General features: G+C 71.8%; 114 protein-coding genes and 1 pseudogene (1 of these 115 cut by a window edge). 64 read left to right on the top strand and 51 right to left on the bottom strand.

Features of this window, described 5'->3' with window-relative positions; all coding sequences use genetic code 11:
- The 7 genes from cobN to ADK67_RS09235 form a co-directional block, all read left to right on the top strand.
- Nucleotides 1–517 carry the 3' portion of a cobaltochelatase subunit CobN gene (gene cobN, locus ADK67_RS09200; RefSeq protein WP_053715974.1) on the top strand. It extends 3,050 nt beyond the left edge of the window, so 517 of the gene's 3,567 nt are visible here — the last part of the coding sequence; its start codon lies off the left edge, out of view; its stop codon occupies nt 515–517.
- 554 nt (nt 518–1,071) lie between these two features.
- Nucleotides 1,072–2,358, top strand: coding sequence for an extracellular solute-binding protein (locus ADK67_RS09205; protein ID WP_053715975.1), 1,287 nt, complete (start codon nt 1,072–1,074; stop codon nt 2,356–2,358).
- Nucleotides 2,358–3,362: a carbohydrate ABC transporter permease gene (locus tag ADK67_RS09210; RefSeq protein ID WP_082403322.1), complete on the top strand. Its 1,005-nt coding sequence runs from the start codon at nt 2,358–2,360 to the stop codon at nt 3,360–3,362. The genes ADK67_RS09205 and ADK67_RS09210 overlap by 1 nt, the downstream gene beginning before the upstream one ends.
- The gene (locus ADK67_RS09215) at nt 3,362–4,261 is read left to right on the top strand and encodes a carbohydrate ABC transporter permease (RefSeq protein WP_082403323.1); all 900 of its coding nucleotides are present in this window, start codon (nt 3,362–3,364) and stop codon (nt 4,259–4,261) included. Before ADK67_RS09210 ends, ADK67_RS09215 begins: the two co-directional genes overlap by 1 nt.
- Nucleotides 4,262–4,272: 11 nt before the next feature.
- Nucleotides 4,273–5,673, top strand: coding sequence for a GH1 family beta-glucosidase (locus ADK67_RS09220; RefSeq protein ID WP_082403337.1), 1,401 nt, complete (start codon nt 4,273–4,275; stop codon nt 5,671–5,673).
- Nucleotides 5,670–6,701 carry a LacI family DNA-binding transcriptional regulator gene (locus ADK67_RS09225; RefSeq protein WP_053715977.1) on the top strand — a complete coding sequence of 344 codons (1,032 nt, stop codon included), beginning with the start codon at nt 5,670–5,672 and terminating at the stop codon, nt 6,699–6,701. Before ADK67_RS09220 ends, ADK67_RS09225 begins: the two co-directional genes overlap by 4 nt.
- Nucleotides 6,702–7,033: 332 nt before the next feature.
- The gene (locus ADK67_RS09235) at nt 7,034–9,841 is read left to right on the top strand and encodes a cellulose binding domain-containing protein (protein ID WP_082403324.1); all 2,808 of its coding nucleotides are present in this window, start codon (nt 7,034–7,036) and stop codon (nt 9,839–9,841) included.
- A gap of 7 nt (nt 9,842–9,848) precedes the next feature.
- Here ADK67_RS09235 and ADK67_RS50625 read toward each other — a convergent pair whose 3' ends face one another.
- Nucleotides 9,849–10,235 (bottom strand): LapA family protein, encoded by a 387-nt coding sequence (locus tag ADK67_RS50625; RefSeq protein WP_231648088.1) that lies wholly within the window; start codon nt 10,233–10,235, stop codon nt 9,849–9,851.
- Between the two features lie 36 nt (nt 10,236–10,271).
- Nucleotides 10,272–12,926, bottom strand: a complete 2,655-nt coding sequence (locus ADK67_RS09245) for an nSTAND1 domain-containing NTPase (protein ID WP_231648089.1) — start codon at nt 12,924–12,926, stop codon at nt 10,272–10,274.
- Between the two features lie 139 nt (nt 12,927–13,065).
- Here ADK67_RS09245 and ADK67_RS09250 point away from each other — a divergent pair, with 139 nt between their 5' ends.
- Nucleotides 13,066–13,641 (top strand): AAA family ATPase, encoded by a 576-nt coding sequence (locus ADK67_RS09250; RefSeq protein WP_231648090.1) that lies wholly within the window; start codon nt 13,066–13,068, stop codon nt 13,639–13,641.
- 184 nt (nt 13,642–13,825) lie between these two features.
- On the opposite strand, the gene ADK67_RS50630 is transcribed toward ADK67_RS09250, so the two are convergent.
- A complete protein-coding gene (locus ADK67_RS50630; protein ID WP_157620034.1) occupies nt 13,826–14,092 on the bottom strand; it encodes a hypothetical protein in 267 nt (88 codons plus the stop codon).
- Here ADK67_RS50630 and ADK67_RS09255 point away from each other — a divergent pair.
- A complete protein-coding gene (locus tag ADK67_RS09255) occupies nt 14,070–14,390 on the top strand; it encodes a hypothetical protein (protein ID WP_157620036.1) in 321 nt (106 codons plus the stop codon). The genes ADK67_RS50630 and ADK67_RS09255 overlap by 23 nt on opposite strands.
- Before the next feature lie 295 nt (nt 14,391–14,685).
- Here ADK67_RS09255 and ADK67_RS09260 read toward each other — a convergent pair whose 3' ends face one another.
- The gene (locus ADK67_RS09260; RefSeq protein WP_053716084.1) at nt 14,686–15,858 is read right to left on the bottom strand and encodes an ROK family transcriptional regulator; all 1,173 of its coding nucleotides are present in this window, start codon (nt 15,856–15,858) and stop codon (nt 14,686–14,688) included.
- Between the two features lie 61 nt (nt 15,859–15,919).
- On the opposite strand from ADK67_RS09260, the gene xylA reads away from it, so the two are divergent.
- Both xylA and ADK67_RS09270 read left to right on the top strand, forming a co-directional pair.
- Nucleotides 15,920–17,056, top strand: a complete 1,137-nt coding sequence (gene xylA / locus ADK67_RS09265) for a xylose isomerase (protein WP_197289349.1) — start codon at nt 15,920–15,922, stop codon at nt 17,054–17,056.
- Nucleotides 17,056–18,435, top strand: coding sequence for a xylulokinase (locus ADK67_RS09270; RefSeq protein WP_053715982.1), 1,380 nt, complete (start codon nt 17,056–17,058; stop codon nt 18,433–18,435). The genes xylA and ADK67_RS09270 overlap by 1 nt, the downstream gene beginning before the upstream one ends.
- Nucleotides 18,436–18,480: 45 nt before the next feature.
- On the opposite strand, the gene ADK67_RS09275 is transcribed toward ADK67_RS09270, so the two are convergent.
- Nucleotides 18,481–19,365, bottom strand: coding sequence for an aminoglycoside phosphotransferase family protein (locus ADK67_RS09275; protein ID WP_053715983.1), 885 nt, complete (start codon nt 19,363–19,365; stop codon nt 18,481–18,483).
- A gap of 99 nt (nt 19,366–19,464) precedes the next feature.
- Between ADK67_RS09275 and ADK67_RS09280 the strand changes: the two genes are divergently transcribed.
- Nucleotides 19,465–20,076, top strand: a complete 612-nt coding sequence (locus tag ADK67_RS09280; protein ID WP_053715984.1) for a flavodoxin family protein — start codon at nt 19,465–19,467, stop codon at nt 20,074–20,076.
- 3 nt (nt 20,077–20,079) lie between these two features.
- Here ADK67_RS09280 and ADK67_RS09285 read toward each other — a convergent pair whose 3' ends face one another.
- Nucleotides 20,080–20,823 (bottom strand): hypothetical protein, encoded by a 744-nt coding sequence (locus tag ADK67_RS09285; RefSeq protein WP_053715985.1) that lies wholly within the window; start codon nt 20,821–20,823, stop codon nt 20,080–20,082.
- Between the two features lie 93 nt (nt 20,824–20,916).
- Between ADK67_RS09285 and ADK67_RS50635 the strand changes: the two genes are divergently transcribed.
- A complete protein-coding gene (locus tag ADK67_RS50635; RefSeq protein WP_157620038.1) occupies nt 20,917–21,075 on the top strand; it encodes a hypothetical protein in 159 nt (52 codons plus the stop codon).
- Between the two features lie 23 nt (nt 21,076–21,098).
- On the opposite strand, the gene ADK67_RS09290 is transcribed toward ADK67_RS50635, so the two are convergent.
- Complete coding sequence (locus tag ADK67_RS09290) at nt 21,099–21,887, bottom strand: ZIP family metal transporter (RefSeq protein WP_053715986.1); 789 nt, start codon at nt 21,885–21,887, stop codon at nt 21,099–21,101.
- On the opposite strand from ADK67_RS09290, the gene ADK67_RS09295 reads away from it, so the two are divergent.
- The gene (locus tag ADK67_RS09295) at nt 21,886–22,905 is read left to right on the top strand and encodes an NAD-dependent epimerase/dehydratase family protein (protein WP_053715987.1); all 1,020 of its coding nucleotides are present in this window, start codon (nt 21,886–21,888) and stop codon (nt 22,903–22,905) included. The genes ADK67_RS09290 and ADK67_RS09295 overlap by 2 nt on opposite strands.
- Before the next feature lie 8 nt (nt 22,906–22,913).
- Here ADK67_RS09295 and ADK67_RS09300 read toward each other — a convergent pair whose 3' ends face one another.
- On the bottom strand, nt 22,914–23,159 hold the full coding sequence (locus ADK67_RS09300; protein ID WP_053715988.1) for a DUF6480 family protein: 246 nt from the start codon (nt 23,157–23,159) through the stop codon (nt 22,914–22,916).
- Between the two features lie 76 nt (nt 23,160–23,235).
- Here ADK67_RS09300 and ADK67_RS09305 point away from each other — a divergent pair, with 76 nt between their 5' ends.
- From ADK67_RS09305 to ADK67_RS09320, 4 genes are read left to right on the top strand one after another with little or no spacing between them, the layout of a single operon-like run.
- Nucleotides 23,236–23,805 carry a nucleotidyltransferase family protein gene (locus ADK67_RS09305; protein ID WP_053715989.1) on the top strand — a complete coding sequence of 190 codons (570 nt, stop codon included), beginning with the start codon at nt 23,236–23,238 and terminating at the stop codon, nt 23,803–23,805.
- A complete protein-coding gene (locus ADK67_RS09310) occupies nt 23,805–24,053 on the top strand; it encodes a BON domain-containing protein (protein WP_053715990.1) in 249 nt (82 codons plus the stop codon). The genes ADK67_RS09305 and ADK67_RS09310 overlap by 1 nt, the downstream gene beginning before the upstream one ends.
- A complete protein-coding gene (locus ADK67_RS09315) occupies nt 24,050–24,778 on the top strand; it encodes a metallophosphoesterase family protein (RefSeq protein WP_053715991.1) in 729 nt (242 codons plus the stop codon). The genes ADK67_RS09310 and ADK67_RS09315 overlap by 4 nt, the downstream gene beginning before the upstream one ends.
- Before the next feature lie 4 nt (nt 24,779–24,782).
- The gene (locus ADK67_RS09320) at nt 24,783–25,313 is read left to right on the top strand and encodes a hypothetical protein (RefSeq protein WP_053715992.1); all 531 of its coding nucleotides are present in this window, start codon (nt 24,783–24,785) and stop codon (nt 25,311–25,313) included.
- Between the two features lie 218 nt (nt 25,314–25,531).
- Here the strand turns inward: ADK67_RS09320 and ADK67_RS09325 are convergent, their stop codons facing one another.
- On the bottom strand, nt 25,532–26,050 hold the full coding sequence (locus ADK67_RS09325; RefSeq protein ID WP_053715993.1) for an SRPBCC family protein: 519 nt from the start codon (nt 26,048–26,050) through the stop codon (nt 25,532–25,534).
- Between the two features lie 147 nt (nt 26,051–26,197).
- Between ADK67_RS09325 and ADK67_RS09330 the strand changes: the two genes are divergently transcribed.
- From ADK67_RS09330 to ADK67_RS09370, 9 genes are read left to right on the top strand one after another with little or no spacing between them, the layout of a single operon-like run.
- Entirely contained in the window at nt 26,198–26,713 is a 516-nt protein-coding gene (locus tag ADK67_RS09330) for a D-glycero-alpha-D-manno-heptose-1,7-bisphosphate 7-phosphatase (protein ID WP_053715994.1), read from the top strand.
- Nucleotides 26,710–27,702 (top strand): glycosyltransferase family 9 protein, encoded by a 993-nt coding sequence (locus ADK67_RS09335; protein WP_053715995.1) that lies wholly within the window; start codon nt 26,710–26,712, stop codon nt 27,700–27,702. Before ADK67_RS09330 ends, ADK67_RS09335 begins: the two co-directional genes overlap by 4 nt.
- Nucleotides 27,699–28,592 (top strand): glycosyltransferase, encoded by an 894-nt coding sequence (locus ADK67_RS09340; protein WP_053715996.1) that lies wholly within the window; start codon nt 27,699–27,701, stop codon nt 28,590–28,592. The genes ADK67_RS09335 and ADK67_RS09340 overlap by 4 nt, the downstream gene beginning before the upstream one ends.
- Nucleotides 28,589–29,794: a glycosyltransferase gene (locus ADK67_RS09345; RefSeq protein WP_053715997.1), complete on the top strand. Its 1,206-nt coding sequence runs from the start codon at nt 28,589–28,591 to the stop codon at nt 29,792–29,794. Before ADK67_RS09340 ends, ADK67_RS09345 begins: the two co-directional genes overlap by 4 nt.
- Nucleotides 29,791–30,366: a D-sedoheptulose-7-phosphate isomerase gene (locus tag ADK67_RS09350; protein ID WP_053715998.1), complete on the top strand. Its 576-nt coding sequence runs from the start codon at nt 29,791–29,793 to the stop codon at nt 30,364–30,366. The genes ADK67_RS09345 and ADK67_RS09350 overlap by 4 nt, the downstream gene beginning before the upstream one ends.
- Entirely contained in the window at nt 30,363–31,649 is a 1,287-nt protein-coding gene (gene rfaE2, locus ADK67_RS09355) for a D-glycero-beta-D-manno-heptose 1-phosphate adenylyltransferase (protein WP_053715999.1), read from the top strand. The genes ADK67_RS09350 and rfaE2 overlap by 4 nt, the downstream gene beginning before the upstream one ends.
- Nucleotides 31,649–32,329, top strand: a complete 681-nt coding sequence (locus ADK67_RS09360) for an SDR family oxidoreductase (protein WP_053716000.1) — start codon at nt 31,649–31,651, stop codon at nt 32,327–32,329. Before rfaE2 ends, ADK67_RS09360 begins: the two co-directional genes overlap by 1 nt.
- Entirely contained in the window at nt 32,320–33,498 is a 1,179-nt protein-coding gene (locus ADK67_RS09365; RefSeq protein ID WP_053716001.1) for a cytochrome P450, read from the top strand. Before ADK67_RS09360 ends, ADK67_RS09365 begins: the two co-directional genes overlap by 10 nt.
- A gap of 29 nt (nt 33,499–33,527) precedes the next feature.
- Nucleotides 33,528–34,028, top strand: a complete 501-nt coding sequence (locus ADK67_RS09370) for a DUF6328 family protein (RefSeq protein WP_053716085.1) — start codon at nt 33,528–33,530, stop codon at nt 34,026–34,028.
- A gap of 8 nt (nt 34,029–34,036) precedes the next feature.
- Here ADK67_RS09370 and ADK67_RS09375 read toward each other — a convergent pair whose 3' ends face one another.
- The 3 genes from ADK67_RS09375 to ADK67_RS09385 form a co-directional block, all read right to left on the bottom strand.
- Nucleotides 34,037–34,711: a DUF6766 family protein gene (locus ADK67_RS09375; RefSeq protein WP_053716002.1), complete on the bottom strand. Its 675-nt coding sequence runs from the start codon at nt 34,709–34,711 to the stop codon at nt 34,037–34,039.
- Nucleotides 34,712–34,793: 82 nt separating this feature from the next.
- Complete coding sequence (locus tag ADK67_RS09380) at nt 34,794–35,162, bottom strand: hypothetical protein (RefSeq protein ID WP_053716003.1); 369 nt, start codon at nt 35,160–35,162, stop codon at nt 34,794–34,796.
- Between the two features lie 17 nt (nt 35,163–35,179).
- Nucleotides 35,180–36,352, bottom strand: coding sequence for a zinc-dependent alcohol dehydrogenase (locus ADK67_RS09385; RefSeq protein ID WP_053716004.1), 1,173 nt, complete (start codon nt 36,350–36,352; stop codon nt 35,180–35,182).
- An 86-nt stretch (nt 36,353–36,438) separates the two neighbouring features.
- Here ADK67_RS09385 and ADK67_RS09390 point away from each other — a divergent pair, with 86 nt between their 5' ends.
- Entirely contained in the window at nt 36,439–37,260 is an 822-nt protein-coding gene (locus ADK67_RS09390) for an SDR family oxidoreductase (RefSeq protein ID WP_053716005.1), read from the top strand.
- 12 nt (nt 37,261–37,272) lie between these two features.
- Here ADK67_RS09390 and ADK67_RS09395 read toward each other — a convergent pair whose 3' ends face one another.
- Entirely contained in the window at nt 37,273–37,728 is a 456-nt protein-coding gene (locus ADK67_RS09395; protein ID WP_053716006.1) for an anthrone oxygenase family protein, read from the bottom strand.
- Between the two features lie 128 nt (nt 37,729–37,856).
- Here ADK67_RS09395 and ADK67_RS09400 point away from each other — a divergent pair, with 128 nt between their 5' ends.
- From ADK67_RS09400 to ADK67_RS09410, 3 genes are all read left to right on the top strand, one after another.
- A complete protein-coding gene (locus ADK67_RS09400; RefSeq protein WP_157620040.1) occupies nt 37,857–38,336 on the top strand; it encodes a hypothetical protein in 480 nt (159 codons plus the stop codon).
- 89 nt (nt 38,337–38,425) lie between these two features.
- Nucleotides 38,426–39,097 carry a response regulator transcription factor gene (locus ADK67_RS09405; protein ID WP_053716008.1) on the top strand — a complete coding sequence of 224 codons (672 nt, stop codon included), beginning with the start codon at nt 38,426–38,428 and terminating at the stop codon, nt 39,095–39,097.
- Entirely contained in the window at nt 39,094–40,434 is a 1,341-nt protein-coding gene (locus ADK67_RS09410; RefSeq protein WP_053716009.1) for a sensor histidine kinase, read from the top strand. Before ADK67_RS09405 ends, ADK67_RS09410 begins: the two co-directional genes overlap by 4 nt.
- 31 nt (nt 40,435–40,465) lie before the next feature.
- On the opposite strand, the gene ADK67_RS09415 is transcribed toward ADK67_RS09410, so the two are convergent.
- Entirely contained in the window at nt 40,466–40,861 is a 396-nt protein-coding gene (locus ADK67_RS09415) for a ChaB family protein (RefSeq protein WP_053716010.1), read from the bottom strand.
- A gap of 70 nt (nt 40,862–40,931) precedes the next feature.
- Between ADK67_RS09415 and ADK67_RS09420 the strand changes: the two genes are divergently transcribed.
- The 4 genes and pseudogenes from ADK67_RS09420 (at nt 40,932) to ADK67_RS09430 (ending at nt 44,901) form a co-directional block, all read left to right on the top strand.
- Nucleotides 40,932–42,296 (top strand): aldehyde dehydrogenase family protein, encoded by a 1,365-nt coding sequence (locus ADK67_RS09420; protein WP_442974119.1) that lies wholly within the window; start codon nt 40,932–40,934, stop codon nt 42,294–42,296.
- A 34-nt stretch (nt 42,297–42,330) separates the two neighbouring features.
- A pseudogene (locus tag ADK67_RS55305) lies at nt 42,331–42,447 on the top strand (excisionase family DNA-binding protein); the annotation flags it as partial.
- Nucleotides 42,448–42,460: 13 nt separating this feature from the next.
- The gene (locus ADK67_RS53460) at nt 42,461–42,955 is read left to right on the top strand and encodes a recombinase family protein (RefSeq protein ID WP_082403327.1); all 495 of its coding nucleotides are present in this window, start codon (nt 42,461–42,463) and stop codon (nt 42,953–42,955) included.
- Nucleotides 42,952–44,901: a zinc ribbon domain-containing protein gene (locus ADK67_RS09430; RefSeq protein ID WP_053716013.1), complete on the top strand. Its 1,950-nt coding sequence runs from the start codon at nt 42,952–42,954 to the stop codon at nt 44,899–44,901. The genes ADK67_RS53460 and ADK67_RS09430 overlap by 4 nt, the downstream gene beginning before the upstream one ends.
- Before the next feature lie 10 nt (nt 44,902–44,911).
- Here ADK67_RS09430 and ADK67_RS09435 read toward each other — a convergent pair whose 3' ends face one another.
- Entirely contained in the window at nt 44,912–45,514 is a 603-nt protein-coding gene (locus ADK67_RS09435) for a response regulator transcription factor (protein WP_053716014.1), read from the bottom strand.
- Nucleotides 45,511–46,647, bottom strand: a complete 1,137-nt coding sequence (locus ADK67_RS09440) for a sensor histidine kinase (protein ID WP_053716015.1) — start codon at nt 46,645–46,647, stop codon at nt 45,511–45,513. The genes ADK67_RS09435 and ADK67_RS09440 overlap by 4 nt, the downstream gene beginning before the upstream one ends.
- A 107-nt stretch (nt 46,648–46,754) precedes the next feature.
- Between ADK67_RS09440 and ADK67_RS09445 the strand changes: the two genes are divergently transcribed.
- Nucleotides 46,755–47,669: an ABC transporter ATP-binding protein gene (locus tag ADK67_RS09445; protein WP_053716086.1), complete on the top strand. Its 915-nt coding sequence runs from the start codon at nt 46,755–46,757 to the stop codon at nt 47,667–47,669.
- A complete protein-coding gene (locus ADK67_RS09450; protein ID WP_053716016.1) occupies nt 47,666–48,370 on the top strand; it encodes a hypothetical protein in 705 nt (234 codons plus the stop codon). The genes ADK67_RS09445 and ADK67_RS09450 overlap by 4 nt, the downstream gene beginning before the upstream one ends.
- Nucleotides 48,371–48,377: 7 nt before the next feature.
- On the opposite strand, the gene ADK67_RS09455 is transcribed toward ADK67_RS09450, so the two are convergent.
- The 6 genes from ADK67_RS09455 to ADK67_RS09480 form a co-directional block, all read right to left on the bottom strand.
- The gene (locus ADK67_RS09455) at nt 48,378–48,851 is read right to left on the bottom strand and encodes a VOC family protein (protein ID WP_053716017.1); all 474 of its coding nucleotides are present in this window, start codon (nt 48,849–48,851) and stop codon (nt 48,378–48,380) included.
- Nucleotides 48,852–48,921: 70 nt separating this feature from the next.
- A complete protein-coding gene (locus ADK67_RS09460; RefSeq protein WP_053716018.1) occupies nt 48,922–50,199 on the bottom strand; it encodes a UDP-glucose dehydrogenase family protein in 1,278 nt (425 codons plus the stop codon).
- Nucleotides 50,157–51,053 (bottom strand): glycosyltransferase family 9 protein, encoded by an 897-nt coding sequence (locus ADK67_RS09465; RefSeq protein WP_053716019.1) that lies wholly within the window; start codon nt 51,051–51,053, stop codon nt 50,157–50,159. Before ADK67_RS09465 ends, ADK67_RS09460 begins: the two co-directional genes overlap by 43 nt.
- Entirely contained in the window at nt 51,044–52,135 is a 1,092-nt protein-coding gene (locus tag ADK67_RS09470) for a glycosyltransferase family 2 protein (RefSeq protein WP_082403328.1), read from the bottom strand. The genes ADK67_RS09465 and ADK67_RS09470 overlap by 10 nt, the downstream gene beginning before the upstream one ends.
- Entirely contained in the window at nt 52,132–53,748 is a 1,617-nt protein-coding gene (locus ADK67_RS09475) for a carbamoyltransferase family protein (RefSeq protein ID WP_053716020.1), read from the bottom strand. Before ADK67_RS09475 ends, ADK67_RS09470 begins: the two co-directional genes overlap by 4 nt.
- A 57-nt stretch (nt 53,749–53,805) precedes the next feature.
- On the bottom strand, nt 53,806–54,732 hold the full coding sequence (locus tag ADK67_RS09480) for an NAD-dependent epimerase/dehydratase family protein (RefSeq protein WP_053716021.1): 927 nt from the start codon (nt 54,730–54,732) through the stop codon (nt 53,806–53,808).
- A 57-nt stretch (nt 54,733–54,789) separates the two neighbouring features.
- Between ADK67_RS09480 and ADK67_RS09485 the strand changes: the two genes are divergently transcribed.
- Nucleotides 54,790–55,641, top strand: a complete 852-nt coding sequence (locus ADK67_RS09485) for a glycosyltransferase family 2 protein (protein WP_442974120.1) — start codon at nt 54,790–54,792, stop codon at nt 55,639–55,641.
- On the opposite strand, the gene ADK67_RS09490 is transcribed toward ADK67_RS09485, so the two are convergent.
- Nucleotides 55,631–56,119: a winged helix-turn-helix domain-containing protein gene (locus ADK67_RS09490; protein WP_231648091.1), complete on the bottom strand. Its 489-nt coding sequence runs from the start codon at nt 56,117–56,119 to the stop codon at nt 55,631–55,633. The genes ADK67_RS09485 and ADK67_RS09490 overlap by 11 nt on opposite strands.
- Before the next feature lie 75 nt (nt 56,120–56,194).
- Between ADK67_RS09490 and ADK67_RS09495 the strand changes: the two genes are divergently transcribed.
- Nucleotides 56,195–57,019: an aldo/keto reductase gene (locus ADK67_RS09495; RefSeq protein ID WP_053716087.1), complete on the top strand. Its 825-nt coding sequence runs from the start codon at nt 56,195–56,197 to the stop codon at nt 57,017–57,019.
- A gap of 81 nt (nt 57,020–57,100) precedes the next feature.
- Here ADK67_RS09495 and ADK67_RS09500 read toward each other — a convergent pair whose 3' ends face one another.
- The gene (locus tag ADK67_RS09500; RefSeq protein ID WP_063797542.1) at nt 57,101–57,610 is read right to left on the bottom strand and encodes a DUF2087 domain-containing protein; all 510 of its coding nucleotides are present in this window, start codon (nt 57,608–57,610) and stop codon (nt 57,101–57,103) included.
- A gap of 62 nt (nt 57,611–57,672) precedes the next feature.
- On the opposite strand from ADK67_RS09500, the gene ADK67_RS09505 reads away from it, so the two are divergent.
- Nucleotides 57,673–58,470, top strand: coding sequence for a hypothetical protein (locus tag ADK67_RS09505; protein WP_231648092.1), 798 nt, complete (start codon nt 57,673–57,675; stop codon nt 58,468–58,470).
- A gap of 462 nt (nt 58,471–58,932) precedes the next feature.
- Here the strand turns inward: ADK67_RS09505 and ADK67_RS09510 are convergent, their stop codons facing one another.
- The 4 genes from ADK67_RS09510 to ADK67_RS09520 form a co-directional block, all read right to left on the bottom strand.
- Nucleotides 58,933–60,153, bottom strand: a complete 1,221-nt coding sequence (locus tag ADK67_RS09510) for an ABC transporter substrate-binding protein (protein WP_053716026.1) — start codon at nt 60,151–60,153, stop codon at nt 58,933–58,935.
- 87 nt (nt 60,154–60,240) lie between these two features.
- The gene (locus tag ADK67_RS50640; RefSeq protein ID WP_157620044.1) at nt 60,241–60,399 is read right to left on the bottom strand and encodes a hypothetical protein; all 159 of its coding nucleotides are present in this window, start codon (nt 60,397–60,399) and stop codon (nt 60,241–60,243) included.
- 346 nt (nt 60,400–60,745) lie between these two features.
- Nucleotides 60,746–63,130: a glycoside hydrolase family 65 protein gene (locus tag ADK67_RS09515; protein ID WP_063797543.1), complete on the bottom strand. Its 2,385-nt coding sequence runs from the start codon at nt 63,128–63,130 to the stop codon at nt 60,746–60,748.
- Nucleotides 63,131–63,153: 23 nt separating this feature from the next.
- Nucleotides 63,154–63,870: an HAD family hydrolase gene (locus tag ADK67_RS09520; protein WP_053716027.1), complete on the bottom strand. Its 717-nt coding sequence runs from the start codon at nt 63,868–63,870 to the stop codon at nt 63,154–63,156.
- A gap of 73 nt (nt 63,871–63,943) precedes the next feature.
- On the opposite strand from ADK67_RS09520, the gene ADK67_RS09525 reads away from it, so the two are divergent.
- The gene (locus tag ADK67_RS09525) at nt 63,944–65,251 is read left to right on the top strand and encodes an NAD(P)/FAD-dependent oxidoreductase (RefSeq protein WP_053716028.1); all 1,308 of its coding nucleotides are present in this window, start codon (nt 63,944–63,946) and stop codon (nt 65,249–65,251) included.
- Between the two features lie 3 nt (nt 65,252–65,254).
- Here ADK67_RS09525 and ADK67_RS09530 read toward each other — a convergent pair whose 3' ends face one another.
- A complete protein-coding gene (locus ADK67_RS09530) occupies nt 65,255–65,575 on the bottom strand; it encodes a DUF3140 domain-containing protein (protein ID WP_053716029.1) in 321 nt (106 codons plus the stop codon).
- A gap of 117 nt (nt 65,576–65,692) precedes the next feature.
- Between ADK67_RS09530 and ADK67_RS09535 the strand changes: the two genes are divergently transcribed.
- Both ADK67_RS09535 and ADK67_RS54565 read left to right on the top strand, forming a co-directional pair.
- Nucleotides 65,693–66,073: a hypothetical protein gene (locus ADK67_RS09535; protein WP_053716030.1), complete on the top strand. Its 381-nt coding sequence runs from the start codon at nt 65,693–65,695 to the stop codon at nt 66,071–66,073.
- A 5-nt stretch (nt 66,074–66,078) separates the two neighbouring features.
- Nucleotides 66,079–66,210, top strand: a complete 132-nt coding sequence (locus tag ADK67_RS54565) for a hypothetical protein (RefSeq protein ID WP_269435987.1) — start codon at nt 66,079–66,081, stop codon at nt 66,208–66,210.
- Here the strand turns inward: ADK67_RS54565 and ADK67_RS09540 are convergent, their stop codons facing one another.
- On the bottom strand, nt 66,211–66,519 hold the full coding sequence (locus ADK67_RS09540) for a hypothetical protein (protein WP_053716031.1): 309 nt from the start codon (nt 66,517–66,519) through the stop codon (nt 66,211–66,213). It abuts the gene before it with no gap.
- Between the two features lie 55 nt (nt 66,520–66,574).
- Between ADK67_RS09540 and ADK67_RS09545 the strand changes: the two genes are divergently transcribed.
- Nucleotides 66,575–66,835: a hypothetical protein gene (locus tag ADK67_RS09545; RefSeq protein WP_157620046.1), complete on the top strand. Its 261-nt coding sequence runs from the start codon at nt 66,575–66,577 to the stop codon at nt 66,833–66,835.
- A gap of 56 nt (nt 66,836–66,891) precedes the next feature.
- Here the strand turns inward: ADK67_RS09545 and ADK67_RS09550 are convergent, their stop codons facing one another.
- Both ADK67_RS09550 and ADK67_RS09555 read right to left on the bottom strand, forming a co-directional pair.
- A complete protein-coding gene (locus ADK67_RS09550) occupies nt 66,892–67,521 on the bottom strand; it encodes an SRPBCC domain-containing protein (RefSeq protein WP_053716033.1) in 630 nt (209 codons plus the stop codon).
- The gene (locus tag ADK67_RS09555) at nt 67,518–67,862 is read right to left on the bottom strand and encodes an ArsR/SmtB family transcription factor (protein ID WP_053716034.1); all 345 of its coding nucleotides are present in this window, start codon (nt 67,860–67,862) and stop codon (nt 67,518–67,520) included. Before ADK67_RS09555 ends, ADK67_RS09550 begins: the two co-directional genes overlap by 4 nt.
- Nucleotides 67,863–67,978: 116 nt before the next feature.
- Here ADK67_RS09555 and ADK67_RS50645 point away from each other — a divergent pair, with 116 nt between their 5' ends.
- From ADK67_RS50645 to ADK67_RS09570, 3 genes are all read left to right on the top strand, one after another.
- Complete coding sequence (locus ADK67_RS50645; protein WP_053716035.1) at nt 67,979–68,626, top strand: hypothetical protein; 648 nt, start codon at nt 67,979–67,981, stop codon at nt 68,624–68,626.
- 202 nt (nt 68,627–68,828) lie between these two features.
- Nucleotides 68,829–69,617: a sunset domain-containing protein gene (locus ADK67_RS09565; RefSeq protein WP_053716036.1), complete on the top strand. Its 789-nt coding sequence runs from the start codon at nt 68,829–68,831 to the stop codon at nt 69,615–69,617.
- Nucleotides 69,618–69,737: 120 nt separating this feature from the next.
- Complete coding sequence (locus tag ADK67_RS09570; protein ID WP_053716037.1) at nt 69,738–70,469, top strand: ATP-binding protein; 732 nt, start codon at nt 69,738–69,740, stop codon at nt 70,467–70,469.
- 12 nt (nt 70,470–70,481) lie between these two features.
- Here the strand turns inward: ADK67_RS09570 and ADK67_RS09575 are convergent, their stop codons facing one another.
- From ADK67_RS09575 to ADK67_RS09590, 4 genes are all read right to left on the bottom strand, one after another.
- Nucleotides 70,482–70,829, bottom strand: coding sequence for an STAS domain-containing protein (locus tag ADK67_RS09575; protein ID WP_063797551.1), 348 nt, complete (start codon nt 70,827–70,829; stop codon nt 70,482–70,484).
- A 137-nt stretch (nt 70,830–70,966) separates the two neighbouring features.
- On the bottom strand, nt 70,967–71,971 hold the full coding sequence (locus ADK67_RS09580) for a C40 family peptidase (RefSeq protein ID WP_053716039.1): 1,005 nt from the start codon (nt 71,969–71,971) through the stop codon (nt 70,967–70,969).
- A gap of 366 nt (nt 71,972–72,337) precedes the next feature.
- Nucleotides 72,338–72,709 carry a DUF397 domain-containing protein gene (locus ADK67_RS09585; protein WP_053716040.1) on the bottom strand — a complete coding sequence of 124 codons (372 nt, stop codon included), beginning with the start codon at nt 72,707–72,709 and terminating at the stop codon, nt 72,338–72,340.
- Nucleotides 72,709–73,584 carry a helix-turn-helix domain-containing protein gene (locus tag ADK67_RS09590; RefSeq protein ID WP_053716041.1) on the bottom strand — a complete coding sequence of 292 codons (876 nt, stop codon included), beginning with the start codon at nt 73,582–73,584 and terminating at the stop codon, nt 72,709–72,711. The genes ADK67_RS09585 and ADK67_RS09590 overlap by 1 nt, the downstream gene beginning before the upstream one ends.
- Before the next feature lie 140 nt (nt 73,585–73,724).
- Here ADK67_RS09590 and ADK67_RS09595 point away from each other — a divergent pair, with 140 nt between their 5' ends.
- Complete coding sequence (locus ADK67_RS09595) at nt 73,725–74,264, top strand: Scr1 family TA system antitoxin-like transcriptional regulator (RefSeq protein ID WP_053716042.1); 540 nt, start codon at nt 73,725–73,727, stop codon at nt 74,262–74,264.
- On the opposite strand, the gene ADK67_RS09600 is transcribed toward ADK67_RS09595, so the two are convergent.
- Nucleotides 74,241–75,134, bottom strand: coding sequence for a PfkB family carbohydrate kinase (locus tag ADK67_RS09600; protein ID WP_053716088.1), 894 nt, complete (start codon nt 75,132–75,134; stop codon nt 74,241–74,243). The two genes, ADK67_RS09595 and ADK67_RS09600, sit on opposite strands and share 24 nt — an antisense overlap.
- A 236-nt stretch (nt 75,135–75,370) precedes the next feature.
- On the opposite strand from ADK67_RS09600, the gene ADK67_RS09605 reads away from it, so the two are divergent.
- Together ADK67_RS09605 and ADK67_RS09610 are read left to right on the top strand one after the other, a co-directional pair.
- Nucleotides 75,371–76,561 (top strand): lytic polysaccharide monooxygenase, encoded by a 1,191-nt coding sequence (locus tag ADK67_RS09605; protein WP_231648093.1) that lies wholly within the window; start codon nt 75,371–75,373, stop codon nt 76,559–76,561.
- Nucleotides 76,561–77,106: a hypothetical protein gene (locus ADK67_RS09610; protein ID WP_053716044.1), complete on the top strand. Its 546-nt coding sequence runs from the start codon at nt 76,561–76,563 to the stop codon at nt 77,104–77,106. The genes ADK67_RS09605 and ADK67_RS09610 overlap by 1 nt, the downstream gene beginning before the upstream one ends.
- Before the next feature lie 10 nt (nt 77,107–77,116).
- On the opposite strand, the gene ADK67_RS09615 is transcribed toward ADK67_RS09610, so the two are convergent.
- From ADK67_RS09615 to ADK67_RS09635, 5 genes are all read right to left on the bottom strand, one after another.
- Entirely contained in the window at nt 77,117–78,160 is a 1,044-nt protein-coding gene (locus tag ADK67_RS09615; RefSeq protein ID WP_053716045.1) for a LacI family DNA-binding transcriptional regulator, read from the bottom strand.
- A gap of 397 nt (nt 78,161–78,557) precedes the next feature.
- Nucleotides 78,558–79,583, bottom strand: coding sequence for an endo-1,4-beta-xylanase (locus ADK67_RS09620; protein WP_053716046.1), 1,026 nt, complete (start codon nt 79,581–79,583; stop codon nt 78,558–78,560).
- A gap of 24 nt (nt 79,584–79,607) precedes the next feature.
- A complete protein-coding gene (locus ADK67_RS09625) occupies nt 79,608–80,426 on the bottom strand; it encodes a carbohydrate ABC transporter permease (protein WP_053716047.1) in 819 nt (272 codons plus the stop codon).
- Entirely contained in the window at nt 80,423–81,244 is an 822-nt protein-coding gene (locus ADK67_RS09630; protein WP_231648094.1) for a carbohydrate ABC transporter permease, read from the bottom strand. Before ADK67_RS09630 ends, ADK67_RS09625 begins: the two co-directional genes overlap by 4 nt.
- 32 nt (nt 81,245–81,276) lie before the next feature.
- Nucleotides 81,277–82,572 carry an extracellular solute-binding protein gene (locus ADK67_RS09635; protein WP_063797545.1) on the bottom strand — a complete coding sequence of 432 codons (1,296 nt, stop codon included), beginning with the start codon at nt 82,570–82,572 and terminating at the stop codon, nt 81,277–81,279.
- A 195-nt stretch (nt 82,573–82,767) separates the two neighbouring features.
- Between ADK67_RS09635 and ADK67_RS09640 the strand changes: the two genes are divergently transcribed.
- Together ADK67_RS09640 and ADK67_RS09645 are read left to right on the top strand one after the other, a co-directional pair.
- Nucleotides 82,768–83,757: a LacI family DNA-binding transcriptional regulator gene (locus ADK67_RS09640; protein WP_053716050.1), complete on the top strand. Its 990-nt coding sequence runs from the start codon at nt 82,768–82,770 to the stop codon at nt 83,755–83,757.
- Nucleotides 83,751–86,057 carry a glycoside hydrolase family 3 N-terminal domain-containing protein gene (locus ADK67_RS09645; RefSeq protein ID WP_053716051.1) on the top strand — a complete coding sequence of 769 codons (2,307 nt, stop codon included), beginning with the start codon at nt 83,751–83,753 and terminating at the stop codon, nt 86,055–86,057. The genes ADK67_RS09640 and ADK67_RS09645 overlap by 7 nt, the downstream gene beginning before the upstream one ends.
- Nucleotides 86,058–86,251: 194 nt before the next feature.
- Here ADK67_RS09645 and ADK67_RS09650 read toward each other — a convergent pair whose 3' ends face one another.
- A complete protein-coding gene (locus ADK67_RS09650; RefSeq protein ID WP_053716052.1) occupies nt 86,252–87,220 on the bottom strand; it encodes an acetylxylan esterase in 969 nt (322 codons plus the stop codon).
- Nucleotides 87,221–87,323: 103 nt separating this feature from the next.
- Between ADK67_RS09650 and ADK67_RS09655 the strand changes: the two genes are divergently transcribed.
- From ADK67_RS09655 to ADK67_RS09670, 4 genes are all read left to right on the top strand, one after another.
- Nucleotides 87,324–88,349, top strand: a complete 1,026-nt coding sequence (locus ADK67_RS09655; protein WP_053716053.1) for a LacI family DNA-binding transcriptional regulator — start codon at nt 87,324–87,326, stop codon at nt 88,347–88,349.
- Between the two features lie 478 nt (nt 88,350–88,827).
- Nucleotides 88,828–90,447, top strand: coding sequence for a cellulase family glycosylhydrolase (locus ADK67_RS09660; RefSeq protein WP_053716054.1), 1,620 nt, complete (start codon nt 88,828–88,830; stop codon nt 90,445–90,447).
- Between the two features lie 11 nt (nt 90,448–90,458).
- On the top strand, nt 90,459–91,550 hold the full coding sequence (locus tag ADK67_RS09665) for a cellulose binding domain-containing protein (protein ID WP_053716055.1): 1,092 nt from the start codon (nt 90,459–90,461) through the stop codon (nt 91,548–91,550).
- A 92-nt stretch (nt 91,551–91,642) separates the two neighbouring features.
- On the top strand, nt 91,643–92,053 hold the full coding sequence (locus tag ADK67_RS09670) for a J-domain-containing protein (protein WP_053716056.1): 411 nt from the start codon (nt 91,643–91,645) through the stop codon (nt 92,051–92,053).
- On the opposite strand, the gene ADK67_RS09675 is transcribed toward ADK67_RS09670, so the two are convergent.
- Both ADK67_RS09675 and ADK67_RS09680 read right to left on the bottom strand, forming a co-directional pair.
- The gene (locus ADK67_RS09675) at nt 92,044–94,254 is read right to left on the bottom strand and encodes a hypothetical protein (protein WP_053716057.1); all 2,211 of its coding nucleotides are present in this window, start codon (nt 94,252–94,254) and stop codon (nt 92,044–92,046) included. The genes ADK67_RS09670 and ADK67_RS09675 overlap by 10 nt on opposite strands.
- A 34-nt stretch (nt 94,255–94,288) precedes the next feature.
- Nucleotides 94,289–94,840 (bottom strand): TetR/AcrR family transcriptional regulator, encoded by a 552-nt coding sequence (locus tag ADK67_RS09680; protein WP_053716058.1) that lies wholly within the window; start codon nt 94,838–94,840, stop codon nt 94,289–94,291.
- Between the two features lie 92 nt (nt 94,841–94,932).
- On the opposite strand from ADK67_RS09680, the gene ADK67_RS09685 reads away from it, so the two are divergent.
- Entirely contained in the window at nt 94,933–95,643 is a 711-nt protein-coding gene (locus ADK67_RS09685; RefSeq protein ID WP_053716059.1) for an SDR family oxidoreductase, read from the top strand.
- 4 nt (nt 95,644–95,647) lie between these two features.
- Here the strand turns inward: ADK67_RS09685 and ADK67_RS09690 are convergent, their stop codons facing one another.
- Nucleotides 95,648–95,932: a helix-turn-helix domain-containing protein gene (locus ADK67_RS09690; RefSeq protein WP_053716060.1), complete on the bottom strand. Its 285-nt coding sequence runs from the start codon at nt 95,930–95,932 to the stop codon at nt 95,648–95,650.
- Nucleotides 95,933–95,968: 36 nt separating this feature from the next.
- Complete coding sequence (locus ADK67_RS09695; protein WP_082403331.1) at nt 95,969–96,553, bottom strand: GNAT family N-acetyltransferase; 585 nt, start codon at nt 96,551–96,553, stop codon at nt 95,969–95,971.
- A gap of 338 nt (nt 96,554–96,891) precedes the next feature.
- On the opposite strand from ADK67_RS09695, the gene ADK67_RS09700 reads away from it, so the two are divergent.
- The 7 genes from ADK67_RS09700 (at nt 96,892) to ADK67_RS09730 (ending at nt 105,771) form a co-directional block, all read left to right on the top strand.
- A complete protein-coding gene (locus ADK67_RS09700) occupies nt 96,892–97,836 on the top strand; it encodes a hypothetical protein (RefSeq protein ID WP_053716061.1) in 945 nt (314 codons plus the stop codon).
- Between the two features lie 447 nt (nt 97,837–98,283).
- Entirely contained in the window at nt 98,284–100,275 is a 1,992-nt protein-coding gene (locus tag ADK67_RS52320; RefSeq protein ID WP_197289351.1) for a pectinesterase family protein, read from the top strand.
- Nucleotides 100,272–101,147 carry a carbohydrate ABC transporter permease gene (locus ADK67_RS09710; RefSeq protein WP_053716062.1) on the top strand — a complete coding sequence of 292 codons (876 nt, stop codon included), beginning with the start codon at nt 100,272–100,274 and terminating at the stop codon, nt 101,145–101,147. Before ADK67_RS52320 ends, ADK67_RS09710 begins: the two co-directional genes overlap by 4 nt.
- Nucleotides 101,144–102,037 carry a carbohydrate ABC transporter permease gene (locus ADK67_RS09715; protein WP_053716063.1) on the top strand — a complete coding sequence of 298 codons (894 nt, stop codon included), beginning with the start codon at nt 101,144–101,146 and terminating at the stop codon, nt 102,035–102,037. Before ADK67_RS09710 ends, ADK67_RS09715 begins: the two co-directional genes overlap by 4 nt.
- A gap of 8 nt (nt 102,038–102,045) precedes the next feature.
- Nucleotides 102,046–103,332: an ABC transporter substrate-binding protein gene (locus ADK67_RS09720; RefSeq protein ID WP_053716064.1), complete on the top strand. Its 1,287-nt coding sequence runs from the start codon at nt 102,046–102,048 to the stop codon at nt 103,330–103,332.
- A gap of 263 nt (nt 103,333–103,595) precedes the next feature.
- On the top strand, nt 103,596–104,747 hold the full coding sequence (locus tag ADK67_RS09725; protein WP_053716065.1) for an enolase C-terminal domain-like protein: 1,152 nt from the start codon (nt 103,596–103,598) through the stop codon (nt 104,745–104,747).
- A gap of 85 nt (nt 104,748–104,832) precedes the next feature.
- Nucleotides 104,833–105,771, top strand: a complete 939-nt coding sequence (locus ADK67_RS09730; protein WP_053716066.1) for a pectate lyase family protein — start codon at nt 104,833–104,835, stop codon at nt 105,769–105,771.
- An 81-nt stretch (nt 105,772–105,852) separates the two neighbouring features.
- Here ADK67_RS09730 and ADK67_RS09735 read toward each other — a convergent pair whose 3' ends face one another.
- From ADK67_RS09735 to ADK67_RS09750, 4 genes are all read right to left on the bottom strand, one after another.
- Nucleotides 105,853–106,596 (bottom strand): sulfite exporter TauE/SafE family protein, encoded by a 744-nt coding sequence (locus ADK67_RS09735; protein ID WP_053716067.1) that lies wholly within the window; start codon nt 106,594–106,596, stop codon nt 105,853–105,855.
- Nucleotides 106,593–107,936: an MBL fold metallo-hydrolase gene (locus tag ADK67_RS09740; protein ID WP_053716089.1), complete on the bottom strand. Its 1,344-nt coding sequence runs from the start codon at nt 107,934–107,936 to the stop codon at nt 106,593–106,595. Before ADK67_RS09740 ends, ADK67_RS09735 begins: the two co-directional genes overlap by 4 nt.
- Before the next feature lie 99 nt (nt 107,937–108,035).
- Nucleotides 108,036–108,776 carry a GntR family transcriptional regulator gene (locus ADK67_RS09745; RefSeq protein ID WP_053716068.1) on the bottom strand — a complete coding sequence of 247 codons (741 nt, stop codon included), beginning with the start codon at nt 108,774–108,776 and terminating at the stop codon, nt 108,036–108,038.
- A gap of 154 nt (nt 108,777–108,930) precedes the next feature.
- Nucleotides 108,931–112,761 (bottom strand): galactose-binding domain-containing protein, encoded by a 3,831-nt coding sequence (locus ADK67_RS09750; RefSeq protein WP_082403333.1) that lies wholly within the window; start codon nt 112,759–112,761, stop codon nt 108,931–108,933.
- Between the last annotated feature and the right edge of the window lie 15 nt (nt 112,762–112,776).

A 112,776-nucleotide genomic window follows, 5' to 3' on the forward strand; every position in this document is an offset into this window, starting at 1 on the left:
CGACACGCGTGAACACGACATCGCCGATTCCGACGACTACTTCCAATACCACGGCGGAATGATCGCGACCGTGCGCGCGCTCACCGGTAAAGCGCCCGCCGCTTATGTCGGCGACAGCACGCGGCCCGATGCCGTGCGCACGAGAACGCTGAACGAGGAGACGAACCGGATCTTCCGCGCCCGCGTGGTCAACCCGAGGTGGTTGGCCGCGATGCGCAAGCACGGGTACAAGGGCGCGTTCGAACTCGCGGCGACCGTCGACTACCTGTTCGGCTACGACGCCACCACCGGCGTGGTCGCCGACTGGATGTACGAGCAGCTCGCGGCGAGCTACGTGCTGGACCCGGTGAACCGGGAGTTCCTGGCCAAGTCCAACCCGTGGGCGCTGCACGGCATCTCCGAACGGCTCCTGGAAGCGGCCGAACGGGGTATGTGGGAGCACCCGGAGGCCGAGACTTTGGAAGCGCTGCGAATGGCCTACCTGGAAACCGAGGGTGATCTGGAGGACGGCCGCTGAGCCGCCACACCACCCGTGCGTGATCTATAACGTCGTGGCAACACGGCGATCATGAGGGGTACCCCTATATTCGGACGGCCCGCGCGCGTGACGAAACGGCCCCGTGAATCATTGGTTCCGAATGGACGCGGCGGCGCGCGGCGCGGGGTCGTCCGGAGGTGACTCGGCCGGCCGGTGATCACCACCCGGTCGGCCGACTCGCGACCCGTCCGGACGACTCGGCGCGCCACTGTCCGCGACTCGCGGTGTGGCGGTGCCGGACAGCCGCGCACTTCCGGTGCAGACTGGTGGCGGGAGAGTGGGTTCGCGACTCGTGAATCTTTTCCGGGCGGGGGCCGCGGAGATGAACCGAGCGTGTCCGACCGGTCTACGAACAGTGCCTGAACGGACCACCGGACACACCGCTAGCAGAATCGGTCCAGCAGGGCAAACGTCGCAACGTCGGTAACAGCGCGGACACGGGAGCTTGACACAACTCCGTGGCGCGAACCACACTCCCCCAAAACCTGGGAGCGCTCCCAGAACGTTCACCGCCGATCAACTGAGGAGTTCTCGTGCGCTACCGTCGAGCAGGCTTGGCCAAAGTCCTGGCCTGCACCGCAGTGCTTGCCGCAGTCGCCACGGCCTGTGGCTCGGGAGGGTCCGGCACATCGCCTGATGGCAAGGTCGAGCTGACCATCGCGACCTTCAACGAGTTCGGCTACGAAGAGCTCCTCAAGGAGTACGAGGCCGCGAACCCGAACGTCAAGGTCACGCAGCGCAAGACCGGCCAGGGCGCGCCGCACCACCAGAACCTGTTCACCAAGCTGGGCGCGGGCTCCGGCCTCGCCGACGTCGAAGCCGTCGAAGAGGGCTTCCTGAGCCAGGTCATGGCCAAGTCCGGCCAGTTCGAGGACCTGAAGGAGATCGGCCCGAAGGACGTCCGCGAGGACCGCTGGCTGCAGTGGAAGGTCGACGCGGTCACGACCAAGGACAACAAGCTCATCGGCTACGGCACGGACATCGGCCCGCTGGCCATGTGCTACCGCAAGGACCTGTTCGAGGCCGCGAAGCTGCCGTCCGACCCCGAGGGCGTGAAGGCCCTGTTCGCGACCTGGGACTCGTACTTCGCCGCCGGTGACGCCTACGTCAAGGCGACCGGCAAGCCGTGGTTCGACTCGGCCGCGCAGATCTTCAACCCGATGCACAACCAGGCCGAGACCGGCTACTTCGACCGCGACGACAAGCTCGTGATCGAGACCAACGACGACAAGAAGATCTGGGACCAGATCACCGCCGCGGTCGCGGGCGGCCAGTCGGCGAAGCTCGCCGCGTGGAGCCCGGAGTGGCAGACCGGCTTCAAGGAGTCGGCGTTCGCCACCAAGACCTGCCCGTCCTGGATGCTGGGTGTCATCGAGGGCAACGCCGGTCCCGACCACAAGGGCAAGTGGGCCGTCACCGCGGCGTTCCCCGGTGGCGGCGGCAACTGGGGCGGCTCGTACCTGACCGTCCCGAAGCAGGGCAAGAACAAGGCCGAGGCCGCCAAGCTGGCCGCGTGGCTGACCGCTCCGGAGCAGCAGATCAAGGCGTTCAAGGCCAAGGGCACCTTCCCGAGCCAGACCGAGGCCCTGATCTCCCCCGAGCTGCTGAACCAGACCAGCGAGTACTTCGGCGGCGAGAAGGTCGGCATGCTGTTCGCCGAGCAGGCCAACAAGGTCGCGGCGGCCCAGTACAAGGGCCCGCAGGACGGCGAGATCCAGGACAACGTGGTCTCCCCGGCGCTGGCCTCGGTCGAGCAGGGCACGTCGCCTGACGAGGCGTGGGCGAAGGTCATCGAGGGAGCCAAGAAGGCTGCCAAGTAATGACGACCGAGCTTTCGGTCGCGCGCGGGCGGGGCGCCGAGCCCCGCCCGCCGCGGCGCGACGACAACGATGACATCGGTCCGGCGAAGCTGAGCTGGCGTTACCGCCTGACGCGCCTGGACGTGAAGTTCTCGCCGTACGTGTACATCGCCCCGTTCTTCATCCTCTTCGCGGTGGTGGGCCTGTTCCCGCTGCTCTACACGGCCTACATCTCCCTGTTCGAGTGGGAGCTGGGAGCGGACGAGCAGCCGTTCATCGGCGTCGAGAACTACACCAACCTGTTGGCCGACTCGCAGTTCTGGAACGCGATGGTCAACACGTTCAGCATCTTCGCGATCTCGACGATCCCGCAGGTCATCATCGCGGTGCTGCTGGCCGTGCTGCTCAACACCGCCCTGCGCGGTCGCACCGGCTGGCGGATGGGCGTGCTGCTGCCCTACGTGGCCAGCCTCGTCGCGCTGACCATCATCTTCGGCGACCTGTTCGGCGTGCAGTACGGCAGCATCAACGACGTCATCGAGCTGTTCGGCTTCGAGCGGATCGACTGGCAGGCCGACCGCTGGTGGAGCCACGTGGCCATCGCCACCATGGTGAACTGGCGCTGGACGGGCTACAACGCCCTGATCGTGCTGGCCGCCATGCAGGCCATCCCGCGCGACGTCTACGAGGCGGCCTGGGTCGACGGCGCGAGCAAGGTGCGCCAGTTCCTCAGCATCACGCTGCCGATGCTGCGCCCGACCCTGATCTTCGTGATCGTCACGTCGACCATCGGCGGTCTGCAGATCTTCACCGAGCCGTTGCTGTTCTCGCCCTCGGCGGGCGCCAACGGCGGCGCGACCAACCAGTACCAGACGGTCGTGCTCTACATGTACCAAGCAGGCTTCCAAAGCCAGGACCTCGGCTACGCCTCGGCGATGGCCTGGGTCCTGTTCATCGTCATCATCGCGATCGCGGGGATCAACTTCCTGCTCACCCGCAGGCTCGCGTCCAGTGGGGAGGCGTGATGGCCACCATCACCGATCGCCCGGCGCCGAGCGCGACCGGGACCAAGCCCGCCAAGCGGAAGCGCTCGAAGGCCGTGTCGCTCGCCGACCGGCGCCCGAGCTTCGTCGTCTACGGGATCCTGATCGCCTTCATCCTGGGCTCGGCGTTCCCGTTCTACTGGTCGTTCCTGGTGGCCAGCCACGACGACGCGACGTTCACCAAGGACTCGCCGATGTTGCCGGGCGGGAACTTCTTCCAGAACGCGAGCCGCGTGCTGGACACGATCCCGTTCTGGAAGGCGCTGGGCAACAGCATCATCGTCTCCGGCACGGTCACCCTCTCCGTGGTGGTGCTCTCGACGCTGGCCGGCTTCGCGTTCGCCAAGCTGCGGTTCAAGGGCCGCGGTCCGCTGATGGTGTTCGTGGTCGCCACGCTCGCCGTGCCCACGCAGCTCGGCATCATCCCGCTGTACATGGTGATGGCGGAGTACGGCTGGTCCGGCACCCTCGGCGCGGTCATCGTCCCCAACCTGGTGACCGCGTTCGGCGTGTTCTGGATGCGCCAGTACATCGCCGACGCCGTGCCGGACGAGCTGATCGAGGCGGCCCGCATGGACGGGTGCAGCATGATCCGCACGTTCTGGCACGTGTGCCTGCCCGCGGTGCGCCCGGCCGCCGCCATGCTGGGCATCTTCACGTTCATGATGTCGTGGAACGACTTCCTCTGGCCGCTGATCGTGCTCAACGCGGACAACCCGACGATGCAGGTCGCCCTGGAGAAGTTGCAGAGCGGCTACTACGTCGACAAAACGCTCGTGCTCGCCGGGACCACGATGGCCACGGTCCCGATTCTAATCGTCTTCCTCGTACTCGGTCGGCAGATCGTCGCCGGGATCATGCAGGGTGCTGTGAAGGGGTAGCTGTGGAGTCGATTTCCTTTCCCGAGGGATTCGTGTGGGGCGCCGCGACAGCGGCGTTCCAGATCGAAGGCGCGACCACCGCGGACGGTCGCACCGCGTCCATCTGGGACACGTTCTGCCGGCTTCCGGGCGCGGTGGTGGGCGGTGACACGGGTGACCCCGCCGCCGACCACTACCACCGCGTGGACGAGGACGTCCAGCTGATGGTCGACCTCGGGCTGCACGCCTACCGGTTCTCCACCGCGTGGCCGCGCATCCGCCCGGACGCCGGTCCGGTCAACCAACCCGGCCTGGACTTCTACTCGCGGCTGGTCGACAAGCTGCTCGAGAACAACATCACCCCGTGGCTGACCCTCTACCACTGGGACCTCCCGCAGACGCTGGAGGACGAAGGCGGCTGGGCCAACCGGGACACCGCGTACCGCTTCGCGGAGTACGCCGAGTCCGTCGTCGGCGCGCTCGGCGACCGGGTGGACAACTGGACCACGCTCAACGAGCCGTGGTGCTCGTCGCTGCTCAGCTACGCCGCCGGCGTGCACGCGCCCGGCCGCCAGGAGCCGGAGGCCGCCGTCGCGGCCGTGCACCACCTGCTGCTGGCGCACGGCTTGGCCACCGCGGTGATCCGCGACCAGGCGCCGAACGCCAAGATCGGCATCACGCTCAACATGTACCCGATCATCCCGGCGGACCCGGAGGACCCGGCCGACCTCGACGCCGCGCGCCGGCTCGACGGCCTGCAGAACCGGATCTTCCTGGACCCGCTGTTCAAGGGCGAGTACCCGGCGGACATCGTGGAGGACCTGGAGCCGTACGGCTTCTCCAAGCACATCCGCGAGAACGACCTGGAGATCATCTCCGCGCCGCTCGACCAGCTGGGCGTCAACTACTACGCCGAGCACTTCGTCAGCAGCACGCCGGAGCCCGAGGCCCCGGTCCAGACCAACGGGCGTCGCCCGACCGGGTCACCGTGGGTGGGCGCGGAGCACGTGTCGTTCCCCAGCCGCGGCCTGCCGCGCACCGACATGGACTGGGAGGTGCAGCCGGACGGCCTGTTCAAGGTCCTCCTGCGGGTGCACCAGGACTACCCCAGCATCCCGCTGTACGTCACCGAGAACGGCGCGGCCTACGTCGACTCCGTCGGCGACGACGGCTCGGTGAACGACCCCGAGCGCCTCGGTTACATCGAGTCGCACCTCAGGGCGGCCCACGCGGCCATCGAGGCGGGTGTCGACCTGCGCGGTTACTTCGCGTGGTCGCTCATGGACAACTTCGAATGGGCCGAGGGCTACGCCAAGCGGTTCGGGATCGTGCATGTCGACTACGAGACCCAGGTGCGGACGCCTAAGATGAGTGCCATGTGGTACTCGCAGGTTGCCCGTGGCAACGTTCTCGCGGCGACGGTCGCTCCGTGACAGATGCCGTTGACCCGCCCAAGGCGCGACGACCCAACACCCGGCTCGAGGAGGTCGCTCGGGCAGCCGGGGTGTCGAAGTCGACCGTCTCCCGGGTGATCAACGGCGAGCCGTACGTCAGCTCCAGGGCGCGTGAAGCCGTCCACCAGGCCATCGGCAAGCTCGGGTACAGCCCGAACCAGGCGGCCCGAACGCTCGCGGGCAGCCGGGCCAACTGCATCGCCATGGTCGTGTCCGAGCAGGGCAGCCGGGTGCTGAACGACCCGTTCTTCGCCGGTGTGCTGCGCGGTGTGCACGCCGAGCTCGCGGGCAAGCGGGTCCAGCTCGTCCTCATGATGAGCAAGGAGGGCGACGAGCAGGACCTGGTGAACTACCTCTGCGGTGGCCACGTGGACGGCGTGCTGGTGATCAGCCTGCACGGCCAGGACCCGCTGCCCCGCACGCTCGCCGACGCGGGCCTGCCGACCGTGGTCTGCGGCAGGCCCCTCGGCGCCGGCGGAGTGCCCTATGTGGACTCGGACAACTTCAACGGCGCCATGGAAGCGGCTCGCTACCTGGTCGCACGGGGCCACAAGCGCATCGGCACCATCGCCGGCCCCAGGGACATGGCCGTCGGCATGGACCGCCTCTCCGGCTGGAAGCGCGGGCTCAGCCAGGCCAGGGTCGACACCGGCCTGGTCGCGTACGGCGACTTCACGCCGGAGAGCGGCGCCGCCGCCATGGCCGACCTGCTCCAGCAGGCCCCGGACCTGGACGCGGTGTTCGTCGGCGCGGACATCATGGCGCTCGGCGCGTTGCAGACCCTGCACGCGCACGGCAAGAGGGTGCCCGACGACGTCGCCGTGGTCGGCTTCGACGACCTGATGATCGCCTCCACCGCGGTGCCGCCGCTGACCACGATCCGGCAGGACGTGGAGCAGCTGGGGCGCACGATGACGTGGCGGCTCATGGCGGAGCTGGCCGGCGAGGAGAACCTCCCGCCGTTCCTGCTCCTCCCGACCGCGATGGTCACCCGTTCGAGCGCCTGAGTCGATCTCGAACGACACGCAGCGACCCGGGCCCCACGGTCCGGGTCGCTGCGTTTTCGAATCGATTCGACCCGTCTTTCGACGTGTTCGACGCGACCCGGCGCGCCCGAACCCACACTTCACTCGGATGGCGTAGCGCGGACCCTTGCCGTCAGTCGATCAGCCTGGCTACGGTCCAATCCTGCCCGATCTGGGAGCGCTCCCAGGCCAGTGGCGCCGCGTGTTCGGACCGCACGACCGCAAGACCCCTGACTTCCAGAGCCAGGGGGGAGGCGGATCCCTCTCGCCCACCGCCTCCTCCCACCCCTTCCGGCGCAAAGGAGCGCAGCACGATGGCCCGACCCATCCCGCCCACGGCGGCAGTCGCCGCGCCCGGCTCGCCCCGTCGGCAGCGCGGGAGTGGCGTCGCGAAGCGGCTCGGCGCGTTGGCCGCCGCGGCCGTCGCCGCGCTCGGCGTGGTGCTGGTGACCGCGGCGGGCAGCCCCGCGGCCGAACCCACCGACCTCACCGCCGCGGGCATCGTGCAGCCGCACGACTGGCGCAACGTGGAGATCGCGGGCGGCGGGTTCGTGCCGGGCATCGTGTTCAGCCCCGCGGAGAAGGACCTGATCTACGCGCGCACCGACATCGGCGGCGCGTACCGGTGGAACCAGGCCACGGGCCGGTGGATCCCGCTGCTCGACTGGGTCGGCTGGGACAAGTGGGGCTACAACGGCGTCGCGAGCATCGCGCCCGACCCGAAGGACGCCGACAAGGTCTACGCCGCCGTCGGCATGTACACCAACAGCTGGGACCCGAACAACGGCGCCATCCTGCGCTCGGCGGACCGCGGCGCCACCTGGCAGCGCACCGAGCTGCCGTTCAAGGTCGGCGGCAACATGCCCGGCCGCGGCATGGGCGAGCGGTTGTCCGTCGACCCGAACGACGGCCGGGTGCTGTACTTCGGCGCGCCGAGCGGCAAGGGCCTGTGGCGCAGCACCGACAGCGGCGTCACCTGGTCGCAGGTCGCGAGCTTCCCCAACCCCGGCAACTACGTCGCCGACCCGAACGACACCAACGGCTACGCCAACGACATCCAGGGCGTGGTCTGGGTGACCTACGACCCGCGGTCGTCGGCGGCGGGCAGCCCCAGCAAGACGATCTACGTCGGCGTCGCCGACAAGGAGAACACCGTCTACCGCAGCACGGACGCGGGCGCGACGTGGACCAGGCTGGCCGGCCAGCCCACCGGCTACATCGCCCACCAGGGCGAGCTGGACACCGAGGGCGGCTTCCTCTACCTGGCGACCAGCGACACCGGCGGCCCGTACGACGGCGGCAAGGGCGACGTGTGGAAGTACAACACCGCCACCGGCGCGTGGAGCCAGATCAGCCCCATCCCGTCCAGCAGCTCCGACGCCTACTTCGGCTACAGCGGCCTGACCATCGACCGGCAGGACCCGGACACGCTGATGGTCGCCACCCAGATCTCCTGGTGGCCGGACATCATCATCTTCCGCAGCACCGACGGCGGCGCGACGTGGACGCGGGCGTGGGACTACACGAGCTACCCCAACCGCAGCTTCCGCTACAAGATGGACATCAGCTCCTCGCCGTGGCTGAGCTGGGGCGCGAACCCGCAGCCGCCGGAGACCACGCCCAAGCTGGGCTGGATGGTCGAGTCGCTGGAGATCGACCCGTTCGACTCCAACCGGATGATGTACGGCACGGGCGCGACCGTCTACGGCACCACCGACCTGCTGAAGTGGGACGACGGCGGCCAGATCACGATCAAGCCGACCGCCGCGGGGCTGGAGGAGACCGCGGTGCTCGACCTGATCAGCCCGCCCGCGGGCGCGCCGCTGATCAGCGGCCTCGGCGACATCGGCGGGTTCCGGCACGACGACCTCACCAAGGTGCCGGCGTTGATGTTCCAGCAGCCCAACTTCACCACGACCACCAGCCTGGACTACGCCGAGAAGAACCCGTCGGTGATCGTCAGGTCCGGCAACGTGGACGGCTCGCCGCACGTGGCGTTCTCCACCGACGGCGGCTCGAACTGGTTCGCGGGCTCGGAACCGGGCGGCGTCACCGGCGGCGGCACGGTCGCGGCGGCGGCGGACGGCTCCCGCTTCGTGTGGAGCCCGGCGGGCGCGGCCGTGCACCACTCGGTGGGCTTCGGCAACACGTGGACGCCGTCCACCGGCATCCCGGCGGGCGCCGTGGTCGAGTCCGACCGGGTCAACCCGAACAAGTTCTACGGTCTGGCCGCGGGCAGGCTCTACACCAGCACCGACGGCGGCGCGACGTTCACCGCCGGCCCCGAGGTGGCGGCGACCAAGCTCAAGGCCGTGCCGGGACACGAGGGCGACCTCTGGCTGACCGGCGACGGCCTGTTCCGGTCCATCGACTCCGGCGTCACGGTCCGCAAGAACAAGTGGGTCACCAAGGCCGTCAGCGTCGGGTTCGGCAAGGCCGCCGAGGGCAAGACCTACCCGGCCATGTACACCGTGCTGGCCTTCGAGGACGGCCGGCTGGGCGTCTACCGGATGGAGGGCTTCGGCTTCGACGGCCTGGCCGCGGGCTTCGTGCACATCAACACCGGGGTGAACCAGCAGTTCGGCAACATGGGCGAGGCGATCACCGGCGACCCGCGCGTCTACGGGCGCGTCTACCTGGGCACCAACGGCCGGGGCATCCTCGTCGCCGACCCGAGCGGCGGCATCTCGACCACGGAGCCGTTCACCACGACCACCACCCCGACGACGACCTCGTCGAGCACGACGTCGTCGAGCACCACCACGACCACCACTGGGTCGACCACCGTCACCGATCAGCCGCCACCCGGCTGCACGGTGCAGTACCGGGTCGTCAGCCAGTGGGGAGGAGGCTTCACCGGGTCGGTGAAGATCACCAACCGGGGTTCCGGCATCAACGGCTGGAACCTTGGCTGGTCGTTCGCGAACGGCCAGCGGATCACCAACAGTTGGAACGGCAAGGTGTCGCAGAGCGGCCCCGCCGTGACGGTGACCAACGAGGGCTGGAACGGGACCATCGGAGCGGGTGGCTCGGTGGACTTCGGATTCCAGGCGAGCTGGCAGGGCAGCAACGTCGCACCCACCGGCTTCACGCTGAACGGCAGGTCCTGTTCCACGAGCTGAGGACGGCTCAGCGCAGCCCTCGTTTTGCCTGGCGGCGCAGCTGCATTATCCGGGCTGCGCCGACCAGGGCCACCAGGATCGCCCCGGCGATCGCCGCGAACAGCAGCGCCACGCCGAGCGGCAGCGTGCCCGCCGCGCCGAGGAAGTGGATCGTGGCGTCGGCGAGGTTCTGCAGGATGAACACCAGCAGCACGATCAGCACCACGATCGAGGCCAGCACGGCGACCCACGTGCCGCTGATCCTGGTCGGCTTCAGCTTGGCCTGCGTGCCGGTCTGCCGCTCCGGCGCGCCGGTGACCGAGGGTTCGACGGCGCCCGACCCCGTCCCGCGAGCGTCCGGGAACGCGCTGGTCGGCACGGCTTCGGTGCGGTCGTCGTCACGCGGCGTGGTCACGCGGTGATTATCTGCCCGCCCGCGCCCGCCCGCCAATCAACCGCACGGGCGTTCGTACGGCAGGGCGCCGACGTACTGCTGCCACTCCTCGCGCGAGATGTGCGTGGTGACCTCGGCGCACATCTCGGTCACCGCCGTGTCGAAGTCGAACTCCCACGAGCGGGTCGTGCCGTTGGCCTTGGACGTGACCACGTTGGTCGCGCCGGCGCCGAAGCCCACCGCGTAGACGCCCTCGGTGAGCCCGTTGATCCGGCCGCGCTCGACCGGCTCACGCAGGTCGGACACGTCCCACAGCGCCACCTTGTCCTGCGTGCCGACCGTGGCGAGCGCGTCGCCGGACCGGTGGAAGCCCAGCGCCTGGACCGCGCCGCGGTGCGCCTTGCGCGACCACAGCTCGGCCGGCTTCGACCGGTCGGTCACGTCGTACAGCCTGACCTCGCCCTTCGCGGTGCCGAGCGCCAGCGTGCGGCGGTCGTGCGACAAGGCCGCCGCGGTGATGTCCCGCGCGGTGTCCAGCTCCGTGAGCAGCGTCGGCAGCTTCGGCTCCGACACGTCCCACAGCCGGACCACGCCCATGACGTCGTGGGTCACGACAACCTCGCCGTCCGGGCTGTAGACGAAGCCGACGACCGGTCGCGGCTGGTCGGTCAGGCGGGCCGCCTCGACCGGCTTGGCCGGGTCCGCCCAGTCCCACACCGTGACCTCGTCGTCGGACACGGTGACCAGCGTGCGGGCGCGGGCGGGGTCGAGCGCGATCCGGCCGACCGGGGGAGTGAAGGTGTGCACGACCTCCGAGGTCAGGTCGGTGACGTCCCAGACCTTCGCCTGCTCGTCCACCAAGGTGGTCGCGAACGCCTGGCCGCGGGCGTTCAGGGCGATCGAGGTCACCGTCTCGTCGGCGGGCCCGAGCGCGTGCGTGGGCGGCCTCCGGCTGGTGTCCGGTGCGAGGTCCGGGTCGCTGAGCGCCTGGGCGGACGCGAACGCGGCACGGGCGGCCACGTCCAGCTCGCTCGCCGCGCGCGCGGTCAGCACCCCGTCGCGGGTCTCGTCGCTCGGGTTGAGGTGGTGGGCGGCGATGGCGAGCTGGTCGGCGAGCTGCGCGTCGCTGCTGCGCAGGCTCTGCGACTGGTTGGCCACGTACCAGGCGGCCGACGACTTCCAGCCCGCCGCGGCTTCCTTCTGCGCGCCGATCGCGATCACCACGGCGGTGCCGGCGAGCAGCAGCAGCACGGCCAGCAGCGCCACGAGCTGGCGCAGCCTGCGGGTGTGCCGGAGGGCGAGCAGCCGTTCCCGGTCGCGCGCCTGGAGGCTCTCGGCCAGGAAGTCGCGTTCCTGTGCGCTGGTGCGCACGCCGTCGCGCTGCGTCCACTCGACCGCGGTGTCCAGCCGCGTGCCCCGGTACAGCGCGTCCGGGTCGCGGCCGAGCGACTCCCAGGTGGCCGCGGCCTCGGTGAGCCTGCGCATGGTGCGCAGCCCGTCCCGGTCCTCGGCGAGCCAGCCGCGCAGCCGTGGCCACGAGCGGATCAGCGCCTCGTGCGCGATCTCGACGCTGTCCCGGTCCAGGGTGAGCAGCCGGGCGTGGGCGAGCCGGTCGAGCACCACGTCCACGTCCACGTCGTGGTCGAGCTCGGCGCGGGGCAGCCGGCGCTTGGTGTCCTCGGTGCCGTCGCCGAGTGCGGTGAGCCGCAGGAACACCTGCCGCGCCAACGCGCGCTGGTGGCGTTCCAGCGACGTGTAGGTGCGTTCGGCGGTCTGCGCGATGGCGTGCTGGATGCCGCCCGCGGCCTCGTAGCCGGCCAGCGTCAACGTCGTGCCGCGGCGTCGCCGCCAGGTCTCCAGCAGCGCGTGCGACATCAGCGGCAGCACGCCCGCCTGGCCGGTGGCGTCCGCGATGAGCTGCGACACCAGCGCCGTCTCCACCGTGCACGACGCCTTCACGGCGGGCTGCATGATCACCTGGCGCAGCTCCTCGGCGCCCATCGGCCCGAGCAGCAGCTGACCGTCGGTCAACGCCTCCACCAGCGCCGGGTGCTGCGCGCAGTGCCCGTAGAAGTCGGCCCGCACGCCGACGACGACCTTGCACCGTGCGGTCAGCAGGGCGTCGATGTAGGCGGTGCGCTGGTCGGCGTCCGGCCAGAGCGTGAAGACCTCTTCGAACTGGTCCACGATGAGCAGGTCGGCGGTCAGGTCCGGGTCGGCGGTCTCGCTGGGCGTGGTGACCACGACCCGGCCGGTCACCCGCGGCACCAGGCCGGCGAGCAGCAGGGACGACTTGCCCGCGCCCGACGCGCCGAACACCGCGACGAACCGGCGGTGCGCGATGCGCTGCTCCAGGTCGTCCAGGAGGTGGTCGCGGCCGAAGAACCACTCGGCGTCCTCGGTGCCGTAGGCCGCCAGGCCCGCGTACGGCGGGTGGCCCTCGTCGGCGTCCGGGTCGGGGCTGGGCAGCACCTCGGCGGCGACCTGCCGCCACCGGTCCTCCCACTCGGCCACGTCGCCCTCGCAGGCGCGCACGTAGGCCAGCGTCACGGCGAGCGTGGGCAGCCTGCGCCCGCCCGCCGCGTCGGACAGGGTCGTGGCCGAGTAGTGGGCGCGCGCGCCGAGCTGCCGGTAGCTGTGCCCGCCCGCCTTGTCCCGCAACGACCGGAGGTCGGCGGCGAACTTGAGCAACGGGCTGTCACCGACGTCCAACGGGCGCTCTCCGCGCGGCAACCGGTCCACCCCCCTGGCAGTCTTGCGACGATTGTCCGCAGTGACAAACGTGCCGTCCAGGTTGTCAGACGAGGCGACGCGGTATGTCCGCTTCGGGTGACTGCATTCGGGTGAACAGGTGGGGGAGGACTTCGCCTGCGTGTTCGCCACTAGGCTCGGCGGGGTGGCCCGCCTGATCGCGTTGAACGGTCCGCCGGGGTGCGGCAAGTCGACCATCGCGCGCCGTTACGCCGACGACCACCCGCCCGCGTTGGCACTGGACGTCGACCGGGTGCGGGACCTGATCGCCGGCGACCTCGGCGAGGCCGGCCGCCTGGCGCGGGACATCGCCATCGCCGCGGCTCGCGTGCACCTGACGTCGGGCCACGACGTCGTCGTGCCCCAGTTCCTGGGCCGCCCGGAGTTCCTGGACCGCCTCGCCGCCCTGGCCGACGAGGTGCGTGCGACGTACCACGAGGTCGTGCTGATTGACACCAGGGACAACGCGATCCGGCGCTTCACCGAGCGCGGCACGATCCAGGCCACCCCGGCGGAGCTGTCCGCGATGTACGACAACCTGCAAACGATCATCGCCACCCGCCGCCCCACCCTCGTCCCCTCCATCGAAGGTGACCCGGATCACACCTATCAGTCGCTCCTGACCGTCCTGAATGCAGAACTCGCCCTGCCTGAACGTTCGACACGCTCAACCTGAGCGTTCGACACGCGCGTTCTGAACGTAGGACACGCGCGCGTGTCCTACGTTCGCGTTGGGCGTGTCGAACCTTCAGAACGCGCGTGTCGAACGTTCGCGTTGCGCACCGTGGAGTCCGGTTATCCTACCCCGGTGGCGAAATGTGAAACATGAAAACCGGGGGATTACCCACCGAGACACTTCCTCAGGTTTCGCGCGAGAACATGGCACGCACGAGGTAAACAACTTCCCGATCCGGTGATCGGCCTTCTCCTTCTATTGCGATCGGCGCATCATGGTGACCGGTCGCTGCAGACGGATGAGGCTCGGCCGATCCGTACTGGACCAGTCGATCATCGATCACCACGGTCGGAAGGAATGCAAGGTCCGCTTCGATTGGCAAGATCTTCGGGATTTTCGCGGGAACGGCGCCGGCGCTGGGTGCGATGTTGCCCGCCACCGCCACCGCCACCGCCGACACCGGAGCGCGAACGGAAGCGCAGGTCGCGCAGGAATGCGGTGATGACAGCCTGTGTCTCTACCGACTGCCGTACTTCCACGACCAGTTCATCGAGGTTGAGTGTCCGCCCGCCGGACGTTGCTACAACCTCCCGGGGGGTGAGCACGCCCGGTCGGTGCTCAACAATACCTATGCCTACGTGGAGTTGTTCGGCGGTTTCAACTGTGAAGACTCCGAATCGTTCGTGATCGTACCGCATTCGGACCACGAGGAAGTGCCTCCTCGGCGCAGCTTCAGGGCGCACTGCTGATCCACGACCAGTCGGTCGTCGGAAGTTCCCGGTAGCCCACGCGGCCCTTGATCGATCGCTTCCATCCCGGTGACCGCCGGGGAGATCGATCAAGGGCCGCGTGGGTCGACAGTCGCATTGAAGGGCATTGCAGTTGGGTGACATCGGCAACGCCATTGCCGGAGGCACTACTTCTTGTCAACGCAATTCATGACAGTGAAGTGCAGATTTCCATCGGTGCCGAGATCGTGGCCAAGGCGCACATCGGAGGGCGTGGCTCCTCAGTCCGGCTGGTTGGCACCCCGTCTTCAAACGCTCAGGACAGGGCGGTGGTCACGTAAGGGTCCGGGTCGGCGAGGATCGCGCGGACGGCGGTGGTCGCGGCGCCCCGCATCGCGGCCTCGGCCCCCAACGACGAGGCGACCACCCGGACGGGTGACCACTCGGCGCTGACCACCCGGCGGTCCAGCTCCGCGTGCAGCGGCTCCTGCAGCCACGGCTCCAGCCGGGCGTACGTGCCGCCCAGCACCACCGTCGGCAGGTCCAGCAGGTTCACCGCGCCGGACAGCGCCACGCCCAGCCACCGCGCCGCCGAACGCACCGCCGTCGTGGCCGTCCGATCGCCCGCGGCCAGCCGGACCAGCAGCTCCTCCACCCCGGGCACGCCCGCCGCGCGCACGATCTCGTCCTGCCCGGCCAACCGCTCCAGGCACCCCCGCGACCCGCACGCGCACTGCGGCCCCCGAGGGTCGACGGACAGGTGCCCGATCTCGCCGCCGAACCCGGACACGCCCTCGAACAGCGCGCCGCCCACCACGATGCCCGCGCCGATGCCGATCTCACCGGAGATGTGCACGAAGTCCGCCGCCACGCCCCCGTGCCACAGCTCGGCCAGCGCGGCGAGGTTCGCCTCGTTGCCCACGAGCACCGGCACGTCCAGCGCGAGTCTCCGGGTCAGCTCGCCCCGCACGTCCACCTCGCGCCACCCCAGGTTCGGCGCGACCCGCAGCGACCCGCCGGCCACCTCCACCAGGCCCGGCACGGCCACGCCCACCCCGCCGATCGGCACGTCCTTCTTCGCCGCCGTGCGCACCGCCGTCGCGACCTTGGCCAGCACGCGGGCGGGGGAGGAGGCACGATTGTCGCTGGGCCGCACCCACCGCGCCCGCACCCGCCCGGTGAGGTCGACCAGGCACGTGGCCAGGTAGTCGACCCCGATCTCCACGCCGAGCCCGTGCGGCCCGGTCGGCGACAGGTGCAGCGCCGTGCCCCGCCGCCCGGGACCTGATCTGGCCTGCGCCTCGCCCTCGGCCACGAGCCCGGCGCCGATCATCCGGTCGACGAGGCTGGACACGGTGGCCTTGGTCAGGCCGGTGCGGGCGGCCACGGCCGCGCGCGACGACCCGGGCGTCTCGGCGATGGCGTCGAGCACGAGTGCGGAGTTGTGCCGTCGCACGGTGTGCTGGCTCGCGGGCTGCGGTCTGGACACCACTGGATCCTAGCGGCTGAGTGCGATAAGTTCAGGCATCAAACTTATTGGAGGTGCCCTCGTGGACAAGTTCAGCTTCGGCCTGTGGACGGTCGGCTGGCCGGGACGCGACCCGTTCGGCGACGCGACCCGCCCCCCGCTGGACGTGCCGTTGGCGGTGCGCAAGCTCTCGGAGCTCGGTGCGTGGGGCATCACGTTCCACGACGACGACCTGTTCCCCTTCGGCTCGGACGCGGCCGAGGTCGGCAAGCGGGTCTCCGCCTTCCGGGCGGCGTTGGACGAGACCGGCATGGTCGTCCCCATGGTGACCACCAACCTGTTCACCCACCCGGTGTTCAAGGACGGCGGCTTCACCAGCAACGACCGCACCGTGCGCCGGTTCGCGCTGCGGAAGGTGCTGCGCAACCTGGAACTGGCCGCCGAGCTCGGCGCGGAGACCATCGTGATGTGGGGTGGCCGCGAAGGCTCGGAGGTGGACGCGGGCAAGCCCGTGGCCGCCGCCCTCGACCGCTACCGCGAGGCCGTCGACACGGTCGCGCAGTACTCGATCGACCAGGGCTACGGCTTCCGCTTCGCGCTGGAGCCCAAGCCGAACGAGCCGCGCGGCGACATCCTGCTGCCGACGATCGGCCACGCGCTGGCGTTCATCTCGACGCTCGAGCACCACGAGCTGTTCGGCGTGAACCCCGAGGTCGGCCACGAGCAGATGGCGGGCCTCAACTTCGTGCACGGCATCGGCCAGGCGCTGTGGCAGGGCAAGCTCTTCCACATCGACCTCAACGGTCAGAAGGGCCCGCGCTACGACCAGGACTTCGTGTTCGGCCAGGGCGACCTGCTGTCCGCGTTCTTCCTGGTCGACCTGCTGGAGAACGGCGGCTACGAAGGCCCCCGGCACTTCGACTACAAGCCGCTGCGCACCGAGGACTTCGACGGCGTGTGGGAGAGCGCCGCGGCCAACATGCGCACCTACAAGATCCTGCGCGAGCGGGCGGCGGCGTTCCGCGCCGACCCCGAGGTGCAGGAGGCGCTGAAGTACAGCGGCGTGTACGAGCTGGCCGAGCCCACCCTGGACGAGGGCGAGTCGATCGCGGACTTCCTCAAGGGCGAGGACGTCGACCCGACCGTGGCCGCCGAGCGCGGCTTCGGCTTCGTGCGCCTGGCGCAGTTGGCGACCGAGCACCTGCTGGGCGCGCGCTGATGGCGCTCGTCGCGGGCGTCGACTCGTCCACCCAGTCCTGCAAGGTTGTGGTCCGCGACGCGGACACCGGCGCCCTTGTTCGGCAAGGGCGTGCGGCGCACCCGACGGGCACCGAGGTGCATCCCTCCGCCTGGTGGGACGCGCTCCAGACGGCCATCGCGGACGCGGGCGGCCTGGACGACGTGGCCGCCGTGTCGGTGGCCGCGCAGCAGCACGGCATGGTGACGCTCGACGAGGCCGGCGAGGTGGTGCGGCCGGCGCTGCTGTGGAACGACACCCGTTCCGCGCCGGCGGCGGCCGACCTCACCACCGAGCTGGGCGGCCCGGACCGGTGGGCGGAAGCGATCGGCAGCGTGCCGGTCGCCTCCCTCACGGTGACCAAGCTGCGGTGGCTGGCGGCCAACGAGCCGGAGTCGGTCGCCCGCACCGCGGCGGTCTGCCTGCCGCACGACTGGCTGACGTGGAAGCTGGCCGGCGGCACGTCCCTGGACGCGCTGACCACCGACCGCAGCGACGCCAGCGGCACGGGGTACTGGTCACCGTCCACAGAGGACTACCGGCCGGACCTGCTCGAACTGGCCCTGGGCAAGGTCGTCGCGCTGCCGCGCGTGGTCGGCCCGGCGGACCTGGTCGACGGCCGGTTCGGCGCGGGCGCGGGCGACAACGCGGCGGCGGCCCTCGGCGTGCAGGCGCAGCCGGGTGACGTCGTGGTGTCCATCGGCACGTCCGGCACGGCGTTCGCGCGCTGGCCGAACCCCGTCGCCGACGGCACCGGCATCGTCAACGGCTTCGCCGACGCGGAAGGCGGCCACCTGCCGCTCGTGTGCACCCTGAACGCGTCACGGGTGCTCACGTCGACGTCGTCGGTGCTCGGGGTCGACCTGGCCGACTTGTCGGACCTGGCCCTGCGCGCGCCGGCGGGCGCCGACGGTCTCGTGTTCGTGCCGTACCTGGAGGGGGAGCGGACGCCGAACAAGCCCGACTCCACCGGCGCCCTGCACGGCATGAGGCTCGACACCATGACCCCGGCGCACCTGGCGCGCGCCGCGGTCGAGGGCCTGCTGTGCAGCCTGGCGGACGCGATCGACGCGTTGCGGGCGCTCGGCATGCCGGTCACCCGGGTGCTGCTGATCGGCGGCGGGGCCCGGATGCCCGCCGTGCAGCGGCTCGCGCCCGCGGTGTTCGGCTGCCCGGTCCTGGTGCCGTCGCCGAGCGAGTACGTGGCCGACGGCGCGGCCAGGCAGGCGGCGTGGGCGGTCAGCGGTGCGGACGCACCGCCGCACTGGTCGGAACTGGCGTCGACCTCGGTCGAGGCCGAGCCGACCCCGTGGGTGCGGGACCGCTACGCCTCGGCGCGCGACCTGACCGTCAACCGCTGACGCAAGCCGAAGGGGGCGCCTCCGGCCGCGGAGGCGCCCCCTTCGCTACGGCGCGTCCCCGAGCACTTCCTCGATCACCCGCCGTGACTGCTCGTCGCCGTTGGCGAGCGTGATGAGGGCCTTCCACAGCGCCCACCCGCGGGCCCGCTCCCACGTCGCGTCGTCCAACCCGACCGCTTCGCGGAAGACCCGCCGGCTCTCACCCGAGAACATGGTCCACGCGATCACCAGGTCGCACGCCGGATCGCCGACACCGCACCCGCCGAAGTCGATCACGGCGGTCAGCTTCCCGCCGTCGACCAGCAGGTTCCCGCTCGCGATGTCGCCGTGGAACCACACCGGCGGCCCGGACCACTCCGGCGTGCGCAGCACGTCTTCCCACACGGCGGCGGCCCTGCCGACGTCGATCCGACCCTCCAACGCCGCCAACGCCCGCCGCGTCCCGTCGTCGTAGTAGCCCGGCGACGTGCCCCGGTAGAAGCTGTGCGCGCCCGCCCGCGGCCCGTCCGTCGCGTCGATGCGCCGGAGAGCGCGGAGGAAATCGGCGATCGAGACCGCGAACGCCACCATGTCCTCGATGCGCTCCGGCGACGCCGTCCGCCCGTCCAGCCAACGCCGGACCGACCAGGGGAACGGGTAGCCCTCGCCCGGCACGCCCACGGCCAGCGACTCGGGCACCGGCACCGGCAACGACAGGGCGAGGACAGGCAGCCACGTGTGCTCCTTCTCCACCGCCGGCGCGTAACCCTCGCCGGTGGGCAGCCGCACCGTCATGTCGTCGCCCAGCCGGTACGTGCGGTTGTCCCACCCGTCGACCTCGACCGGCGTCACCGGCAGCCCCGCCCACCGCGGGAACTGGCTCGCGAGCAGCCGCCGCACCAGCCCGGCGTCGACACCGGCACGACCGTCGGGCGGAGAGATGTCAGCCATCCCGCGAGCCTCCCGATCACCCCACGTGCCGGGCAACGCATTTTCCCGCCCGCCGCGGGTAACCCGGCGGTTGGCCGACCGGATGCGGAGGTGCCCGTGATGAGGGCCGTGGTGCTCAACTGCTCGTTGAAGAAGTCGCCCGACACGTCCAACACGCAGCTGCTGGCCGACGTCGTGGTGAAGGCGTTGGAGCAGCATGACGTCGACGTGCGGACGTTCCGGGTGGCGGACCACGACGTGCCGCCGGGCGTCGTCACCGACCTGGGTGACGGCGACGAATGGCCCACCCTGCACGACGAGCTGCTGAACGCCGAGATCCTCGTCATCGCCACGCCGACGTGGGTCGGCCACCCGTCGTCCATCGCGCAGCGCGTGATCGAGCGGATGGACGCGATGATCTCCGAGCAGGACGACGAGGGCCGCCCGGTCGCGTACAACCGGGTGGCGGGCGTCGTGGTGACCGGCAACGAGGACGGCGCGCACCACGTGATCAGCGAGGTGGCCGGCGCGCTCGGGGACATCGGCTACACCATCCCCGGCCAGGCGTGGACCTACTGGAACATGGGCCCCGGTCCGGGCCCGAACTACCCGGACACCGTCCACGGCCACGACTGGTCGAAGAGCACGGGCGAGGCGATGGCCGCGAACCTCCACGCCGTGGCCCAGGCGCTGGCGAAGTCCCCGATCCCGGCCCCGCCGTCGAGCAGCTGACCCCTACGGCCGGCCGTCGAGGTACACGCAGGACAGCAGGGCCAACGCGAACGACAGCGCGGCAGCGGAGTCGTCCGGACGCGGCGGCCTGGTCCCGCGCACCACGTCGGACGCCAACCGGTGCACGAACTCGCCCCTGATCGCCACGCGCGCCGGGATCACTTCCCGGCTGCGCAGCGTGTGCAGGCCGTCCAACGGGTCGTGGCCGTCCGTCTCGCGCGCGCCGATCGCCTCGATCAGCGCCCTGACCAGCCCCTGGGTCGCCGCGTGCGCCCCGGTCGCGTGGGCGGCGCAGGCCGATTCGTAGAGCGAGACCAGATCCGGCGGTGCGGACGCCGTCAACGGGTTGAAGGGCGGCACGCCACCCGACTGGATGTAGACGGCGCCGCCGTGGGAGACGATGTGCGTCTCGGACACCTGAGTGTGCCGACTGGCCGGCAGGCCGAGTTCCGAGCCCAACTCCTCGGCGCGGTCGTTGAGCCCGAGGCGTTCGCTGTCGATCATCTCGTAGAGCTTGCGGAAGCGGTCGACGTCCCCGTCGAGCGCGAGGACGATGTCCTCGACGACCGACCAGCTCGGGATCCGCCCGGAGATCAAGACGTTGTGGATCGTCGACTTGCTGCGGTTGGACCGGTCGGACAGGTGCTGCATCGACGGCCGGTCGCGGGAGGTGTAGAGGACGCGCAGCTCGTCCAGGAGCCGCCTCTCCGACTCCTTGTGGTCGTTCGTCGGCCGTAGATCCGTCATCGCACTCTCCCGTGTTGCCGGTTCGGCATGCGTCAGCGTACCGTTGTTCGCAGCGTTCGCGAATGTTCGCGAACATTCGGTGGGGAGGGTGTCGTGGTCGACTGGCGACTGATCGCTTTAGTGGTGGTCTTCCTGGGGTTCACCTTGTTCGCCCGCAAGAGGGAGGACTGGGTGCAGCCGATCCTGGTGGGTGTCGCCATGGCAACGCTGTTCGGCGGCCTGCTGTTCCTCGGCATCCCCCTGATCAGGTAGAGCCGCTCGGGTCGAGGGGCCGCTCAGATGTGCGACAGCGCGAACGCGCTGAGGAACCCCGCCACCGTCACCAGGCCCACCAGCAGGTGGGCGTCGTCGAACGCCTCCGGGATCATGGTGTCGGCGACCATCGACAGGATCGCCCCGCCGGCGAACGCCGTGATCGCGGCGAGCCACTGGGGCGGCGCGTCGGCCAGCAGCCCGTAGCCTGCCATCGCCGCCAGGCCGCTCACGACCGCGATCGAGGTCCACAAGCCGAACACGTACCGCCGCGACCGGCCGGCCCGCCGCATGCCCGCCGCCGACGACAACCCCTCCGGCACGTTGCTGACGAACACCGCCGCCACGGTCACCGCGCTCACCCCGCCGCCGCCGAGCAGGCTCGCCCCGATCACCACCGACTCCGGGATGCCGTCCAGCAGCGCGCCGACCGCGATCGCCGTGCCCGACCCGCTCCGCTCCGACTCCGACGGCTGCAACCCGCCCGACCGCTTGCGGTGCCGCGCGCCGCGCTTGGCCAACGCCACGTTCGCCGCCGTGTAGACCAAGGCGCCGAGCGCCGCGCCGGACGCTGTGGGCAGCAGCCCGCCCAGCTCGTGCGCCTCGTCGATCAGGTCGAACGACACCGCGGACAGCAGCACACCGCTGCCGAACCCCATCACGCCGGCGACCACGCCGCGCGGCACCCGCGCCAGGTAGCCCAAGAGCGCGCCGACCAGCAGCGCGGACCCGGCCAGCAACCCCCACCCCGCCGCCTGGAACACCCGGCCTCCCGGTGTCGCACCCGGCCCACGCGGGTACCCGACCGGCATGAAGATCGTCGTCACCGGCGCCACCGGCAATCTGGGCACCGCGCTGCTGCGCCGCCTCGCCGACGAACCGGACATCGCCGTGCACGGCGTCTCCCGCCGTCCGCCCGCCGTCGAGCCGCCCTACGACACGATCACCTGGACGCCGGTCGACCTGAGCCGCGAAGGCGCGGAGGAGCCGCTCGCCGAGGCCTTCCGCGACGCCGACGCCGTCGTGCACCTCGCCTGGCGCATCCAACCCGGCCACGACGAACGCGTCCTCTACCGGACCAACGTGGCCGGCAGCGAACGCGTGTTCACCGCCGTCGCGAAGGCCGGCGTCCCGCACGTCGTCCACATGTCGTCCGTCGGCGCGTACTCACCGGCCGCGAAAGACCACACCGTGGACGAGACCTGGCCGACCGACGGCCTGGCCGGCTCCTACTACAGCCGGCACAAGGCCGCCGTCGAGCACCTGCTCGACCAGCTCGAACGCGAACACCCGCAGCTCGCCGTGACCCGCGTCCGCCCCGGCCTGGTCTTGCAGCCGGAGGCGGCCGCCGAGATCAAGCGGTACTTCCTCGGGCCCCTGGTGCCGCACGCCCTGTTCCGGCGCGAAGTGCTGGCCAAGCTGCCCGTCCTGCCCCTGCCGCGCACGATGGTGTTGCAGTTCGTGCACGCCGACGACGTGGCCGACGCCGTCGCGAAGATCCTCGCCACCCGCGCCGAGGGCGCGTTCAACCTCGTCTCGGAGCCGGTCGTGACGCCCCAGGTGCTCGCCGAGGTCATGGGCACGCGGCACGTGCCGATCCCCCCGACCGTCCTCCGCACCGCCGCGCGGATCAGCTGGCACCTGCGCCTGCAGCCCACCTCGCACGGCTGGGTCGACCTGGCCCTCACCGCGCCGCTGCTGGACGCGACCAAGGCGTTCACCCGGCTCGGCTGGGCGCCGCGGCACAACGCCCGCGACACCCTCAGCCTGCTGCTCGACGGCCTCGGCCGGCAGGAGGGGCTGCGCCCCAGTCCTCCGCTGAAGCCCTGACGCCCTGGTCAGTAGCCCTCGAACAGGTTCGTCCACCCCATCACCTGGGCCACGACGAACGCCAGCGCCAGCAGCGTCACGAGCAGCACGGCCACCAGCGTGACGACCGGGCCGCGCCGTGACGGCATCGGCTGCGGGTGGGACAGGCCGGAGGTCTGGCCTGAATCGGGCGGTGTCTCGCCGGGCGCGACCCCGCCACCGGGCTCCAGACCGGGCGTGCGGGCCGGGTCGGGGTCGGGCGGTGTGGCAGTCATACCGGGTGGACTACCCCCGGTGGACGGCGCTACCCGCAGCCGTGTGAAGACCCAGCCGTACGGGTAATCAGCACGCATGAGCGGTGTTCAAGACGAACTGCTGCGCACGTTGACGAAAGTCGCCAAGGCCCTGCGCGCGCACGACATCCCGTTCGCCCTGGCGGGCGGGTGCGCGGTGTACGCCCGAGGCGGCCCGGCGACCGAGCACGACGTGGACATCCTGGTTCGGGAGCAGGACGCCAGCGCGGCGGTGAGCGCGCTCGTCACGGCCGGAATGCGTGCCGCGACGCCACCCGAGGACTGGCTGCTGAAGGTCTACGACGGCGACTCGCTGGTGGACCTGCTGTTCCGGCCCAACGAGGTGCCGGTGACCGACGAGACGCTGTCCCGCGCCGAGGAGTTGCAGGTCGGCTCCGTGGTGCTACCGGTCATGCCCGCCACCGAGGTGCTGATCGGCAAGCTGCTCGTCCTCGACGGCCACCGCTGCGACTTCAGCGAGCTGCTGCCGTTCGCCCGCGCGCTGCGCGAGCAGATCGACTGGGAGCACGTCCGCGCCGCCACCAAGCACTCCCCGTACGCCGAGGCGTTCCTCGTGCTCGCCGAACGCCTCGACCTCCTGCCCGCCACGTTGACCAGGAGCGCCTGATGACCGCAGAGCAATACCTCGCCGCCCGGCTGCGCCAGGCGTTGGCCGAGGACCCGCGCACTACTGAACTGGGCGTGCGGGTCACCGTGCGCGGCGACCACGTGCTGCTGTCCGGTGACGTGGCCAGTCCGGAGCGCCGCGCCGAGCTCGAAGCCGTGATCCACGACGTGGCGCCCGAGTTGACCGTGCTCGACGACGTGAAGGTGGTGCCGTCCGACGCGCCGGTCGGCCGAGAGGAGATTCGATGATCCGCATCGCCGCGGTGGGTGACGTGCACCTGGGCGAGGACGCGCGCGGGCGGATGCGGCCCGCGTTGGAACAGCTCGGAGAGCAAGCCGACGTGCTGCTGCTGGCGGGTGACCTGACCCGGCACGGCACGGTGTCCGAGGCGCGGGTGGTGGCCGACGAGTTCGGCGGCCTGGCCGTGCCCGTGGTCGCGGTGCTGGGCAACCACGACCACCACGACGACCGGCCGGACGAGGTCACCGCCGTGCTGCGCGACGGCGGCATCACCGTGCTGGAGGGCGAGACGGCCACGGTCGGCGTGGACGGGCACACGTTGGGCGTCGCCGGGGTGAAGGGCTTCGGCGGCGGGTTCGCGGGCAAGTGCGGCAGCGCGTTCGGCGAACCGGAGATGAAGGCGTTCATCCGGCACACGACCGAGATCGCCGACTCGCTCCGCGTCGCCCTGGACAGCCTCACCACCGACGTGAAGGTGGCGTTGACGCACTACTCGCCGGTGCCGGACACGTTGCGCGGCGAGCCGCCGGAGATCTACCCGTTCCTCGGCTCGTACCTGCTCGGCGAGGCGATCGACGCGAGCGACACGCACCTGGCCGTGCACGGGCACGCGCACTTCGGCAACGAGCACGGCATGACGCCCGGCGGCGTGCGGGTGCGCAACGTCGCGCAGCCGGTCATCCGATCGGCGTACACGGTGTACTGCGTGGAACCCGCCGTGGTGGAGGTGTAGCCGCATGGAGGAAGAGCCCAGGACCGGTGGCCCGTCCGTGGTGTGGGCGGGCCCGCCCGACGCGCCGGCGGTGATCGTGCTCGACCCGGCCGGGGTGGGCAGGCACGGCGACCTGCCCGGCACGTGGCGCCCGCTGACGGAGTACCTGCAGGTCATGTGGTGCCGGCTGCCCGCGGCGGACGAGCCGTGGCACGAGGTGGACGAGGTGCTGTCCGAGTTCGCCGACCGCAACGTGCCGGTGCACCTGGTGGCGGGCGCGGCGGCCGGCGCCGGGGTCGGCGAGCTGATCCGGCGGCACCGGGACCTGATCGACTCGGCCCAGACGTTCGCCGCCCCCGTGCCGCTCGGGCACCCGGAGGTGGTGCTGGAGGTGTTGCGGGAGCTGCTGGACCAGGACGTGAACCCGCGGACCGACGAGCCGGGCGAACGGACCGCGAACGGCAGCCCTCCGGAGGCGGGCTCGCTGCTCGGCGACGCGGCCTCGGCGCTGCGGCGCTCGGTGGGGCAGCTGTTCGAGCGGCTGAAGGACGGCTAGCCGCACACCGGGAAACGACGAAAGCACCAGGAAGCGACGAGAGGCCCGCGGGGAGGACTGCTGCCCGTGGGCCTCTCGTCTGTCGTCGGACATGCGAAAGGCCCGCCGGGGAGGCGGGCCTTTCGCACACGGTCAACTGCCGTCGACGGGCGGTCTGGGGCGCGGGATCGGAGGGTGTGACCAGCTCCGTCGCCGCGGTTCCGGGACCGCCCGCGCGCTCATAGCAGCGGATCGCCCGGGCGACCGGCGTCCGGCAGGTCGTGGCGCGTCTCGCCGGCCTGCGGCGGTCGGCTCACGTCGCCCCGCCACGCGCCCGTCTCCAGGCCGCGTCCCTCGATGAACTCCTTGAACCGGTCCAGGTCACCGGAAACGCGGTGGCCGACCACGCCCGTCGCCGCGCCGGCCTTCTCGGTCAGCGTCTGCGGGTCGTACTCCATCTGCACGTGCACCCTCGTCCGCCGGTCGTCGAGGCGGTGGAACGTCACCACACCACCCTGCGGCGGACCGTCGACGGTGTGCCAAGCGACCCGCTCGTCGGGGTGTTGCTCGGTGATCTCGGCGTCGAACTCCCTCGTCACGCCACCGATCTTGGTGACCCAGTGCGTCCGGGTGGGAGTGACCTGCGTGATGCGCTCGACGCCCTCCATGAACTGCGGGAACGACTCGAACTGCGTCCACTGGTTGTACGCGGTCGTGACCGGGACCTCGACGTCCACGGACTTCTCGATCGTCGTCACTGCAACAACCTCTCCTTCGGGAATCGAGTTCGGCACTCGGGTACCCGTCCAGGCGGTTCCACACACATTCGCCCCACCTCAGGGTGACTGTGCGTAGCGCCTCACCGAGAAGTGTTTGCTTCTCTTCTCAACGGCTAACTCTCCTCTGTGGACCAGTACCCCGACGCGGTTCTCTTCGACCGCGACGGCACGCTCATCAGCGACGTGCCGTACAACGGCGACCCGGAGCGGGTGCGCCCGATGCCCGGCGCGCGCGACGTCCTGCGGTTGCTCCGCGCTCACGGAGTGCGCACGGGCGTCGTCAGCAACCAGTCCGGCATCGGGCGCGGCCTGCTCCCCCAGGCCCAGGTGGACGCGGTGAACGCCAAGGTCGAAGCCCTGCTGGGTCGATTCGGCACCTGGCAGGTGTGCCCGCACCACCCCGACGACGGCTGCGCGTGCCGCAAACCCGCGCCCGCCATGATCTTCCGCGCCTGCGCCGCCCTCGACGCGCGCCCCGAGCGCACCTACTTCATCGGCGACATCGAGGCGGATGTCAAAGCCGCGCTCGCCGCGGGCGTCACCCCGATCCTCGTGCCCACGCCGGAAACCCTGCCCGACGAGGTCGACCGCGCGCCCTACACCGCGCCCGACCTGCGAGCCGCGTTGGCGATGGTCCTATGAGGACATTGGTGGCCCGACTCGACAACGACGGCGACGTGCTGCTCGCCGGTCCGGCCGTGCGCGCCGCCGCGCACGCGGGCGAAGTCGTGCTGCTGTGCGGGCACTCCGGCGCGCAGGCGGCCGAGCTGCTGCCCGGCGTGCAGCGCGTAGTGCGGTGGGACTGCCCGTGGATCGCCTACCCGGCGCCGGACGTCCGCACCCCCGACATCGAGGGGATCGTCGCCCTGCTCAAGGGAATCCGCGCCGACGTGGCACTGGTCCTGACCTCGTTCCACCAGAGTCCGCTGCCGCTCGCGCTGCTCCTCAAGCTCGCCGGCGTGCCGAAGGTCGTGGCCCGTTCCACCGACTACCCCGGCTCCCTGCTCGACGTCCGGCTGCGCGACGACCCGGACCTCCCGGAAGCCGAACGGGCGCTGGAAGTGGCCCGGGCCGCCGGTTTCGACCTCCCGCCCGGCGACGACGGCGGGTTGGCGATCACCACCCCGCCGGAGCCGACCGAGATCGGGCCGTACGTCGTCCTGCACCCCGGAGCTTCCGTGCCCGCCCGCGCCTGGTCGCCGGACCGGTGCGCCGAGGCCGTCACGGCGCTCGCCGAAGCCGGGCACCGCGTCCTGGTCACCGGCGGCCCGAACGAGACCGCGCTGACCAAGCACGTGGCCGGCGCGCACGGCGTCGACCTCGGCGGCCGGACGACGTTCGCCGAACTGGCCGGGCTGCTGGCCCGCGCGGACGCCGTCGTGGTCGGCAACACCGGGCCGGCGCACCTCGCCGCCGCCGTCGGCACGCCGGTCGTGTCCTTGTTCTCGCCCGTCGTGCCCGCCCGCCGGTGGGCGCCGCACGGGCCGCACGTGTTGCTGGGCGACCAGGACGCCCCGTGCCGCGACTCGCGCGCACGCGAGTGCCCGGTGCCCGGCCACCCGTGCCTTGACCGGGTGACGGCCGACCAGGTCGTCACCGCCGTCGCCGAACTCGTGGGGGTGCGGACGTGAAGATCCTGCTGTGGCACGTGCACGGCTCGTGGACGAACGCGTTCGTCCGCGGCGGTCACGAGTACCTGATCCCCGGGCCGCCGCACGGCATCGGGCTGTCCGGGCGCGACTGGCCCGCCGCCCGCGAGGTCGACGTGTCCGAAGTGGCGCTGTCCGACTTGGGCGCGGACATCGCGGTGCTGCAACGGCCGGAGGAGGTCGGGCTGGTGCCCGCCGGTGTGCCGGTCGTGTACCTGGAGCACAACACGCCCAAGTACCCGAACCAGGCGCACCCGCTGAAGGACTGGGCGGGCACGATCGTCCACGTCACGCACTTCAACGACCTGATGTGGGACTGCGGCACGGCGCGCACCGTCGTCATCGAGCACGGCGTGGTCGACCCCGGCCTCCTGTACACCGGTGAGCTGCCCCGTGCGGCCGTCGTGGTCAACGACCCGGTGCGGCGCGGCCGGGTGGTCGGCACGGACCTGCTGCCGCGGTTCGCCGAGGCGGCGCCGTTGGACGTCTACGGCATGAAGACCCGCAAGCTGGGCGACATGGGGCGCGGCGACCACGACCTGGTGTCGCTGCACCGGGAACTGGCCCTGCGACGGCTCTACCTGCACCCGGTGCGGTGGACGTCGTTGGGGCTGTCGCTGATCGAGGCGATGCACCTGGGGATGCCCGTGGTGGCGTTGGCGTGCACGGAAGCGGTGCGCGCGGTGCCGCCGGAGGCGGGTGTGGTGTCCACCGACGTGGACGAGCTGGTGCGGGCCGTGGCCGAGTTGGTCGCGGACCCCGCGCTGGCCAGGCAGAAGGGAAAGCACGCCAGGGAGTTCGCCCTGGCCAGGTACGGGCTCGACGCCTTCCTGCGGAGTTGGGACCGGTTGCTGACAGGAGTGAGCGGATGAGGATCGCGATGGTGTCCGAGCACGCCAGCCCGTTGGCCGCCTTGGGCGGTGTCGACGCGGGCGGGCAGAACGTGCACGTCGCCGCGTTGTCGGCGGCGTTGTCGGCACTGGGGCACGACGTGGTGGTCTACACCCGTCGCGACGACCCGGGCCTGCCCGAGCGGGTGCGCACCGAGCAGGGCTACGAGGTCGTGCACGTGCCCGCCGGTCCCGCTCGCGGTGTGCCCAAGGACGAGCTGCTGCCGCACATGGGCGACTTCGCCCGTTTCCTGGAGCGGCAGTGGTACGAGGAACGGCCCGACGTCGTGCACGCGCACTTCTGGATGTCCGGCCTGGCCTCGGTGCTCGCGGCGCGCAAGGTCGGTGTGCCCGTCGTGCAGACCTACCACGCCCTCGGCACGGTGAAGCGCCGCCACCAGGGCGCGGACGACACCAGCCCGGCCGAGCGGATCGGCATCGAGCGGATGATCGGGCGCGAGGCCGACCGGATCGCCGCGACGTGCGACGACGAGGTGGTCGAGCTGATGCGGATGGGCGTGCGGCGGTCGCGGATCTCCGTCGTGCCGTGCGGCGTCGACCCGGTGCGGTTCCGGCCCGAGGGCCCGACCGACCGCCGCCGCTACGGGCACCGCATCGTCTCCGTCGGCAGGTTGGTGCCGCGCAAGGGTTTCCAGGACTTGATCACCGCGTTGCGGTCGTTGCCGGACACCGAGCTGGTGATCGCCGGCGGCCCGGTGCACGTCGAGTCCGACCCGGAAGCGCAGCGGCTCGCGGCGCACGCGGAACGCGTCGGTGTGCGCGGTCGGCTGTGGCTGGCCGGCCAGGTGTCGCGGGACGCCATGCCCGCGCTGCTGCGCTCGGCCGACGTCGTGGCGTGCGTGCCCTGGTACGAGCCGTTCGGCATCGTGCCGCTGGAGGCCATGGCGTGCGGCGTGCCGGTGGTGGCCAGCGCCGTCGGCGGCCTGACCGACACCGTGGTGGACGGCGTGACCGGCGTGCTCGTGCCGCCGCGCGACCCGTCCGCGCTGGCCAGGGCGCTGAACTCGCTGCTGGTCGACCAGGCCCGTCGGGAGGCGTGCGGGCTCGCCGGTCTGGACCGGGTGGGCGTGCGCTACACGTGGAGCCGGATCGCCGAGGACACCGAACGCGTCTACGAGCGGGTCACGGTGGGGCAGGCCGTGGCCGTGGGAGGCGGGCGATGAGCGTCGAGGCGCACCTGAACGGACTGGCCCAGTCGCTGGCCGGGCTGCGCGCCCAGGCGCCGCGGCTGACCCGCTGGGGCGGCGTGCTGGCCCGCAGGCTCACCGACGGCGGCCGGCTGCTCGCGGCGGGCAACGGCGGGTCGGCCGCCGAGGCGCAGCACCTGACCGCCGAGCTCGTCGGCCGGTTCCGCGACGACCGGCGGCCGTTCTCGGCGATCGCGCTGTGCGCGGAGTCGTCCAGCGTCACCGCGATCGGCAACGACTACGGGTACGAGCAGGTGTTCGCCCGCCAGGTCACCGCCCACGCCCGGCCGCGGGACGTGGTCGTGCTGCTGTCGACCAGCGGGCGCAGCCCGAACCTGATCGAGGCGGCCAAGGCGGCCAGGCAGGCGGGCGCGCACGTGTGGGCGATGACGGGCCCCACCCCGAACCCGCTCGCGGAGGCGGTGGACGACGTGCTGGCACTGCCCGGCGACCCGGCGAACGTGCAGGAAGCCCAACTGGTCGCGGTCCACGCCCTGTGCAGTGCTTTCGAAGCTGCTCTACCGGCATCGGAACGGAGGGTCTCGTGAAGCTGGTCGTCGTCGGTGACTCCTTGCTCGACATCGACGTGCTGGGCACCGCCGAGCGCCTGTGCCCGGACGCGCCCGCGCCCGTCCTGGACGTCACCGAAGAACGCGCCCGGCCAGGCGGTGCGGGACTGGCCGCCGCCCTGGCCGCCGCCGACGGGGTCGACGTCACGCTGGTCAGCGCGGTGGCCGACGACGAGGACGGGCACCGGCTGCGCGAGGAGTTGGCCCGGGTGCCGTCCGTGCTGGGGCCCTCGCCCACGCCGACCCCGGTCAAGACCCGGCTGCGCTGCGGCGACCAGTCGATCGCGAGGCTCGACCGGGGTGGCGGCACCGAGGCACCACAAGCCACCGACGACATGCTCGACGCGGTGCTGGAAGCCGATTACGTGCTCGTCTCCGACTACGGTCGCGGGCTGGCGCGCGACGAACGGCTCCGCGGCGTGCTCGCCCGCCGCCCGGTGGTCTGGGACCCGCACCCGCGAGGCCCGGACCCGGTGCCCGGCGTCCGCCTGGTCACGCCGAACGCGGCCGAGGCCAGGGCGTTCAGCGGCCACGCCGACCCGATGGACGCCCTCGAAGCGCTGCGCGCGAAGTGGCGGGCACGGGCCGTCGTGGTCACGCTCGGCGCCGACGGCGCGCTGCTGCACGGCGGCGGCACGCCGGTCGCCGTGCCCGCGCCCCGCGTGCCCGTGGTCGACCCGTGCGGTGCGGGCGACCGGTTCGCGGTGACGGTCGCGGCACGGCTCATGCGCGGCGCGGCGATGGACGACGCGGTCGCCGACGCCGTGACGTCGGCGGCCGAGTTCCTGCGCTGCGGCGGGGCTTCCGGCTTCCGACCGGTGGACCCGCTGTCCACGGTGGACGCGGTCCGGGCGCGCGGCGGCGTGGTGGTCGCCACCGGCGGCTGCTTCGACCTGCTGCACGCGGGCCACGTCCGCACCCTGCGCGCCGCCCGGTCGCTCGGCGACTGCCTGGTGGTGTGCCTGAACTCCGACGCGTCCGTGCGCCGGCTCAAGGGCCCGGACCGCCCGGTCACCCGGGAGCAGGACCGGGTCGAGGTGCTGCGTGCGTTGGGCTGCGTGGACGACGTGGTCGTGTTCGAGGACGACACGCCGGAACGCGTGCTGGCCGCCCTGCGCCCGGACGTGTGGGTCAAGGGCGGCGACTACACCGTCGATTCGTTGCCGGAAGCGGACTTGGTCAAGGGGTGGGGTGGGCGGACCGTCGTCGTGCCCTACCACCGGGGCCGTTCGACCACCGAGATGCTGTCGAGGAGGGGCTGATGCTCGACCAGGTGTTGGTGACCGGAGGCGCGTCCGGCTTGGGCGCGGCCGTGGTGCACGCGGTGCACGAGCTGGGCGGACGCCCGCTGGTGCTGGACAAGGCCGCCCCGTCGTCCTCGGAGGTGGCCGACTTCGAGTCGGTCGACCTGTCCGACACCAGGGCGGCGGAACGCGCGGTGAAGGCGATCGCCGAGCGCAACGGCGGCCTGCGCGCCGTCGTCACGGCGGCGGGCACGGACGCGTGCGGCCGGCTGGACGAGGTGTCCGGCACGGACTGGGACCGGGTGGTGATGGTGAACCTGCTCGGCACCGCGGCGGTGGTGCGGGCGGCGTTGCCGATGCTGGCCGGCGGCCGGGTGGTGACGATCGCGTCCACGCTCGGCATCAAGGCGGTCAGCGACGCCACCGCGTACTGCGCCTCGAAGTTCGGCGTCGTCGGCTTCACCAGGGCGCTGGCCGCCGAGACCGCCGGGCGGGTCGGCGTCACGCTGGTGATCCCCGGCGGCATGCGCACGCACTTCTTCGACGAGCGGGCCGAGCAGTACCGGCCGCCGGACGACAGCAAGCTGAACCCGCCCGAGCGGGTCGCCGACGCGATCGTGTTCGCGTTGCGCCAGCCCGAGGGGTGCGAGGTGCGCGAACTAGTGGTCGCGCACGCCGAGGAGGGGTCGTGGCCGTAGCCTCCCGGCTGGACACCGGCCGGGCGTTCGCGAAGGTGCTGCTGCCGACGGTCGCCAAGGGCGTGATCGTGCGCCGGCGCGGGGTGACGGCGGTGGCAGAGAAGGTGCAGGCGGACGCCGCGGCCGTGGCCACCATGAGGCGGTTCCGCGCGCGGTACGGCCCGGAACCGCTGCGGCTGAGGGTCACCGGGCGCAGCGTCGCCCTGCTGCTGGACCCGGTGGACGTGGCGCGGCTGCTGGCCGACTCGCCGTCGCCGTTCGCGCTGGCCACCCGCGAGAAGAAGGCCGCGCTGGCGCACTTCCAGCCGCACGGCGTGCTGATCTCGACGGGGGAGGAGCGGGCGCGGCGGCGTGCCGTGAACGAGGACGTGCTGCGGCCGGACAAGATCGACGTGCCGGGGATCGTGGCCGACGAGGCGGACCTGCTATTGCGGCACGTCCGCAGCACCGGCCGGCTGACCTGGGACGCGTTCGCGCAGGCGTGGTGGCGCGCGGCCCGGCGGATCGTGCTCGGCTCGTTCGCGCGGGAGGACGTCGAGCTGACCGACGTGCTGAAGACGTTGCGGGGCAACGCCAACTGGGCCTACCTGCACCCGCGGCGGGACGCGCTGCGCGAGCGGTTCGAGGAGCGGTTGCACGCGCACCTGGCACGCCAGGAGCCGGGCAGCCTCGCGAGCCTCGGCTCACCCGACGAGTTGCAGGGCCAGGCGCCGCACTGGCTGTTCGCGTTCGACGCGGCGGGCATCGTGACCATGCGTGCGTTGGCGATCGGCGGCGAGGGCGAGGCCGGCATCTGGGAGTCGGCGCGGTTGTGGCCGACGACGCCGGTGATCCTGCGCGAGAGCACCGAACCGACCCGCTGGCACGGCACGTGGCTGCCCGCGGGCACCACGTTCGTCGTGTTCGCGCCGTACTTCCACCGCGATCCGGACCGGTTGTCCTACGCCGACTCGTACGCGCCGGAGAACTGGCCCGCGCCGAGCGATCCCGGTCTGGTGCCGTTCAGCGGCGGTCCGGGCATCTGCCCCGGCCGCGACCTCGTGCTGGTTGCCGGCAGCACCATGCTGGACGCCTTGCGCGACCACTTGGCCGTGCCGACGCTGCGCGCGCCGCTGCCCGCCACGCTGAACCACTTCGGGCTGTCGTTCGTCACCCGCGGTGATGGTTGATCGACGCTCCCACCGGGTATGCGGTGGCGGTGAGTCAGGCTGAGGAGTCACACCAGCGGAGGTTGGCCCGCAACCTCAACGAGTTGCTGCAGGAACTGCGCGTGGCGCAGGCCGGCGTGCAGATCCTGTTCGGCTTCCTGCTGTCGATCGCGTTCGCCGAGCGCTACGCGTCGGCCGACGCCTACATCCGCGCCACGCACCTGATCACCGTCCTGTTCGCCGCGTGCTCCGTCGCGCTGCTCACCGCGCCCGCGGCCTGGCACCGGCTGCTCTTCCGCCGCGGCAGGCGGGAGGACGTGATCGAGGTGGCCAACCGCTTCGCGATCCTCGGGCTGGCCTGCCTTGCGGTCGCCATGACCGGCACGATCCTGCTGCTCGGCGAGGTCATCGTCGGCGGCTGGGCCGGCATCGCGCTCGGCGTGTTCGCGGCCGTGCTGTTCAGCGCGTTGTGGTTCGCGTGGCCGTGGCGCGAGCGCGGCCGGGACACCATAGCCGACGACGACGTGGACGACGAAGACCGCGTCGAGTGAGCGGCCGGTCAGCCCGTCTCGTCCGTGCTGTTGTGGGGCGTGCCGACGGGCTTGGACTCCGGCGATCCCCGCTGGCGCAGGTAGACGCTCAACACCACCATCGAGCCGATGGCCAGGAACTCCGACTGCCAGTTCTGCAGCGAGCGGTTCCAGAAGTCGGCCGACAGCACGTAGTCCCACCACGTCACCGGGTCCTGGAACGTGTTCAGCTGGTCGTTGTTGTACGCGCTGCGCCCGGCGATCGACTGGGTCAGCCACGAGCCGACGAACAGGCCGAGCATCACCAGGCCGAGCGAGTTCGAGTACAGCGCCGTGCGCCAGCCGCCCGCCTTCGCCCACGGCGGCGACTGCTCCTTCACGTGCGCGCCGAGGAGCTGGTCCTTGTCGGACTCCGCGCCCATCCGGTCGGCGGGCTTCGACTCGGGCGAGCCGCGCTGCATCAACCAGACGGTGGCGAAGATGAACAGGAAGAACTGGAGGTACTCGGACTGCCAGTTCTCGGCCACGTCCACCGCGAAGTCCGAGGACATCACGTACTGCCAGAAGCCGATCGGGTCACCGCCGTCGGTGAGCCGCCGGTTGTTGAGGTCCGCGTTGCCCGCGAACGCCTGCCCGACCAGCGTCACCAGGCACAGCAGGCCGAACGCCAGCCCCAACCCGTTGTCCCGCAGGAATCTCTTCACAGGCCCACCAACCCGATGACGCTGAAGAACACCAGCAGACCCAGCACGCCCAACAAGTAGGCGTAGAACATCCCGCGCTGCGTCATGGCCCACCCACCTCGCACGTGTACGGCCGCTCGCCCTGCGACTCGCAGCCCGCGCCCGCCACCCGCCACCCCGACGCCAGCTCCCGCAGGAACAGGACGTCGTCCGACGTGTGGACCTGCGCCGCGTCACCCCAGACCTCGACCGCCCGCACCGTCCCGCCGGGCACGTCCAGCGACTCGCACTCCACGTCCTCGCGCGCACGTTCGGTCAACAACCCGCAAGCACGCTCCACGTCACCCGACGCGACCGCCGCGGTGAACTCCTCCGCCGTGCGCCGGACCAGGTCGTCCGAACCCGTGCCGCACCCGCCCACCACCAGCAACGCCGGCAACGCCACGGCGGGCAACCACCGAAAGCGGATCATGGCTGGACGATAACGCCTCATGGGCGCAGCAGCACTTTGACGGCGTTGTCCTGCTTGTGCTGGAAGATCTCGTAGGCGTGCGGCGCCTGGTCGAGCGGCAGGTGGTGCGTCGCGAAGGCGTCCACGCCGAGCGGGTCGTCGTCGGTCAGCAGCGGCAGGATCTCCGGCACCCAGCGCCACACGTTGGCCTGGCCCATGCGCAGCTGCACCTGCTTGTCGAACAGGGTCAGCATCGGCAGCGGGTCCGCCATCCCGCCGTACACGCCGGACACCGAGATGGTGCCGCCGCGCCGCACGATCTCGATCGCCAGCCGCAGCGCGTGCAGCCGGTCGACGCCCGCGGTCCGCATGAACGGTGCCGCGAGGGCGTCCGGCAGCAGGCCGACGGCCTGGTGGGCGAGCTTCGCGACCGGCGCGCCGTGCGCCTCCATGCCCACGGCGTCGATCACGGCCTCCGGGCCGCGCCCGTCGGTGAGGTCGCGGATGTGGTCGACCAGGTGGCTGTCCCGCACGTTGAGCACGGTCACGCCGTGCCCCCGTGCCCGCGCCATGCGCTCCGGCACGAGGTCGACCCCGATGACCGTCCCCACGCCGCGGTGCTGGGCGATCCGGGTCGCCATGTCGCCGATCGGGCCGAGCCCGAGCACGACCAGGCTGTCCCGCGTGCCCGCGTACTCCACCGCCTGCCACGCCGTGGGCAGCACGTCGGACAGGTAGACGAACCGGTCGTCCGGCGGCCCTTCCGGCACCTTGATCGGCATCGTGTTGCCGAACGGCACCCGCAGGTACTCGGCCTGCCCGCCGGGCACCTGCCCGTACAGCTTGGTGTACCCGAACAGCGCCGCGCCCGACCCGTGCTCGCGCACCTGGGTCGTCTCGCACTGCGACTGCAGCCCGCGTGCGCACATGAAGCACGTGCCGCAGGAGATGTTGAACGGCACCACCACCCGGTCGCCCGGCGAGACCTCGGTGACCTCCGCGCCGACCTCCTCGACCACGCCCATCGGCTCGTGCCCGAGGACGTCGCCCTCGTCGATGAACGGGCCCATCACCTCGTACAGGTGCAGGTCGGAGCCGCACAGCCCGGTGGACGTGATGCGGACGACGACGTCGGTCGGCTCCTTGAGGATGGGGTCCGGCACGCTGTCCACGCGCACGTCGCGCTTGCCGTGCCAGGTGACGGCCTTCATGACTGCACCTCCCGCTGCCCAGGTCGACTGCCCGGAGCGTTCCCGGCACGGCGTGTGGCAAACACCGCCCCGGGTACCCGCAGCGCATGAGCGCACCACTTCCCCAGGACCGGGCGGGCGCGCCGCAGCGCGCGGTCGTGACCGGGTCCGACTCCGGCATCGGCAAGGCCGTCGCGGTCGCGTTGGCGGGCGGCGGGGTCGACGTCGGCATCACGTTCCACTCCGACGCCGACGGCGCCGAGGACACCGCCCGCAAGGCCCGCGACCACGGCGTGCGGGCCGCCGTGCGGCAGCTCGACCTGACCGACCTGCCCACCGCCGCGTCCGTGGTCGACGACCTCGCGGCCGAGCTGGGCGGCATCGACGTGCTGGTGAACTGCGCCGGCACCGGCACCGCGCAGAAGGCCATGGACATGGACTTCGACACCTGGCGCGGTGTGCTGTCGGTCGACCTCGACGGCGCGTTCCTGTGCTCGCAGCGCGCCGCCAAGCACATGATCAAGGCGGGGCGGGGCGGTCGGATCATCAACATCACGTCGGTGCACGAGCACCAGCCGCGGGTCGGCGCGGCGCCGTACTGCGCGGCCAAGGCCGGGCTCGGGGCGTTGACGAAGGTGCTGGCGCTGGAGCTGGCCGAGCACGCCATCACGGTCAACTCGGTCGCGCCCGGCGAGATCTCCACGCCGATGACGGGCCAGGAGGACGTGGACCCGCGCACCGAGCCGCGGCCGGGCGTGCCGCTGGGACGTCCGGGGCACGCGAGCGAGGTCGCCGCCGTGGTGGCGTTCCTCGCGACGCCGGCGGCCGGGTACGTGACGGGCGCGTCGTTCCTGGTGGACGGCGGCATGACCTTGATGGGCCCGCAGGCGAGCCAACTCCTGACCGACCGCACGTGGCTCGAACCGTGACCGGCGCGCCGACTACCCCGCGGTCACCCGGCGCGTCGCGGCGGCCGCCACGGCGAGCGCGGCGAGCCGGACCAGGTTGGCGCGGTGCCAGGTGCGGACCAGCCGGCGGCGCTCGCCGTCGCCCAACGCGCCCTCGCCGCGCAGCAGCGGCAAGTTGACCGCTTTGACCAGGTAACCCGTGAGCGCCGCGGCCACCACGGTGCCCGCCGCCGCCGTGGCGACGGCCCGTCGGTCACCGCCCGAACGCCAGCCCGCCGCCAGCGTCACACCGGTGGCCACGAGCGTCACCGGCGCCGCGGGCGCGTAGTAGCGCAAGGGGCTGCCGGGGCCGAGGAGCCGGGGCTCCCGGTTCGGCCGGGCGTCCGCGAGCAGGCCGGGCACGTCGACCGCGGCCTCGTAGAGGTTGCCGGCGAACCAGTGCGCTTGGCCGAGTCGGGCCAGCGCGGCCCACGGCAACCGGAGTCCCATGCGGTGATCCTACGGAGGCCGGTCGAGTCCTGAGGTTATTCCAAGGTTCTCCCAACGTCCCGCTGAGCCGGGCTTGGTCTGCTGGTCGTGGGCGCCGGACCGGCCGGCGCCCAAGACTGGAGGCAGGGATGCGAATGCGGATCCGGACCAGGCTCGTCGCGGCCGTCCTGACGGCGGGGACGCTGACCGCGGTGGTCGCCGCGAGCACGTCACCCGCGCTGGCGGAACCCACCGGGGCGAGGGGTGTGACCGCCGAGCACGAGCCGGCGAAGCAGAAACCGGCGCAGGACGGGGTGGGGAAGGCGAAGCACGTCAAGCCGGGCGAGGAGCCGGGCAAGGGACACGGTGGGGTGCCCGCGGAGGCCGTCGAGCTGCTGGCCGTCAAGCTCGGCATCACCGTCGACCGGTCCCGCCAGGTGTACCGCGACCTGGAGAAGGTCAAGGCGCGGGGCGCGGAGATCGTCGGCGACCGGGCGTTCATCGCGATCGCCGAGGGCCTCGGCATCACGCCCGAGCGGCTCCTGGCCGTCCTGCGCGAGGTGAAGCAGGAGATCGCCGTGCCGCCGAAGGACAAGCCGGGCGAACCGGTCGGTTCACCCTCGAAGTGACCGGTCGACCAGGGTGGTCCGGACCGGTGCGAGACCGGTCCGGACCGCGGCCCGCGAGTGGGCCCGCGGCGGTGCCCCATACTGGTCGCGTGCGGGTCTTGGTGGTGGATGACGACGAGGCCGTCCGCCACTCCCTGGCCCACGCGCTGCGCCGGGACGGCTACCAGGTGTCGGTCGCGGCGGACGGCGCGCAGGCGTTGGACGAGCTGGGCCGGGTCCGGCCCGAGGTGATCGTGCTCGACGTGCTGCTGCCCGAACCCAACGGCCTGGAGATCTGCCGCAGGCTGCGCCGCCGGGGCGACCGCACGCCGATCCTCATGCTGACCGCGCGCGACCTGGTGGAGGACCGGGTCGCCGGGCTCGACGCGGGCGCCGACGACTACCTGGTCAAGCCGTTCGCCCTGGACGAGCTGCGGGCCAGGCTGCGCGCCCTGCTGCGGCGCACCGGGGTCGGCCAGGAGGTGCTGCGCTTCGCCGACGTGGAGATGGACACGACAACCTACCGCGTGCGCCGGGGCGAGCGGCCGATCGAGCTGACGCGCACCGAGCACGCGTTGCTGGAACTGTTCCTGCGCAACCCGGACCGGGTGCTCGGCCGCGAGCTGATCTTCGAGTCCGTCTGGGGCTACGACTTCGGACCCGCGTCCAACGCGCTGTGGGTCTACATCAGCTACCTGCGCGCGAAGCTGGAGTCCGGCGGCGAACCGCGCCTGATCCAGACCGTGCGCGGCCTGGGGTACGTGCTGAGGGAGCGACCGTGACGCTGCGGACCAGGGTCGGGCTCGCCGGCGGCGCGGTGGTGCTGGTGGCGCTGGCCATCGCCTCGGTGGTGGTCTACTCGACGGTCCGGGCGGACCTGCGCCGCAACCTGGACGAGTCGCTGGCGCAGACCGCCGCGCAGAGCCCGACCATCGCCGCGCAGCTCAAGCAGAGGGTCGCGGACTCCGGGCACGCGATGCCCATCGAAAGCCCGGTCGTCGTGGGCGGCACGCTGGTCCAGTTCGTCACCGCGCCGGTGTTGCCCGGGGTGAACCGGGCGTTCGTCGCCGTGACCGAGCGGGACGTGGCCGTGGCCGAGGGCGACGCGCCCGCCTACTTCCAGGACGTCACGCACCACGGCGTCGACTACCGGCTCCACACCGCCGCGGTGCCGAAGTCGCGGGGTGTGCTGATCCGCGTCGCCCGGCCGCTCGCCGACGGCGCCGACGTCCTGACCGCGTTGGCGGCGTTGCTGGTCAGCCTGACCCTGATCGGCGGGCTGGTCGCCGCACTGGCCGCCAGGCTGGCGGCACGGCGGGTGCTGCGGCCGGTGCGCGTGCTGACGGACGCGGTCGAGCACGTGACCGCGACCCGGGACCTGAAGGCGCGCGTCGACCTCACCGGGCGGGACGAGATCGGCCGCCTGGGCCGGTCGTTCGCCGCCATGATGACCGCCTTGGACGCCTCTGTGCACGCACAGCGCCGACTGGTCGCCGACGCGTCGCACGAGCTGCGCACCCCGCTGACCAGCCTGACCACGAACCTCGAGCTGCTCGCCGAGGCCGAGGGGCTGCGCGACCCCGAGGCGCCCGCGCAGGTGCGGTCGGCGATCGCGCAGGTCGGTGAGCTGCGCACGCTGGTCAACGACCTGATCGACCTCGCCCGCTACGGGGAGGGCACCACGCGGGCCGAGGACACCCGGCTGGACCTGGTGACCGGCCGGGTGATCGCCAAGGCGGCGGCGCGGGCGAGCGGTCCGCGGTTCGAGTCGGCGTTGTCGCCCTGCCTGGTCCACGTCGACCCGGACGCGATCGAACGGGCCGTCGGGAACCTCGTGGACAACGCGGTGAAGTGGAGCCCGCCCGGCGGCCGGGTGCTCGTCACGGTGGCCGACGGGGAGTTCGCCATCACCGACGAGGGGCCCGGGATCCCGCCGTCGGACGTGCCCTTCGTGTTCGACCGCTTCTACCGGTCGGCACAGGCGCGGTCGATGCCCGGCTCCGGGCTCGGCCTGGCCATCGTGCGCCGGGTGGTCGAGACCCACGGCGGTGAGGTGACCGCCGAACCCCTCGACCGCGGCGTGCGGATGCGCCTGCGCCTGCCGGTGGTGCGGGACTGACCCCCACGCCCGCCCGGACCGGACGACCGGACTAGGACCGGGCCTTGGCGGTCTTGCGGTTGTTCGCCTTGTCGATCGCCTCGACCAGCTGCTGCTTGGTCATGCTCGACCGGCCGGGCACGTCCAGCTTCTTGGCCAGGTCGTACAGGTGCTCCTTGCTCGCGTTGGCGTCGACGCCGCCCGCCGTCCGCCCCTGCTTCGGCGTGCTGCGCGCGGCCTGCTTGTCGGACGGGCCCTTCTGCCCCTTCGGCTCCCAGTGGTCGCCGACCTTCTCGAACGAGTGCTTCAACGCGGCGAACGCGGTGCGGTGCGAGCGCTGGCCCTCGCCGTACGTCTGCACGGCCGAGTCGTGCGCCTTGATCCACGTCCGCTGGGCCTTCTTCGGCGAGCGCGCGATCGTGCTCGGCAACTCCTCACGTCCGGGCATGGCTCTCCTCCTCGGGGCTTCGCCTCGGGTTTCACCTCGGCCACCTGGGTACCCGGAGGCCATGACGGACATGCGTGTCGATGCACTCGACGTCCACAGCCCGGTCGACGGTCAGCTGATCGGCTGGCTGCCCATCGCCACGGACGAGGACGTGGCGGGCTCGGTGCTCACCGCGTGTGAGGCGCAACCCGACTGGGCGGCGACACCCGCCGCCGAACGGGGAGCCGCGCTGAAAGCCGCCGCGCAGGCGATCCGGGAGCACGCGACCGACCTGGCGAACGTCCTGACCTCCGAGACCGGCCGCCCGTTCGGGTCCGCACGGGACGGTGTGCTGGCCGGTGTGTCCACGTTGGAGCAGTACGCCGAGCTGGGCCCGGTCCACCGCGGCCGGTCGCTCCAGGGCGCGCACGACGCGGCCGACTTCATGATCCCCGGACCCCGCGGCGTCGTCGTCGCCCTGACACCGTGGAACGACCCGGTCGCCGTGTCCTGCGGCCTGCTCGGCGCGGCCCTCGTGACCGGCAACGCCGTGGTGCACAAGCCGAGCGAACGCTGCCCGCACACGGGCGTGCTGCTGGCGCAGCTCATGGTCGACCACTTCCCGCCGGGCGTGCTGCAGAGCCTCACCGGCGACGCCTCGGTGGGCGCGGCGCTGGCCGCCTCACCGCACGTGGACGTCGTCGCGCACGTCGGCGGCACCGCGACCGGCCGCTCGATCGCCGCCGCGTGCGCCCGGACCGGCGCGAAGGCGCTGCTGGAGAACGGCGGCAACGACCCGCTGCTGGTCGACGCGGACGTGGACCCGGTCTGGGCCGCCGAGCAGGCGGCGATCGGCGCGTTCACCAACGCGGGCCAGCTGTGCACGTCGGTCGAGCGGATCTTCGTGCACGAGGCCGTGGCCGGGGAGTTCCTGGCGGCGCTGTGCGAAGAAGCCCGCCGCTGGAACGCCGACCCCCAGCCCCTCGTGGACCTCCGGATGCGCGAGCACGTGCACGCGCACGTCGCCGAGGCCGTGGCGGACGGCGCGGAACCGCTGGTCGGCGGCGAGATCCCGGACCGCGAGGGCGCCTACTACCCGGCCACCGTGCTCGACCGCTGCACGCCCGACATGCGCGTGCTGCGGGAGGAGACGTTCGGGCCGGTCGCGCCCGTGCGCGTGGTGCCGTCGTTCGAGGAAGGGCTGGCCGAGGCGTGCGTCGACGAGCACGGCCTGGCCGCGACCGTGCTCACCGGCTCCATGGCGCACGCGCAGCACGCGTGGCGAGCGCTGCCCGTCGGCACGGTGAAGGTCAACGCGGTGTTCGGCGGCGCTCCCGGCGGCGCCGCCCAGCCGCGCCGCCTGTCCGGCACCGGGTTCGGCTACGGCCCCGAGCTGCTGGACGAGCTGACGACGGTGAAGGTCGTGCACCTCGGCCAGGCTCACCAACCTCATTAGTCATCCTTTTGTTGTGTATGTATGGTTTGTGTGTATGGAGTTGCTGCGTATCTCCAGGGCCGCGAAGCGTCTCGGGCTGCATCCGATGACGCTTCGCCAGTGGGCGTTGGACGGCAAGATTCCCTTCACATGGGTCGGTCGTGAACGCCGGTTCTCCTCGGTGGATGGAGAACATGAAGCGTGGCAGCGACTCCTCGACTGCCCGGCCGCGTCTGGAGTTGCTGTATGTGCGGGGTGTCGGGCTCGTCGGGGCAGGAGTCCTCGCTGGAAGCGCAGGAGGCGGAGCTGCGGGCGTCCTCGTCCGGGACGGTCGTGAAGTCGTCAAGGATTGCGGCTCGGGTTTGAAGGAGAATCGGCCCGGTCTGAACCGTGTGATCGCGATGGTGTCGGACGGCTCCGTGACCGTCGTACAAGTCACGCACGAGGACAGGTTGGCCCGCTTCGGGATCGGATGGCTCAAGCGTCTGTTCGCCGTGTACGGGGTCACGGTGGAGGTGCTGTACCCGAAGAAGCGCGGCGGCCGGGACGAACTTCTCGACGACTTCGTCTCGCTGGTCACCGCTTTCGCGGGGCGCTTGTACGGGATGCGCGGTGCGGACAACCGCAGGCGGCTGCTGGCCGAGGCCGGCCAGTGCGTCGGGGAGAGCGTCGCCGCGTGAGCCGGAAACCGCCTCTCGCCGAGGGCGTGATCTCCCGCACCGCCTGCGCCCGCACCCTTGTCCGGTCGGGCGTGGACGAGAAGAGCGGGGAAATCCTCACCGCCGTCGCCGTGGCCGAGCGTGTGGGCTGGTGCCTGGACCTGACCGGTGGCATGGTCGGCTCGTTGCTCGGCGGGCATTGGAACACCGCCGACGTGGACACCTTGGCCTCCGGTGTGGACGCGGGCGGGCGGAGGTTGCCATCGAACGCCTGGATGGCCCTGCGCCGTCTGGGCTGGGCCGTCGTCGCGGGGGCGAAGGTCAACGACCGGATCGTCCGCGCCGCCCAGGAGCAGGCGGGACGTGCTCTGCGGTCGGTGAAGTGGCGGTCCGACGTGGTCGCCGGAATCCTGACCACCTGGCCCGCCGACCCGGACAAGCGCACCGCCGAGGAGTGGGACGCGGCGCGGGCTGCGATACCGGGCGGCGAACACCTGCCCTCCAGCGTCATCCGTGCCCGCACCCGGCAGATCACCCGGTTCCTGCGGGAACACGGCCGCCTGCCAGCCGACGTGTTCGAGCTGGAACCCACGCCCCGTGTGGCGCGGATGCTGCTGCTCGCCGCCTGCGACAGCCAGCAGGCGTCGATCGAACGTTCCCCGACCGAACCGACGAAGATCCTGCTGCGCGTGCGGCTACCCACCCGATCCGATCCGCTGTCCTTCCGCGACTGGACCTGGGTGGCCTGCACCGTCACGCTGCCGCCCACCGTCCCCGCGAGCGCCGTGCCGCACCTGCCCACGTTGCGGATCGTCGGCGGCAAGGTACGCGCCGACCTCGCCTACACCCACCCTGTCCCGGCCGCCCGGCGCAGCGGTCACACGATCGCGCTCGGCGTGGACTGGGGGCTCAACACCCTGCTGTCCGCCGGAGCGGCCCGGCTGCACGACGATGGGCATATCACCGCCCTGGGTGCGGGCGCCCGGTTCCAGGCCGCGGGAGTACTGGCCAAACAGCACCGGCTCCGCCGCCTGGCAGAGCGCCTGCAAACCAAGACCGACCAGTACACACGGCTCGCCGACCCCGCCCTGGCCGACAAGCTCGCCACGCTGGGCGAGGAGATCCGTCGCGTCTGCGAGCGGCGCTGCAACCTCAACGACGCGCTGGCCCGCTCCGCCGCCCGCTGGGCTGTGGACCAGGCTGTCGCCGCCGGAGCCACGGTCATCTACCTGGAAGACCTGCGCTCGATGGAAGCACGCGGCATGGGACGTACGCACAACACGCGGATGTCGCAGACGGTGCGCGGGCGGATCGCCGACCACATGCGGCACCTGGCCGCCGAGTCCGGCATCGCCGTGGCGACCGTGCCACCGGCGAACACATCCAAGCACTGCCCGCATTGCCTCACCCCGCTGCGCCACCGCAAGGCACCCGATCGGCCCACCACTCCCGGCTGGAAATGGGCCATCTGCCCCTCCTGCCGCTGGCAGGGCGACCGCGACCAGGGAGCCTGGCGGCGTATCGCCGCACGAGGACTGGCACACCAGACCAAGACCGTCGCGGACAGGACCATCGGTACCCTGGCGATCCGCGCTGTCGTGCCCGAGATGGAGAACAAGGCCGTCATCACGGCCACCCGGAAGACCTGCCGGACCGACCGGTCCAAGACCGGTCCCACCCGGCCACGATCCACCCGCTCCGCGCCCAGGCGACGCGGAGTTCCCTCCCCGGCACGGCCCATCGACGGTGCCGGACAGCGTCCGGAGGGACACGCACCCACGGACCGGCGGCTGCCACGCGCAGCCCACCGGCACCAGGACGTGACCACGACCAGCACACCCACCGGCCGACACCGGCCACGCGGAGCGGCACTCGGCGCGGGATTCCACCTACACGCCCGCACCACCCCGCCCAGATGGGAAGAACCCACACCGAACCCTACGGTTCGCGCGGAATCGCCAAGCTGATCAGAGACGCTCAGATCCAGCCCTCGTCCCAGGCCAGCCGGGCGGCCTCGTAGCGGGTGGTCACGCCGAGCTTCGTCATCGCCGACGACAGGTAGTTGCGCACGGTGCCGGCGGCCAGGTGGGCTTCACCGGCGATCGAGGCCACTGTGCCGCCCTGGAGCGCGTACCGCAGCACGTCCAGCTCCCGCGCGGTCAACGGGCACGCGCCCTCGGTCAGCGCGGCGGCGGCGATCTCGGAGTCCACGTAACGGCGGCCCGCGTGCACGTCACGCAGGATCGAGGCGAGCTGCGCGGCCGGCGTGGTCTTGGGCACGAACCCGCGCACACCCGCGCTCAACGCCCGCCGCAGCACGCCCGGCCGCGCGTGCCGGGTCACGATCACCACCGCGACACCGTCCAGCCCGCGCACCGCCTCCGCCGCGAGTACCCCGTCCCGCCGGGGCATCTCCAGGTCGAACACCGCGATCTCGGGCCGGTGCGCCCGCACCGCCGCGATCGCCGCGTCACCGTCGCTGGCCTGCGCGACCACCGAGATGTCGTCCTCCAGCTCCAGCAACGCCGCCAGCGCGCCCCGGATCAGGTCCTCGTCGTCGGCCAGCACCACGCGGATCACCGGCCCATCCCCGCCTTGCCGACCAGCTCGAACCCCTCCGGGTCCAGCGGACCGCCGTCGACCCGCCCGCCGACGGTGGCGAACCGCTCGCGCAGCCCGGCCAGCCCCGCCCCCGCGTCGTCGGCGCGCGCGAAGTCGGCGGGCACGCCGTCGTTGCGCAGCCGCACGCACACCTGGCCCTCGACCACGTCGATCAGCACGTGGCAGCGCCGCGCCCGGCTGTGCCGGAGCACGTTCGTCGTCCCCTCGCGCACGAGCGCGCCGAACAGCGGCTGCAACGGCGGCGGCACGCCCGCCGCGTCACCCTCGACCGTGGTCTCGATGCCCGCGGCCCGCAGCACGCCCACCGCGTTCGCGATCTCCGTGCCCAGGCTGGCCCGCCGGTAGCCCTGCACCACCTCGCGGGTCTCCTTCAACGCCGTCCGCGCCAGCTCCGCCACCTCGCCCGCGTGCTGCCGGGCCAGGTCGTCGTCCCGGCCGATCAGCCGCTGCGCCAGCTCGCCCTTCAACGCGATCGCCTGCAGGTGGTGGCCCTGGATGTCGTGCAGGTCGGCGGCGAACCTCAACCGCTCCTCGGCCACGGCCAGCGCCTCGGCGGTCTTGCGGCTCTGCTCCTGCTGCACCGCCATGTCCCAGATCCACAGCTGGGCCAGGTCGGCGACCACCAGCGCGACGACCATCACCCCGGCCATGAGCATCGCCGGCCCGGCGTCGTCACCGCCGAACAGCCCGCCCACCGCGATCGACAGCACCGCCATCACGGTCACCACCGGCCAGCGGCTGCGCGACGGCAGGATCGCGCCCACGTGCGCGACCACGAGGGCGGGCAGTATGGCCCAGGCGGGCATGAAACCACCGGTGCCGCTCGTCACCGCCCACGCCACCAGCGCCACCGCGAACGTCGCCGCGTGCTCCCACGGCGGGCCGTCGCCGCGGCCGAGCCCGATCATGGCCTGCCGCATGTACCGGGTGTGCTGGACGATCACCACGGCCACGGCCGACGCCAGCAGCACCGACTGGAGCACGCCGCGGTCGTGCGCGAACAGGTCGGCCACCGTGCCGAGGGCGGCCACCGTGCCGCCCGCGATGACCGTCCACCACGTGTAGCGGCGGAGCCTGCTCAGAGGAGTCACAGGCTGAATCTACGGTCGGATCCCACCGGTGTCTGCTGACATCTGTCACACGGACCGGTGCGCGTCGGCACTGGGTGCCGCCCGTGCCCGCGACCACGATGGTGGCCATGGGAGAAACGGTGATCGACGTGGCGGACCTGAGGTGCCGCTACGGTGACTTCGAAGCCGTGCGAGGGGTGGACTTCGAGGTCCGGCGGGGTGAGTTGTTCGCGCTCCTGGGCACCAACGGCGCGGGCAAGACCACGACGATGGAGACGTTGGAAGGGCTGCGCGCCCCGTTCGGCGGCACCGTGCGGGTGCTGGGGCTCGACCCGTTCCGGGATCGGGCGGCGTTGCGCGCGCGCACCGGAATCATGTTGCAGGACAGCGGGTTCCCGGCCGACCTGACCGCACGCGAGATGGTGGCGCTGTGGGGCGTCACGAGCGGTCGGCGCGCCACCGAGGACGTGCTGGCGCGGCTGGACCTGGCGCACCGGCGCGACGTGCGGATCAAGCAGCTGTCCGGTGGCGAGCGGCGGCGGCTGGACCTCGCCCTGGCCGTGCTCGGCCGGCCCGAGCTGCTGTTCCTGGACGAGCCGACGACCGGGTTGGACCCCGAGTCGCGGCAGCGGACGTGGGACGTGGTGCGCGGGCTGCTCGCCGAGGGCACGACCGTCGTGCTGACCACGCACTACCTGGAGGAGGCCGAGTCGCTCGCGCACCGGCTCGCGATCCTGCACGACGGGCTGGTCGCGGTGTCCGGGGCGCTGGTGGACGTGCTCGCCGCCCAGCCCGCGCGGATCGAGTTCGACCTGCCGGGCCGGCTCGACGTCAGCGCGCTGCCGATGCTGGCGGGCGACGTGGTGCACCGGCCGACCGGCCGGGTCGAGGTGCGCACCGGCGAGCTGCAGGACGACATGGCGGTGCTGTTGGCGTGGGCGGGGCGGGAAGGCCTGCGGTTGGGTCGGATCCGCGCGCACCACGCGTCGCTGGAGGACGTGTTCCACAGTGCCCGGACGGGCAAGGAGGTAGTGGTCGCATGATCGCCGCACTGGGCGTGGCCGAGCTGAAGCTCCTGCTGCGCAACCGGACCGCCGCCGCGTTGGCCGTGCTGATGCCGATGGCGGCGGGGCTCTACTTCGCGCTGGCGATGGACGGCGAGGAGACCGGCTGGACGATGGTCGTCACGCTCCAGCTGCTGTTCTCGTTCGGGTTCACCGTGTACGTGACGGTGACGACCGCGTTGACCGCCCGCAGGCAGGACCTCTACCTCAAGCGGCTGCGGACGGGCGCGGCGTCGGACGTGGTGGTGCTGACCGGCATCCTGCTGCCGGTGGTGCTGCTGGGGCTGGCGCAGGCGGTCGTGCTGCTGGGCATCAGCGTGGGTGCGGGCGCGCCCGTGCCCGCCCGGCCCGAGCTGCTGGTCCTGGCGATGGTCGGCGGCGTGGCGCTCAGCTGCGCGGCCGGTGTGGCCACCAGCGGCGTCACCGGCACCGCGGAACTCGCCCAGATCACCACGGCGCCGTTCTTCTTCGCTCTGATCGTCGGCGGGCTGATCGGGTCGAACGGCGCCGTGGAGCTGCCGGTGTTCCTGGTGCCGGGCAGCGGCCTGGGCGCGCTGGTCGCCGCGGCGTGGGGCGGACCGGCCGACCAGATCGGCCCGGCGGCGCTGTCCGTGGCGCTGTGGACCGTCGCCGCCGGCGCCCTGGCCGTCCGCTTCTTCCGCTGGGACCCGCGCGGGTAGGCCGCGGTCAGCCGACGGGGGAGGTGTCCGCGCTCTGGACGTACTCCATCGCCGCGACGAACGCGGGGTCGGCCATCCGGGCAGCCAGCTCGTCCGGGGTCGGCTCCGCGACGCGCTGGTGGACCCACCACAGGTTGCCGAACGGGTCGCGCAGCCGGCTCACCCGGTCGCCCCAGAACAGCTCGGTCGGCTCGGTGACCACGACCGAGCCGCGGGCGACGGCCCGCCTCAGCACCTCGGCGTCGTCGGCGACGTAGAGCCGCAGGAACGCCGGGGTCGGCGGCCACCCGGGCTTGTCGAACATCATCACCACCGAGTCGCCGATGCGGACCTCGGCGTGGCCGATCACCCCGTCGACCTCCACCCGGCCCAGCTCGGCGGCGTCGAGCACCGCGACCGTGAAGTCGATCAGTTCGGCCGTGCGACCAGGGGTGATGATCCAGGGCGTCACGGTGTGGTAGCCGTCGGGAACAACGTTCACGTTGACCGTCTCCTCGGTGTGGTGGGTCCGCCACCGACGACGCTAGAGACGGTGTAGGCCGGTTCCGGTCCTACTTCGCCGGCCGGCCCAGCGAGACCAGACGGAACCCCGCCTCGGCCACCTTCTCGGCCGGCAGCAGGTTGCGGGTGTCCACGATGACCGGGCGGCTCATCGCGGCGGCCAGGTTCGGCCAGTCCAGCTCGGCGAACTCCGGCCACTCGGTCAGCACCACCAGCCCGTCCGCGCCCGCGGCCACCGCCTCGGCCGAGTCCAGCACCCGCACCGGGCCGCAGTCCTCCGTCACGCACGGGTCGTACCCGGTCAGCCGCGCGCCCTCCGCCGCCAGCAGCGACGCCACCGCCAGGGCGGGTGAGTCGCGCAGGTCGTCGGTGCCCGCCTTGAACGTCAACCCGAGCAGCCCGAGCCGCACGCCGCGCAACGCGCCGCCCACCGCCTCGCGCACCATCCCGACCACCCGGTGCGCCTGGTGGCCGTTCGTGCCGATGGTCGCGCGCAGCAACGGGAAGTCGACCCGCGCGTCCTCCGCCGTGGACAGCAGCGCCTTGGTGTCCTTCGGGAAGCAGGAACCGCCCCAGCCCGGGCCCGGCTCCAGGAACGACGACCCGATCCGGTCGTCCAGCCGCATCCCCTCGGTCACGTCGCCGATGTCCGCGCCGACCCGTTCGCACAGCTCGGCCAGGCTGTTGACGTAGGACAGCTTCATCGCCAGGAAGCAGTTGCTGGCGTACTTCACCAGCTCCGCGCTCGCGCTGCTCGTGACCAGCGCCGGCGCGCCCGTGCCCGCGTACAGCGCCACCACCCGGCGTGCCGCGTCCTCCGCCTCCGAGCCGACCACGACCCGTTGGGGCCGCAGGAAGTCGTCCACCGCGTGGCCCTCGCGCAGGAACTCCGGGTTGGACACCACCCGCACGTCGCCGCGCCCCACCAGCTCCGCGACCCGTTCCGCCGTGCCGGCGGGCACCGTCGACTTGATCACCAGGACGCAGCCGGGCGACACCGCGTCCCGCGCCTCCCGCAACACCGCGTGCACGGCGGTGAGGTCGGCCGCGCCGTCCGCGCCGGTCGGCGTCGGCACGCACAGGAACACGAAGTCCACACCGGACAAAGCCTCGGCGTTGCCGAGCACGAACCGCAACCGCCCGGCCCCCAGCCCTTCCGCGACCAACTCGGCCAGGCCCGGCTCGTGCGCGCCGATCTCGGCCCGGCCGAGCGCGGCCACCTTCGCCTCGTCCACGTCCGCGCACACCACGGTGTGCCCGAGCCGCGCGAAGCAGGCCGCGGTCGTCAACCCGACATAGCCCGCGCCGATGACGCCGATCCTGGCCACGGTCCACCTCCCAGCAATGATCGTGCGGCGTCCAGCACCTCGTCCACGGTGATCTCCAGCAGCCCGGGGTCGGGCCGGTCGGCGAACGTGTCGCCGGTCGTCCCGTGCCACAGCGCGTGGTGCGGGCCCGACCTCGGTCCCCACTCGGCGGGCGACACCGGCCCGAACAGCACCACGGACGGCGTGCCGTAGGCGGTGGCGACGTGCGCCACGCCCGTGTCGCCGCAGACGACGAGCCGCGCGCCCGCCACCAGGTCGAGCAACCCGGCCAGGTCACCCGTCCGAGTTCGTCCCGGCGCCACCTCGCGCACCAGCGCTTCCTCGTCGGGGCTGCCGGTCACCACCACGTCCGGGCCCAACTCCCGCGCCACCGCGGCGAACCGTTCGGCGGGCCACCGACGGGCGGCGTGGCTCGCGCCGGGGTGCACGACGATCACGTCGTGGCGCGGCAACGGCGGCAGGCTCAGGTCCGCGGGGTCGCAGGCGATGCCGAACTGCGCCAGCAGCCGGCACCACCGCAGCACCTCGTGCTGGTGGCGTGGCCACGGCACGTGCACGCCGTGCGTGATCAGCCGGGCCGGGTGGGTGGCGCGGAGCAGCTCGGTGCTCTGCGGCCCGCACCCGTGCAGGTTGACGGCCAGGTCGGGCGAGTCGTAGTCGATGGGCACGAGCCCTTCGGTGGGCAGCAGCCGGTCGACCGCGTCGATCCGGTCCACCGCGTCGGCGAGCCACCCGGGCGCGGCCAGGGTGATCTCGGCACCGGGGTGCGCCCGGCGCAACCCGCGCAGCGCCGGCACGGCCGTCAGCAGGTCGCCGAGGCCGAGCGCGCGCAACACGAGCACCCTCACCGCCACACCGCCCCGGAACCAGGCCCGGGATCGGTCCCGGACTCCCGCTCCCCACCGGCCGCACGCAGGTCGACCCGCGAACGCAGGCGTTCCAGCGCGTCGGTCACCAGCACCACCCGCCTGGCCGGCCGCCCCACCGCGGGCACCTTCCGGTGGCGGATCTCGCCGCGCAGCCGGTGCAGGCACGCGGCCGGCGGGATGGCGATGCTCGTGACCACCATCTTGGCCACCTCGTCACGAGTGCGCGGTCCCGGCGCGATGCGCCGCGCGGCGAACCAGCCGGTCAACCCGGCCCACGCCCCGCCGAACGCCACCACCGCCTTCCGCCACCCGAGCAGTCCACAAAGGACCGCCGACGCGCCGGTCACCGCGGTCGCCACGTGCCAGGGCAGCCGGCCGGGCGCGCCGCCGATCCGCTCACGCCACCGCGGACCCAGCAGCCGCCGCACCAACGCGTCGTCGGCGTTGCCGCGCTGCTGCTTGAGACTCGCGAAGAACCCCGCCTCCCGCACCGGGTGCGTGGTCACGCGATCACCGTTCACGATCCGGTACCCGTGATCCTGCACGCGCAACGCCAGCTCGGCGTCCTCCCGGTACGCGCGCGGGAAGCGTTCGTCGAAACCGCCGGCGTGCACCAGCGCCGCCCGCCGGTAAGCCATGTCCGCGGTGATCCACCGCGCGTCGGCCAGCCCCGCCGTGCCCCGCTCCCAGTCGGTCGGCCGACGGTCCGACGGCAGCGGCACGACGATCCGCGCCTGCGACGCGCCCACGTCCAACCCCAGCCGCGCCAGGTCGTCGGCCAGCCGCGCCTTCCAGTCACGCGGCGGCACCACGTCGTCGTCCAGGAACGCGACCCACTCGCAGCACGCGGCACGCCACCCGGCGTTGCGCGCGGCGGCCGGTCCGCGACCACCCGTGCGCAGCACGCGCGCCGAGTGCGTCGGCGGCAGCGGTCCCGGCTCGGGCCGGTCGTCCACCACGATGACCTCGCGCGGCGGCGGGCCCACACCGTGCTCCAGCGCGTCCAGCACGACGCGCAGGCTGTCCCGGCCGACGGTGGGGATCACCACCGCGTAGTCGACGCTCATCGCCGCCGCACCACGAACCGGCCGATCGCCAGCAGGTCGACCGGCGCCGAGCCGAAGCACTCCAGCGCGTCACGCGGGTCGTCCACCATGGGCCGACCGGCCGTGTTCAGGCTCGTGTTCACCACGACGGGCACCCCCGTGCGGCGGTCGAACTCGCGGAGCACCCGCGCCATCAGCGGCTCGGTCTCCGGGTCGACGGTCTGCACGCGCGCGGTGCCGTCCACGTGCACGACCGCCGGGATCCGGTCCCGCCACTCCGGCCGCACGTCGTGCACGAACAGCATGTACGGGCTCGGCAACGGCCCCCGTTCGAACAACTCGGCCGCGCGGTCGGCCAGCACCATCGGCGCGATCGGCCGGAACTGCTCGCGCCCCTTCACCTCGTTGAGCCGGGCCAGGTTCTCCGCCCGCCCCGGGTGCGCGAGCAGCGACCGGCGGCCCAACGCCCGCGGCCCGTACTCGCTGCGACCCTGGAACCAGGCCACCACCTGGTCGTCGGCCAACGCCTCGGCCACCGCGGCGGCCACGTCGTCCGGCTCCTCGTACGCGATCTTGGCGGTGCGCAGGCGGTCCTCGATCTGCGCGTCGGTCCACGACCGGCCCAGGTCGGCGCCCGGCATCGCGGCGGCGGGCTCACCCGCGTCGGCGACGACCTGCAACGCCGCACCCAGCGCGGTGCCCGCGTCACCGGCCGCCGGCTGCACCCACACCTCGTCGAACGGCCCCTCGGCGAAGATGCGCGTGTTCGCCACGCAGTTCAGCGCCACACCACCCGCCATGGTCAGCCGCTTCTGCCCGGTCCGCTCGTGCAGCCACCGGACCAGGTCCAGCAGCACCTCCTCGACGCGCACCTGCACACTGGCCGCCAGCTCGGCGTGCTCCCGCGTCACCTCGCCGTCCGGGTCGCGGCGCTTGGCCAGCGTCGCCCAGTCCAGCGGCGTGACCTGGAACCCGCCGTCCTCGGTCGCGCGGACGTGCTCGCGCAGCAGGTCCAGGTGCTTCGGCTCGGCGTACGAGGCCAGCGCCATCACCTTGTACTCGTCGCTGGAGCGCAGGAAGCCCAGGTGCTCGGTCAGGTCCTCGTAGAGCAGGCCGAGCGAGTGCGGCAGGTGCTGCGCGGCCAACGTCTCCAGCTTGTGGTCCCGGTAGCTGCCCGCCAGGTGCGAGCGGCACTCGCCGCGGCCGTCGTTGACCAGCACGGCGCAGTCGCCGTCGAACGGCGCGGCCAGGCCCGTCGACGCGGCGTGCGCCACGTGGTGCGGCACGAACCGCACGATCGCCGGGTCCAGCCCCGGCAGCGCGGTGGCCAGGAAGTACGGCGCGCGGCGGGCGTACTGGGTGCGCAGGTCCTCCCACGGCACGTCGCTCGGCTCGACCAGGTCCGGGTCGTAGGAGTAGGCGACGGCGTCCAGGTCGGCCGGGGTCAGCCCGGCGTGCTCCAGGCACCAGCGGGCGGCCTGCTCCGGCTGCTCCCACGCGGAGAACGGCACCGGCCGCTTGCCGTGCTTGCGCCGGGAGAAGCGTTCCTCCTCCGCGGCGGCCACCACCTCGCCGTCCACCACGAGGGCGGCGGCGGGATCGTGGAAGACCGCGTTGACACCGAGCACCCGCACGGCATTCCCCTTTCGCTCCAACTCCTGTGTGGACTGTCGCGGACCGATGTCGTCCGACTACCCGACGAGTTCGCGGTCAAACGAACGCCGCAGCCCCTCGTCCAACCCGATCTCCGGCTGCCAGCCCAGCACCTCCCGGGCCAGCGAGATGTCCGGGCGGCGGCGGCGCGGGTCGTCGGTCATGGCGGCGACGTGCTCGATCGTGGACGTGCTGCCGGTCAGCTCGACGACCTTCCGCGCCACCTCCAGCACGGTGACCTCCTCGGGGTTGCCGAGGTTCACCGGGCCGGGGTGGTCGCTCTCGGCCATCGACAGCAGCCCGCGCACCAGGTCGTCCACGTGGCACAACGACCGCGTCTGCGTGCCGTCGCCGTGCACGGTCAGCGGCTCGCCCGCGCGCGCCTGCCGCACGAACGTGGGGATCATCCGGCCGTCGTCGGGGCGCATCCGGGCGCCGTAGGTGTTGAAGATCCGCACGATGCCCGTGTCCACGCCGTACTCGCCGCGGAACGCGCAGGTCATGGCCTCGCCGAAGCGCTTGGCCTCGTCGTAGACGCTGCGCGGGCCGATCGGGTTGACGTTGCCCCAGTACGTCTCGCGCTGCGGGTGCTCCAACGGGTCGCCGTACACCTCGCTGGTGGAGGCGATGACGATCCGCGCGTTCTTGCGTCGCGCCAGCTCCAGCGCGTGCAGCGTGCCGAAACCACCGGCCTTGAGCGTGTCGACGGGCGTGCGCAGGTAGTCGGCGGGCGACGCCGGGCAGGCCAGGTGCATCACCAGGTCGACGTGGCCGAGCAGGTCGAGCGGTTTGGTCACGTCCTCGACCACCACGCCCAGCCGCGGGTCGTCCGGCAGGTTGTCCGGCGACCCGGTGCGGAAGTCGTCCGCGCACACCACCCGCGTGCCGCGCTTGAGCAGCGCTTCGCACACGTGCGAGCCGAGGAACCCGGCCCCGCCCGTCACGACCGCTCGTTCGAATCCCATGAGCTGGGCCTACCCGTGGATCCGATGAGTAACCACCACTTCCCGGGGTAGTACTCGCTGGTGCCCCGAACGACCGTGGTGATAGCGACGCGTGACCGCGCGGACGACCTCGCGCGCACGCTCACCCGGCTCGAACGGCTGGACGTGCCGGTGATCGTCGTCGACAACGGCTCGTCGGACGACACGGTGGCGCGCGTGCGGCGGGAGTTCGACCAGGTCGAGGTGCTGGCGTTGGGGCGCAACGAGGGCGCGCTGGCGCGCAACCACGGCGTGCGGCACGCGACCACCCCGTGCGTCGCGTTCAGCGACGACGACTCGTGGTGGGCGCCCGACGCCCTGCCGCGCGCCGAGGAGCTGTTCGCGCGACACCCCCGATTGGGTCTCATCGCGGCTCGCACGATCGTGGAGCCCGACGGCAGGCTGGACCCGGTGTGCGCCGACATGGCGCGCTCGGCGCTGGGCCGTGACGACGACCTGCCCGGACCGTCCGTTCTGGGGTTCGTGTGTTGCGGCGCGGTCGTGCGGCGGTCGGCGTTCCTCCGCGTCGGCGGGTTCCACCCGGTGCTGTTCTGGCCGGGGGAGGAGCGGCTGTTCTCGTGGGACCTGGCCGCGTCCGGCTGGGCGTGCTGCTACGTGGACGACGTCGTGGCGCACCACCAGCCGTCGTCGTTCCGGCCGCCATCGGCCTGGCGGCGCCGCGTGGAGCTGCGCAACGACCTGCTGACCACCTGGCTGCGCCGCCCGGCGGGCGTCGTGCTCGGGCAGACGTTCGCGCTGGCCAGGCGGGCGATCGGGGACCGGGACGCGGGCGCCGCCCTGGCCGCCGCCGTGCGCAGGCTGCCCGCCGTCCTCCGGCACCGCCACCGGCTGCCCGCCGAGGTGGAACGCCGGGTGGCGCTCATCGGCTGACCGGCGTCTCCCGCTCCACGACCACCTCGCCGGCGTGGTCCACCCGGTACCCGACACCGCGCACGGTCGTGATGACGGAGGCCGCGTCGCCCAGCTTGTGCCTGATCCGCCGCACGTGCACGTCCACCGTGCGGGTGTCCACGACGCTCCTCGTGCCCCACACGGTCGCCATCAGCGCGGTCCGCCGGTGCACCCGGTGCGGGTTCGCGCACAGGTGGTGCAGCAGGTCGAACTCCAGCCTGGTCAGCTCCACCGGCACGCCCCGGCGCAGCACGCGCCGCGAGTCGGCCAGGATCCGCAGCTCGGGCTCGACCCGGGCGACCGGCGGCTCGACCACCACGTCCGCGTCCGGCAGGTCGAGCGCCGTGCGCAGCGCCTCGGCCAGCCGCCCCGCCGCGTCCACCACCCGCGTGCCGGTGGCGGAGACGCGGATGACCACCCTCACCTCGACATCCGTCACCTCGGGCAATGCCGTCACGGTGGTGATCGGACCAGTGGGGCCGGTCACCCGTCAACGCGTTCCAGCACGTGGGAAGCGTTGACAGCGGGCATGATGAGGCCCATGAGGACCATCACCCTGAACAACGGCGTCACCATGCCGCAGCTCGGTTTCGGCGTCTTCCAGGTGTCCATTGAGGACACCTACGACGCGGTGAACGAGGCGTTGCGGGTCGGTTACCGCAGCATCGACACGGCCGCCGCCTACCGCAACGAGGAGCCGGTCGGCCGGGCGATCGCCGACTCGCCCGTGCCGCGTGACGAGATCTTCGTGACCACCAAGCTGTGGAACTCCGACCAGGGCTACGACGAGGCGTTGCGCGCGTTCGACGCGAGCGCCGAGCGGCTCGGCCTCGACCGGGTCGACCTGTACCTGGTGCACTGGCCCGCGCCCAAGCAGGACCGGTACGTCGACACCTGGCGCGCGCTGGCCAAGCTGCACGCCGACGGCCGGGTGCGGGCGATCGGCGTGTCCAACTTCCAGCCCGCCCACCTGGACCGGATCGTGGACGCCACCGGCGCGGTGCCCGCGGTGAACCAGGTGGAGCTGCACCCGCGGCTCCAGCAGGCCGAGCTGCGCGCCGTCCACGCCAGGCTGGGCATCGCCACCGAGGCGTGGAGCCCGCTGGCGCAGGGCGCGCTGCTGTCCGACCCGGTCATCACCGACATCGCGGCCAAGCACGGCCGCACGCCCGCGCAGGTCGTGCTGCGCTGGCACGTGCAGCTGGACAACGTGGTCATCCCCAAGTCGGTGACGCCGAGCCGGATCGCGGAGAACTTCGCCGTGTTCGACTTCGAACTGGACGTCGACGACATGCGGCGCGTCAAGGAACTGGACCGGGGCGAGCGCACCGGCCCCGATCCCGACACGTTCGGCTGAGACCCGACCGGCTGACGGTCCGACCGATCGGCCGGACCACCGGAAGATCCCACCACCGCACGTCCGAACGGCTTGCCGCCGCTAGACGCTCACCGGGCCGCCGGTGCGCCAGTACACGCCGTCGTCCCGGCTGAGCAGCCCTTCGTCCACGAGGTACCGGCGCACGGTCACGTGGTCGACCTCACCGCCGTCGCACCACCGCTTCAGCTCTTCCACGACGTCCCGCTCGGGGTACCGTCTACCCGGCTCGAACGCGGTGCTCACCTGTTCGAGCACCGCCCGCCTGCGCCCGCGCTGCGCGGGGAGCTTCACCAGCCGCCCATCTCGCACGAACGGGTCCTCCTGGGCCCGGTTCGCCTGTTCGACCCGGGTGGCCTCCTTGAACAGTTCCTCGCGCAACCGCAAGCCCGAACCGTCGGTCACGACGAGACCGGCCGACCGCAGCCGGCGCAACGAGTTCTCCACCCGCCGAACGTCCAACCCGGTCGCCTCGGTGATGTCCGCCGTTGTGCGGGCACCGAGGACCAGCGCGGCGGCCACGCGCAACCGCTCGGGTTCGGCCAAGAGTCCGATCAGTGAATCAGGGGTCACGCTTCGAGCTAACCGAAGCCGGCGGTCTGGTGCACGCCCCTTTCGGGCGGACCTTAATAGCCGTGCGCACTGATCACCTCTTCCCCCTGGCCTCGGTGGAGCCGGTTTTCGGCATGCCGACCGAGAACGCCCGCAAGTTCCAGCAGGTCGCCGCCGAGCAGGACCTCGTCATCGACGTGCGGGCCACGAACCCGCACGCGGTGGCGTGGTTGCGCGAAGGCGCGCTGCCCAAACCCGAGGCGGTGAAGGCCAAGACCATCGACGACCTCGACGTGCGGCTGGGCGCGTCGCGCCGCCACCGCGGCCTGGTCGGCTACTTCCGGCCGGAGTTACCCCACTTCGACCTGCACGACCGGCTGCTGCGCCGGTACGACCAGCGGCGCGTCGAGTTCGAGGCGTTGCGCGACAAGATGGACCGGTTCGAACGGCGCGGCGAGTACGTCGTGCGTGACGGGGTCGTGCACGGTTTCGACCGGCGTGGCCGGCTACGGCCCCTGACCGGCGACCACGACGTGTTCGACATCCGCGCGAGCGGCGGCGCGGACCTGAGCCGCCGCCGGTACGACCGGGCGGTGGCGACCATGATGTCGATGGACATGGGCGTCACGCACGGCGCGCACATGTACTGGCGGCCGACCACCAAGTCCGACCTCGCGATGTTCGAGTCGATCGCCCTCAGCGGCGACGCCAAGCTGCGCTTCCACCCGGACGGCACCATGTCCGCGGGCGACTACCGCCGCTTGAACGCCGGGATCAGCGCGATCACCACGCCCGCGAGGGCGGCCCGGCCGTACGCCAGCGTCTCCCACGTGGGCAGGCCGAAGGCGCCGGTGTCCTCCGCGTCGGTGATGAACAGCTGACCGTAGAGCAGCAGAAGGAGGACCCCGTAGCACCGCGCGTGCCGGTGCTGCCACGCGAGCGCGACGCCGGCCAGACCCGTGCACACGTACAGGGTGTGGATGGCGCCGTCGCCCATGGGGAGGAACGGGACGGAGGCCAGGACGAGCTGGAGCAGGCCCACGACGAGCGCGAGCAGCTGCGCCCGGCTGAAGGAGCCGTCACCCGCCTCGGCTCGCTGCCCGGCCTTCTTCCCCGTTCGCCGCGCGCTCACGGCAGCCTCGTTCCGCATGACACGGGGTTACCCGCCCCCGATCGGCTCATCCTCGCCCCCTGGCGCCTTCCCCTTATGGGTCATATCGCCCAACACGGTCCGGCATTACGGCTAATCGGCGGGTCGCGGGTAACGGGCTCGGCGTGTCGCCGGCGGGTCGCGGGTGATGGCGCGGTGTGTCGCGGCGGCGTCGCCCGTCTCGCGGCGCGGCCTACCTCAGCAGCCGGTCGATCTCCGCCCTGGCGTCGGCTGTCGCCCGATCGGGTGGCTGCTCGCCGGTGAGCACCCGGGTGGCCATGGTGGCGAGGGCGCGCGAGATCCCCGGGTACTCGGCGCCGTACGCGGTGCGGGTCCGCGCCGACCGCAGCTGCCCGGTGAAGCCCGCCACGTTCGGGTCCCACTGCCAGGCCAGGTCGTCCACGGTGTCGGCGCGGTTGGGCAGCGCGCCGAGGCCGCCGCCGAACTCGGTGACGTTGTCGGGGTGCTCGGCCAGCCAGGTCAGCACGTCCCATGCCCGGTCGACGTGACCGTGGCGGCCGATCACCCACGTCTCGCCGCCGAGCTGCCCCGCACCGCCCTCCGCGCCGCCGGGCAGCGGCGCCGCCGCCCAGTCCAGCCCCGCCTGGTTGAGCGCGGGGATCGCGTCCGGCCCGGTGACCGCCATCGCGCACCCACCCTCGGCGAACCGCTGCCGTGCGTCGGCGTCGGTCCAGCCCAGCGCGTCCGCCGGGGTGCTGCGGTCGGTGTTCACCAGGCCGTCGAGGTGGGCGAGCGCGTCGAGGGACGCCTGGTCGCCGATGCCGGCGACGTCACCGCCCGCCTGCCAGAGCAGCGGCAGGAACGTGACGGTCAGGTCGTCGCCCTTCGCACCGAAGCACAGTCCGGCCCGGTCGGCGGTGGTCAGGGCCTGCGCGGCGGTCCGGAGCCCCGCCCAGGTCGTCGGCGGGTCCGTGAGGCCGGCCGCGGCGAAGTGGTCCCGGTTGTAGACGAGCGCGGTGGTGGTGCTGCGCAGCGGCACGCCGTGCACGCGTCCGCCGTGGGTGACGCTCTCCCGCACCGGCGCGAGGAACTCGTCCGCCAAGTCCCACCGGTCGAAGCGGTCGGTGACGTCGGCCAGGGCGCCGCCCTCGGCCAGTCGCGGCAGGTCGGTGGTGTCGACCGCGGCGATGTCGGGGAACACGCCGGACGCGGTCGCTTCGGCGAGCTTGGCCTGGAACTCGGGGCGGGGCAGGGAGGTGCGCTCGATCCGCACGTCGGGGTGGTCCTGCCGGTAACGGGTGAGGAGGCTGTCCACGGCGTCGTTCGCCCTGGGGGAGTGATCGAAGTAGTCCCACCAGGTAAGTGTCACCTGGTCGGGGGTCTCGGTCTGCTCTGCGTTGCACGCACCGGCGGCGAACAGGGCCGCTGCCAGGAGCAGCGCTCGTCCACGCATTCCGCTCCACCCTTCGGGGTAGGCGACCTTTACGGGCTGCGCTCGTCCTACTCCGCTGCGTGAGGCGGTGTCAAGATCGGAGGTGGTTCAGACCTTCGGTCGGGTGTGCGCCGGCGGCCGGTCGGTGGACGGTGCCGCGGGCGACGCCTGCTCGCCCGGTTGGTCCGGTCCGGCGTCGCCGGGCGCGGGGATGAGGTCGGCGAGGTAGGTCGCCGCCAACTCGTCGTAGATCGGTGTTGAGCTCACGTTGGGGGATCCTGTCCGGCCGCGGCCCGCGGCGCTGCCCTTCTCACTCCTGTGGGTTACCTCCCGCTCGGGCCGGGTCGGCGGGCGCCGCGTCGCCACCGCGGTGTCGCCCCGGTGGTGCGGAGATCGTTCGCGCTGGTCACCGGGGCCGTCGAGCGGTGTGGGCGGTCTGCCGCGGCCCCGGGATGACGGGGATCACCCGGCCGTTATCGGAATACGTGATTGAACCCCGGTAACAGGGGTACCCGTGCCTGCGATGAGGCCTTAGGCGGCCGCTACCCCCCCAGTTGGCCGCCTGACAAGTCCCGGCCGGGCTCCCCTCCCCCCAAGAGTCCGGCCGGGCACCTCATCGTCGATCTTCTTGCGGCGCCGTGCTTTCCGTTCCGGGTTCCCCCGGAACGACTGTGAACGGCCAGCGGACCGAGGGCGACCTCCGGGCAGGCGCGCGGTGCCGCGGCTGGTGCAACCCGGGCGGCTCGGGCGCGTCCGGTGTGGACATCGTGACCGGCACGCCCGGCTCCACCACGATCGGCTCGCCGTGGTGGCTGGTGCGCAGCGCGTCGCCCGCCACGATCCGGTAGGTGACCGAGCCCTCCTCGACCTCCACCGCGAACCGGGTGCCGCGGAACGACATGCGGAACGCCATCCTGGTCAGCCCCGGCGGCAGGCGCGGCGCGAACGACAGCTCGCCGTCGTGGTCGCGCATCCCGCCGAACCCGGCGACCAGGGCCACCCACGCGCCCGCCAACGACGCCATGTGCAGTCCGTTGTGGACATTGCGGTGCAAGTCGTGCAAATCGGTGAACGCCGCCTCGGCCAGGTAGTCGTAGGCCAGCCGCGTCGCGCCGACCTCGGCCGCCAGCACCGCCTGCGTGGCGGCCGACAGCGACGAGTCGCGCACCGTCCGCGGCTCGTAGTAGGCGAAGTTGCGCGCCTTCTGCCCGGGCGTGAACGCGTCACCGCGCACGTGCATGGCCAGCACCAGGTCGGCCTGCTTGACCACCTGCTTGCGGTACAGGTCGAAGTACGGCCGGTTGAGCAGCAACGGGTACTCGTCGGCGTCGGTGCCGTCGAAGTCCCACTCGGCGTGCGAGGTGAACCCCTCGTTCTGCTGGTGCACGTCGAGCAGGTCGTCGTACGGGATCAGCATCCCGTCGGCGGCCTTGCGCCAGCCCCGCACCTCCTCGGCGGTGACGTCCAGCCGCTCGGCCACGTCCGGGCACCGCTCGCACGCGTCCGCCGCGCCGCGCAGGTTCTTCTGCGCGATCAGGTTGGTGTAGACGTTGTTGTCCACCACGGCCGAGTACTCGTCGGGCCCGGTCACGCCGTCGATGCGGAACCCGCCGTGCTGGTCGTGGTGCCCCAGCGACGTCCACAGCCGCGCCGTCTCGACCAGGATCTCCGCGCCGCACTCCCGCTCGAACGCCCGGTCGCCGGTCGCGTTGACGTACTGCGCCACGGCGTGCGCCACGTCGCCGTTGACGTGGAACGCGGCCGTGCTCGCCGGCCAGTACGCCGAGCACTCCGCGCCGCTGATCGACCGCCACGGGAACGCCGCGCCGCGCTGACCGAGCACCCTGGCCCGCTCGCGCGCCTTGTCCAACGTCGAGTGCCGCCACCGCAACGCGTCCCGCGCCGCCTCCGGCACGGTGTAGGCGAGCACGGGCAGCACGAACATCTCGGTGTCCCAGAACGCGTGCCCGTCGTAGCCCGGCCCGGTCAGCCCCTTGCCGGGGATCGCCCGGGTCTCGCCGCGCACCGCCGCCTGCATGATGTGGAACAACGCGAACCGCAGCGCCTGCTGCAGCTCGTCGTCGCCGTGCAGCTCGATGTCCGCGACCTCCCAGAAGTCGTCCAGGAACCGCCGCTGCTCGGCCAGCAGGCCCTCCCAGCCGGTCTGCCGCGCGCCCGCCAGCGCCGCCTCCACCTGCGCGCGCAGCGCGGGCACCGACCGCTGCGCGGACCAGCCGTAACCCAGGTACTTCACCAGCCGCAGCCGGCCGCCCGCCGGCACGTCCACGGCCGCGGTGAAGCGGGCCAGGTCGCCCTCGGCGCGGATCTCCGTGCGCACGCCGTCCTCGACGTCGAGCTCGTGGTCCATCGCGGCGGCCATCCGCAGCCCCGAGTTGTGCGCGTGGTGCGCCAGCACGGCCCGGTAGTCCTCGGCGTGCGCGAAGTCCGCGACCAGCGGCTCGTCCAGCGCCGCGGCCACCCGCGGGTCGTCGCCCTCGTTCTCGACCGGCTCGTTGGCCAGCAGGTCCGACTGCACCACCAGTTGCAGGTCCTCGCTCGGCACGACCTCGTAGCGGATCGCCGCGACGGCCCGCTGCGTCAGCGACACCAGCCGTTCGGTGCGCACGGTCACCCGGCGGCCGGTCGGCGACTCCCACTCCGTGGCGCGGCGCAGCGTGCCGGTGCGGAAGTCCAGCTCGCGCTGGTGCGCGTGGGCCCGGCCGTAGCGCATGTCCAGCGGCTCGTCCTCGACCAGCAGCCGGATCACCTTGCCGTCGGTGACGTTGACGATGGTCTCGCCCGCCTCGGGGTAGCCGTAGCCGGACTCGCCGTACGGCAGCGCGTGACCCTCGTAGAAGCCGTTGAGGTAGGTGCCGGGCAGCCCGCGGGGCTCACCCTCGTCCAGTGTGCCGCGCATGCCGATGTGCCCGTTGGACAGCGCGAACACCGACTCGGTCCGGCGCAGCTGGTCCACCGCGAGGCCGTCCCAGCGCACCATCCAGGGGTGGGTCTCCCATCCCGTCACAGCAGCTCCGCCAAGTCCTCGACCACGACGTCCGCGCCGTGCGCGCGCAACGCCTCCCGCTGCCCGGTCCGGTCCACGCCCACCACGTGCCCGAACCCGCCCGACCGACCGGCCGCCACGCCGGCCAGCGCGTCCTCGAACACGGCGGCGTGCTCCGGGCTCACGCCGAGCAGCCGCGCGCCCACCAGGAACGAGTCCGGCGCGGGCTTGCCCTTGAGCCCGTCGCGGCTGATGACCACGCCGTCCACCAACGCCTGCACGAACGGGCTCAGGCCGGCCGCGTCGAGGACCTTGGTCGCGTTCGCCGACGACGTCACCACGCCGATGCCCAGCCCTTCGCTTTCGACCGCGCGCAGGTACGGCACCGTGCCCGCGTAGGGCGTCACGCCCTCGTGCCGGATGATCGCCTCCAGCAGGTCGTTCTTGCGGTTGCCGACGCCGTGCACCGTGTCGGCGTCGGGAGGGTCGTCCGGCTCGCCCTCGGGCAGCGTGATGCCGCGCGAGGCCAGGAACTCGCGCACCCCGTCGTAGCGCGGCCGGCCGTCCACGTACTTGATGTAGTCCGATTCGGCGAACGGCGGCTCGCCGTGCGGGCGCAGGAAGTCGTCGAACGTGCGCCGCCACGCGCGGCGGTGCAGCACGGCCGTGCTGGTCAGCACGCCGTCGAGGTCGAAGAGGCAGGCGGTTATCGCGTCAGGCAGTCCCAGGGCCATGCCCAGTTGTCTACCCCTTCTCCGTCCGGGGTACCCGCTGGCGGAACAGGACACCGGCGGGAGGGATCGAGCCATGGGCAAGCCGCGCGTGCTGGTCGTCGGAACGGGCTTCGCGGGCTACCACTGCCTGCGCGCGTTGGAACGCGTGCTGCCCGCCGACGCGGCCGACCTGGTGGCGGTCAACCCCACCGACTACATGCTCTACGTGCCGTTGTTGCCCGAGGTCGCGGGCGGTTCGCTCGACCCGCGCCGGGTGGCCGTGCCGCTGCGGCCCAAGCTGCCGCGCACGCGGTTGGTGCAGGCGCACGCCACCGGGCTCGACCTGGCCGCGCGCACGTGCACCGCGATCGACGTCGAGGGCCGTGAGCAGGTCCTGGAGTGGGACCGGCTCGTGCTGACGGCGGGCTCGGTCACCCGGTTGATGTCGATCCCGGGCGTGGCCGAGCACGCGTTCGGGTTCAAGTCGGTCGCCGAGGCGGTGTTCCTGCGCGACCACGTGCTGCGGCAGGTGGAGCTGGCCGAGCAGGCGACCGACCCGGCGGAACGGGCGGCGCGGGCGACGTTCGTCGTGGTCGGCGCCGGCTACACGGGCACGGAACTCGTGGCGCAGGGCAGGCAGCTGACCCGGTCGGCGTTGCGCGGGCGCAGCGGGTTGGCGGAGTCCGAGGTGAAGTGGGTGCTGGTGGACATGGCGCCGCGCGTGCTGCCGGGCCTGGACGAGCGGCTGTCCGAGCCGGCCGCGCGGGTGTTGCGCTCGCGCGGCGTGGACGTGCGGCTGGAGACCAGCGTCGAGGAGGTCACCGCGGACTGCGCGAAGCTGACCGACGGCAGCCGGATCCCGACCCGCACGCTCGTGTGGTGCGTCGGCGTGCGGCCGGACCCGCTGGTGGAGTCCGTCTCGCTGGCGACGGTGAAGGGACGGGTGGTGGTCGACCCGACGTTGGCGGTGCCGACGCACCCGCACGTGTTCGCGGCCGGTGACGTGGCGGCCGTGCCGGACGTGTTCAACGACGGCAAGCCGACGCCGATGACCGCGCAGCACGCGCAGCGCCAGGGCAAGCTCGCCGGGCGCAACGTCGCGGCGTCCCTCGGACACGGCACCGTCGGCACCTACCGGCACCGCGACCTGGGGTTCGTGGTCGACCTGGCGGGCGCCCAGGCGGTGGCCGACCCGCTGCACGTGCCGCTGACCGGCCTGCCCGCGAAGGTGGTGGCGCGCGGCTACCACCTGCTCGCGATGCCGGGCAACCGGCTGCGGGTCGCCGTCGACTGGCTCACCGACGTCCTCGCCCGCCGCCAGGTGGTGCAGTTCGGGCTGGTCCCCGAGGCGGGCGTGCGGCTGGGGGACGCCGAGAAAGCCGCCGCCGCCCGCCGGGGTTGAGGCTCAAGCGGGCTTGAGGGGGTCGTGGCCGATCGACATGAGCCGGTGGCGCCAGTGCGCCTCGCCCGCCGTCGGCTCCAGGTCGTCGCGCCGCTGCTCCCGCACCCGGTCCACCACCTTGCGCATCACCTTCACGTCCTCGGTGGTGAGGTCCGTGCGCCGCTTGCGCAGGACGCGCAGCACCTCCTGGCCGGTCGGCGTGCCTGCCTGGTCGGGGACGGTCTCGCTGTCCTCGTCCGCCGAGCGGGTGCGCAGCCACTCCTCCAGTTCGTGCGAGGTCATGTTCACTACGCGGTGGAAGTCGTCCCACAAGGTGTCGGTCATGGGGGAGAGGGTTGCCGCTGCGACGGCGGGTGAAACTCGGCCCGCCCGGCGCGACCTTTGCGCGATCCGAACATCCGTCGCACGCGCTCCACACCGTGACCGGTCATCGTGGCCGTCATGAACACAGGGATTCGCCTCGCCGTCGTCGTCACCGCCGCGTTCGGGCTCTGCTCGACCGGGGTCGCGGCGGCGCAGGACACCAGCTACGCGCCCATCACCATCAGCCCCGAAAAGGTGAAGCAGCTGTGCGAGCAGCGGGCGCCGAGGATCGAGGAGCGCGTCACGCGGCTGACCACCCGCATCAACGGCGGGCCGGAGGTGGCCGGGTCGACGGCGTGGCTGCGGGCCAAAGCGCAGCAGGCGCGCGACGCGGGCAACACCACCCGCGCCGAGCGGCTGGAACGGCGGCTGGAGCGGCGTGCGGACCAGTTGACCAGGCTCGGTGACGCGCAGCGCCGCGTCGACGAGTTCCAGGCGCAGCACTGCGGCGTCAAGTGAGGGCCGTGGTCGCGGCCGTCGTGCTGCTGTTCGCGGTGGCCGGGTGCCGTGCCGACGGCGCGACACCCGCGGACCCCGGCTTGGACGGCATCGAGGCGACGCTGGACAGCGTCGAGGCCGAGGTCGCCGAGCCGTAGCTACGGGTGGTAGCGGTCGGCCACCTCGACGATCTCCCCGCGGGCGTCGAAGGTGAGGCGTGGCGCGTACGGGAGGTAGTACGCGCCGCTGGTGAAGTCGTGCGCGGTGCACCGGACCAGGCCGAGGCCCTCGCCGTCGAGCCGGAGCCCTTCGGCCGCGTTCGGCGTGCAGCCCAACGGGGTGCGGAACGTCGCGCCAGGGGCGATCCGCGCGGTCCTGACCTGGTCCGCGGTCGCCTCGGCTCGGGTGTTGTTGCTCTCCGCGCGCACGATCCGCGCGGGCGCCCAGGTGATCGAACCGGCGTCCATCCCCCTGATCAGGGCCACGTCCACCGGTGGCGGTGGGGGAGCGGGAGGTGCGGTGGTGGGCTCGATCGCAGGGGCGGCCGCGGTCGTCGGCACCGCGGTCGTCGGCGCGCTGGTCGTCGGAGCGGTCGGTGGTGGGGTCGGCGTCGTGGTGGCCGGCGCGGTGGTGCTCGGAGGTGAGGTCGTCGTGGTGGTCGGCGTCGTGGACGCCGGCCCCGCCGCCTGCCCCGGGTCCGCCGTGCAGGCGGTGAGGAGCAGAACGGCGGCCAACCCCACGACCGGGCCGGTGGATCTCCTGCGCGGTCGTGCCCGGTCGTGAGTGGTGATCATGTCCACGGAAGCTAGCCGTGCCGCACCCCGACGCCCACCGTGGAACTACTCAGGTTCCGCCTGCTGGTCCGGCGTGTACTGGGCCTTCGCCGCCGCGACGGCCGCCGCCAGCTCCTCGTCCGTCGCGGTGCCCGAGGCCTCGACCACCGCCGTCCACGCGTCGATGGACCCGACGTTGAACTCCCGCGTCTCCGGCGAGTCGGCGGCGGCGAGCGGGTCGAAGTCGTCGGGCACCTCGCCCGCGAGGTACAGGCCGAGGCCGAGGAACGCGCCGTCCCAGCCGGGGCCGACGTACAGCGCGCCCGCGCCGCTGCCCGCCATCGCCTTGGGCACCGTGTGCTCCAGCTCGACCGTCGTCCGCTCGTCGGCGTCCTCGGTGAGGCGCAGCTCCACGATGCTGGTCTCGGCGCCCCACGTCAGCCGCAGCAGCTTCGGCGGCGAGCAGGTGAGGACGGTGCCGCCGGCGTTGTGCTCCACCTGGAAGCTGCCGCCCTCGCGCAGGTCGCCGCTGACCGGCAGGAACCAGCGCTTGAGCCGGTCCGGGTCGGTGACCGCGTCCCACACGTCCGCCGCCGCCGCGTCGTAGGTGCGGCGCAGCAGCACGCCGATGGTCTCGTCCGAGCCGGCCTGCACCTCGCGGTGGACGGCCTTGAGCTGGTCGGCGATGTCGATCACTGTTGTTCCTCCTTGAGTCGCCTCTCGCGCTTGCCGCGCGCGAGTTCGGTGGCCAGCGCGTCGAGGTGCCCGCTCCAGAACCGGCGGAACCGGTCGAGCCACTCGTCCACCTCGCGCAGCCCTTGGTCGTCCACCGCGTAGAGGCGTCGGGTGCCCTCGGCGCGGACGCGGGCGAAGCCGTTCTCGCGCAGCACCCGCAGGTGCTGGGACACGGCGGGTTGCGAGATGCCGAACTCCCGGCGGACCACCTCCGTGACCGCGCCGGAGGTCTGCTCGCCGTCGGCGAGCAGCTCCAAGATGCGGCGACGGACCGGGTCGCCGAGGACGTCGAACGCGTGCACGACCAGTATCTTTCAGGCTCGGCTTATATAAGTCAAATCTAAGACTCCGGAATTGTCGGTGGTCGGTGGCACTATCTCGAACGGATGTTCGGTACGCGTTCGAAGGGAGCCATGCGATGCGAGTTCGACTAGATCCCCGTCAGTGGCCCGGCCGTGTCATCCCCGAGACCGACGCCGAGATCGACACGGCCGTCGAGGCGCTCTGCCTGCGCGCGACCTGGCCCGACGCCCACCGCGCCGCCGTGCGCCGGGTCGTCGAGCCCTGGTTCGCGGAGGGGTGGAGCGTCGATGCCCTGCTGGCGGCGGTCGACCGCAGGCCTGACGGCAGCAGGCAGGGCAGCCCGAGAAGCCGCGACCAGGTAGCGCACGACTTCCTCCGTGCGCGGCTGAGGTCGTGGTGGCAGGGGGGCGCGCGGCGTGCGCGCCCCCCGGTGGCGGGCATGACGCTGGGCGCCTGGTGGCGCGTCAACCGGCGCAACGCCCGCTTGACCGAGCCGCGCGCCCGGCGGCCGTTGAGCGCGGCGGGCAGCCTGGCGCGGGAGCAGTCGCGGGAGCGGGTGCGGTCGCGGCTGAAGGACCCGGTCGAGCGGTCGCGCGAGTTGGCGCGGCGGCGGCAGGAGGTGCTGGACGGGTTGTTGGTGCCGGGGCAACGGGTTCCGACGTTCGACGACGCCCGCAAACTGCTGGTCGACGTGCGGCTGCCCGCGCACCCGGTGTGCAGTCGGTGCGGGTGCAGGCAGGGGGTGCTGCCGAACGCCGCTTGACGCGTCCTTAGTCTGTGGTACCCGACACGGTGAATTCGGCCGACGGGTCGTGTGCTTTCGGGTCGAGCTCGTGGTGTGGCGCTTCGTGACTTCGGGTGGCAACGCCCGCGGCGCCCGTCCTGCCGACCGAGGGTGTCGCGGCCTGTCGTGACGCGTCCGGTCGACGTCCCTGTTCCGCAAACTGTGGCCGTAGGAGTTGGCAGTGTCCTGGTTGTTCACCATCGTCCTGTGCGTGGCGGCGTTCCTGGCGGGCGCGGCCGCCGTCTGGCTGCGCCTCAACCCGACCATCCGCGACCTGCGCGCCCGCCTCGACCAGCCGGCCGCCAAGCCCACCACCCCTGCCTCCGACACCTCTACTCCCGACACTCCCGCCGTCGAGCCCGTCGAGCCCGCTGACACCGCCGCCGCCGTCGAGACCCCTGCCGCCGAGCCTGCTGTCGCCGCCGCGATCCCGGCCGCCGAGCCCACTCCGGAGCCTGCGAAGGCCACCGAAGCCGTCGAGGAGCCCGTGGCCGCCAAGGCTCCCGAAGCCGTCGAGCCCGAGGTCGCCGTCGAGCCCGAGCCCGTCGCGGTCGCCGAACCGGTCGCGGTCGAGCAGCCCGCCGCCGTGGAGCCCGTCGCCGAGGTCGAGCAGCCTGCCGAGGAAGCCGCGCCCGCGCCCGCGCCTGCCGCCGCCCCCGCCTCCGCCGTCGAGGTTGAGGTCGAGGCCGAGGAAGCCGCCGCCGAGCCTGCCGCCGAGCCCGAGCCTGTCGCCACCGTCGCCGAGCCCGAGCCCGCCACCACCCCTGTTGCGGCCCCTGTCGCGGCGGATGCGGTGGAGGAGTCGTTGGAGGTCAAGGCGAACTCCAAGTCGATGATCTTCCACACCCCCGACTCGCCGTACTACAAGCGCATGAAGGGCGATGTCGTCTTCAGCTCGGTCGCCGAGGCCGAGCGCGCCGGCTACACCCAGTGGACCCCGAAGTCGAAGGTCGCCTCACCCGCGCGATGAGGTGAGCCCATCCGGACCAACCGTGCGTCGCGAACAGGCGAATAGGGTTACACCGCTCGGGTATTCACCGATCGGGGTGACCTGATGCCAACGCGAGATCGTGGGCAGGGAGGCGGCAGCGTGGCCGCACTCGCGCTCCACCGCACGGACGTCGACGGCGCGGCGGTGGTCCGGCCGACCGGCCGGCTCGACCTGACCACCTATCGCGAGCTGCGCGACGGGCTGCTCAAGTGCGCCGTGGACGAGCCCACCGCCGTGATCGTGCGGCTCGACGACGGCTTCGAGTGCGCCACGCCCGCGTTCATGTCGGTCTTCACCACGGTGGGGCTGCGCGTGTCGGAGTGGCCGGGCGTGCCGGTGATGCTGGTCGGCGAGTCACCCGGCCACCGCCGGGCGCTGGAGGCAGGCGGCGCGACCGGCCGGGTGCCGCGGTTCACCGCGCTGCACGCCGCCCTGGCCGCCGTCGAACGCCCGCCCGAACGCACGCGTGACGAGACGCAGTTGCCCGACTCGCTGCTCAGCGGCCTGCTGGCGCGGCACTTCGTGCGCGAGACGTGCCAACGCCTGCACGTCACCCACCTCGTCCACGACGCGGTCACGGTGGCCACCGAGCTGGTCGAGAACGCCGTCCGGCACGCCCGCTCGGCGCCGGTGCTGCGCCTGGAACTCCGGGGCCGCCGGCTCACCGTCGCGGTGCGCGACGAGAGCACCGACCCGCCCCTGGAGCCGAAGGCCGACCCGCTGCGCCCCGGCGGCTGGGGCCTCACGATCGTGTCGTCGCTGAGCCGCACGTGGGGCTGCTACCCGTGGCCGCACGGTGGCAAGGTCGTCTGGGCCGTCCTCGGCGACTGAACGCCGAGCCCGTCAGCTCGCCTCGCTCACCGCCGTGACGATCGTGAAGTGGTCGGTGAGGTCCGTCAGCTCCAACGGGTGCAGCACGACCTTCGTCGTCGCCACCAACCGCAGCGCCGCGCCCACCGCCTCGCACGCCGCTCGCAGCGAGATCAGCAGGTTGATGCCGGTCGACCCGAGGAACGTCACCCCGGACAGGTCGAGCACGAGGGCCCGGCTCGCGTCGCCGAGCCTGCGGTGGACGTACTCCTCCACCAGCGGCGCCGTCGCCATGTCCAGCTCACCGGCCACGGCGACGACCACGACGCCCGCGGACACCTCGCGCGCCGTGAGCGCGACGGCGTCGGTGAAATCTTCCATGTCCACCCCTGGCTGTGGTCGGCAGAGTGCGGCTGCCTGCTCAACCGCGTCCAGCCTAGGCCCAGGAGAACTGTGAGCGCCCGTCAGGACGGGTGCAACTCCTCTGCCCCCCGACACCGGCCGGTCGGGCGGAGGCCTCAGCCGACCACGCGCCGGATGACGTCCACCGGTCCGATGGACTCGATGTCCTGCACCTTCACCGGCACGCCCTCGGTGGACGCGTGCACGGCGCGGATGCCGTCGATCGCCATCGCCACGTGCGTCTGGCCCGAGTAGTAGATGATCAGGTCGCCGGCCTTGACGTCGTTGCGCGTCACCGACCGGCCGATGGTCGCCTGGCCGTACGTGGTGCGCGGGATCGCGATGCCGACCGACCGGTACGCCGCCTGCATGAGGCTGGAGCAGTCCCAGGTGTCCGGGCCGTTCGAGCCGTACACGTAGTCCTTGCCGCGCTGCCGCAGCGCGAACGCCAGCGCCTCACCGGCCTTGCCCGCCGGCACGGGGATCGCGCTCATGTCGCCCGCGTTGTTCAACGCCGCCCGCTCCGCCGAGCTCAACGAGCGGTAGGCCTCGCGGGCTTCGGTGATCTGCCCGTCCAGCGCCGCCTTGCGCTGGTCGATGTCCGCGATGGCCTTGTTCGCGGCGTCGGCGGCCTCACCGGCGCGGCGGGCCGCGTCGTTGGCCAGGTCGACGGCGTCGCTGAGCCCTTGCAGCGCTTCCGCGTTGTCACCCGCGAGCACGCCGAGCGCGGACATGCGGTTGAGGAAGTCCTGCTGCGAGTCGCTGACCAGCAACGCGGACAGCTGGCCGAACCGGGCGCCCTCGAAGGAGGCCTCGGTGAGCAGGTCGACCTGGCCGCGCAGCGCTTCCTGCGCCTGCTGTGCCGCGGTGATGTCGCGGTTGGCCTGGTCGAGCGAACCCTGGGCGTTGGCCAGCGTCTCCTGCGCGCGCAGGTGCTCTTCGTTGAGGGCCTCGGCCTGGTGGGAGAGGTCGTTGTACTTCTGCAACGCCTCGGACGCGTTGCCCGGCGGCTCGGGGTCTGCGACGGCCTGGGGGAGGGGCAGTGCGGCGCCGAGCAGCGCGGAGACGGCGATGGCCGTCAGGGCCGCGCGGACGGTGCGCTGAGCGGGTTTCGACGCCACGGTTCGCGCGATCCTCCTTGAGCAGGCTGGGCCCCGAACGGGTTACACCCGCCCAGGGTCTCGGACAGGTTACGGAACGCGCCGGCGCCAGTCCATAAGGGGTCCGCTTCCGCCGGTTCCGGCGGACGCCCAGCCCACGGCCCCGCATCGAGCCGCGGCACGCCGCGATCGTCCCGACAGCGCGACGTCCCGGCGCCGGAAGATCACGCTTCGGGGTGAAGCACCGGTCGACGTGGCGCCAGGCGGGACGTGCGTCGACGTGCTCCGCGTGTACTTCCGGATGCCCTGCGCGCCACCAGGTGTGCTGCGTTCGCGCCGGGCGGCGACACCCGCTCGTGGCTGCTGCGGCCGGAACCCGCGGTCGGGTCAGCTCGCCCGTGCGACGACGGCGGAGTGGGTGAACTCGCCCGCCCGGACGCCCCGCATGAACATCTCCCACTCGCCCCGCGTGTAGCGCAGACCCGTGTCCTCGTCGCGCGCACGGAGGATCGCGCCGCCGCGCGGCCCGGGCAGCACGGCCAGCGCGCCGTCCGCCTCGACCGAACCCGACACCAGTTGGCCGAGGAAGTCGTCCCACGCCGCGGCGTCCACGGTGATCACCGGCCCGGCGCCCTGGTCCTTGGTGTCGCGAACCTGGACCACGGCGCCGTCGAACATGACCTCGACGCAGTCACCCGACGCCGTGCTGAAGCTGCTCTTGAACCAACCACGCGCCGTGGCCGAGGGGGTGTAGGGCATCAGAACCGCTCCATCTCGTGGTAGACCGCGTCGATGAACTCGCGCGAGTCGCGGTCGCCGAGCGCTCGGTCGAACGTCTCCGCGAAGCTCGCCGTCGACTCGAGTATCACTTGGCGCTTGTCGATGATGACACCGCTGATCGCGGTCTCCTGGTAGATCAGGTCGCCGAGCCTGTTGGAGCGAAAGGAAAGGATCTTCAACGCCGCGCCGAGCAGCGGGTGCGCCCCGGCCGCGAACGGGATGACGCGGACGCGGACGTGACCGCCGTTGCGGTCGAGGACGTCCAGCAGGTGCGCCAGTTGCCGCCGCATGACACCGGTGTCGCCGACGAGTTGCCGCAACGCGGCTTCGCCCAGCACGACGTCGAGCCGCAACGGGTCGTCAGCGTCGAGGCGGACCTGCCGCGCCAGCCGCGTCGCCAACCTCGGGTCGACATCGACCGGCCGGATGTACGGCGTGCCCGCCCGGACCACCGCCCGCGCGTAGTCCGCGGTCTGGAGCAGTCCGGGGATGATGTCCGGCGCGTACTCGCAGACCTTGTCGGCGCCCGCCTCCAACCCCAGCAACCGCAGGAAGTCGTCCGAGTAGAGGCGGGCGTGGTCGTACCACCACTCCCGCCGCTCCGTCTGCGCCCGCAACGATTCCAGCTCGGCGCGCTCGTCGTCGGCCAGCTCGTACGCGTCGGCGAGATCACCGAGCTTCGCGGCGGTGAGCCGACGTTTGCCGGACTCGATCGCGGACAGGTTCGTGCCGCCGATGCCCGTCGTCCTGCCGACCGCCGCCGCCGTGAACCCGAGCCGTTCCCGGTGTTCCCGAAGCCTCAGCCCGAGTTCCCACGCCTGCACCGTGCTGGAGATCGGGGCGTCGTCGCCCATGTCCTTCGTCCCGTCGGATCTGGTGGCCCGGAGCGGTACAGAGGGTAGCGACCGGGCACTCGTTCGATGAGTCGACATCGGGATAACTATCAAGATAGCTTCGGTCCCGGGAGTGCTCCGGCAGCCGAGGTGATGACCTGATGGACCACAAGCCGACGCTGCGTGGCCGACTGCTCGGGCTGGAGCTGCGCCGGGTCCGGGAAGCCGCCGGCCTGACCGTGGCCGAGCTGGCCTCGCGGACCGAGCAGTCCGCGCAACGGATCCAGCGGCTGGAGGACGGCAGCGCCGCGTCGCCGACACCCGACCCGACCCTGTGGTGCGCGTGGGGCGCCGAGGCGTCGAGCGTGATCAACGTCCTGTGCCGCACCGCGACGCGGATCGACGTCTTCGCCCCGCTGGGCCTCCACCCGTCCCTCGGGCAGCTCGACGCCGACCGCTGCACGGCCTACGTGCTGGAGGGCACCGCCGTCGACCGCGCCGACGTCACGGTCCGCGTGATCCCGCGCGGCGCGGAACTCTGCCCCGGCATCACGCACCCGTTGACCCGGTTCGCCCTCGCGGACGGCCCGGCCGTCGTCTTCTACGCCTACGTGCACCGCGCGCTGTTCACCGAGGAACCCGACCACCTCCGGTCGGCGGACCAGCTCTTCGAACGCCTAACCGACGTGACGCGCGCCTGACGGGAGCCCGGCGAGGTCCGTCCGCCCGCCGGGGTGGCCCACCGCGCGCCCCGCGGCGGCCGTGGCCAGCCTGCCCGCGTCCTCCGGGTCGTCACCGCGCGACAACGCCACGGTCAACGCCGCCACGAACGCGTCACCGCCGCCGGTGGTGTCCACGACCTCCTCGTCGGTCAACGGGATCACCGCCGAACCCCCGCTCCACGTCAGCACGTTCGCCTCGCCCGACACCTCCAGCGCCACCACGGACGGCCCCCGCGCCAGCAGCTCGCGTCCCGCCCGCAGGGCCGCCTCCGCGCCGGTGATCGACCTCCCGGTCAACGCCTCCGCCTCGCGGTGGTCGGCCCGCACCACGTCCGCCGCGGCCAGGAGTTCGGCCGCACGCCCGCCCGGCGCGCCGTCCAGCACGACCAGCCCGGTCGCCGCGCGGACCGCCGCCAGCGCCGCGTCGGCCGGCTGCTGCAACTGCACGATCACCGCGTCCGCGCCGGCCAACGTCGCCGACGCGGCCCGCACGTCGTCCGCCGTCACGAGGGTCGGGCCGGGGACGTCCTCCAGGTACCGGTACTCGCCGGCGCACACGACGTCCACGATCAGCGCCGTCCGGACGCCCTCCCGGCACACCACCGCGGTGGTCGCTACGCCGTCCGCGCCGAGCCGCTCGACCAGCAGGCGGCCTTCCCTGTCGTCCCCCACGACCCCGACGAGCGCGGCCGTCGCGCCGAGCTGCCGGGTGCCCCGGGCGATGTTCGCGCCCTTCCCGCCGAGCATTTCGCGACGTTCCAGCACGCCCGCGCGGCCACCGGATCCGGGCACCTCGGGCACCACCAACACCAGGTCACGGGCTATCTGACCGACCACCGCGATCCGCATGGTCGAGCGGTACCCGGTGGCCACCAGTTGAAACGGGTCGTTGACGTGGCGTCACCGGTAATGCGATCGTAATTCTGGGAGCGCTCCCAGGCTCGTGGATTCACAGATCACCGTCGATCTGAAGGAGAAGGTCCTTGCGACTCAAGCGCTTTGGGGCGTTGGCTGTTGCCGCGCTCGGTATCGTCGGTGTGACCAGCGTTTTCGTCCAGAGCGGCGTAGCGGTGGCACACGGGTCGATGACTTACCCCCCAAGCCGCACCTACGCCTGCTACGAAGACGGCAGGGCGGGCAGCGGCGGCGGTGACCTGAGCCCGACGAACCCGGCGTGCGTCGCCGCGGTGCAGATCGGTGGCAAGCAACCGCTGTGGGACTGGTACGGCAACCTGATCAGCCAGGCCGCCGGCAAGCACCGCGAGATCATCGCCGACGGCGACCTCTGCGGGCCCACCACCAAGTACGACGCGTACAACCTGGCCCGCAGCGACTGGCCGGTGACCACGCTGCAGGCCGGCGCGCGGATCAACTTCAAGTACAACGCGTGGGCGCCGCACCCCGGCACCTGGGACCAGTACGTCACCAGGGACGGCTTCGACGTCACGCAGCCGCTGAAGTGGTCCGACCTGGAGCCGGTGCCGTTCGACAGCATCACCAACCCGGTCGCGTCCGGCGGCGAGTACTCGTGGAACGGCACCCTGCCGAACAAGTCCGGCCGCCACATCATCTACTCGATCTGGCAGCGCAACGACAGCCCCGAGGCGTTCTACAGCTGCTCGGACGTGATCTTCAGCGGCGGCAACAGCGGCGGTGACACCCAGGCGCCGACGGCCCCGGGCACGCCCACCGCGACCGCCACGGCCGACTCGGTCTCGCTGAGCTGGTCCGCGGCCTCGGACAACACCGGCGTCAGCGGCTACACGGTCTACCGGGAGGCGGGCGCCACCGACGTGGCGGTCTCGACGTCCTCCGGCACCACGGCGACCGTCACCGGCCTCGCCTCGGACACGGCGTACCAGTTCTACGTGGTGGCGCGGGACGCGGCGGGCAACACCTCGCCGCCGTCGACCGCGGTGTCGGTGCGGACCAGCACGGGCGGCGGCACGACGCCGGGCGCGTGCGCGGTCACGTACAGCGTGCCCAGCTCGTGGTCCGGCGGCTTCACCGCGAACGTCTCGGTGAAGAACACGGGCACCAGCGCGGTCAACGCGTGGCAGCTGGTCTGGGACGTCCCCGCGGGTCAGGGGATCGGCCAGGCGTGGTCGGCCGTGGTCGCCGTCGCGGCGGGCAAGGCCACCGCGAAGGGCGCCAGCTGGAACCAGAACATCCAGCCGGGCCAGACGGTGAGCTTCGGGTTCAACGGCACGTCGCAGGGGACGCCGACGAACCCGACGTCGTTCGCCCTCAACGGCGCTTCCTGCGCCGCGGCCTGATGTTGGGGCGGTGCGCGGCCCTGGTCGCGCTCCTGGTGGGGTCGGTCGCCTGCTCCTCGGCGGCGACCGGCTCCACCGGCCTGGGCTCCAACGCGCTCGGCCCGCCGCTGGCCACGTCAGTGGAGGTGGGCGAGTGGGTCCAGGAGAAGACCGGGCAGTGCGACGAGGTGGCGCCTCGGACGTTGGAGGAGTTCGCCGAGTTCGTCGGGCCGCTGCGGGCGAAGCTCTACGCGCCGTACGTGGCGGAGTGGGCGACGTGCGAGGCGGGTCCGTACGAACGGCTCGGGCTGGTGGTGTTCCAGCGCGAGAAGCTGCCGGACTTCCAGAACTCGTGGAAGGGCGCGCTGTCGAGCGGCGAGGTCTCGGACAACCCGGACTTCGGGTTCGGCAACGGCTTCGCGTTGAGCGGCACGCTCGGCCTGGAGCTGTTGGGACTGCACGAACTGCGTTGCACACCGGTGGCGCCCGGCGAAGAAGTGGGACACACCCTGCCCGCGGAGGCGGACGGGTGCACCTACGTCCAGAAGCCGGGCCACCACCACTAGAGGCGGCTCGTCAGCGTGGCGCGGCGGTGCTCTGACGCACCACCAGCGTGGTGGCAAGCTCGATTCGGCGGTGTTCGGGCTCTTCACCACGTGCCAGCGTGATGGCGAGACGGGTGCCCGCCGCGGCCATGTCCTGCAGCGGCTGCCGGACCGTGGTCAGCGGCGGGCCCACCCACTGCGCGACCGGGAGGTCGTCGAAGCCGATGACGCTGAGGTCTTCCGGGATGCGCAGGCCGGCCGCGCGTGCCGCTTCGTAGACGCCGAGGGCTTGGAGGTCCGACCCGGCGAAGACCGCCGTCGGCGGGTCCGGCAGGTCGAGCAGCGGCGCGAACTGGGCGCGACCGGACTCGACGTGGAAGTCGCCGTACCGCACCAGGTCCGGGTCGTAGGCCAGGCCGGCGGTCTCCAGCGCGGCGCGGTAGCCGTCCACGCGGGCGCGGCTGCACAGGACCCGTTCCGGGCCGCCGATCATGGCGATGCGGCGGTGGCCGAGTTCGATCAGGTGGCGGGTGGCGGTGAGGCCGCCGTTCCAGTTGGTGGCTCCTATCGAGGGCGTCTCCAACTGGGGTTCGCCGATCGGGTCGACCACGACGACCGGGATGTCCCGCGCGCGCAGCTTCGCCAGCTGCGAGGACGTGAGGTCGGAGAAGACGGAGATCACGGCCAGCGGCTTGCGCGCGATGACGCCTTCGAGCCAGCCGTGGCCGGGGGTGAGCCTGCCCTGCGACTCCGACAGCACCAGGGCCAGGCCCTGCTCGGAGGCGACCTGCTCGGCGCCGCGGATGATCTCCAGCGCCCAGGCGCTCTCCAGCTCGTGGAACATCAGTTCCACCAGGTTGGACCGCCGCGACCGCTCGTCCGCCCGCCGCTGGTAGCCGTGCCGCCGGATGATCGCCTCGACCCGTTCCCGGGTGTGCGGCGCGACGTCGGCGCGACCGTTCATTACCTTCGAAACAGTCGGAACAGAGACCCCGGCTTCTGCCGCGATGGCGGCAATGGTGATCTTGCCCGAGGCTGTGCCATCCGAGGGTGACGGGTCGGCTTTGGTCGGCATGAGGGCAGTCTACGGCAGCCCCGCCCAGTTCCGGCCGCTAGACGCGGGGGAGCGGTGGTGGGTTGTTCGTCACTCGGAGTGCACGTAACTCGTTCGAAACAATCGACGTTTCAATCGAAACTGTCGAATGTCCGGTTCCTCCCACCCAGCCGCGTCACCGAGGTTACCGCAACGTGGAACGCGTCTTGCCCGAAAGTGACGGCCTGGCGGCCGAACGGGGGTCGTCCTGAACGTTGAATTCACGTGTCCCGAACGTTGGACTCTCGCGTCCTGAACGTAGGACTCGCGCGCGTGTCGAACGTTCAGAACGCGCGTGTCGAACGTTCAGGTACCCCGAGTTCGTCGTTGGGGGAGGCTCGGGCCCACTGGGAGAGGTGCGGGCCCGAGCCGGGTCGGGTCAGTCCCGGCGGCTCGGGCCGCCGAACGAGAGGTCGTCGCGCAGGGCCCGGTGAGCGGGCTTGGCGGCGAAGTTCTCGTCGAGGATGTCGGCCGCACCTTCACCCTCGAACCACCCGGGCACCCAGGAGTACTTGTCCATGTACCCCCAGACCGTGAACGACAGGCAGCCGGGCGTCAGCAGGCACGCCCGCAGCAGCGAGCGGTACACGTTCGCCTGGGCCTCCAGCTTCACCGGGTCGGCCGGCATCGCCATCCGCACGTCGACCTCCGTCAGCGCGGTGTGCAACCCGAGGTCGGCGAACCGGCCCAGGTTCTCCCGCAGCGTCCGCGGCGCGCGCTCCACCGAGCAGTGCGCCTGCACGCCGACGCCGTGGATCGGCACGTCCTGTCGTGTCAGTTCTTGCACGAGGTCGTACACGCCGTCGCTCTTGGCGTTGACGTCCTCGACGTCGTAGTCGTTGTAGAACAGCAGCGCGTCCGGGTCGGCCTCGTGCGCCCACCGGAACGCGTCCGCGATGTAGCCGGGACCGAGCGCCCGCAGCCAGACGGTGTCGCGCAGCGACCCGTCCTCCTCGACCGCCTCGTTCACCACGTCCCACTGCCGGATCTCGCCCCGGAAGCGGCGCACGGTGGTCTGGACGTGGTCCTTCAGCACGGCGCCGAGCTCGTCGGCGGGCAGGTCCGCCAGCCACGCCGGGTTCTGGTTGTGCCAGACCAGCGTGTGGCCGCGCACGGTCTGCCGGTTGGCCCTGGCGAACGCGATCAGCTCGTCCGCCCGGTCCCAGTCGTGCTGCCCGCGGGTCGGCTCCAGCTCCGCCCACTTCATCTCGTTCTCGGCGGTGACGCTGTCGAACTGCGTCGCCACCCACTCCCGGTACACGTCGTCGTCGGCCAGCGCCGTCAGGTTGACCGCGGTGCCGAGGTCGAGGTCGTGCCGTGCCGCGAGCTGCCGGAGCGGGGGTTCCGCCGCCGCCACGGGGGCGACGGCGGAACCGGTGACCGGAACGGGCGGGCCGTCGGGCATGAGCGTCCCTCCAGTCCGGACGTGCTACTTGCCGAAACCGGCCGTGAGGCCGCTGAGCAGGAACCGCCGACCGATCAGGTACACCGCGAAGATCGGCAGCACGGACAGCGTCACGGCCGCGAGCAGCGCGGGCACGTTCGTGCCGAACTGCCCCTGGAAGTCCCACAACCCGAGGGTGAGCACCCGCGACGACTCCGACTGGGTGAGCACCAACGGGAAGAGGAACCCGTTCCACGCGTTGAGCGCCGTGTAGACGACCACGGTCATGATCGCCGGCCGCGCCAGCGGCAGGACCAGCGACACGAGCACCCGCAGCGGACCGGCGCCGTCGATCGCCTGCGCCTCGTACAGCTCACGCGGCACGTCGCGCAGGCTGTTGACCAGCACCAGCATCGCCACCGGCAGCGCGAACGCCGCCGTCGGCAGGATGATCGCGGTCAACGTGTCGTACAGCTGCATCCGCGTGATCATCAGGTACACCGGGATGATCGTGGCCTGCGCGGGGATCGCCAGCCCCATCAGCAGCAGGGTGAACCCCTTCTGCACGAACGGGCTGGTGTTGCGCACCACCGCGTACGCGGCGGGCACGGTCACCAGCACCACGATCGCCACCGTCGCGACGGTCACGATCACGTTGTTCAGCAGGTACTGGCCGAAGCCGCCGGTCAGCACGGTGACGTAGTTGTCCAGCGACAACGCGTCCGGCATCTCCCACACGCTCTTGCCGAGGTACTCGGCTCGGGAGCGCAGCGACACCGTGACCAGGTAGAGCAGCGGCCCGACGACGACGGCCAGCCACACCAGGGCGAAGATCCCGGCGGGCCAGTTGGGACGAGACTTCACGACCCCTCCTGCTGGCTGCTCATCTGGCGGAACCCGCTCCAGCGCATGACCGCCAGCGACAGCGCGGTGCCGAGGACGACCAGCACGACCGCGATCGCGCTCGCGTAGCCCATCTCGAACCCGCTGAAGCCGGTGATGTACATGTGCAGCGGCAGGATGCGGGTCGCGGTGCCCGGTCCGCCGTTGGTCAGGATCAGCACGGTGTCGAACGTGGTCAGCGAGCCGACCAGCATCAGCACCGACGACGTGACGATGGTGTAGCGCAGCTGCGGCAGCGTGATGTGCCGGAACTTGCTCACCCGTGACGCGCCGTCGATGGTGGCCGCCTCGTACAGCGAGGGCGGCACCGCCCGTGCCGCGCCCTGGTAGAGCAGGGTGTGGAACGGGACGAACTGCCACGAGATCACGAGCACCACCGTGTACAGCGCGATGTCGGGGTCACCCAGGAACAGCGGTCCGCCGACGAACGCGCCGAAGTTCGGCTCGAGCAGCGCCTGCCACAACAACGCGATGGCGGCCGTGGACAGCAGCAGCGGGAGGAAGAAGATCGAGCTGAGCACCGCCCGGGACCGCTGCTTGCCGGCCGCCCAGACCCCGACCAGCAACGCGATCGGGGTCTGGACGAGCCACGACACGACCATCAGCACCAGGGTCCGCCACACCGAGGCACGCGCCTCGCTGTCTTCGAGCAGCCGGGACCAGTTCTCGCCCCCGTTGAGCGCCGGTGTGCCCAACCCGTCCCAAGCGGTGAAGCTCAGGTAGATCACGAGCAGCATGGGCAACACGGCGAACAGGGCGAAGAATCCGAACGCCGGCACGGCATACCAGGCCGAAGGCCGCTGGGACGACATCAGCGCGCGGCCACCGCGTCGACGAACTGCTGCGGCGAGACCTTGCCCAGGAAGAACTCCTGGAGCTGGGTCAGCATGAACGTGGCGTCATCGGCCGGCAGGTCCTGGTCCCAGGACAGCTGGAAGTTCTTCGAGTCCAGCACCAGCTCGTAGATGAACGACGCGTACTCCGGGTTCGGCGACTTCTTCAGCTTCTCCTCGGCGCCCACCACCGGCGGGACGTCACCGGCCGCGACCAGCGCCTCGATGTAGGAGTCCTTGTGCAGCTCGGTGGTGACGAACTTCTTCGCCGCGTCCAGGCTCTTCGAGTCCTGGGTCGCCGAGTAGAAGTTGCTCACGTTGCCGACGAGGTTGCCCGCGTCGCCCTTGCCGCCGGGGATCGACGGGAACGCCACCCAGCCCAGGTCGCCGTTCTTCACGAAGTCCGGGCTCTGGTCGAGCTGGTTGGTGTACTCCCACGTGCCCATGAGGTGCATGGCGGCCTTGCCCTGCGCCAGGATGGTCGACGCGCCACCGGCGTCGTAGCCGACGGAGGCGAAGCTGCTGCCGAACGCGCCGCGGTCGATGAGGTCCTTGAGCTTGGTCATGGCCTCGACCACGGCCGGGTCCTTCCAGCCCTCCGGTCCCTTGTCCCGGATGTTCTGGAACACCTCGTGACCGGCCCAGCGGTCGAGCACGTACTCGGCCCACATCAGCTCGGTCCACGCCTGAGTGCCGGCGAGGGCGATCGGGGTGATGCCCTTCGCCTTGAAGGTGTCGACGGCCGTGAGCAGCTCGTCCCACGTCGTCGGCGGCTTCGCGCCCGCCTCGGAGAAGACCTTCTTGTTGAAGAACAGCAGCACGGGCTGCATGCCGCGCATCGGCACGCCGTAGTACTTGTCGCCGAGCTTCGCGCCGTTCAGGACGCTCGGGATGAACGCGTCCTTGGCGGCCTTGTTCTCCTCGAGCACCGAGGTCAGGTCGGCCACCTTGCCGGCGTCGACGTACTCCTTGAGGTTGCCACCGCCCCAGTTGAAGAACAGGTCGGGGGCCTGGGGCGACCCGATGGCGACCCGGAGCCGCTGCTTGTACGGGTCGTTGCCGAACGTCTCCAGCGAGGCGTTGCCGCCGGCCGCCTTGAACGAGTCGATCGACAAGTTCTCGATCTTGTTGAGCACCGGGTCTTCCAGTGCCCAGATCTTCAGTGCGCCGGCGTTGGTCTCGCCCGGACCGGACGTGCCACACGCGGACACCACTGCTGTCACGGCGACGAGCCCCATCGCGATGAGGGGACGCACCCATGAACGGCGGGACATGCGACCGCCACCCTTCTTGCCACGCTGCGGGAATTGTTCGTGGCATCGAAACATTTCGAAACATCCACGACTTGCGCAGACCTTAGGCGGGTGTCCAACCGGTGTCAAGCGTCACCATTCGGCGTGTCTAGGTGACGTTTCTGCACGTCAAGAGGTCACTCTTGTGTTTCGATCGAGTTTCGATACTATCGGCCCATGCGTCGAGCCACGTTGGCCACGATTGCCGCAGCAGCGGGGGTGTCTCTCCCGACGGTGTCCAAAGTCCTCAACGGGAAGGACGACGTCGGCGCGGAGACCAGGGCTCGTGTGCGGCAGTTGCTCGCCGAGTACGACTACGTGCCGGTGGGATCCCGGCGGGCCTCCGGCCACCTGCTGGTGGACCTCGTGTTCACCGCCCTGGACAGCCCCTGGGCGGTGGAGATCATCCGTGGTGTCGTCGACACCGGACTGCACGTCGTGGTGTCGTCCACGGACAAACCCCGTCAGCACACGTCGTGGGCGGCGTCGCTGGTCGAGGCCAGGCGCGCGGGCGCGCTCCTGGTCACCTCCCAGCTGACCGCCGCCGACCGCCGCGTGCTGGCCAACTCCCGCATCCCCGTCGTGGTCATCGACCCGGTCGACCTGCCGCAGCCGAACGTGCCCAGCGTCGGCGCGACGAACTGGGCGGGCGGCCTGGCCGCCACCGAGCACCTCCTGCGCCTCGGCCACCGCCGGGTCGGCGTCATCGGCGGACCGGCCGGGATGCTGTGCAGCCGCGCGCGGGTCGACGGCTACCGCGCCGCGCTCGACCGCGCGGGCATCGCGTTCAATCCCGAGCTGGTCAAGCACGGGGACTTCAAGCACGAGGGCGGGTTCCGCCGCGCGGCCGAGCTGCTGGCGCTGCCGGACCGGCCGACGGCGATCTTCGCCGGCAACGACGAGCAGGCATTAGGCGTGATCGAGGCGGCCCGCGTCGTCGGGCTGTCCGTGCCGCACGACCTGAGCGTGGTCGGCTTCGACGACCTGCCGGTCGCGGTGTGGTCCTCGCCCGCCCTCACCACCGTGCGCCAGCCACTCACCGAGATGGGCCGCCACGCGGGCCGCATGCTCGCCGACCTGATCGCGGGTCGCCCCGTGGAGACCGAACGGGTGGAACTGGCCACCGAACTCGTCGTCCGATCGTCAACGAAGGAGCCGCCGTGCTGAACCCCTGGGCCGATCCCGGAAGGCCGACCGGTGAGCGGGTCGCCGCCCTGCTGGCCGAGCTGACCCTGGAGGAGAAGCTGGCCCAGCTGGTGGGCGTGTGGGTGGGAATCTCCGAGGGTGAGGAGGTCGCCCCCGCGCAGCACGAGTTCGCCGAGCCGCTGCCGCCGTGGGACGAGCTGACCAAGCCCGGCCTCGGTCAGCTGACCCGCGTGTTCGGCACCGGGCCGGTCGAGCCGCTGGTCGGCGCGAAGGTGCTGGCCGAGACGCAGCGCAAGCTGGTCGCCAACACCCGCTTCGGCATCCCGGCGATGGCGCACGAGGAGTGCCTGGCCGGGTTCACCGCGTGGCAGGCCACCGTGTTCCCCATCCCGCTCGCGTGGGGCGCCTCGTTCGACCCGGTGACGGTCGAGCGGATGGCACGCGAGGTGGGCCTCGTGATGCGCGACGTCGGTGTGCACCAGGGCCTGGCCCCGGTGCTGGACGTGTCGCGCGACCCGAGGTGGGGACGCACCGAGGAGACCATCAGCGAGGATCCGTACCTCGTCGGTCTCCTCGGTGCCGCCTACACCAAGGGCCTGGAGTCCAGCGGGATCGTGGCCACGCTCAAGCACTTCGCGGGCTACTCGGCCTCGCGCGGCGGGCGCAACCACGCGCCGGTGCACATGGGCCCGCGCGAGTTCGCCGACGTGGTGCTGCCGCCGTTCGAGATGGCGTTGCGCCTCGGCGGCGCGCGTTCGGTGATGAACTCCTACGCCGAGGTCGACGGCGTGCCCGCCGGCTCCGACCCGACCCTGTTCACCGACCTGCTGCGGGACAAGTGGGGCTTCGGCGGCGTGGTGGTCGCGGACTACTTCGCGGTGTCGTTCCTGGAGACCGCGCACGGCGTCGCCGGCTCGCCGGGTGAGGCCGCGTCGCTGGCGCTGGCCGCCGGCATCGACGTCGAGCTGCCCAGCGTGCGCTGCTACGGCGAGCCGCTGGCCGAGCTGGTGCGGTCCGGCCAGGTCGACGAGGCGCTGGTGGACCGCGCCGTCGTCCGCGTGCTGACCCAGAAGTGCGAGCTGGGCCTGCTGGACGAGGGCTGGCAGCCGGAGTCGCCCGCGGTGCTGCGCGGCGAGCCGGTCGACCTCGACCCGCCCGCGCTGCGCGACCTGGCCCGCACGATGGCCGAGCGTTCCGTCGTGCTGCTGGACAACGCCTCCGGCGTGCTGCCGCTGACCGACGCGGGCAAGCTCGCCGTGGTCGGCCCGTGCGCGGACGACCTGCTGGCGCTGATGGGCTGCTACGCGTTCCCGAACCACGTGGGCGTGCAGCACCCCGACGTGCCGCTCGGTGTCGAGATGGACACGATGCTCCAGGCGGTGCGCAAGGAGTTCCCGGGCGCCGACGTCACCAGCGCGAAGGGCTGCGAGGTCGACGGCGACGACCGGTCGGGCATCGAGGGCGCCGTCGCGGTGGCCCGCGAGGCCGACGTGGTGTTCGCCGTGCTGGGCGACCGGGCCGGGCTGTTCGGCCGCGGCACGTCCGGCGAGGGCTGCGACGCCGAGGACCTGAACCTGCCCGGTGTGCAGGGCGAGCTGCTGGCGGAGCTGCTGGCGCTGGACGTGCCGGTGGTGCTGGTGCTGCTGACCGGCCGCCCGTACGCGCTGGGCTCCTACCAGCCGGCGGCCGTCGTCCAGGCGTTCTTCCCCGGTGAGGAGGGCGCGGGCGCGGTCGCCGGCGTGCTCAGCGGTCGGGTCAACCCGTCGGGCAAGCTGCCCGTGCAGGTGCCGCGCGGCTCCGGCGGCCAGCCGACCACCTACCTGCACCCGCCGCTGGGCGGCCCGGGCGGGGTCAGCTCGGTCGACCCGTCGCCCGCCTACCCGTTCGGGCACGGCCTGTCGTACACGACGTTCGAGCTGTCCGACTTCGCCGCCGGCGCCGAGTTCCCGGTCGACGGCGAGGTCGAGGTGTCGTGCCTGGTGCGCAACACCGGCGACCGGTCCGGCGCCGAGGTCGTCCAGCTCTACCTGCACGACCCGGTGGCCAGCGTGACGCGTCCGGTGCGCCAGCTCGTCGGGTTCGCCCGGGTCGAGCTGGAGGCGGGCGCGGCCACCGAGGTGACGTTCCGGCTGCACGCCGACCGCACCTCGTTCACCGGCCGCGACGGCAAGCGGATCGTCGAGACCGGCGAGGTCGTGCTGCAGGTCGGCAACTCGAGCGAGGACATCCGCTGGCAGCACTCGGTGCGGATCACCGGCGAGCCGCGCGTGGTCGGCTACGACCGCGTGCTGGTGACCCCGGTGACCACCACGCCCCGCTGACCACCACCGGGCCTCGGCTGGCCGCGGGCGTGCACACGCTCGAGTTCCGGATGGTCGTGGTGGTCCAGAAGCTGGTCGTGGACACAGGTGGACCCGGGTGCAGTTGCCCGGGTCCCCCGGAGAGCCGCCGAGTCCACTGACCGGGCTGGGCCGTGAGGGGACTATGGCGGTGGTCCCCTCACGGCCCGCCAACCTCAGAGGTGCGCGCGCAGGTGGCGGAGCTTGCGCTCGTCGTGCACCCGCGGCGTGGTGTGGCCGCTGAACGGGAACACCGCCATCTCCTTCGGCGCGGTGATCTCGTTGTAGGCCGCGTACACAGTGGACGGCGGGCACACCTCGTCCATCAGGCCCACGCTCAGCAACGACGTCGCGGTGATCCGCTTGGCCAGCAACGCGCCGTCCACGTACCGCAGCGTGTCGCGGGCGGCCGGGATCAGGTCGACGTGCTGCGCCAGGAACTTGGCGATCTCCGCGTACGGCTCGGCGTCGGTCAGGGTGATGGCCCGCTGGAAGTCGCACAGGAAGGGGACGTCCGCGTGGCAGACCTTCACCGCCTCGCCGTTGAGCGCGGCGGCGGCCAGCGCCAGCCCGCCGCCCTGGCTGCCGCCGGACACCGCGATCCGCGTCTCGTCCACGCCGTCCAGGGAAGCGGCCACCTCCACGGCACGGGCGGCGTCCACCATCAGGCGCGTGACGTAGTAGGTCTCGGGGCTGGCGATGCCGCGCGTCATCACGCCGGGGTGCTCGGGACCCGCGAAGCCGGAGTCCGGGGTGGCGCCGAGCGTCCACCGCCCGCCCTGGCCGCGGGTGTCCATCACGAACACCGCGTAGCCGACGGACGGCAGCAGCGCGTGCTCCGACGGCAGGCCGCGACCGCCGCCGTAACCGATGTAGCAGACCACGGTCGGCAGCGGCTCGACGCCGGCGCCGGAGGGGCGGATGTACCAGCCGCGCACCCGGTCGCCGCCGTACCCGGAGAACTCGACGTCCCAGACGGCGAGCGGGCCGTAGGCGTCGGCCGCGTAAGGGGTGAGGACCGGCGGCAGGGCGGCGGCGTGGGCTTCGTCCAGCCGGGACTTCCACCACAGGTCCAGGTTGTCCGGCTCGGCGGTGTCGGTCCGGTACAGCGCCAGCTCCCGCTCGGAGAGGTCGAACCAGGGCACGGCGGTCCCCTTTCACGTAATCCGTTAAGCGCTTAATCACCCTACCGGGCTGAGCCACGCACACCGCGGCTAGACTCGATGATCACCGACCGAGGAGGCGCGGGTGGCAGGTGGTAAGCGTCCGACCATCTCGGACATCGCCAAGGCCGCGGGCGTGTCCACCGGCGCCGTGTCGTACGCGCTCAACAACCGGCCGGGCGTCTCGGAACCGACACGTCGTCGGATCATGGACATCGCCGACCGCCTCGGCTGGGTGCCCAGCAGCGCGGCGCGGTCGTTGAGCGACGGTCGGGCGAACGCGATCGGGCTCGTGGTCGACCGGCCCGCGCGGGTGATCGGCGTCGAGCCGTACTTCATGCAGCTGATCTCCGGGATACAGGTCGCGCTGGCCGGCGGGCCCACGTCGTTGCTGCTGCAGGTGACGGACAACTCGGCGGCCGAGCTGGCGGCGTACCGGCGGTGGTGGGGCGAGCGGCGGGTGGACGGCGTGCTGCTGGTCGACCTGGTGCAGAACGACCCGCGGGTGGAGCTGGTGCAGGAGCTGCGGCTGCCCGCGGTCGTGCTCGGCGAGCCCGTCGTGCCGGACATGCCGTGCGTGTGGACCGACGACGAGTTGGCCGTGGAGGAGGTGCTGGAGTACCTGGTGGCGTTGGGGCACCGGCGCATCGTCCGGGTCGCGGGGCCGACGAAGTTCGTGCACACCCAGACCCGTTCCCGCGCGTTCACCACCGCCGCGGCGCGGCTCGGCCTGCCCGACGCCCGCGTGGTGCACGCCGACTACTCCGACGAGGCCGCGGCCCGCGTGACCCGGCGCGTGCTGACGAGCGGCACGCCGCCGACCGCCTTGGTGTTCGACAACGACGTGATGGCCGTGTCCGCTCTCGGCGTCGCGCACGAGCTGGGCCTGACCGTTCCGGACCAGCTGTCCCTGGTGGCGTGGGACGACTCGGCCCTGTGCCGCCTGGTCCGCCCGGCCCTCTCGGCGGTCCGCCGCCCGATCGCCGAACGCGGCTCCGCCGCCGTGCGGCTGCTCCTCGACGTGATCAACGGCGCCCCGGCCGAACAGGTGAAGACCTCGGACCCGGAACTGGTCCCCCGCTCCAGCACCGCCCACCCCCCACCCTCCTAACCCCCACCTCTCGCGTGTCGAACCTCCAAGTCGCGCGTGTCCTACGTTCAGAACACGCGTGTCCTACGTTCCGGTCGCGCGTGTCCTACGTTCGGAACACCCGTGTCCCACGTTCAGGTTCGATCTTGCCGTCGTGCGGCGAAACCCCAGGTCGCGTGTTCTGAGCGTTGAACTCACGTGTTCTGAACGTAGGACACGCGCGACGCGAACGTAGGACACGCGCGTTCTGAAGGTAGGACACGCGCGTGCTGGGGGTGGTGGGTGGGGGAGAGGTGTAGGAGGATTGCGGCGAGTGTTCTGGGAGCGGTCCCAGAGGGCTTGGGAGAGGTGCCCGCAGGAGGTTGGGGCGGGGGAGGGTGGCGGCGAATGGGCCGTTGACACTTAAGCGGTTAATTGCTTTGGTGTTGGGGCCTGCCGCAGGCAGGCGCGCTGCCCTGCGCTCGCTACGTCAACGTCGACAACTACGCGAGGTACATCCATGCGCAAGCGATTCGCCTTGGTGGGCGCCGCCGTCGCCGCCTTGGTCCTGTCACTGCTCACGGTGACGCCGGCACACGCCGCGGCCGGGTTCACCGTCAGCAACGGGCGTCTCCTCGACGCCAACGGCAACGACTTCGTGATGCGTGGCGTGAACCACGCGCACACCTGGTACGCCGACCGCACCACCCAGGCGCTCAAGGACATCAAGGCCACCGGCGCCAACACGGTCCGCGTGGTCCTCAGCTCGGGCGACCGGTGGACCCTCAACACCGCCTCCGACGTCGCCAACGTCATCAGCCAGTGCAAGGCCAACAAGCTCATCTGCGTGCTGGAGGTGCACGACACCACCGGCTACCAGGAGCAGAGCGGCGCGGTCAGCCTGGCCCGGGCCGTGGAGTACTGGAAGAGCATCCAGAGCGCCATGACCGGCCAGGAGAAGTACGTCATCCTCAACATCGGCAACGAGCCGTGGGGCAACACGGGCTACACCGGCTGGACCCAGGCGACCAAGGACGCCATCACCTCGCTGCGCTCGGCGGGCTTCGAGCACACGATCATGGTCGACGCGCCGAACTGGGGCCAGGACTGGGACAACACCATGCGCGCCAACGCGGCCTCGGTGTTCGCCGCCGACCCGCACAAGAACACGGTGTTCTCCATCCACATGTACGGCGTGTACAACACGGCCGCCAAGGTCAACGACTACCTGAACGCGTTCGTCGCGGCGAAGCTGCCGATCGTGGTCGGCGAGTTCGGCCACGACCACTCCGACGGCAACCCGGACGAGGACACGATCTTCGCCACCACGCAGGCGCTGAAGCTGGGCTACCTGGCGTGGTCCTGGTCGGGCAACGGCGGCGGCGTCGAGTACCTCGACATGGTCACCGGCTTCAACGCCGCCCAGCTGACGACCTGGGGCCAGCGCGCGGTCAACGGCGCGAACGGCATCAAGGCCACCTCGCGCGAGGCCAGCGTCTACGGCGGCACCGGCCCGGTTGACACCACCCCGCCGTCCACGCCCGGCACCCCGGCCGCGTCCGGCGTCACGGCCACCGGCGCCACGCTGTCCTGGACCGCGTCCACCGACAACGTCGGCGTCACCGGCTACGACGTGGTGCGCGTCAGCGGCACCACCGAGACCGCCGCGGCCAGCACCGCCACGACGTCCGCGACCATCACCGGCCTGACCGCCAACACCACCTACACGTTCGCCGTGTACGCGCGGGACGCGGCGGGCAACCGCTCCACCCGCTCCGGCACGGTCAACGTCACCACCCAGTCCGGTGGCGGCGGCCCCGCGTCCTGCGCGGTCACGTACAAGGTCGCGGGCCAGTGGCAGGGCGGTTTCCAGGGCGACGTGAAGATCGCCAACACCGGCACGGCCGCGGTGAACGGCTGGACGCTGCGCTGGACGTGGGCCAACGGCCAGACGGTCAGCCAGTCCTGGGGCGCCACCACGACCCAGTCCGGTTCGACGCTGAGCGCGACCAACGTGTCCTACACCGGCACCATCCCGGCGAGCGGCTCGGTCAGCTTCGGCTTCATCGGGTCGTGGAACGGCACCAACTCGGCGCCCACCGCGTTCACCCTCAACGGCGCCGCCTGCACCACGGCCTAGAGGAGTCCACGATGTCGAGAAAAGCCGCTGTCGCGGCACTGTTAACGGCGTTGGCCACGCTCGTCGGCCTCTTGGTCGGCACGACCGGCCAGGCGGTCGAGGCCGCGGCGCCGACGCGGATCATGGCGCTCGGCGACTCGATCACCGGGTCGCCGGGCTGCTGGCGCGCCCTGCTGGACCGCGACCTGCGCGCGGCCGGGCACACGGACATCGACTTCGTGGGCACCCGCACCGGTGACGGCTGCGGTTTCGCCTACGACGGCGAGAACGAGGGCCACGGCGGCGCGCTGGTCACCGCGGTGGCCGACCAGAACCAGCTCGTCGGGTGGCTGGCCGCCACCAACCCGAACGTGGTGCTCATGCACTTCGGGACCAACGACGTGTGGAGCAACCGGTCGACCGCGACGATCCTGGCCGCGTACAGCAAGCTCGTCGACCAGATGCGCGCCAACAACGCGAGCATGGAGGTGATCGTCGCCAAGATCATCCCGATGGCGGCGAGCGCCTGCGCGGAGTGCCCCCAGCGGGTGGTCGACCTGAACGCGGCGATCACGGGCTGGGCGGCGGGCAAGTCCACCGCGCAGTCGCCGATCACCGTCGTGGACCAGTGGACCGGGTTCAACACCTCCGGTGACACCTACGACGGCGTGCACCCGAACGCGTCCGGTGATCGCAAGATCGCGGACAAGTGGTTCCCGGCCGTGGTGTCCGCGCTCAACGGCACCACGCCCACGTCCACGACAACGTCCACGACCACCACGACGACCACCACCACGACCACCACGACTTCCGTCCCCGGCGGGTCGTGCGACGTCGAGATCAAGGTCGTCAACCAGTGGCCGGGCGGGTTCACGGTGGAGATCACCATCCGCAACGCCGGCGCCTCGGCGACCCGCGGGTGGCGCATCGGGTTCACGTTCAACCCCGGGATGTCCCTCAACCAGGGCTGGAACGGCACCTTCACCCAGAGCGGCACGTCGGTGACGGTGTCCCACACGTCCTGGAACGGCGCCATCCCGCCGTCGGGCACGATCAAGATCGGCTTCAACGGCAGCGGTGACGCCACCGGCTGGGTGCCGGTGCCGATCTGCGCGCTGTCCTGACCCGACCCCGCGGTTGTGCCCCCCGAGCAGAGGGGCACAACCGCGGGCCCCACCCGCGCGACGCCGGTATCCTCGGCAGGGGGTGGTGCGTCGTGACCGAGCGCAAGCCGGCCGGTGTCGGCTTCGAGACGTGGATCGAGCGGCAGATCCGCGAGGCGCAGGACCGCGGGGACTTCGAGGACCTGCCGGGCGCGGGCAAGCCGTTGAAGGGGCTGCACGAGCCGCACGACGAGCTGTGGTGGGTGAAGGAGAAGCTGCGCCGCGAGGAGGGCACCGCGCTCCCGCCGACGCTGCTGCTGCGCAAGGAGGCCGCCGCCGCGCGCGAGGCCGCCGGGAAGGCCCGCACCGAGGCCGAGGCGCGGTCGATCCTGGCCGACATCAACGCCCGGATCGTCGAGGCGATCCGCAAGCCCATGTCGGGACCGCCGCTGAACCTGATGCCGTTCGACGTCGAGCACGTGGTGGCGCGGTGGCGCGCCGACCACCAGCCCGATCAGGGCTGACCGGGCCACTCGCCGACGGCCGGCTCCTCCAGCAGCGCGCTGGCGGCGACGAACGCCGCGGCCGACAGCGCGCCGTGCCCGTCGGCCAGCCTGCGGTACTCGCGCAACGCCGCCCGCGCGTCGCCGAGCCTGCGGTAGCTGTCGGCCACCAGGTACCTGGCCTGGTCGGCCCAGTCCGCCCAGCCGGCGTCCTCGGTGTCGCGCAGGTGCTCCAGCCAGTTCGCGGCACGCACGCCCGCGTCCACGGCGTCCTCGTATCGCCCGGCCGCGTGGTCGGCGTGCACGAGTTGGTACCACTGCTCGACCGTGTCGCCGCCGCGCAGCGCGGCCTGGCCGATCGCCTCGTTCAGGTCGTCGGCCGCGTCGGCGACCCGCCCGGCGTCGATCAGGTCGCAGGCCCGCAGGTACCGCAGCCGCGCGACGAGCCGGTCGGCGTCACGGGGCGGCCGGGCCAGGAGCCGCTCGACCACCGGGCCGTGGGCGTCCAGGTCGCGCAGCTGCTCCACGGCCTCCAACGCCTTCTCCGGCGCGCCCGCCTCGATCAACGCGTCCAGCGCGGCCGTCGCGGTGGCGGCCGACGGCCGGATCACGCCTTCGAGGAGCAGCAGCGTCCCCGTCGCGAGCAGGTCGCCCGCCGCCTCCGCGTGCCGCTTGCCCCGCGACAACGCCGCCAGCGCCTCGGCGTGCCTGCCCTGGCCCGCCAGCACGTACGCCAGCCAGTGCTCGGCCCACGCGCAGTCCCCGTCGTCTCCCGAGTCGCGTAATCGGGTGGCGGCGTCGGCGGTGGCGGCGACGCCCTCCTCGACCCGGCCGTCGTGCGCGATCCACAGGCCGAGCCACGACTGGGTGAGCAACGCGCGCCGTTCGTCGCCGTGCCGCCGGTGCACGTAGGCCGCCCACCGCAACGAGCGCTCGGTCTCCGGACCCTGGAAGAACTTCGCCCACAGCTCGATCCGCCGCGCGCGCAGGTGCTCGGGCAGGTCGTCGGACAGCACGGTCAGGCACGCCCTGGCCTCGTCCGGCTCGCACCGCAGGTCGTGGCGGTGCGCGCGGTCCAGCACCGCTTCGTCGGACAGGCCGGGCGGCGGCAGCACGCGCAGCGGCGCCCGGCTGGTCGGGCTCAGCGGGACGAAGTCCGCCAACGGCTCGGCGGCCAGCCTGGCGCGGATCCGGTCGCCCTGCGCGGAGTGCCCGTTGCGCCGGTCGAACCGGTCGGCCAGGTCCAGCGCGAGCCGCCGCATCCGGGCCGCCAGCACGTGGAACGGCACCGAGTTCGGGTCGTCGGGGCCGAGGTCGAGGGCGGTGTCGCCGCGGCCCGCGCGCACCTGCGCGTCGGCCAGCACCGCCACCGCGGTGGCGTACTCCATGGTGGCGAACGGCCGTTGCCGAGCCTCGAACCCGCGCAGGGACGCGAGCCAGTCGACGCCCGCCGCCGCGTTGCCGGTCAACGCGCAGAACTCGATCACCCGCGCGTGGTGCTCCAGCGAGTGGAACTCGCCCGCCATGCCGCGCAGCAGCCGCCGGTACGCCAGGATCGCGTCCGCCCACGCGCCCGCCCGCGCCAGCGGCAGCAGCATCAGGCACCGCGCCAGCACCACGGGCTCGTCGGACACGGCCGGGTCGGCCAGCATCGGCGCGGCGAGCGCGTGCGCGCGGGCGTCGTCGCCGCGGGCCAGGAAGTGGTCGATCCCGGTCACGTGCAGCCACCGGTCGTCCCCGTCGGTCGGCGCGGTGGCGGTCCAGCGGAGGTAGGCCTCGTCGGCGGCGGCCAGGTCGCCGAGGTGCGCGGCCACGCCCCGGCGGGCGGAGTGGACCTCGTGCCACGGCAGGCCGGCCGCGGTGAACCGCCGTTCCAGGCCGTGCAGCGCCGCCCGGATGTCGGCCACGCCGTAGTCGGGGAAGTCGACCATGCACTCGACGAGCCAGGCGTGCCACCGCAGCAGGTCGGCCTCGTCGGCCGGGTCGAACCGCGCGGGCCGCCGGTCGTAGGCGTCGAGGCACTCCCGGAACAGCTGGTAGACCTGCTCCCACCGCCCGTCCAGGCGGTGCGCGTCGGCGAGGAGCCTGCGCGACACGTAGGTCGCCCGCGGCACGTCGCCGAGGTCGGCCCGGCGGACGGCGTCCTCCAGCAACGCGGTCCTCGCGTCGTCGTGCTCCATGGCCTGCGCCTCGCGCAGCGACAACCACAACTCCGAGTCCATCGGCGATCCGTCCCCCGGTCTGGTCACGGCGCGGTCAGACGACCCCGGCCGCGTCGAGCAGCGCCGTCGCGGTGGTGACGCCGAGGCCGGCCAGCGGTTCGGCCCGCATCACCGCGCGTGCCGCCGCGCCGTCGAACACCATCGTCAGCTGCGCGGCCAGCGTGTCCGGGTCCGCCGCGCCCGCCGTGCGCGCCTCGGCGGCGAAGAAGTCGGTCATGGCCTGCTTGTGCCTGCGGGCCACGGCGTTGGCCGGGTGCGTGGCGTCCTTGAGCTCGGTCGCCGTGGCGACCAGGGGGCAGCCCCGGTAGGTCGGTTGGCCGGTCAGCCCGTCCTGCGCGCGGAACACGTGCAGGATCCGCTCGCGCGGTGTGCCGCCGTCCGGGGGGCGCAGCACGGCCTCGTAATCGGGGGCGCGCCGGTCGAGGCTGGCCGCGATCAGCTCGTCCTTGCTGTCGAACAGCAGGTACATCGACCGCTTGGAGACGCCGGCGGCCTTGCACAGCGCGTCGACGCCCACACCGACGCCTTCCCGGTAGAACAGCTCGCCCGCCGCGTCCAGCAGGCGGTCCCGTGGGGTGGTGGTCACACCTTGCAGGTTACCCGCGAGGTTGCGGGGAGGAAACCGATCGGTCTACAGTCAGTGGAAACAGATCGGTTTCCGTACTTGGAGGGATTGGCATGACCACGATCAACGGTGCGACCGCACTGGTCACCGGCGGCAACAGGGGCATCGGCAAGGCCCTGGTCGCGGCCCTGTACGACCGGGGTGCGCGGAAGGTCTACGCCACCGCGCGCGACCCGCGCACCGTCACGCACCCGGACGCCGTCCCGCTCGCGCTGGAGGTCACCGACCCCGACTCGGTCGCCGCCGCGGCGGCCGCGGCCGACGACGTGACCATCGTGATCAACAACGCGGGCGGGCTGGTGCGGGCGTCGTTCCTGGACTCGCCGCTGGACGACGTCCGCCGCGAGTTCGAGACCAACTTCTACGGCCCGCTCCACGTGGCCCGCGCGTTCGTGCCGATCATCGAGCGCAACGGCGGCGGGCACCTGCTCAACGTCGCCTCCGTCCTGTCCTGGGCGGCGATCAGCGGCTCGTACAGCGCGTCGAAGGCCGCCCTGTGGTCGCAGACCAACTCCCTGCGCCTCGACCTGCTCCCGCGCGGCATCCAGGTCACCGGGCTGCACGTCGGCTACGTCGACACCGACATGACCGCCGGTCTCGACGCGCCCAAGAGCGATCCCCGCGACGTCGCGGAACGCGCGTTGGACGGCATCGAGTCCGACGCCTTCGAGGTGCTGGCCGACGAGCTCACGCGCCAGGTGAAAGCCGCGCTGGCACAGGACATCGCCGTGCAGTACCCGGCTCTCGCGGGTGCGGACCGGTAGTCCGTCAACCGCCCCGGCGGGTGCGCCTGGCGATCGCCGCCGCCTGTTCCAGCTCCTGCTGGGGCGTGTCGAGGACGCGGCCGAGCCAGGCGCGCCAGTACGGGCCGGGTATCCGCTTGCCGCGTTCCCAGCGGGACACCTCTTCCCTGGTGATGCTGACGTTGCCGGACGCCGCGTGCAGTCGTTCCGCCAGGTCGTACTGGGTCAGGCCGCGTCCGCGCCGCAGTTCGGGGAGGACGGCGCTGATCGGTCTCGGTCGGCGTTCCTCGTCAGGTGCGGGTCGGGGCACTGCGGGCGGACCTCCTCGGGTGCGGGCGGGATCGGGTCATCGTCCCACTCGGGGACGCGCGGTCGTTCGGGCAAAGCGGTGACGTTCGGCGGGGAAGTGGTCCGGTCCGGTTGACGGAAGTGGCACCGACCAGTCCACTGTGGACCCGCCGCTCAACCGGACCGCGCCTGCCGCGCGCAGCATCCGGGCGACGGCGCGGTGGCCCGCCAGGTGCGTCGCGGTGAACCGGTCGAACCCGTTGGCGGACGCGGAAGACGCGAGCCGGGCCACCATCGCGGTGGCCAGGCCCACGCGCCGCCACGGCGGGGCGACCACCACCGCGACCTCGGCCGCGCCGGGCTCGCCGGTCGCCTCGTAGCGCGCGATCGCCACACCCCGACCGGTGGTGTCACGGGCGACGATCGCGCACCGGCGCACGTGGTCCAGGTCGGTGAGGTGGGTGAGGAGCGCGGGCGTGACCGGCGGCGCCGCGCCGCAGAACCGCTGGAACAGCGTGTCCACGTCCGCGTTCCGCAACGCCTCCGCCAGCTCCTCGCGGTCGGCGGGCGTCACGGGCGTCAACCGCACGTGCCGCCCGTCGGCCAGCCGCAGGGCTCGCGCGTCCGGTGATCTCGTTGGCATGGAATGTCACTCCTGTCGACGACGACCGCGGGCAGCCACGCCGTCGGAGCTGCTGGTGGGGAGGGGCGCGAGGGGTGCGCGCCCGGATCGGCCACCGGCCCGGATCGGCCACGAGTGCGCCCGAAGCCGCGCGGAAACCGATCACCCCTCGATTTTGGCCCCGTCACGGCCGCCGGCGCAGGGGGCCAATGCGCGTCCTTCGCACCGGCGCGGGCGCCGATCGCGAACCCCTGACGGCGGATCCCGCCGGGGTGGCGCCACTGTCACCCTGGGTACCCCGCAGCCACATGCCAGTTGGATCCCTCTCCACCGCTCTAGTGGAATTGCGAGGTGCGGCGATGGCAGAACCTCAGCACGTCCCGGCACACATCGGGGTCGCGGACGTGGAGCGCTTGGCGGCCGAGACCGAACGCCTGCGCGGCGTGGACTACCGGCGGGGTGGCGGCGCGTGCCGCGAGTCGGCGATCGAGTGCGCGACGCGGCACGACCGGCTGCTGGACGCCGCCGCACCGGGCACCGTGCGCCGGCGGCTGCTGGTCGCGTTGGCCGACCTGCACAACCTGGCCGCGTGGACGTGCTTCGACACCGGCTTCGAGGACACCGCCACACGGCACTGGGACCTGGCGCTGGGGATGGCGGTGGAGGCCGGGCACCACGACCTGGCGGCCAACATCCACTACCGCGTCGGCCGACTGCGGCTGCACGGCGGCAGGCGGCGCGAGGCGCTGGAGGCGTTCTCGGCCGGGCTGGTCGCGGCACGCCGAGCGGGTTCACGGCGTGCCGTCGCGATGTTGCGCGCGAACCAGGCGTGGGCGCACGCGGGGCTGGGGGACGAGGCCGAGGCGGTGCGGCTGCTGAACCTGGCGCACGACGAGTTCGCGCGCGCGTCCGGCCCGGCGCCGGGGTGGGCGCGCTTCTTCGACGAGCCGGACCTGTGCGGGTTGACCGGCGTGGTGCTGACCGACCTGGCCCGGACGGTCGACCCGGCGCACACCGCGCCCGCGATCGACTCGCTCACCGCCGCCGTGGCCGGCTACTCGGCGGGCATGACGCGCAGCCGCGCGTTCAGCCTGATGGCGTTGGCCGCCAACCACTTGGTGGACGGGGACTGCGACCAGGCGGCCGACGTGGGCGGGCAGGCCCTGGCGCTGGCGGGCGCGATCCGCTCGACCCGCGTCGCCGACCGGCTGCGCCCGCTGCGCCGGCTGGCCGACCGCCACCCCGGCAACCCGCACGCCCGGACCCTGTCCGCCCGCGTCGCCGCCTTCACCCCGCCGGTCTGACGGCCCGTCCGCGTCCGCCCGGCACCGGTTCCGCCATCCACACCGCCCCCGACCCGGACCAGGGTCGGGGGCGGCTCACGTCGTGCGGGCCCCGCAGTGGGCCGGTCGCGCCATCGAATTCGACTCGAATTCGACGATCCGTCGAATCCCGTGGTCGAACGACAATCGAACGACGTTACGTCGTTGACGTGTGGCGGACACTTTCGCAATACTCTGTTCGCACATCTGGAACGTGTTCACATTTATGAACAAATTCGCCGGGGAAGGCCCCTCGTCATGCGGATACTCAGTACTGCGCTCGTGCTTTCCTGCGCCCTTGGCGTGATCGCGGCAGCACCCGCGCACGCAGGCCATGACCTGGGGAGACAGGTTCTCCAACCCGGTGACGGCTGGGCTTCGAGCGGCACCGGGACCACCGGTGGATCGGCTGCGACCACCGAACACGTCGTGCGCACGGCGGCGGAACTGCGGGCCGCCCTGGCGGCGCCCGCGCCGCGCCTCATCAAAGTGCGCGGCGTAATCGACGTCAGGGCTGATTGCGCAACATATGCCACGGACGGCTACACGCTCGCGGGCTATTTGGCCGCATACGACCCCGCCGTTTGGGGGCGTGACACCGAGCCGAGCGGCCCACTGGAGGACGCCCGCGCCGCGTCCGCCCGCCGCCAGGCCGAGGCCATCTCCTTCGCCGTCGGCTCCGACACGACGATCGTCGGCGACGGCAAGGGCGCGGGCATCACCGGCGCGAGCATCCGGATCCACGGCGCCACGAACGTGATCATCCGCAACCTCACGTTCCGCGACACCCGCGACTGCTTCCCGCAGTGGGACCCGACCGACGGCGCCACCGGCAACTGGAACTCCGACTACGACGCGGTCTCCCTCAACCGCGCCACGAACGTGTGGGTCGACCACAACACGTTCACCGACCAGCCGTTCCCGGACAGCGCGGCGCCGGAGCACTTCGGCCGCCCCTTCCAGCAGCACGACGGCTCGCTCGACATGACCAACGGCACCGACCTGGTCACCGCGTCGTACAACCTGTTCTCCGACCACGGCAAGACGATGCTCATCGGCTCGTCGAACACTTCGACCACCGACCCCGGCAAGCTCCGGATCTCGGTGCACCACAACGTGTTCCGCAACGTCGAGGAACGCCTGCCGCGCGTCCGCTTCGGCCAGGTGCACGTCTACAACAACCTGTACGAGCCCGGACCGACGTTCACCTACGCGTGGGGCGTCGGCGTGCAGTCGAAGCTGTACGTGGAGAACAACTACGTCAAGCTCGCCGGCGGCGGCGCGGTCGAGGACCTGATCTACAACTGGGGCGGCACGGCCATCACCGAGGTCGGCACGCTCGTCGACGGGCAGCCGGTCGACGTGCTCGACGCGTTCAACGCGGCCAACCCGACCGCGCAGCTCGCCGGCGACGCCGGCTGGACGCCCCAGTTCACCCTCGGCCTGGAAGCCACGTCCCGGGTGAAGAACCTCAAGGCGGGCGCCCAGCAGCGCGAGCGCTACCACGTCGCCAAGGGCACGGACTTCGACACCGTGCAGGCCGCGATCGACGCCGCACCGCCGGGCACCACCATCACCATCGGCAAGGGCGTGTACCGCGAGGTCGTCCGGGTGCCCGCGACCAAGCCCGACCTGACCCTCAAGGGCTCCACCGGCACCGCGCGCGACGTCGTCATCGACTACGACAACGCCAACGGCACCAAGAAGCCCGACGGCACGACCTACGGCACCACCGGCTCGGCCACCGCCACCATCGAGGCCGACGGCTTCACCGCGCGCGACCTGACGTTCAGCAACTCGTTCGACCGGGCCGCGCACCCCGAGATCACCAACACGCAGGCCGTCGCGGTGAAGGCGACCGGCGACCGGCAGTACTACGACCGCGTCCGCTTCCTCGGCCACCAGGACACCCTGTACGCCGACACGCGCGCCGTGGGCACCAAGGCCCGCCAGTACTACCGGGGCAGCGAGATCGTCGGCGACGTCGACTTCATCTTCGGCCGCGCCACCGCCGTGTTCGACCAGGTCACCATCAGGGCGCTCGACCGGGGCGGCGACCCCAACGGCTACCTCACCGCTGCCAGCACCCGCCGCGACAACCCCCACGGCTTCCTGATCATGAACTCCACGATCCTCAGCGACGCACCCGCGGGCACCTACTACCTCGGCCGGCCCTGGCACCCCGGCGGCGACCCCGACGCCATCGCGTCCGTCGTCATCCGCGACACCAAGCTGCCCGCCGCGGTGAAGACCGCGCCGTGGACCGACATGTCCGGCTTCTCCTGGCGCGACGCCCGGTTCGCCGAGTTCCGCAACTCCGGCCCCGGCGCCACCCCCGGCGCGGACCGGCCCCAGCTGACCCACGACCAGGCCTCACAGCACACCCTCCGCGCGTACCTCGGCGACTGGAACCCCGCATGAGGACACGCACCTGGGCGCCCTACGCCCTGATCGCACCGACGCTGGTGCTGATGGCGATCTTCCTGGTCTACCCGATCGGGAGCGTCGTCTACTACAGCCTCCAGCGGTACAACGTCACGCAGCCGTGGAAGAACGGCTTCGCGGGGCTGGACAACTTCAAGCAGATGCTGTTCGACGACCCGCTGTTCTGGCAGAGCCTCGCGTTCAGCGCCAAGTGGGTGGTCGTCGAAGTCGGGCTGCAACTGCTGCTCGGGCTGATCCTGGCCCTGATCGTGAACGAGACGTTCATCGGCCGGGGCATGGCGCGGGCGCTGGTGTTCTCGCCGTGGGCGGTGTCCGGCGTGCTCACCACCGGCATCTGGATCCTGCTGCTCAACCCGTCCACCGGCATCTTCCAGGAGCTGTCGAACCTCGGCATCGGCTCGCCGGGCACCTCGGTGCTCGGCAACCCCGACACGGTGTTCGACGCCCTCGTGGTGACCGAGCTGTGGCGCGGCGTGCCGTTCTTCGCGATCCTGCTGCTCGCCGACCTCCAGAGCATCCCCAAGGACCTCTACGAGGCGGCGTCCGTGGACGGCGCGAGCCGGTGGCGGCGCTTCACCAGCGTCACCCTGCCGCACCTGAAGGACGCGATCATCCTGTCGACGCTGCTGCGCGCGGTGTGGGAGTTCAACAACGTCGACCTCATCTACACCCTGACCGGCGGCGGCCCCGCGAACCAGACCACCACGCTGCCGCTGTACGTGGCCAGGCAGGCCGTCGACTCGCACAACTTCGGGTACGGCTCGGCGCTCACCGTGGCCGGGTTCCTGATCCTGCTGTTCTTCTCGATCGCCTACCTGAGGCTGTCGAAGTTCGGGAGTCGCGCATGACCGAGACGTTGACCCGGCGACCGGTGGACTCCGCGCCGCCGCCCCGGCAGCCGACGAAGAAGCGCCGCCGGGCCGTGGCCGAGGAGCCGGGCAAGCCGTGGATGATCCACGTGCCGCTGTTCCTGTACCTGCTGTTCACGCTCATCCCGTTCTACTGGATGCTGGTGTTCGCGGTTCGGCCGGCCGGTTCCACGCAGCTCGTGCCGTGGCCGATCTCGTTCGAGCACTTCGACACGGTGTGGAACGACATCGGGTTCGGCATCTTCTTCTACAACAGCGTGGTCATGGGCCTCGGCGTGCTCGTGTTCGTGACCATCCTGTCGGTGATGGGCGGGTACGCGCTGGCCCGGTTCAAGTTCCGCGGCCAGCGGGTGTTCCTGCTGGCGATGCTGTGCAGCCAGTTCATCCCCGGCGCGATGATGCTGATCCCGCTGTTCGTCATCTTCAAGGGCCTCGGGCTGCTCAACAGCATCACCGGCCTGGTCATCGCCGAGGTGGCGTTCCAGCTGCCGCTGTCGCTGATCCTGATGAGCGGCTTCATCCGCAACATCTCCGTGGAACTCGAAGAAGCCGCCATGGTCGACGGCTGCTCGCGCCTGCGCGCGTTCTTCGCCGTCGTCCTCCCACAGCTCAAGCCCGCCCTGGTGGCAGTCGGGTCGTTCGCGTTCATCGGCGCCTGGAACCAGTTCCTGTTCGCGCTGATGTTCGCCACGCGGCAGGACAAGTTCACCCTGCCGGTCGGCCTGAGCTACACGTTGGGTGAGTTCAACACCGACTTCGGAGCCCTCGCCGCCGGTGGCGTGGTCGCGGCCGTGCCGGTTGTCCTCGTTTTCGCCGTCGTGCAGCGGTTCCTGGTGCAGGGGCTCAGCGCCGGGGCTGTCAAGGGATAGGGAGCATCATGAGAAAACTGCTGGTCGCCGTGGCCGCCGCCGCCCTGGCGCTGTCCGCCTGCTCGTCCGGGGGAGGTGCGGGCGCCGACGGGAACGTCACCATCACGTTCTGGGACAACAACGGCGGCCCCGCCCGCGAGCCGATCTACAAGGAGCTGATCACGCGCTTCGAGGCCGCGAACCCGAACATCAAGGTCGAGTACGTCGGCATCCCCAGCGCGTCGGTGCAGCAGAAGTACGACACCGCCATCGCCGGCGGCGAGACGCCCGACGTCGGCGGCGTGACCACCTCGTACCTCGCGCACCTCGTCGGCCAGGAGGCGCTGGCGCCCCTCGACGACCGCATCACCGGCGGACCGCTGAAGGACAAGCTGCTCCCGTCCCTGGTCGAGACCGTCCGCCAGACCGCGCCCGACGGCAAGCTCTACATCGTCCCGTCCTCGGCCAACATGGACATCATCTGGTACCGCACCGACTGGTTCAAGGACGCGGGTCTCGAGGTCCCGAAGACCTGGGACGAGTTCATCACCACCGCGGAGAAGCTCACCGACACCGCCGCGAACAAGTACGGCTACACCATCCGCGGCGGCGCCGGCTCCGTGTTCCAGCTGATCACCGAGGCCTACGCGTACTCCGGCGTGGACAACTTCTTCAAGGACGGCAAGAGCACCCTCAACGATCCCGCCAACGCCGAGCTCGTCGACAAGGTCGCCGACCTCTACAAGAAGGCCACCCCCGAGGCCGACGTCAACAACAGCTTCACCCAGATGATCGCCCAGTTCACCGGCGGCTCCGTCGCGATGATGCACCACAACCTCGGCTCGTACAGCGACGTGACCAAGGCCCTCGGCGACAAGGTCGCGGCGATGCCGCTGCCCGTCGGCCCGAGCGGCAAGCGGACCGTCGTGCCCAACCCGACCGACGGCTTCGCGGTGTTCAAGAACAGCGAGAACCAGGACGCCGCCTGGAAGTTCGCCGAGTTCCTGACCTCCGCCGAGTCCAACAGCTACTGGAACGAGAAGGTCGGCCAGATCCCCGCCAACACCGACGTGCGCAGCGCCGCGTGGATCGACACGGCCGCCCACGTGAAGATGGCCCTCGGCGTCCTGGAAGACCCGGCCACCGTCCTCGTGCCCGCCCCGGTCTACCTGCCGCAGTACTCGTCCATCACCAAGACCGACAGCGAGCCCCAGTACCAGAAGGTGCTGCTCGGCGAGCTGACCGGCCAGCAGTTCCTGGACGAGATGGCGAAGAAGCTCACCGAGGCGCAGAAGGAGTGGGAGGACCGCAAGTGACGTCGTCCCCTCTGGCGAGAGGGGACTCTCACCCTCACGGATGAGACTTCCTGTTTCACGGCCGACCGCGGAAGGAGGACCCTTGCCTGCTCACGTCAGCTCCACCGGCGGCAACCGCTCGACCGGCGGCCAGGATGTTCCTCGCCGCGTTCGCCGTTCGCATACTGATCACATTAGCGAGGGGATGTCATGAACAGGGCTTCGTCTCACCCGATCGAGATCGGTCCTCGCGCCGAGGACCGCGACCGCCGGCGGAGGTCGCTGTGATCGAGCGCGTCGAGGTGTCGGTGTTCACGACCACCGCGTGGACCGCGGTGGACCCGCACGGGCACCGGCACCCGAGCGCCGAGCACGAGATCCGCGAGGCGCTGCTGGAGATCACCGACTCCGACGGCGTGGTCGGACGCGTGCAGGTGCACCCCGACCAGCTGCGGCCCGCCGTGCTCGACTCGATCGTGCGGCCCGTGCTCCTCGGCGCGGACCCGTGGGACCGGGAAGGGCTGTGGCGCAAGATGGCGCGCAAGCAGCGCGGCTCCCACGGCCGGTTCACCGACCGGGCGCTCGGCTACGTCGACACGGCGTTGTGGGACCTGGTGGGCAAGAAGGTCGGGCAGCCGGTGTGGAAGCTGCTCGGCGGCGCCCGGTCCCGCGTCCCGGCCTACGCCAGCACCATGTGCGGTGACGAGATCCCCGGCGGGCTGAGCACGCCCGGCGACTACGCGGCGTTCGCGAAGCAGCTGGTGGAGCGCGGTTACCAGGCGATCAAGCTGCACACGTGGATGCCGCCGGTGCCGGGCGCGCCCAGCGTGCGCGCGGACATCGCGGCCTGCGAGGCGGTGCGCGAAGCCGTCGGTCCCGGTGTCGAGCTGATGCTCGACGCCAACCACTGGTACTCGCGCACCGAGGCGCTGGAACTGGGCCGGGCGTTGGAGGAGCTGGACTTCTACTGGTTCGAGGAGCCGATGGAGGAGGCGTCGATCAGCTCCTACCGGTGGCTGGCCGACCAGCTGTCCATCCCGGTGATCGGCCCGGAGGTGGCGTGGGGCAAGCACATGACCCGCGCCGAGTGGATCACCTCCGGCGCGTGCGACATCCTGCGCGCGGGTCCGACCGACGTCGGCGGCATCTCGCCGACCGTGAAGGCACTGCACCTGGCCGAGGCGTTCAACATGGACTGCGAGATCCACGGCGACGGCTCGGCGAGCCTGGCCGTGCTCGGCGGCACCGACAACGGCCGCTGGTACGAGCGCGGCCTGCTGCACCCGCTGCACGACTTCGACCGCGTGCCGCCGCACCGGCTCTCCCAGGCCGACCCGCTCGACGCGGACGGGCACGTCACCCTGACCTCCTCTCCCGGTCTCGGTGACGAGTTCGACGTCGAGCACATCCGCGAGCACACCGTGGAGAGGTGGTGAGTCCGGTGTAACCCCTCGGTCGCCGCCACGTGGCAGTTCCCGCCGCCGGTTCCCTTTTCATCCACAGTCGTATGGAGGAAACCGCATGTCCCGCAAGATCTCCCGCGCGCTGCTCGCGACGACGGCCCTGGCCGCGTCCGTGATCATGGCGCCCTCGGCGAACGCCGCGTCGTTCAACCTCCAGGGTTGGGCCACGCAGTGCGGCGGTACCACCGGTGGCGGCAGCGCCTCGCCGGTGACCGTCAGCACCACCTCGGCGTTCGTGTCCGCGGTCGGCTCGTCCAGCACCTCTGTGATCCGTGTGTCCGGCACCATCTCGCTGTCGAGCATGACCAAGGTGGCGTCGAACAAGACGATCATCGGTGTCGGCTCGGGCGCCACCATCACCGGGCACGGGCTGAACGTCTCCAACGCGTCGAACGTCATCATCCGGAACCTGAACTTCACCAACTGGGCGGACGACGCGATCAACGTCCAGTACTCGACCAGGGTCTGGATCGACCACAACAGCCTGCGCAACGGCTACGACGGCGCGATCGACATCAAGCGCGCGTCGGACTGCGTGACCGTGTCGTGGAACAAGATCAGCAGCCATGACAAGACGATGTTGCTGGGGCACAGCGACGACAACGGTTCCGAGGACCGCGGCAAGCTCCGGGTGACCTACCACAACAACTGGTTCGACGGCACCAACCAGCGCCACCCGCGGGTCCGCTTCGGCAACCCCGTGCACGTCTACAACAACTACTACGGCGGTGTGACGTCGTACGGTGTCGCTTCCACCATGGAGGCGGGCGTGCTCGTCGAGGGCAACTACTTCGAGAACACCCGCGACCCGTTCCACCGAGGTGAGGGTTCGTCGCCTGCCGCGAACCTGTTGGCACGCAACAACCACCACGTCAACTCGGGTGCGGGTCAGCAGGGCGGCACCGTCAAGGCGATCCCGTACGGCTACTCGCTCGACAGCGCGAGCAGCGTGAAGTCGACCGTGCAGAGCGGTGCGGGCGTGGGCAAGGTCGGCTGACAACGCGACCGCGCCCTACCGTTTCGGCGGCCTCTGGCTACTCTCCCAGCCAGGGGCCGCCTCCTTGTGGTCGGCGTGCGTTCAGCCGCAGAGCACGTCCGCGCCCATGACCACGGCGACGGCCAGCAGCAGCCCCGCGAACACCCGTTGCAGCGTCGTCGCGCGGACCTTGCCCGCGAGCCGCTTCCCGTCCCACGCACCGAGGAGCGCGGTCGCGGCGAACGGGCCGAGAAGCGTCCAGTCCAGCAGGGCGAGGTCGCCGAGCCGGGCGGCGAGCGCGGCGCCCGCGTTGACGGTGATCACCAGCAGGCTGGTGCCCACGGCGGCTCGCAGCGGCACGGACAGCACGCCGACCAGGGCGGGCACGGCGAGGAAGCCGCCGCCCACGCCGAGGAACCCGGTCAGCGCGCCCAACCCCGCGCCGACGCCGGCGGCCCGGACGGGGCGGACCTGGCTCGCCGGTGGGCTCGGCGCCCGGAGCACCGCCACCGCCGCCGTCGCGGCCACCACGCCGAACGCGCCGGTGAGCACGGCGGCCGGGACGTGCCGCGTGAGCACGCCGGTCGCGACGGCGGGTGCCATGCCCGCTCCGGCGAACAACGTGCCCAGGCGCCACCGGACCGCGCCGGCGCGGGCGTGCGCGGTGAGGGCCGTCAGCGAGGTCGCGACCACGACCAGCAGGCTCGCGGTGGTGGCCTGCACCGGGCCGAACCCCATCAGGTAGATCAACGAGGGCACGGCCAGCACGCTGCCACCGCCGCCGAGCGCGCCCAGCGACAGCCCGACCACGGCTCCGGCGACCAGGGCGAGGACGAGCGCCGTCACGGTGCGGTGATCGGCACGCCCGCGTGCGCGGCGTCGGCCCAGTCGTCGTCCAGGTGCACCACGTCGTGCCCGGCGCGGTGCAGCAGGCTCGCCGCGATCCCCGCCCGGTAACCGGAGGCGCAGTGCACCCAGACCTCGCCCGGCGGCACCTCGTCCAGGCGGCGGACCAGGTCGGGCAACGGGATGTTGGTCGAGCCGGTGACGTGGCCTTCGCGGTGCTCGTCCGTGCGGCGGACGTCCAGCACGACCGGTCGGTCCGCCCGGGTCAGGTCGGTCCAGGTCGCCCGGCGGTAGCCGACCAGCGGGTGGCCGGGTGCGATGCCGTCGGCCGGGTCGCCGATCGCCGCGTCCGGGCGGTCGATCCCGATGCGGGAGAGGTCGCGGACGGCGGCCCGGACGTCCTGCTCGGAGCCGACGAGCGTGACCGGTTCGCCCCACGGCAGCGTCCAGCCCAGGTAGGTGGTGAAGCTCCGGCCGTACTCGAAGCCGACCGTGCCGGCCAGGTGCCCGGCCGCGAACGCGACCCGGTCGCGCAGGTCGACCACCCACTGGCCGCGCTCGATCCGGGTCTTGAGCTCGTCGGCGTCGAGGGGTTCGGGCAGGGAGAGGTCGGGGGCGTCCGGGCCGAGGCGGTTGAGCGGGGCCATGTGCGAGTAGTACGACGGGTGGGCGGTGAGGTTCCCGATCAGGGTCCGCACGAAGTGCTGCTCGTCGTGGTCGGTGAGGACGTGGTTGGACCGGCGCTGCTCGGCGATGGTGGACCCTCCGGTGACGACGGTGGGCCCGGAGGAGCAGAAGCTGCCGAAGCCGTGGGTCGGGTGGAGGGTGGCGTCGTCGCCGGCGTGGTCGGCCAGCGCGCGGGCGGAGCGGTACTGGGCGTGGGTGAGGTCGGTGGTCCTGTCCGGTGCGACCAGGTCGGTGCGCCCGACCGAGCCGAACAGCAGGTTGCCGCCGGAGAACACGGCCCGCCGCCCGTCGTGCTCGACCACGTAGGCCAGGTGGTGCTCGGTGTGGCCGGGGGTGGCGACGGCGGTGACCGTCATGGAGCCGACGGCGAACTCGTCGCCCGGGTTGGTCGGGTGGCGCTCGAACGCCACGTCCTCGGCCGCGGACACCAGGTAGGTGGCGCGGTGCCGGCGAGCCAGCGCGAGACCGCCGGTGACGTAGTCGTTGTGCACGTGGGTCTCGGCGACGTGCGTGATCCGGACGCCCAGCCGTGCGGCCACGTCCTCGACCCGGTCGACGTCGCGCTGGGGGTCGATGACCAGCGCCGACCGGCCGTCGTGGACCAGGTAGCCGCGATCACCCAGGGCTTCGGTGCTGATCGTCTCGACGTCCATGAGCGCCTCCGTCATTTGTCCGTACATTAGGCGGACGCGCGGCAGGAGGCAATGTGCTGCGGAGTGAGGTGGCTAATGTCCGGACATCTCGCGGGTCGTTCAGCGTGGGCGGGTGGCCGTGGACTCGGTGGTCACGGCGTACCGGTCGCCGCGCACCATCGTGTGGCGCCACTCCACCGGGCGGCCACCGGCCCGGCCGAGTCGGTGGATCGACAGGCACGCCACGTCGGGCCCGCAGTGCAGCAGGGCGCGTTCGGCGGAGGTCGGCACGACGGCCTTGATCGTCTCCCGGCTGTGGTCGAGCCGGACACCGGTGCGCTCGGCCAGCACGGCGTAGAGGCTGGTGCGGGTGAAGTCGGCGTCCAGCAGCGGCGCGGCCAGGTCGGCGGGCAGCCACGCCCGGTCGATCGCCAACGGGGCGTCACCCGCCAGCCGCAGTCGTTCGAGGTGAACCAGCGGGGTGGAGCCCTCCAGGTCGAGTTGGTCGGCGATCACGCCGTCGGCCCGGACGTCGAGCACCCGCACCACGCTGCGCTGCTCCAGCCCGGCGGCCTCCACCGAGGCGAACAGGCTGTAGAGGGTGTCCAGGGGCTGCACCACGTCGGCGGCGGGGCTGACTCTGGGCTGACGGCCGCGTTCGGCGACCACCAGGCCATCCGCCCGGAGTTGGTGCAACGCCTGGCGCACGGTGTGCCGGCTGACGCGGTAGTCGTCCACCAGCGTCAGCTCGCCGGGGAAGCCGGTGTCGAACTCGCCGGAGCGGAGGCGGGCGACCAGGTCGTCCTGCAACTGCCGCCAGAGCGGCGCGCCACCGGACCGGTCGAGCGTGCGCGCGACCATCGGCCCCTCCTCCGTCCGGCTTTCGTCCGCCCCAAATGTACGGACCACGCCCGACTCCGGCGTGCTCAACCCGGGAACGGCCGGACCGGTCGAGATCAAGGACGCGCGAAGCGCCGCCCCGGGTGGACAGGGCGGCGCCTCGGAAACACGCGGACTACGGGTTGACGGTGAGGGTGAACGTCGAGGTCAGGTTGCGGATGTTCTCGACGTTGTTGTCGAACCGCAGGTTGTGGAACGTCGCCGAGCCCACCGCCGGACCCTGACCCGCCTCCGGCAGCTCGTTCGCCCACACCCCGATGCCGGACTTGCGCTCGAACTGGTCGCCGCTCAGCCGGGCGCCGGAGATCGAGATGTTCGTCAGCACCGTGTCCTGCACCGGGTTCTCCGGCGTCGACCCGGTGTACTTGGTCTGGAACATGATCCCGGCGTACGTCGGGTCGATGATGTCGACGTCGCTGACCCGGATGCCGCGGAACGGCTTCGAGGCCGAGAACATCCAGATGCCAGGGAACGTCTGCCCGTTCCAGAAGTGCCCGCCGGTGCGCACCAGCGTGATCCCGCTGAACGTCGTCGGCTCCGGGCCGAAGCCGTTCATCGGGTACCCGAAGTCCAGCGAGCTGATCGTGACGCCCGAGTAGGTCAACGTGTCGGCGACGTAGATGTTGCGGAACGTGTTGAGGAAGCCGCCGTACACCGCCAGACCGGCCGCGCGCCAGGTCGTCAACGACGACAGGTTCTCGTACACGTTGTTCTTCTCGTCCGCGCCACCGGCGTCGATCGCGGAGAACAGCGCGAAGCTGTCGTCACCGGTCGAGCGGGCCTCGATGTTGGCCACCCGGTTGTCCGTGCTGCCGTTGGTCATGTTGACGCCGTCGGCGAACATGTTCCGGATCCGGGAGTCCTTGATGGTCATGAAGTCGGTGTTCGCGCCCCAGTAGAGGCACACCATGTGCTCGGCCCACACGTTCTCGATGGTGATGTTCGAGACGTTGGCGAAGTCGAACACCTTGCCGGGACCGTCGATGCGGGACGTGTAGTTGCCGAAGAACGCGAACCCGCTGAACGTCGACCCGTTCACCGACTGCTCGGCCCGGAACCCCGCGTCGGTGTTCTCCTGCGTGGTCGGCACGACGAACTTCGTGAACCACGGTCCCGCGCCGATCACCCGCACCGGCTTGCCGTACACCTGGAACTTCTGCGCCGTGGTGTACGTGCCGGCCGGCAGGTACACGCCGAGCAGGGTGCCGCTGGTGTCCATGCGGAACCGGTCGAGCGCGTTCTGCACGTCCTGGTGCCCGAACCCGGTCGGCGTGATGTACCGGGCCGGGTCGGGGTTCGCCCGCGCCACCGCGTGCTCGAAGTCGACGAAGTCGATGGCGTAGTTGGTGGTGTTCGCCGCGTCCTTCTGCAGCTTGATCTTCGTGCCGGCGGGGAACGTGCTGTTCAGCAGCACGCTCGCCTCGTCGTAGATGTGCCGCGGCCCGCCGGCGCCCGGCGAGTTGCCCGGTGACGCCTCGTTGCCGTACAGCCAGATGTGCCGCGACGTCAGGCTGATGGCCTTGTGGAACGACCCGTTGACGTACACGTTCAGCGTGGCGTCGATCCCGCCGCCGCCCGCCGAGTCCGGGATGGAGAAGCGGGTGACGAGGGTGTTGGTCGGGCCGCCGGTGGTGAACTCGACCGACGAGCCGGTGCTGTTGAGCGTCACCGCGCGTCGGCCGGACGCCTCACCGGCGAGGTCGCCGATGGTGCGGTTCGGGCCGATCTTCTGCGCGCCGCCCGCGGTGACGGCATCTTCGGCCTCGACGTGCTCCCACGGCACGTTCGCGCCGCGCCCGACGAACAGCGACTGGGTGCTGACGTTGTTCGCCTGCCGCGCCGCGATCTCGTTGGCGTCCACCGCGACCTCGGCGCGCAACGTGTACTTGCCGTTGGCGGCGGGCCAGGTGCCCAACGTGATCGGCGCCGCCGCCTGGCCCGGCTGGATCACGCCGGTGTGGCTGCCGGTGAACGTCCGCACGGTCGCGCCCGTGGTGGCGTTGACGAGCGTGAGCGTGACGCCGTGCGCGCCGCTCGCCGTGGCGATCGAACCCTCGTTGCGCAGCACCACGGTGAAGGTGGTGTTCTGGCCGTTGGCCGGGTTGTTCGGCGACCAGCTCAGCGCGCCGACCAGGTCCGAGCTGGGCACGGGCGTGACGACGAGGGCGTTCGGGTGCAGGCGGGCGTTGTTGGCCTCGTTCTGCTCGACGACCTTCTTCGTCTCGTCGACCTTCGCGGTGTAGGAGTAGGACCCCGAGCCGCGCGGGCCGATGTTCGCGGTGACGGTCGCCGACGCGCCGGCCGCGAGAGCGCCGACCTGCGCCGTGCCGACGGCGGCGTCCCCGAGGAAGAACGTCACGTCGGTCGCGCTCGACGCCGCCGTGCCCGCGTTGCGCACGGTCGCGGACAGCGTGATCGGGTTCGTCTCGACCGGGCTCGCCGGGGTGAACGACGTCGCGCTCACGGTCAGGTCCGGGTTGGGCGCGGCCACGCCGAACACCTGGAACTCGGCGACCTGGCCGCCGGGCGCGCCGGTGTTGGACGTGATGCGCAGCTGCACGTCCGCGACCCGTGCGGTCAACGGGATGGTGACCGCGTTGCCGGCGGCCGGGTTGAACACGTAGTCGCGCGCGGCCACCAGGTTCGTGAAGCCGGCAGCGCTCTGCTCACGGCCGAGCACCTGGATGTTCTGGGTGCGGGTGCCCCACGCCGACGCCGGGTTGAGCTTGAGCACGACCGAGCTGACGTCGGAGTTCGCGCCGAGCTGCGTGGTCAGCGTGTTCGGGTAGGTCGCGCCTTCCCAGTACGTGGTCACGTCGTCGTCGTTGGCGTTCGTCGCCACGAAGGTGAACACGTGGGACGAGGACGTGATCGGCCTGCCCTTGGCCAGGTTCGCGCCGGAGTTCGGCGAGCCGGGCCGGGTGACGGAGGCGCTGGGCGGCGACTGGTTGCCCGCCGCGTCCTTGGCGATCACGTGGTAGGTGACCGCCAGGCCGTCCGGCTGGGAGTCGGTGTACGTCAGCACGGTGCCCGCGACGCTCGTGCGCAGCGCGCCGTTGGCGTAGACGTCGTAGCCGGTCACGCCGGTGTTGTCGGTGGACGCGGCCCACGTCAGCCTGACCTGCTCGGACTGCGGCGAGGTGTAGGCGAGGCCCGTCGGCGCGGACGGCGCCTGGGTGTCGCCGGTGGTCGGGCCGTGCACCTCGAACTCCGAGACCTGCCCCGCGGGCCACGCGGTGTTGCCGGTGATCAGCAGCCGCACGTACCGGGTGGTGGTCGCGGTGAACTGGATCGTCACCGTGTTGTTCGAGGTCGGGTTGAACGCGTGCGACGCCGACGGGACGAGGTCGCCGAAGTTCTGGCCGTCGGTGCTGTGCTGCACGGCCAACGTCTGCGTGCGCGCGCCCCAACCGGCCGTCGGCAGCTTGAGCACCACCCGGTCGACCTTGAGCGCCGCGCCCAGGTCGGCCCGCAGCCACTGGGGGAACGCGTTGTTGGCGCTCTCCCAGTAGGTGGCCTGGTTGCCGTCACCGGCGTTGGACGCCTGGTAGACGTCGTTGTGGCTGCTCGCGCTGTACGTGGCGGCGAGCGCGGCGGTGGCGTCGACGGCTCGGCGGACCTCGATGTCCTCCACCGGCGTGCCGTCCACGCGCATGTAACGCACGAGCGTGGGGTCGAAGTCGAACGTCTGGCGGTCGCCCTCGCGCGGTGCGGACGGCACCAGGGTGGCGAACCCCTTGCCGTCGAGGCTGGTCTGGACGGCGAACGTGGTCTCGTCGTCCGGCAGCGCCAGGCGGACCTGGTCGATGCGGGTCGGTCCGCCGAGGTCGAGCACCCCGGTCGACGGCGCGGCCTGAGCGGCAGGGGGGCTCAGGGTGAACGCCGTGAGGGACAGTGCGAGCAGGGAGGCGGCAAGGCGCGAACGGGCGCGTGTCGTCGTTGACATCGTCGTGCAGGCCCT

This window comes from Saccharothrix sp. NRRL B-16348, from assembly GCF_001280085.1.
GTDB lineage: Bacteria > Actinomycetota > Actinomycetes > Mycobacteriales > Pseudonocardiaceae > Actinosynnema.

Coding starts and splice junctions, on each gene's coding strand:
- ADK67_RS09210 (WP_082403322.1), top strand. CDS start 2,358: ATGACGACCGAGCTTTCGGTCGCGCGCGGGCGGGGCGCCGAGCCCCGC.
- ADK67_RS09215 (WP_082403323.1), top strand. CDS start 3,362: ATGGCCACCATCACCGATCGCCCGGCGCCGAGCGCGACCGGGACCAAG.
- ADK67_RS09235 (WP_082403324.1), top strand. CDS start 7,034: ATGGCCCGACCCATCCCGCCCACGGCGGCAGTCGCCGCGCCCGGCTCG.
- ADK67_RS09270 (WP_053715982.1), top strand. CDS start 17,056: ATGGCGCTCGTCGCGGGCGTCGACTCGTCCACCCAGTCCTGCAAGGTT.
- ADK67_RS09275 (WP_053715983.1), bottom strand. CDS start 19,365: ATGGCTGACATCTCTCCGCCCGACGGTCGTGCCGGTGTCGACGCCGGG.
- ADK67_RS09280 (WP_053715984.1), top strand. CDS start 19,465: ATGAGGGCCGTGGTGCTCAACTGCTCGTTGAAGAAGTCGCCCGACACG.
- ADK67_RS09285 (WP_053715985.1), bottom strand. CDS start 20,823: ATGACGGATCTACGGCCGACGAACGACCACAAGGAGTCGGAGAGGCGG.
- ADK67_RS09295 (WP_053715987.1), top strand. CDS start 21,886: ATGAAGATCGTCGTCACCGGCGCCACCGGCAATCTGGGCACCGCGCTG.
- ADK67_RS09290 (WP_053715986.1), bottom strand. CDS start 21,887: ATGCCGGTCGGGTACCCGCGTGGGCCGGGTGCGACACCGGGAGGCCGG.
- ADK67_RS09300 (WP_053715988.1), bottom strand. CDS start 23,159: ATGACTGCCACACCGCCCGACCCCGACCCGGCCCGCACGCCCGGTCTG.
- ADK67_RS09305 (WP_053715989.1), top strand. CDS start 23,236: ATGAGCGGTGTTCAAGACGAACTGCTGCGCACGTTGACGAAAGTCGCC.
- ADK67_RS09310 (WP_053715990.1), top strand. CDS start 23,805: ATGACCGCAGAGCAATACCTCGCCGCCCGGCTGCGCCAGGCGTTGGCC.
- ADK67_RS09315 (WP_053715991.1), top strand. CDS start 24,050: ATGATCCGCATCGCCGCGGTGGGTGACGTGCACCTGGGCGAGGACGCG.
- ADK67_RS09320 (WP_053715992.1), top strand. CDS start 24,783: ATGGAGGAAGAGCCCAGGACCGGTGGCCCGTCCGTGGTGTGGGCGGGC.
- ADK67_RS09335 (WP_053715995.1), top strand. CDS start 26,710: ATGAGGACATTGGTGGCCCGACTCGACAACGACGGCGACGTGCTGCTC.
- ADK67_RS09345 (WP_053715997.1), top strand. CDS start 28,589: ATGAGGATCGCGATGGTGTCCGAGCACGCCAGCCCGTTGGCCGCCTTG.
- ADK67_RS09350 (WP_053715998.1), top strand. CDS start 29,791: ATGAGCGTCGAGGCGCACCTGAACGGACTGGCCCAGTCGCTGGCCGGG.
- ADK67_RS09360 (WP_053716000.1), top strand. CDS start 31,649: ATGCTCGACCAGGTGTTGGTGACCGGAGGCGCGTCCGGCTTGGGCGCG.
- ADK67_RS09380 (WP_053716003.1), bottom strand. CDS start 35,162: ATGATCCGCTTTCGGTGGTTGCCCGCCGTGGCGTTGCCGGCGTTGCTG.
- ADK67_RS09385 (WP_053716004.1), bottom strand. CDS start 36,352: ATGAAGGCCGTCACCTGGCACGGCAAGCGCGACGTGCGCGTGGACAGC.
- ADK67_RS09390 (WP_053716005.1), top strand. CDS start 36,439: ATGAGCGCACCACTTCCCCAGGACCGGGCGGGCGCGCCGCAGCGCGCG.
- ADK67_RS09395 (WP_053716006.1), bottom strand. CDS start 37,728: ATGGGACTCCGGTTGCCGTGGGCCGCGCTGGCCCGACTCGGCCAAGCG.
- ADK67_RS09400 (WP_157620040.1), top strand. CDS start 37,857: ATGCGAATGCGGATCCGGACCAGGCTCGTCGCGGCCGTCCTGACGGCG.
- ADK67_RS09415 (WP_053716010.1), bottom strand. CDS start 40,861: ATGCCCGGACGTGAGGAGTTGCCGAGCACGATCGCGCGCTCGCCGAAG.
- ADK67_RS09420 (WP_442974119.1), top strand. CDS start 40,932: ATGCGTGTCGATGCACTCGACGTCCACAGCCCGGTCGACGGTCAGCTG.
- ADK67_RS53460 (WP_082403327.1), top strand. CDS start 42,461: ATGGAGAACATGAAGCGTGGCAGCGACTCCTCGACTGCCCGGCCGCGT.
- ADK67_RS09445 (WP_053716086.1), top strand. CDS start 46,755: ATGGGAGAAACGGTGATCGACGTGGCGGACCTGAGGTGCCGCTACGGT.
- ADK67_RS09450 (WP_053716016.1), top strand. CDS start 47,666: ATGATCGCCGCACTGGGCGTGGCCGAGCTGAAGCTCCTGCTGCGCAAC.
- ADK67_RS09470 (WP_082403328.1), bottom strand. CDS start 52,135: ATGAGCGTCGACTACGCGGTGGTGATCCCCACCGTCGGCCGGGACAGC.
- ADK67_RS09480 (WP_053716021.1), bottom strand. CDS start 54,732: ATGGGATTCGAACGAGCGGTCGTGACGGGCGGGGCCGGGTTCCTCGGC.
- ADK67_RS09495 (WP_053716087.1), top strand. CDS start 56,195: ATGAGGCCCATGAGGACCATCACCCTGAACAACGGCGTCACCATGCCG.
- ADK67_RS09510 (WP_053716026.1), bottom strand. CDS start 60,153: ATGCGTGGACGAGCGCTGCTCCTGGCAGCGGCCCTGTTCGCCGCCGGT.
- ADK67_RS09515 (WP_063797543.1), bottom strand. CDS start 63,130: ATGGTGCGCTGGGACGGCCTCGCGGTGGACCAGCTGCGCCGGACCGAG.
- ADK67_RS09520 (WP_053716027.1), bottom strand. CDS start 63,870: ATGGCCCTGGGACTGCCTGACGCGATAACCGCCTGCCTCTTCGACCTC.
- ADK67_RS09525 (WP_053716028.1), top strand. CDS start 63,944: ATGGGCAAGCCGCGCGTGCTGGTCGTCGGAACGGGCTTCGCGGGCTAC.
- ADK67_RS09530 (WP_053716029.1), bottom strand. CDS start 65,575: ATGACCGACACCTTGTGGGACGACTTCCACCGCGTAGTGAACATGACC.
- ADK67_RS09535 (WP_053716030.1), top strand. CDS start 65,693: ATGAACACAGGGATTCGCCTCGCCGTCGTCGTCACCGCCGCGTTCGGG.
- ADK67_RS09540 (WP_053716031.1), bottom strand. CDS start 66,519: ATGGACGCCGGTTCGATCACCTGGGCGCCCGCGCGGATCGTGCGCGCG.
- ADK67_RS50645 (WP_053716035.1), top strand. CDS start 67,979: ATGCGAGTTCGACTAGATCCCCGTCAGTGGCCCGGCCGTGTCATCCCC.
- ADK67_RS09575 (WP_063797551.1), bottom strand. CDS start 70,829: ATGGAAGATTTCACCGACGCCGTCGCGCTCACGGCGCGCGAGGTGTCC.
- ADK67_RS09585 (WP_053716040.1), bottom strand. CDS start 72,709: ATGCCCTACACCCCCTCGGCCACGGCGCGTGGTTGGTTCAAGAGCAGC.
- ADK67_RS09590 (WP_053716041.1), bottom strand. CDS start 73,584: ATGGGCGACGACGCCCCGATCTCCAGCACGGTGCAGGCGTGGGAACTC.
- ADK67_RS09595 (WP_053716042.1), top strand. CDS start 73,725: ATGGACCACAAGCCGACGCTGCGTGGCCGACTGCTCGGGCTGGAGCTG.
- ADK67_RS09600 (WP_053716088.1), bottom strand. CDS start 75,134: ATGCGGATCGCGGTGGTCGGTCAGATAGCCCGTGACCTGGTGTTGGTG.
- ADK67_RS09605 (WP_231648093.1), top strand. CDS start 75,371: ATGACTTACCCCCCAAGCCGCACCTACGCCTGCTACGAAGACGGCAGG.
- ADK67_RS09610 (WP_053716044.1), top strand. CDS start 76,561: ATGTTGGGGCGGTGCGCGGCCCTGGTCGCGCTCCTGGTGGGGTCGGTC.
- ADK67_RS09615 (WP_053716045.1), bottom strand. CDS start 78,160: ATGCCGACCAAAGCCGACCCGTCACCCTCGGATGGCACAGCCTCGGGC.
- ADK67_RS09620 (WP_053716046.1), bottom strand. CDS start 79,583: ATGCCCGACGGCCCGCCCGTTCCGGTCACCGGTTCCGCCGTCGCCCCC.
- ADK67_RS09635 (WP_063797545.1), bottom strand. CDS start 82,572: ATGTCCCGCCGTTCATGGGTGCGTCCCCTCATCGCGATGGGGCTCGTC.
- ADK67_RS09640 (WP_053716050.1), top strand. CDS start 82,768: ATGCGTCGAGCCACGTTGGCCACGATTGCCGCAGCAGCGGGGGTGTCT.
- ADK67_RS09660 (WP_053716054.1), top strand. CDS start 88,828: ATGCGCAAGCGATTCGCCTTGGTGGGCGCCGCCGTCGCCGCCTTGGTC.
- ADK67_RS09665 (WP_053716055.1), top strand. CDS start 90,459: ATGTCGAGAAAAGCCGCTGTCGCGGCACTGTTAACGGCGTTGGCCACG.
- ADK67_RS09675 (WP_053716057.1), bottom strand. CDS start 94,254: ATGGACTCGGAGTTGTGGTTGTCGCTGCGCGAGGCGCAGGCCATGGAG.
- ADK67_RS09685 (WP_053716059.1), top strand. CDS start 94,933: ATGACCACGATCAACGGTGCGACCGCACTGGTCACCGGCGGCAACAGG.
- ADK67_RS09695 (WP_082403331.1), bottom strand. CDS start 96,553: ATGCCAACGAGATCACCGGACGCGCGAGCCCTGCGGCTGGCCGACGGG.
- ADK67_RS09700 (WP_053716061.1), top strand. CDS start 96,892: ATGGCAGAACCTCAGCACGTCCCGGCACACATCGGGGTCGCGGACGTG.
- ADK67_RS09710 (WP_053716062.1), top strand. CDS start 100,272: ATGAGGACACGCACCTGGGCGCCCTACGCCCTGATCGCACCGACGCTG.
- ADK67_RS09715 (WP_053716063.1), top strand. CDS start 101,144: ATGACCGAGACGTTGACCCGGCGACCGGTGGACTCCGCGCCGCCGCCC.
- ADK67_RS09720 (WP_053716064.1), top strand. CDS start 102,046: ATGAGAAAACTGCTGGTCGCCGTGGCCGCCGCCGCCCTGGCGCTGTCC.
- ADK67_RS09730 (WP_053716066.1), top strand. CDS start 104,833: ATGTCCCGCAAGATCTCCCGCGCGCTGCTCGCGACGACGGCCCTGGCC.
- ADK67_RS09740 (WP_053716089.1), bottom strand. CDS start 107,936: ATGGACGTCGAGACGATCAGCACCGAAGCCCTGGGTGATCGCGGCTAC.
- ADK67_RS09745 (WP_053716068.1), bottom strand. CDS start 108,776: ATGGTCGCGCGCACGCTCGACCGGTCCGGTGGCGCGCCGCTCTGGCGG.
- ADK67_RS09750 (WP_082403333.1), bottom strand. CDS start 112,761: ATGTCAACGACGACACGCGCCCGTTCGCGCCTTGCCGCCTCCCTGCTC.